The 115,343-nt window shown below is 46.2% G+C and carries 96 protein-coding genes (2 of these 96 only partly in view); 27 read left to right on the forward strand and 69 right to left on the reverse strand.

Going from position 1 to position 115,343, the window contains the following annotated elements; translation table 11 throughout:
* From BTJ40_RS15260 to BTJ40_RS15285, 6 genes are all read left to right on the forward strand, one after another.
* Window positions 1–319, forward strand: the 3' portion of a protein-coding gene (locus tag BTJ40_RS15260; protein WP_108733901.1) for an alpha/beta hydrolase-fold protein. The gene continues 308 nt to the left of window position 1, outside the view; the window shows 319 of its 627 coding nt (coding positions 309–627); the start codon falls outside the window, past its left edge; its stop codon occupies window positions 317–319.
* Between the two features lie 1,160 nt (window positions 320–1,479).
* On the forward strand, window positions 1,480–2,949 hold the full coding sequence (locus BTJ40_RS15265) for an alpha/beta hydrolase (RefSeq protein ID WP_108733902.1): 1,470 nt from the start codon (window positions 1,480–1,482) through the stop codon (window positions 2,947–2,949).
* 126 nt (window positions 2,950–3,075) lie between these two features.
* Complete coding sequence (locus tag BTJ40_RS15270) at window positions 3,076–4,170, forward strand: PaaI family thioesterase (RefSeq protein WP_108733903.1); 1,095 nt, start codon at window positions 3,076–3,078, stop codon at window positions 4,168–4,170.
* Between the two features lie 145 nt (window positions 4,171–4,315).
* Window positions 4,316–4,849, forward strand: coding sequence for a DUF2058 domain-containing protein (locus BTJ40_RS15275; RefSeq protein WP_108733904.1), 534 nt, complete (start codon window positions 4,316–4,318; stop codon window positions 4,847–4,849).
* 8 nt (window positions 4,850–4,857) lie between these two features.
* A complete protein-coding gene (locus BTJ40_RS15280; protein ID WP_108733905.1) occupies window positions 4,858–5,421 on the forward strand; it encodes a DUF1415 domain-containing protein in 564 nt (187 codons plus the stop codon).
* Window positions 5,418–6,005 (forward strand): DUF99 family protein, encoded by a 588-nt coding sequence (locus BTJ40_RS15285; protein WP_108733906.1) that lies wholly within the window; start codon window positions 5,418–5,420, stop codon window positions 6,003–6,005. The genes BTJ40_RS15280 and BTJ40_RS15285 overlap by 4 nt, the downstream gene beginning before the upstream one ends.
* Window positions 6,006–6,048: 43 nt before the next feature.
* Here the strand turns inward: BTJ40_RS15285 and BTJ40_RS15290 are convergent, their stop codons facing one another.
* The 6 genes from BTJ40_RS15290 to BTJ40_RS15315 all read right to left on the reverse strand — a co-directional run bounded on the left by BTJ40_RS15290 (window position 6,049) and on the right by BTJ40_RS15315 (window position 12,199).
* Window positions 6,049–6,921: an alpha/beta hydrolase gene (locus BTJ40_RS15290; RefSeq protein ID WP_108733907.1), complete on the reverse strand. Its 873-nt coding sequence runs from the start codon at window positions 6,919–6,921 to the stop codon at window positions 6,049–6,051.
* A gap of 145 nt (window positions 6,922–7,066) precedes the next feature.
* On the reverse strand, window positions 7,067–8,371 hold the full coding sequence (locus BTJ40_RS15295; RefSeq protein WP_157954104.1) for a M23 family metallopeptidase: 1,305 nt from the start codon (window positions 8,369–8,371) through the stop codon (window positions 7,067–7,069).
* A 95-nt stretch (window positions 8,372–8,466) separates the two neighbouring features.
* A complete protein-coding gene (locus BTJ40_RS15300) occupies window positions 8,467–9,954 on the reverse strand; it encodes a M23/M56 family metallopeptidase (protein WP_108733909.1) in 1,488 nt (495 codons plus the stop codon).
* Between the two features lie 3 nt (window positions 9,955–9,957).
* Window positions 9,958–10,356: a BlaI/MecI/CopY family transcriptional regulator gene (locus BTJ40_RS15305; protein WP_108733910.1), complete on the reverse strand. Its 399-nt coding sequence runs from the start codon at window positions 10,354–10,356 to the stop codon at window positions 9,958–9,960.
* Window positions 10,357–11,080: 724 nt separating this feature from the next.
* A complete protein-coding gene (locus BTJ40_RS15310) occupies window positions 11,081–11,548 on the reverse strand; it encodes a hypothetical protein (RefSeq protein WP_108733911.1) in 468 nt (155 codons plus the stop codon).
* A 165-nt stretch (window positions 11,549–11,713) separates the two neighbouring features.
* A complete protein-coding gene (locus BTJ40_RS15315; protein ID WP_108733912.1) occupies window positions 11,714–12,199 on the reverse strand; it encodes a hotdog fold domain-containing protein in 486 nt (161 codons plus the stop codon).
* Window positions 12,200–12,575: 376 nt separating this feature from the next.
* Between BTJ40_RS15315 and BTJ40_RS15320 the strand changes: the two genes are divergently transcribed.
* On the forward strand, window positions 12,576–13,223 hold the full coding sequence (locus tag BTJ40_RS15320) for a hypothetical protein (RefSeq protein WP_108733913.1): 648 nt from the start codon (window positions 12,576–12,578) through the stop codon (window positions 13,221–13,223).
* Between the two features lie 157 nt (window positions 13,224–13,380).
* Here the strand turns inward: BTJ40_RS15320 and BTJ40_RS15325 are convergent, their stop codons facing one another.
* Window positions 13,381–14,352, reverse strand: a complete 972-nt coding sequence (locus tag BTJ40_RS15325; RefSeq protein WP_157954105.1) for a GlxA family transcriptional regulator — start codon at window positions 14,350–14,352, stop codon at window positions 13,381–13,383.
* A gap of 1,346 nt (window positions 14,353–15,698) precedes the next feature.
* Here BTJ40_RS15325 and BTJ40_RS15335 point away from each other — a divergent pair.
* Together BTJ40_RS15335 and BTJ40_RS15340 are read left to right on the forward strand one after the other, a co-directional pair.
* Complete coding sequence (locus BTJ40_RS15335) at window positions 15,699–16,322, forward strand: hypothetical protein (protein ID WP_108733916.1); 624 nt, start codon at window positions 15,699–15,701, stop codon at window positions 16,320–16,322.
* A gap of 222 nt (window positions 16,323–16,544) precedes the next feature.
* Window positions 16,545–17,147 carry a hypothetical protein gene (locus tag BTJ40_RS15340; protein ID WP_108733917.1) on the forward strand — a complete coding sequence of 201 codons (603 nt, stop codon included), beginning with the start codon at window positions 16,545–16,547 and terminating at the stop codon, window positions 17,145–17,147.
* 30 nt (window positions 17,148–17,177) lie between these two features.
* On the opposite strand, the gene BTJ40_RS15345 is transcribed toward BTJ40_RS15340, so the two are convergent.
* The 4 genes from BTJ40_RS15345 to BTJ40_RS15360 all read right to left on the reverse strand — a co-directional run bounded on the left by BTJ40_RS15345 (window position 17,178) and on the right by BTJ40_RS15360 (window position 23,800).
* A complete protein-coding gene (locus BTJ40_RS15345) occupies window positions 17,178–17,627 on the reverse strand; it encodes a hypothetical protein (RefSeq protein ID WP_108733918.1) in 450 nt (149 codons plus the stop codon).
* Between the two features lie 249 nt (window positions 17,628–17,876).
* The gene (locus BTJ40_RS23205; protein WP_369974256.1) at window positions 17,877–18,047 is read right to left on the reverse strand and encodes a hypothetical protein; all 171 of its coding nucleotides are present in this window, start codon (window positions 18,045–18,047) and stop codon (window positions 17,877–17,879) included.
* Between the two features lie 441 nt (window positions 18,048–18,488).
* Complete coding sequence (locus BTJ40_RS15355; protein WP_108733920.1) at window positions 18,489–20,894, reverse strand: DUF6531 domain-containing protein; 2,406 nt, start codon at window positions 20,892–20,894, stop codon at window positions 18,489–18,491.
* Between the two features lie 824 nt (window positions 20,895–21,718).
* Window positions 21,719–23,800, reverse strand: a complete 2,082-nt coding sequence (locus BTJ40_RS15360; RefSeq protein WP_238152021.1) for a neutral/alkaline non-lysosomal ceramidase N-terminal domain-containing protein — start codon at window positions 23,798–23,800, stop codon at window positions 21,719–21,721.
* A gap of 861 nt (window positions 23,801–24,661) precedes the next feature.
* Here BTJ40_RS15360 and BTJ40_RS15365 point away from each other — a divergent pair.
* On the forward strand, window positions 24,662–27,589 hold the full coding sequence (locus tag BTJ40_RS15365) for a cellulose binding domain-containing protein (protein WP_192879338.1): 2,928 nt from the start codon (window positions 24,662–24,664) through the stop codon (window positions 27,587–27,589).
* 122 nt (window positions 27,590–27,711) lie between these two features.
* On the opposite strand, the gene BTJ40_RS15370 is transcribed toward BTJ40_RS15365, so the two are convergent.
* The 10 genes from BTJ40_RS15370 to cysM all read right to left on the reverse strand — a co-directional run bounded on the left by BTJ40_RS15370 (window position 27,712) and on the right by cysM (window position 39,161).
* On the reverse strand, window positions 27,712–28,842 hold the full coding sequence (locus BTJ40_RS15370; RefSeq protein ID WP_108733923.1) for a DUF3524 domain-containing protein: 1,131 nt from the start codon (window positions 28,840–28,842) through the stop codon (window positions 27,712–27,714).
* Window positions 28,843–28,908: 66 nt separating this feature from the next.
* Window positions 28,909–29,790 (reverse strand): NAD(P)-dependent oxidoreductase, encoded by an 882-nt coding sequence (locus BTJ40_RS15375; RefSeq protein WP_108735288.1) that lies wholly within the window; start codon window positions 29,788–29,790, stop codon window positions 28,909–28,911.
* Between the two features lie 5 nt (window positions 29,791–29,795).
* Window positions 29,796–30,593 carry an undecaprenyl-diphosphate phosphatase gene (locus BTJ40_RS15380; protein WP_108733924.1) on the reverse strand — a complete coding sequence of 266 codons (798 nt, stop codon included), beginning with the start codon at window positions 30,591–30,593 and terminating at the stop codon, window positions 29,796–29,798.
* 3 nt (window positions 30,594–30,596) lie between these two features.
* A complete protein-coding gene (tsaB, locus tag BTJ40_RS15385) occupies window positions 30,597–31,298 on the reverse strand; it encodes a tRNA (adenosine(37)-N6)-threonylcarbamoyltransferase complex dimerization subunit type 1 TsaB (protein WP_108733925.1) in 702 nt (233 codons plus the stop codon).
* Window positions 31,299–31,462: 164 nt separating this feature from the next.
* The gene (locus BTJ40_RS15390) at window positions 31,463–32,263 is read right to left on the reverse strand and encodes a hypothetical protein (RefSeq protein WP_108733926.1); all 801 of its coding nucleotides are present in this window, start codon (window positions 32,261–32,263) and stop codon (window positions 31,463–31,465) included.
* 266 nt (window positions 32,264–32,529) lie between these two features.
* Window positions 32,530–33,528 (reverse strand): ferrochelatase, encoded by a 999-nt coding sequence (hemH, locus tag BTJ40_RS15395; RefSeq protein WP_108733927.1) that lies wholly within the window; start codon window positions 33,526–33,528, stop codon window positions 32,530–32,532.
* A 170-nt stretch (window positions 33,529–33,698) separates the two neighbouring features.
* Window positions 33,699–34,352: an adenylate kinase gene (gene adk / locus BTJ40_RS15400; RefSeq protein ID WP_108733928.1), complete on the reverse strand. Its 654-nt coding sequence runs from the start codon at window positions 34,350–34,352 to the stop codon at window positions 33,699–33,701.
* A 176-nt stretch (window positions 34,353–34,528) separates the two neighbouring features.
* Window positions 34,529–35,356, reverse strand: a complete 828-nt coding sequence (gene mazG, locus BTJ40_RS15405; protein WP_108733929.1) for a nucleoside triphosphate pyrophosphohydrolase — start codon at window positions 35,354–35,356, stop codon at window positions 34,529–34,531.
* 12 nt (window positions 35,357–35,368) lie between these two features.
* Window positions 35,369–37,615 carry a GTP diphosphokinase gene (gene relA / locus BTJ40_RS15410; protein ID WP_108733930.1) on the reverse strand — a complete coding sequence of 749 codons (2,247 nt, stop codon included), beginning with the start codon at window positions 37,613–37,615 and terminating at the stop codon, window positions 35,369–35,371.
* A 649-nt stretch (window positions 37,616–38,264) separates the two neighbouring features.
* Window positions 38,265–39,161, reverse strand: a complete 897-nt coding sequence (gene cysM / locus BTJ40_RS15415; RefSeq protein WP_108733931.1) for a cysteine synthase CysM — start codon at window positions 39,159–39,161, stop codon at window positions 38,265–38,267.
* Window positions 39,162–39,460: 299 nt separating this feature from the next.
* Between cysM and BTJ40_RS15420 the strand changes: the two genes are divergently transcribed.
* On the forward strand, window positions 39,461–42,295 hold the full coding sequence (locus BTJ40_RS15420; protein ID WP_108733932.1) for a response regulator: 2,835 nt from the start codon (window positions 39,461–39,463) through the stop codon (window positions 42,293–42,295).
* Here BTJ40_RS15420 and acpS read toward each other — a convergent pair.
* The 8 genes from acpS to BTJ40_RS15460 all read right to left on the reverse strand — a co-directional run bounded on the left by acpS (window position 42,292) and on the right by BTJ40_RS15460 (window position 49,791).
* The gene (acpS, locus tag BTJ40_RS15425) at window positions 42,292–42,678 is read right to left on the reverse strand and encodes a holo-ACP synthase (protein WP_108733933.1); all 387 of its coding nucleotides are present in this window, start codon (window positions 42,676–42,678) and stop codon (window positions 42,292–42,294) included. The two genes, BTJ40_RS15420 and acpS, sit on opposite strands and share 4 nt — an antisense overlap.
* Window positions 42,675–43,427, reverse strand: coding sequence for a DNA repair protein RecO (gene recO, locus BTJ40_RS15430; RefSeq protein ID WP_108733934.1), 753 nt, complete (start codon window positions 43,425–43,427; stop codon window positions 42,675–42,677). Before recO ends, acpS begins: the two co-directional genes overlap by 4 nt.
* A gap of 27 nt (window positions 43,428–43,454) precedes the next feature.
* A complete protein-coding gene (gene era, locus BTJ40_RS15435) occupies window positions 43,455–44,354 on the reverse strand; it encodes a GTPase Era (protein WP_108735289.1) in 900 nt (299 codons plus the stop codon).
* A 117-nt stretch (window positions 44,355–44,471) separates the two neighbouring features.
* Entirely contained in the window at window positions 44,472–45,152 is a 681-nt protein-coding gene (gene rnc, locus BTJ40_RS15440) for a ribonuclease III (RefSeq protein ID WP_108733935.1), read from the reverse strand.
* Window positions 45,145–45,585 (reverse strand): DUF4845 domain-containing protein, encoded by a 441-nt coding sequence (locus tag BTJ40_RS15445; RefSeq protein WP_108733936.1) that lies wholly within the window; start codon window positions 45,583–45,585, stop codon window positions 45,145–45,147. The genes rnc and BTJ40_RS15445 overlap by 8 nt, the downstream gene beginning before the upstream one ends.
* A gap of 53 nt (window positions 45,586–45,638) precedes the next feature.
* Window positions 45,639–46,406 carry a signal peptidase I gene (gene lepB / locus BTJ40_RS15450; RefSeq protein WP_108733937.1) on the reverse strand — a complete coding sequence of 256 codons (768 nt, stop codon included), beginning with the start codon at window positions 46,404–46,406 and terminating at the stop codon, window positions 45,639–45,641.
* 50 nt (window positions 46,407–46,456) lie between these two features.
* Complete coding sequence (gene lepA / locus BTJ40_RS15455) at window positions 46,457–48,262, reverse strand: translation elongation factor 4 (protein ID WP_108733938.1); 1,806 nt, start codon at window positions 48,260–48,262, stop codon at window positions 46,457–46,459.
* Between the two features lie 134 nt (window positions 48,263–48,396).
* Complete coding sequence (locus BTJ40_RS15460; protein WP_108733939.1) at window positions 48,397–49,791, reverse strand: Do family serine endopeptidase; 1,395 nt, start codon at window positions 49,789–49,791, stop codon at window positions 48,397–48,399.
* Window positions 49,792–49,963: 172 nt separating this feature from the next.
* On the opposite strand from BTJ40_RS15460, the gene mpaA reads away from it, so the two are divergent.
* On the forward strand, window positions 49,964–50,668 hold the full coding sequence (gene mpaA / locus BTJ40_RS15465; RefSeq protein WP_108733940.1) for a murein tripeptide amidase MpaA: 705 nt from the start codon (window positions 49,964–49,966) through the stop codon (window positions 50,666–50,668).
* Here the strand turns inward: mpaA and ycjG are convergent.
* The 5 genes from ycjG to rpoE form a co-directional block, all read right to left on the reverse strand.
* The gene (gene ycjG / locus BTJ40_RS15470; protein WP_108733941.1) at window positions 50,656–51,603 is read right to left on the reverse strand and encodes an L-Ala-D/L-Glu epimerase; all 948 of its coding nucleotides are present in this window, start codon (window positions 51,601–51,603) and stop codon (window positions 50,656–50,658) included. The genes mpaA and ycjG overlap by 13 nt on opposite strands.
* An 83-nt stretch (window positions 51,604–51,686) precedes the next feature.
* Entirely contained in the window at window positions 51,687–52,133 is a 447-nt protein-coding gene (locus tag BTJ40_RS15475) for a SoxR reducing system RseC family protein (RefSeq protein ID WP_108733942.1), read from the reverse strand.
* Between the two features lie 12 nt (window positions 52,134–52,145).
* Window positions 52,146–53,369: a MucB/RseB C-terminal domain-containing protein gene (locus tag BTJ40_RS15480; protein ID WP_192879339.1), complete on the reverse strand. Its 1,224-nt coding sequence runs from the start codon at window positions 53,367–53,369 to the stop codon at window positions 52,146–52,148.
* Window position 53,370: 1 nt separating this feature from the next.
* Entirely contained in the window at window positions 53,371–54,075 is a 705-nt protein-coding gene (locus tag BTJ40_RS15485) for a sigma-E factor negative regulatory protein (protein ID WP_108733944.1), read from the reverse strand.
* Window positions 54,076–54,193: 118 nt separating this feature from the next.
* Window positions 54,194–54,808, reverse strand: a complete 615-nt coding sequence (rpoE, locus tag BTJ40_RS15490) for an RNA polymerase sigma factor RpoE (RefSeq protein WP_108733945.1) — start codon at window positions 54,806–54,808, stop codon at window positions 54,194–54,196.
* A gap of 178 nt (window positions 54,809–54,986) precedes the next feature.
* On the opposite strand from rpoE, the gene nadB reads away from it, so the two are divergent.
* Window positions 54,987–56,594 carry an L-aspartate oxidase gene (gene nadB / locus BTJ40_RS15495; RefSeq protein WP_108733946.1) on the forward strand — a complete coding sequence of 536 codons (1,608 nt, stop codon included), beginning with the start codon at window positions 54,987–54,989 and terminating at the stop codon, window positions 56,592–56,594.
* Window positions 56,595–56,653: 59 nt separating this feature from the next.
* Here nadB and BTJ40_RS15500 read toward each other — a convergent pair whose 3' ends face one another.
* Both BTJ40_RS15500 and BTJ40_RS15505 read right to left on the reverse strand, forming a co-directional pair.
* Window positions 56,654–57,106, reverse strand: coding sequence for a protein YgfX (locus BTJ40_RS15500; protein ID WP_157954107.1), 453 nt, complete (start codon window positions 57,104–57,106; stop codon window positions 56,654–56,656).
* Window positions 57,081–57,326, reverse strand: a complete 246-nt coding sequence (locus tag BTJ40_RS15505; RefSeq protein WP_108733948.1) for a succinate dehydrogenase assembly factor 2 — start codon at window positions 57,324–57,326, stop codon at window positions 57,081–57,083. The genes BTJ40_RS15500 and BTJ40_RS15505 overlap by 26 nt, the downstream gene beginning before the upstream one ends.
* A gap of 111 nt (window positions 57,327–57,437) precedes the next feature.
* On the opposite strand from BTJ40_RS15505, the gene BTJ40_RS15510 reads away from it, so the two are divergent.
* The 3 genes from BTJ40_RS15510 (at window position 57,438) to BTJ40_RS15520 (ending at window position 59,994) form a co-directional block, all read left to right on the forward strand.
* Window positions 57,438–58,478: a folate-binding protein YgfZ gene (locus BTJ40_RS15510; protein ID WP_108733949.1), complete on the forward strand. Its 1,041-nt coding sequence runs from the start codon at window positions 57,438–57,440 to the stop codon at window positions 58,476–58,478.
* A 205-nt stretch (window positions 58,479–58,683) separates the two neighbouring features.
* The gene (locus BTJ40_RS15515) at window positions 58,684–59,211 is read left to right on the forward strand and encodes a hypothetical protein (RefSeq protein WP_108733950.1); all 528 of its coding nucleotides are present in this window, start codon (window positions 58,684–58,686) and stop codon (window positions 59,209–59,211) included.
* A 225-nt stretch (window positions 59,212–59,436) separates the two neighbouring features.
* Window positions 59,437–59,994: a hypothetical protein gene (locus BTJ40_RS15520; protein WP_108733951.1), complete on the forward strand. Its 558-nt coding sequence runs from the start codon at window positions 59,437–59,439 to the stop codon at window positions 59,992–59,994.
* 406 nt (window positions 59,995–60,400) lie between these two features.
* On the opposite strand, the gene BTJ40_RS15525 is transcribed toward BTJ40_RS15520, so the two are convergent.
* From BTJ40_RS15525 to BTJ40_RS15570, 11 genes are all read right to left on the reverse strand, one after another.
* A complete protein-coding gene (locus tag BTJ40_RS15525; protein WP_108733952.1) occupies window positions 60,401–69,646 on the reverse strand; it encodes a calcium-binding protein in 9,246 nt (3,081 codons plus the stop codon).
* On the reverse strand, window positions 69,646–70,371 hold the full coding sequence (locus BTJ40_RS15530; RefSeq protein ID WP_108733953.1) for a hypothetical protein: 726 nt from the start codon (window positions 70,369–70,371) through the stop codon (window positions 69,646–69,648). Before BTJ40_RS15530 ends, BTJ40_RS15525 begins: the two co-directional genes overlap by 1 nt.
* Before the next feature lie 41 nt (window positions 70,372–70,412).
* On the reverse strand, window positions 70,413–71,819 hold the full coding sequence (locus BTJ40_RS15535) for an HlyD family type I secretion periplasmic adaptor subunit (RefSeq protein ID WP_108733954.1): 1,407 nt from the start codon (window positions 71,817–71,819) through the stop codon (window positions 70,413–70,415).
* Window positions 71,816–73,951, reverse strand: a complete 2,136-nt coding sequence (locus BTJ40_RS15540; protein WP_108733955.1) for a type I secretion system permease/ATPase — start codon at window positions 73,949–73,951, stop codon at window positions 71,816–71,818. Before BTJ40_RS15540 ends, BTJ40_RS15535 begins: the two co-directional genes overlap by 4 nt.
* Before the next feature lie 440 nt (window positions 73,952–74,391).
* On the reverse strand, window positions 74,392–74,520 hold the full coding sequence (locus BTJ40_RS22950) for a hypothetical protein (RefSeq protein WP_255422680.1): 129 nt from the start codon (window positions 74,518–74,520) through the stop codon (window positions 74,392–74,394).
* Window positions 74,521–74,882: 362 nt separating this feature from the next.
* Entirely contained in the window at window positions 74,883–75,605 is a 723-nt protein-coding gene (gene ung / locus BTJ40_RS15545) for a uracil-DNA glycosylase (RefSeq protein WP_108733956.1), read from the reverse strand.
* Window positions 75,606–75,607: 2 nt separating this feature from the next.
* A complete protein-coding gene (locus tag BTJ40_RS15550) occupies window positions 75,608–76,198 on the reverse strand; it encodes a uracil-DNA glycosylase family protein (protein WP_238152023.1) in 591 nt (196 codons plus the stop codon).
* Between the two features lie 16 nt (window positions 76,199–76,214).
* Complete coding sequence (locus BTJ40_RS15555; RefSeq protein WP_238152024.1) at window positions 76,215–77,150, reverse strand: hypothetical protein; 936 nt, start codon at window positions 77,148–77,150, stop codon at window positions 76,215–76,217.
* A 271-nt stretch (window positions 77,151–77,421) separates the two neighbouring features.
* Complete coding sequence (locus BTJ40_RS15560) at window positions 77,422–78,375, reverse strand: esterase-like activity of phytase family protein (RefSeq protein ID WP_108733958.1); 954 nt, start codon at window positions 78,373–78,375, stop codon at window positions 77,422–77,424.
* A gap of 11 nt (window positions 78,376–78,386) precedes the next feature.
* Complete coding sequence (locus BTJ40_RS15565; RefSeq protein WP_108733959.1) at window positions 78,387–78,869, reverse strand: YajQ family cyclic di-GMP-binding protein; 483 nt, start codon at window positions 78,867–78,869, stop codon at window positions 78,387–78,389.
* A 14-nt stretch (window positions 78,870–78,883) separates the two neighbouring features.
* Window positions 78,884–79,420, reverse strand: a complete 537-nt coding sequence (locus BTJ40_RS15570) for a YaeQ family protein (protein WP_108733960.1) — start codon at window positions 79,418–79,420, stop codon at window positions 78,884–78,886.
* Window positions 79,421–79,506: 86 nt separating this feature from the next.
* Here BTJ40_RS15570 and BTJ40_RS15575 point away from each other — a divergent pair, with 86 nt between their 5' ends.
* From BTJ40_RS15575 to BTJ40_RS15600, 6 genes are all read left to right on the forward strand, one after another.
* Window positions 79,507–80,121: a LemA family protein gene (locus tag BTJ40_RS15575; RefSeq protein WP_108733961.1), complete on the forward strand. Its 615-nt coding sequence runs from the start codon at window positions 79,507–79,509 to the stop codon at window positions 80,119–80,121.
* Window positions 80,122–80,142: 21 nt separating this feature from the next.
* Complete coding sequence (locus BTJ40_RS15580; RefSeq protein ID WP_108733962.1) at window positions 80,143–80,889, forward strand: YgcG family protein; 747 nt, start codon at window positions 80,143–80,145, stop codon at window positions 80,887–80,889.
* Entirely contained in the window at window positions 80,889–81,500 is a 612-nt protein-coding gene (locus BTJ40_RS15585; RefSeq protein ID WP_238152025.1) for a TPM domain-containing protein, read from the forward strand. Before BTJ40_RS15580 ends, BTJ40_RS15585 begins: the two co-directional genes overlap by 1 nt.
* 133 nt (window positions 81,501–81,633) lie before the next feature.
* Window positions 81,634–82,482: a hypothetical protein gene (locus BTJ40_RS15590; RefSeq protein ID WP_108733964.1), complete on the forward strand. Its 849-nt coding sequence runs from the start codon at window positions 81,634–81,636 to the stop codon at window positions 82,480–82,482.
* Between the two features lie 67 nt (window positions 82,483–82,549).
* On the forward strand, window positions 82,550–84,334 hold the full coding sequence (locus tag BTJ40_RS15595; protein ID WP_108733965.1) for a hypothetical protein: 1,785 nt from the start codon (window positions 82,550–82,552) through the stop codon (window positions 84,332–84,334).
* A 190-nt stretch (window positions 84,335–84,524) separates the two neighbouring features.
* Window positions 84,525–85,661: a HupE/UreJ family protein gene (locus BTJ40_RS15600; RefSeq protein ID WP_157954109.1), complete on the forward strand. Its 1,137-nt coding sequence runs from the start codon at window positions 84,525–84,527 to the stop codon at window positions 85,659–85,661.
* A 170-nt stretch (window positions 85,662–85,831) separates the two neighbouring features.
* On the opposite strand, the gene BTJ40_RS15605 is transcribed toward BTJ40_RS15600, so the two are convergent.
* From BTJ40_RS15605 to BTJ40_RS15620, 4 genes are all read right to left on the reverse strand, one after another.
* Window positions 85,832–86,233, reverse strand: coding sequence for a GFA family protein (locus BTJ40_RS15605; RefSeq protein WP_238152026.1), 402 nt, complete (start codon window positions 86,231–86,233; stop codon window positions 85,832–85,834).
* Between the two features lie 548 nt (window positions 86,234–86,781).
* Window positions 86,782–87,390, reverse strand: coding sequence for a PD40 domain-containing protein (locus BTJ40_RS15610; RefSeq protein ID WP_202862815.1), 609 nt, complete (start codon window positions 87,388–87,390; stop codon window positions 86,782–86,784).
* Window positions 87,391–88,383: 993 nt separating this feature from the next.
* Window positions 88,384–88,827: an NAD(P)H-dependent oxidoreductase gene (locus BTJ40_RS15615; protein ID WP_202862816.1), complete on the reverse strand. Its 444-nt coding sequence runs from the start codon at window positions 88,825–88,827 to the stop codon at window positions 88,384–88,386.
* Window positions 88,828–88,863: 36 nt separating this feature from the next.
* On the reverse strand, window positions 88,864–89,241 hold the full coding sequence (locus BTJ40_RS15620; protein ID WP_108733968.1) for a MerR family transcriptional regulator: 378 nt from the start codon (window positions 89,239–89,241) through the stop codon (window positions 88,864–88,866).
* A 452-nt stretch (window positions 89,242–89,693) separates the two neighbouring features.
* Between BTJ40_RS15620 and BTJ40_RS15625 the strand changes: the two genes are divergently transcribed.
* Window positions 89,694–90,832, forward strand: a protein-coding gene (locus BTJ40_RS15625) for an IS3 family transposase (RefSeq protein WP_108733969.1) whose coding sequence is annotated in 2 segments (ribosomal slippage) — window positions 89,694–89,943 and window positions 89,943–90,832 — 1,140 coding nt in all. Because the reading frame shifts where the segments join, the coding sequence is not laid out codon by codon here.
* A 95-nt stretch (window positions 90,833–90,927) separates the two neighbouring features.
* Here the strand turns inward: BTJ40_RS15625 and BTJ40_RS15630 are convergent.
* Window positions 90,928–92,010, reverse strand: a complete 1,083-nt coding sequence (locus BTJ40_RS15630; RefSeq protein ID WP_108733970.1) for an NAD(P)/FAD-dependent oxidoreductase — start codon at window positions 92,008–92,010, stop codon at window positions 90,928–90,930.
* Between the two features lie 476 nt (window positions 92,011–92,486).
* Between BTJ40_RS15630 and BTJ40_RS15640 the strand changes: the two genes are divergently transcribed.
* Complete coding sequence (locus BTJ40_RS15640; RefSeq protein WP_108733972.1) at window positions 92,487–93,368, forward strand: LysR family transcriptional regulator; 882 nt, start codon at window positions 92,487–92,489, stop codon at window positions 93,366–93,368.
* Between the two features lie 499 nt (window positions 93,369–93,867).
* On the opposite strand, the gene ltrA is transcribed toward BTJ40_RS15640, so the two are convergent.
* Window positions 93,868–95,166, reverse strand: coding sequence for a group II intron reverse transcriptase/maturase (gene ltrA / locus BTJ40_RS15645; RefSeq protein ID WP_108732608.1), 1,299 nt, complete (start codon window positions 95,164–95,166; stop codon window positions 93,868–93,870).
* A 713-nt stretch (window positions 95,167–95,879) separates the two neighbouring features.
* Between ltrA and csrA the strand changes: the two genes are divergently transcribed.
* On the forward strand, window positions 95,880–96,044 hold the full coding sequence (csrA, locus tag BTJ40_RS15655; protein ID WP_108733974.1) for a carbon storage regulator CsrA: 165 nt from the start codon (window positions 95,880–95,882) through the stop codon (window positions 96,042–96,044).
* Window positions 96,045–96,210: 166 nt separating this feature from the next.
* On the opposite strand, the gene BTJ40_RS15660 is transcribed toward csrA, so the two are convergent.
* The 3 genes from BTJ40_RS15660 to BTJ40_RS15670 all read right to left on the reverse strand — a co-directional run bounded on the left by BTJ40_RS15660 (window position 96,211) and on the right by BTJ40_RS15670 (window position 97,880).
* A complete protein-coding gene (locus BTJ40_RS15660) occupies window positions 96,211–96,777 on the reverse strand; it encodes a dienelactone hydrolase family protein (RefSeq protein WP_157954110.1) in 567 nt (188 codons plus the stop codon).
* A gap of 58 nt (window positions 96,778–96,835) precedes the next feature.
* Window positions 96,836–97,285, reverse strand: coding sequence for an N-acetyltransferase (locus BTJ40_RS15665; protein WP_238152027.1), 450 nt, complete (start codon window positions 97,283–97,285; stop codon window positions 96,836–96,838).
* 196 nt (window positions 97,286–97,481) lie between these two features.
* A complete protein-coding gene (locus tag BTJ40_RS15670; protein ID WP_108733976.1) occupies window positions 97,482–97,880 on the reverse strand; it encodes a GFA family protein in 399 nt (132 codons plus the stop codon).
* 135 nt (window positions 97,881–98,015) lie between these two features.
* On the opposite strand from BTJ40_RS15670, the gene BTJ40_RS15675 reads away from it, so the two are divergent.
* Both BTJ40_RS15675 and BTJ40_RS15680 read left to right on the forward strand, forming a co-directional pair.
* Window positions 98,016–98,525 (forward strand): TetR/AcrR family transcriptional regulator, encoded by a 510-nt coding sequence (locus BTJ40_RS15675; protein WP_108733977.1) that lies wholly within the window; start codon window positions 98,016–98,018, stop codon window positions 98,523–98,525.
* A 50-nt stretch (window positions 98,526–98,575) separates the two neighbouring features.
* Window positions 98,576–99,714 (forward strand): IS3 family transposase gene (locus tag BTJ40_RS15680; RefSeq protein WP_108733978.1). Its coding sequence is split into 2 segments (ribosomal slippage): window positions 98,576–98,825 and window positions 98,825–99,714, totalling 1,140 coding nucleotides; the frame shifts between segments, so codons are not numbered across the junction.
* Between the two features lie 841 nt (window positions 99,715–100,555).
* Here the strand turns inward: BTJ40_RS15680 and BTJ40_RS15685 are convergent.
* The 13 genes from BTJ40_RS15685 to BTJ40_RS15745 all read right to left on the reverse strand — a co-directional run.
* Window positions 100,556–102,742 (reverse strand): M3 family metallopeptidase, encoded by a 2,187-nt coding sequence (locus BTJ40_RS15685; protein ID WP_108733979.1) that lies wholly within the window; start codon window positions 102,740–102,742, stop codon window positions 100,556–100,558.
* Between the two features lie 458 nt (window positions 102,743–103,200).
* Window positions 103,201–103,326 (reverse strand): hypothetical protein, encoded by a 126-nt coding sequence (locus BTJ40_RS22955; protein ID WP_255422696.1) that lies wholly within the window; start codon window positions 103,324–103,326, stop codon window positions 103,201–103,203.
* 1,519 nt (window positions 103,327–104,845) lie between these two features.
* Complete coding sequence (locus BTJ40_RS15695; RefSeq protein WP_238152028.1) at window positions 104,846–105,466, reverse strand: RNA methyltransferase; 621 nt, start codon at window positions 105,464–105,466, stop codon at window positions 104,846–104,848.
* A 55-nt stretch (window positions 105,467–105,521) separates the two neighbouring features.
* Window positions 105,522–105,827, reverse strand: a complete 306-nt coding sequence (locus tag BTJ40_RS15700) for a hypothetical protein (protein ID WP_108733980.1) — start codon at window positions 105,825–105,827, stop codon at window positions 105,522–105,524.
* Between the two features lie 671 nt (window positions 105,828–106,498).
* Window positions 106,499–107,425, reverse strand: a complete 927-nt coding sequence (locus tag BTJ40_RS15705) for a hypothetical protein (RefSeq protein ID WP_238152029.1) — start codon at window positions 107,423–107,425, stop codon at window positions 106,499–106,501.
* A gap of 131 nt (window positions 107,426–107,556) precedes the next feature.
* Complete coding sequence (lysS, locus tag BTJ40_RS15710) at window positions 107,557–109,041, reverse strand: lysine--tRNA ligase (protein ID WP_108733981.1); 1,485 nt, start codon at window positions 109,039–109,041, stop codon at window positions 107,557–107,559.
* 72 nt (window positions 109,042–109,113) lie between these two features.
* Window positions 109,114–110,209, reverse strand: a protein-coding gene (prfB, locus tag BTJ40_RS15715; RefSeq protein ID WP_108733982.1) for a peptide chain release factor 2 whose coding sequence is annotated in 2 segments (ribosomal slippage) — window positions 109,114–110,136 and window positions 110,138–110,209 — 1,095 coding nt in all. Because the reading frame shifts where the segments join, the coding sequence is not laid out codon by codon here.
* A 103-nt stretch (window positions 110,210–110,312) separates the two neighbouring features.
* A complete protein-coding gene (locus tag BTJ40_RS15720; RefSeq protein WP_157954112.1) occupies window positions 110,313–110,705 on the reverse strand; it encodes a MerR family transcriptional regulator in 393 nt (130 codons plus the stop codon).
* A 24-nt stretch (window positions 110,706–110,729) separates the two neighbouring features.
* Window positions 110,730–111,188 carry a hypothetical protein gene (locus tag BTJ40_RS15725; RefSeq protein ID WP_108733984.1) on the reverse strand — a complete coding sequence of 153 codons (459 nt, stop codon included), beginning with the start codon at window positions 111,186–111,188 and terminating at the stop codon, window positions 110,730–110,732.
* Window positions 111,189–111,403: 215 nt separating this feature from the next.
* Window positions 111,404–112,156, reverse strand: coding sequence for a hypothetical protein (locus BTJ40_RS15730; protein WP_108733985.1), 753 nt, complete (start codon window positions 112,154–112,156; stop codon window positions 111,404–111,406).
* A 519-nt stretch (window positions 112,157–112,675) separates the two neighbouring features.
* On the reverse strand, window positions 112,676–113,428 hold the full coding sequence (locus BTJ40_RS15735; protein ID WP_108733986.1) for a hypothetical protein: 753 nt from the start codon (window positions 113,426–113,428) through the stop codon (window positions 112,676–112,678).
* An 857-nt stretch (window positions 113,429–114,285) separates the two neighbouring features.
* Window positions 114,286–114,912, reverse strand: coding sequence for a LysE family translocator (locus BTJ40_RS15740; protein WP_108733987.1), 627 nt, complete (start codon window positions 114,910–114,912; stop codon window positions 114,286–114,288).
* 8 nt (window positions 114,913–114,920) lie between these two features.
* Window positions 114,921–115,343: the 3' end of a DMT family transporter gene (locus BTJ40_RS15745; RefSeq protein WP_108733988.1), read on the reverse strand. Its footprint extends 489 nt past the window's final position; the window shows 423 of its 912 coding nt (coding positions 490–912); the start codon falls outside the window, past its right edge; its stop codon occupies window positions 114,921–114,923.

The following is a 115,343-nucleotide window of genomic DNA, read 5'->3' on the forward strand; positions in this document are numbered from 1 at the left end:
CATATGGTACGACGGTGAAAGTACTCTAAGCGTCAAAGCAATACCCAGCCCTATTCCCCATAGAGTATTTATAGGAGTTGATACCCTGAAAACCCACGGAAAAAGCAGATCCCTCAATAACATGGTAGAAGGAGCACAGATTATTAATAATAAATTAATCAGTGAAAAAGTAGTTGAGGCAGACAGCAAGCCGCTCATTATCCCCGAAATAAATTATGTGTTTCATTTCCAACGACAGCTATTCATAGGATCGGTGGCTATATTAAACGAATCTACAAATAGAGAAATAATGCGCCCAATTAGAAGAAAGCTGTATTAGCCGACAACCCACTCAGATACAACCACTCTAAGCCAGGAAGAGGAAAATAATGAAAAGAAGAAGCTTTCTTCGATTATCAAACCTGCTTTTCATGGCTGTAACTCCAATTTCGACAGTGCAAAGCATGCAGAAGTCACATGGAAATTCAGTTTATTTTCCAAAGCCTACCTTTATAGAACCCTGGTATTATCTGCTGCTGCGCACCAAAAAGGTTCCGGTATACCCAATATAATTTGCCACGGTTTTCAAATCTTGCCTTCTCTTAACATCACCAAATTGATGCCGCTGGCAAAGCAGAGTTTAAATCTATAGCTCCCAATTTATACGGCTTGGGCTTAAGTCATAAGCCGAAAGACATATCAGTATTTGCAACTACGTAAGTCTGCGATGACATCATAGGGTTAATAGACAAACTACAACTGGATAAAACAATCTTTGGAGGCCTGACTAACGAAGTTTTGTTGCGGACACTATGACCTTTTTTATTCGGATAGCTGCCTAAGATTAATAAATATTGGACCTCCCTCAAAATTCCCGTCCCGACATACTCCCTCTACTATAAATAGCTGCACCAGAGGTAGTCGATAAGGCTACATGTAATCATCTTATGTAACAGCTCCCGATATCCGAACAGTTATTAAACCAAAGTGCAGAGCTATTTTTCCTACTCCTTTTATCAAAAAACCACTTAATCAGAAAAAATCTTTTACAGCATCCGAAAACTACGTCAGAGAGAAAACTGGATCAAGTAGCAACACTAGAGCAAGAGCACAAAAAGAAAGGGCTCTTCATTTAGAAAAAAACCTTACCTCCTATATCGAAACTCTCAGAAAACTGGATTTCATGGAGCACTAAACCAGTATCGCCCAATAAGAATAACCTGGACTTGAATCCAAAAGCGCTCTCAACATTGAGAGCTAAATAACCCCTATTTATATTTGTGTTCTTCCGAAGATCCAAGAAATACCTCAGGTATTAATGTCCGACTTGAGTACTATATTAACGATATACACAAGGCATCAATATAAACTGCGGATACTTTGCTTTGCAGGAAAGTCCTATGAAGTTTCAGATGAGATTGCTGACTGGCCTTAAAAGAAATTTTCCATCTAAAAGGTAAAACATGTTTAAATATAAATTTAAGGGAATATCTAAGAATAATGAAGAAAATATCTAAAAGAATATTAATTCTTGCATCAGCAGCTTTAACACTAGCACTGTGCTCTATTAATGGGGCAGCGACCCCCATTAATAATGAAGAAGCCTACACATTTACCACATGGAGCAAGCAAACTGCAGAGGGCTATAGCGGTGTTATCCGGGTTCCTGAAGACCGAACCAAGAAGAACAGTCGTAACATTTCCCTTCACTATATCAGGTTCCCAGCCACCGGAGAGATAGCAGGCCCACCAATTATCTACCTGGCGGGCGGCCCTGGAGGTTCAGGAATTATGGCAGTCAACTACCGCTTTGATATGTTTATGGCGCTGCGTAAATATGGTGATGTTATCGCCTTGGATCAACGTGGTACCGGTCGCTCAAACGACCTCCCCAATTGTGAATCGAATCAAATTGTACCACCACTTGAAGCCACCTCAGATACCCAGTACATCGATTACCATCGCAAAGCCCTAAAGGAATGTTTAGATTTTTGGGAAGCCAATGGCGTGAATCTAGCTGCCTACAACACGCTTGAGAACGCCCGGGACCTCGATGACTTAAGACGTCACTTGGGTACAGAAAAAATGGTACTGTGGGGTACATCCTATGGAAGCCATCTCTCTCTGGCTGCAGTAAAGGAGATCGAAGATTCCATCGATAGACTGGTTTTATCCAGCGCTGAAGGTTTAGCTCAAACCGTTAAACTACCCTCTCGAACAAATGACTACCTGAATCGCCTGCAGCAGGCAATCAACCAGCAACCAGCCGCAAAAACCGCCTACCCGGATATTAAGGCGCTTATTAGCAGAGTTCACAAGAAGCTGGAATCACGACCATTAAAAATTCAAATTCCGCAGCGGGATGGCAGTGAAGTCGATTACCTTCTGCAGCGCAGGGATATGCAGCAAATCGCCTCAGCGTTTATTGCAGACCCTAAAAGTGCCAGCCACCTCCTCAGGTTTTACCGCGACTTGGACCAGGGAAATGCTCCAAGTTTTGACAAGGTTCCCAGGCGCTACTTCCCTAGTGAATTCTTGCAACCGGGTATGCCCATATCACTGCATCCAATGCCAACGGCGATGGATATCGCATCTGGAATTGACAAAAAGCGTAAAGCACAGGTTGTGGATCAAGCGAGCAAATCACTACTTAAAGACTTCCTGAATTTCTCACTGCACTACGATAACCTGGCACCAGAGCTGGATCTTGGCGATAAATTTCGGGAGAAACCAGTTAGCGACATCCCCGTATTGCTATTGAGCGGAACTTTAGATGGAAGAACTTATCTCGAGGGCCAATATGAAGCGATTTCTGGATTCAAAAACGCTACCAAGATAACAGTGGAAAATGCAGGACACAATTTACTGATGGCCTCACCTGAGGTCCAGAATACGATCAACTTATTTATGGAAAATCGCCCAGTCCCAAATACCCATATCGTGGCTGAGCTACCCAATTTAGCGCCATAAGAGCCCTTAACTGGACAAGAGTTGCGGTAATGAAGTTGAAGCTTCAAAACCGTAACTTTCTCCTCGACCTCGCATCCACAAAGCCCTCACATTACCCTAGCCTTAGAAGCAACTGGAGGCTGGGGGATGACCAATATTACCGACGAAGTTCATCGTGGCGCCATCTGCGACCTCAGGGCGTTACAACAACCTGGCCTTGACACCTTCAAACGCTACATTCGTGGCAGCTTGCCTGGCCCCCCTTTCTGGCGTTTAACCGGTATGACCCCCACTGAAGCCGGCCTCGGTAAGGCAACTTATTCAATGCCCATTACCCCCTGGCTCGCCGATGGCACGGGCATTTATTGGGGAGGAATCTATGCAATGTTTGCAGACGCCCCTCTGGCCTCCGCAATTTGGACGACCCTACCTGCAGGTAGAGTGTTAAGCACATCAGAATTGAACATGTGCTTTATTCGTCCTATCACCAGCAGCACCCAGAATATTGTCGGTAGAGCAACGACTGTCCATTCAGGTAGCCAAGTGGGACTGTCCAGTATCCAGATCAACGATCAGGATGGCAGGACACTGGCCTACGGCAGCACTCGCTGCCTAATTGCCAACTTTCCAGTCAATCCAAACCAGGAGCTTCCTATCCCCGACCTGGGACCCACTGACACTCCTGACCCCTATCTACGACCACCTCCAAAAACATTCTTCTGTGATATGGCACACCTGCCGGAACAGGTCCCCATCGAACTCCAACGAACCACGATTAGTGAGGGACGGACTCATCCTATATGGATGCTCACAGGTTACCGCGCTGTAGAGGTGGAAAATGGTCGCTGTATCTCAACTATGCCCTCCTCTCCATGGTTTTCCAATGGAACACTATCCATCTATGGCGGACTCTTGGCGTGGGCTGCAGATTTCACCATGGGGGGAGCCGTCTACTCCACACTGCCCGCCGGCTCGATTTTTGCCACTCTCGACATGCACATTCGCTTTGCCCGTCCTGCCAAACTCAACAGCGGCGACCTGATCCTGGAGGCGCAGGTACTCCACCGCGGGCGGCAGTTGCGGGTATCCTCCTGCAATATTGATACACCCAGTGGTAAACGTGTGGCTATTGCAACAGGCTCAGCCCTGGTGATCCCCGGGGGCGCACAGATGTTGAGTGACGGTAAAGAGCCCGATGAAATCATCGCAACCGCTACCTCTGGCAAGCCTTGGACACCATAAAATTCAATGGCAGCAACAGGGCTATATTCAGGTAAAATACCCTCAAATATCAGCCCGCACGGCTGGTGAAATTTTAACCAATCATGCAGGTAAGACCTATCCAGGTCGCGGCTGCTGAAACCATAATTGTTGCGAGTAAGAGACTATGGCCTCACTGCAAGACCAACTGCTTCAGGCAGGACTTGTCGACAAAAAGAAAGCCAAACAAATCAGCAAAGATAAGCGCAAGCAGCAAAAAGTTGCTAATAAGTCCTCCCAGCCTCAGGTTGACGAAACAAAACTCGCGGCGCAGAAGACTCGAGCGGAAAAAGCCGCACGTGATCGCGCCCTCAATGCTGAGCGCGATGCCGCAGCGCAGCAGAAAGCAATTGCAGCACAGATCAAGCAATTAGTAGAAAAAAATCGCCAACCTTACTCAGGTGAAACAACCTATAATTTCACTTTCGAGAAAAAGATCAAAACTATCTATGTCAACGACGAATTGCGAGACCACCTGATTGCCGGACGATTAATGATCGTTGTTCAGGGTGGGCGCTTTGAACTGGTTCCACGAGTTATTGCCGAGAAGATTGCGGAACGCAATGCTGATATCGTAATCAAGCCCGCAGAAAGTACAGCAGTGGTAGACGAGGATGATCCCTATGCGGACTTCCAGATCCCCGACGACCTGATGTGGTAAGCCGTCAGATGGAGAAAGCTGTTATCCAAGCAGTAGAGCAATGGCTCACCGATGTAGTCGTAGGTCTCAATCTCTGCCCCTTCGCACGCAAACCTTTGCGTGCAGGGCAGATTCGCTTCAAAGTGAGCACTGCCACAGAGGATGAAGACCTTCTAAAAGACTTAATGTCCGAATTACGCCAGCTCGATGCCACCTCGGAAACTGAGCTGCTCACCACTTTATTGATTATTCCCAACCACTTGCACCAATTCAGCGATTACAATCAGTTCCTCGACATGGCAGAGTGGCTACTGGATCGCAATGACTATGCAGGTATTTATCAACTGGCAAGCTTCCACCCCGATTACCAGTTTGCCGGAACAGCGGCGGCTGATGCTGAAAACCTGACCAATCGCGCACCTTTCCCCATCTTGCACTTGTTGAGAGAGGAAAACCTGGAAAAAATGATTGATCTGTATCCAGATCCAGAAACTATTCCAGAAGATAATATCCGCAGGGTAGAATCCTTGAGCCACGAGGAAAAGCTAAAGTTATTTCCCTACTTATTTCGCCAGGTTAACAATAACCAATGAGACCATTGGCAGAGCTATTACGGCTGAGGAAACAGATCCGAGTTATTGGCTTTGATGATGCTCCTTTTGAAAAACAAAGGGGCGCGCCCGTTAGAATTAGTGGTATTGTCTGCACTAAAACTCGCTTCGAAGGAATGCTCTGGGGGCAAGTCAGCAAAGATGGAATGGAGGCTACTGATACACTTTCTGCCCTGCTAATAGAAAGTAAATTTTATAGTCAGGTAAATGTCGTACTGACCGATGGAGTGGCAGTAGGTGGTTTCAATATAATTGACTTACCAAAGCTGGCCAACACCCTGAAACGCCCCTGTATTGCATTAATGCGGAAACCACCCGATCTTGAAGCCATTGATAAGGCTCTACAAAATTTTCCTGACTACCTATTGCGCAAAAAAACCTTGTTAAAAGCTGGAAAAATCCATAAACACAACAACTTCCATTTTCAAGTGCAGGGCTGCGAACCAGAAGTGGCCGCACAAGTATTAGAGCAGGCCACCGACAGGGGGAATGTCCCCGAAGCGCTGCGTTTAGCCCACATGATTGGTGCAGCAGTAATGACCGGACAAAGCGGCAAACGCGCATAACCCCTATAGCATAACAGCTATAATGCCGCTTTAACCTCTATTGTTATGAGCCGGCCCACATGTCATGGTATATCCATCTTAAGCCCTTCGCTAACCCCACAGGGAAAGTAGAAAAGTGATCTGTCCCATTCACAATTTCTCCATTAAGCTTCAGCCCTCGGTAGTTGCGTGACTGTAAGCGCGCAAAAAACCGTTTATGCCCATCGACCATGTCATTACGCATGCGCCCTTTCTTTGTTGTCTCCAAAGCGCCAGTGGCAATATAGACATTTACCGCCAATGAATTGTTATGGCTTGCATATTTATCTTCCAAATCAAATATCATTTCATCCTTAAACCAGAGTGAAGGACTTGTCAGAATATAGCTGGAAAATAACTGAGGTTTAGTAAGTAATACCCAGGCGCCAAAAGACCCACCCAATGAATGGCCAGAGAGAATCCTACGCGTAGGATCAACCCGAAAAATACCCTCAATAAAGGGGATTACTTCCTTCTCGATAAACTTTAGGTATTCTTTGGCTCCACCTGTGGTATAGCGTTTCCAGCCTGTATCGACCATAGGTGTAAGATCTCTAACTCGGCTAAATTGTCCGTTTTCACCATGGGCAAATGAAATACCAACGATAATGGCTTTATCCATATCTTCGAAATGTGTAACACCTGAAGCTACCTTAAATGTATGGGGCCCATCGTTAAGATATATTACCGGGTAGATCTCATTTTTAGTGTTATCCTCTGAATAATTTTTTGGAAGCTTCACATACAGGTCATATTTACGCTCAAGGATTTCAGAGTCAACCGTATAGATTTTAGATCCGGCCAGTTCAAAAGATTCTGAAATCTTAGTGATAAGTGGCCCTGCATTTATCGAACAGGACAACAGGGAAATAACCACCAGAAAAATAAATCTAATCATAGACAACCTTAACATTTATTGTACTTAACATAGAGATAAGAATAATCTTAGCTATAAGCCATAAGAAAATTCAGCAAGTATCAGCAATTCAAGCTGCACAGCAAAAAATCAAAGGGGAAGTAAGATTTACAGATTGAAATTTTAATTATGAACCAGATATATCTGATCGAGTATAATTGATAAGCTCATCCTGAATCTTTTCAACCTGTTGGTAATATCGGTGCAAAGAGGCACCCGTCAACCTGTTACTTACAGGGAGATCAAGTCTCAATGGATCAACAGCTCGTCCATCCTTATGAATTTCATAATGTAGATGACGCCCCTGAACACGCCCTGTAGCACCCAGGTAACCAATTGTCTGCCCCTGCCTAACCCGAACTCCTTTATTGATTCCTTTCGCATATCCTTTCAGGTGAGCATAAATGGTTTTTATTCCAGAATTGTGGCGAATACGAATATAATTACCAAAGCTACCGAAATAAGAAGCTCGTTCAACAATACCATCACCTGCGGCTAATATTGGTGTACCTAAGGGAGCACCAAAGTCCAATCCTTTGTGCATTCGGGTATATCCCAAAACAGGGTGTTTGCGGCGACCAAAATAGGAGGAAAGCCTTGCGTTCTCTAATGGTGTACGCATTAGAAGCCCTCTCGAACTTTGGCCTTCAGGATAAAAATAATCTGCAATGCGCGACCCTTCGTCAGAAAAGCGATATAAAGTAATCTTTTTCCCACTTAAAACCAGTTCGGCAAACACTAGTTTATTTAGCTCTTCATTGCCTGTCTGGGTATCAACCGAAGTATCATAAAAAACTGAAAATTGATCGCCATCTCGAATTTGCCGCTGAAAGTCTACGGAGTAACTAAATATTTCATTGAGCTTTGTGAGTACAGCATTAGATAGTCCAGACCTTCTCCCACTCTGGTACAAATTTCCAGATATTACACCCTTAACATAGTGCTTTCTGGCGCCAACAGGGCTTTTAATCTGGTGAGCCGTAAAGTTTTTACCTTCCCTAACCAGCTCTAAGCGTTGCGCAAATCCTATAGAAAGGATAATTTTATTAAGTTTTTCAGTAGGGCTTATTACCAATTCAAATTCTTTACCAACGGGCATGGTACTGACATTGATATGCCCCGACAAAGCCTTGATTACTCTATGTGCCTCTGCTTGATCAATCCCATTATCTACCAGTAATGACAAAACTCCTTGGTTTTTTGCCAGCCAAACTTTCTTCGTGCGCTCTTTACCCCCTTCCTCAACCTTACCTCTAAGTGGTGGAGAAACCGCCCTACTCTGGTCTTCATATTCTTGATAACTTATAGGAAGATCAGTCAGGTGAGGCAACATATGTGACAAATCATATGGCATCAATTTAATATTAGAATAAGCTTCTGACAACGGGGCTGCCATCGCCATTGAATTGATCGGTACAAGGGCTAATAACATAGCTATCTTCCAGAGATCGGCCAACAAGAAAACTACTTTCCGCTTGAGGAGCCGTCCTGTATTTCTTATGCAATGAATCATATAAAGCAGCCCTTTTAATTCGCTAGTAAAGGTGCTGGATTGATTCTTTTACCCTCTTTGATTAACTCAAAATGAAGATGTGGCCCAGTCACGCGTCCCGATATACCGACAGTTCCTATCGACTGTCCAGCTCGTACAGATTGCCCTACTTCGACTTCCCGATCATGCAAATGCGAGTAAAGTGTTTTCGTGCTATTACCGTGATCAATAATTACTATTTTCCCATAATTCTTATGTTTATATTCATCTGTAGACACTATTACAACACCAGTTGCAGCTGAAACCACAGGAGTACCTAGCGGTGCCGCAAAGTCAGTACCTTCATGTGACTTCTTACGAATTTCACTTAAATCCCCAAAAGGACTACTGATACGTGCACTATCAACAGGGACTATCAAAGTGACAACTTCTTCTGAAGCCATTGTCAAGTCGGGCCTTAAGAGAAGGCCTCCCAATATTAAAATTGCCGAACAACTACAAAATAGCATTGCCCGAAAATGAACTTCTAAATCGCTATTGGTAGTATCCTTCTTGGAGTGCTCCATAATATTCATCAGTCTACGTCTGAAAAATGGAACCTGACTCGATCCTTTGAGAAAAGAGAATGCAACTGCCCAATCACTTGCCTTGTGTGAAGAGTTCTTTCGCAGCGTATCGATCATTGTCTGTGCATATACTCGGTGCAGATCCTGCTTACAAGACTTTAGAACCTCTCGATCACATCCTAATTCAACTGACCAGCTAAACCGAGATTTCATCCAGCCTAAAAAGGGGTTGAACCATAAAATACAAGTAAAGATATGCACCATCAGGATCAGTAAAGGGTCCAATCTTTTTAAATGCATAATTTCATGCTCAACAATCAAATTACGCTCGTCCGTATCCAATGATAAAACATAGGCGGGAAGTACCAGTTTACGGTTTAAGAAATGCATCACAAATGGCGTAACTGCTGCTTGCGTAATAAAAACCTGAGTTTTACTTCTGCGCAAATAATCACTTTGAGATGAAGTGAACAATTGACCAAATTCTATAATAGGAAGCTGACCCTTTGTTATCAAACTTAATCTCTTACCATAGAAAAATTGGCTCAATATCACTTTCAATAGCTTAAAGAATACGCCACTCGCATATAAAAGTAGCCAAAAAATAGCCAGTAACTCAATAACGCTTAAAGATGTAGGTACATAATTTTGTAACGCCATATTTACAGGCAGTATAGAAGCACCATCTTGAGCAACGGGCAGTTCAAAATTCAGATCCGGAACCAAACCTAAAGTCAACCTATCGGTTACTTGCGCAAGGATAAATGGAGAACCAGAAACCACTAGGGCACACAGCCAAAAGCTCCTCCATTGGTAAATAGCTTTAAATCTATATCCTCCATAAATAGTGACCAGCCAGATAACGGCAAACACCATTCCCGCCCATAAAACTGAGAAGAAAGAGATAACCAGAAAATCCAGTGAAAATGGTAAAAGTGAAGAGACTATTTCAGTCATGACCTATTTACCGTCCTCATTATCTGGCTCAGAATCAGGCCAGGCATCAAGCACTGCCTGAAGCTCCTCAATATCCTCTTCACTCATTAACTTACTACCGGCAAACATCGCCACAGGGAGAGGACCATCGAGCTCCAAAACTCTCTCAGCAAAGTCTCTTGCATATAAAGCCAAGGTTTCCACCTTATCAACCGTAGGGCTATAGACATGAATTCCATGGATCTCTGATTGAGTCACAAGCGACTTGTCCCGCATACGATCCAGGGTCTTTCGTGTAGAAGAGTAAGACCACTCCAATTCAGGCTTTACTCGATCATGTAACTCTCTAGCACTCAATGGTTTTTGCTTCCAGAGAGCCTTCAATAACGCGAGTTCAGACGGGGACGGCTTTATTTCTCTCATTGTATTTTCCCTTGTGACAGACAGGGCTATCCTGCTACATAAGTACACAGTGTGCGACAATAGTCGCACTCAGTCAATAAGCACCTCGCGAAACTTATTTCGATTATTTTTTATACAAGTGTGATAAGTAAGATCGCTTGGTGAATAACCGAAGCAGCAAGGCTGGCCGCCCACCAATCTATTTTTGCTCAGCCCAAGCACCAACTAATGACAGCTTTCCAAACAGATACCTGCTTTGAGCTCTTGGGGATTGCAGAACAAGCACCAGACACAACCCCAACCCAAACCCTTGGCGCTCAAAAAACGCATGGGATATGGCTTTACCATTGTAGAAGGGAGTAAAATACCAGCAGCTAAAAGAAATCGGCATGCAGTTATCAGAACAATAAACCACCAATCCCATTTGGCCGGCTACCCTAAACTTACCAGATAAATAAGTACCATCAGAAGTGGAGCATATTCTGCAGTATTTACATGTGCCCTTACTCATTTCTGCACAGTGTTATCAGGATCAAACGAATGCCCAGCCTAAATTGCATACTTGCCACGCCCAACAGTAACAAGTACACCTAGCAAAAGAGATAATGCCGCTAACAGCCCAATACATAAGTAGTAAACATTCATAGAAATCTCCATTTTCTACGCTATTTGTAAAGGGGGAAAATAGCCGGCTCCCCCTTTCCAAAGATTCTCACACTACAAAGATACAGGTTTTATTAGCATTTTAGAGAATCACAGTCTTATCTTTGGAGTCGACCGCAAATAATGCAACCAGAGAGAATTGTGAAAAGCCCTGATCAGTGGACAGATACTCTTTACACCAAAACCTGAGGTCATCTGACAATTTAGCCAAGGCATCATGCCTTTCCACGTCAGAGTCATACTGAGAAGCCAATCCGACAAAGTGGCATCGCACAACCACTTTAGAGTCATTGCTACGATTATCATCTGTTATTGATATTGTCACAGCAGCCGATAGAGGCTCCCAACCAATCAAGAAGTACAGGGAGTTATCATTTACGTTTTCATCAAGCTTTGAAATCGCAAGCTGCAATGCTTCAGAAAGATCCTGATAGATACCTTCCGTCGTCTTCGCTCCACTTTCCGACCGATGCACCTCATACTCGGTATCAGCACTATCTCCCAAGCCAAAAAGGGAGGGAGATTTCTCTACCTGCCAGACCAACCCCATAAATCCTCCAAATATATCGAAACTAATAAAAGAATAGTCTACGAGATTTATAGACGGAGCACACTGATCAGCCTTCTGACCTCCTCCCTATGCCCCTACTGGAAACTAAAATTGAGCTAATTTACCCGGAAATAGATCCAGAATTGGCCTCAGGTACCAAGCCTATCACTTGGCTACAGGACGCTCTGAAACACGCATAGTGATATCTGCATGGAAAACTTCAACCCCACTTGTATCGACAACACTTACAGGCATTACCACATCTCCAACCTGAATTGCTTTAAAGTCGGGGCACTCACAAACAGCACGAAGATTTGTCTTCGCCATCTTTAAGTACTTAACCTCCATGCCTACTGGTATCCAGCGAAAGCGTCGGTCCAGAGATACATCCAGGCATATACCACCAGCCAGCTCCGCAGCATTACACATAGCGATAGCATGAACTGTACCGATATGATTGGTTACACTCCATCGTTTACCTAGTAAAACCTCCACCCTACCGGGTGTTATTTCAGCAAAACGTGGCTTTATTGATCGAAAATATGGCGCCTTTAAGGCCACTACATTAGATACCGCCCAGCGGCCCAATGCTGAGCTGCCAAACCTGCTCCAAAGGTTGAGCACCGGGCTTTTTGAAGATTGATAATCCATCTTGCCTCACTATCTTAAAAGTCGAGTCACCGCTCTAAACAAATGAATTTAAATTACTTGCGCGAACTATATATCAGTTTTCAATAGCCTAAAGTAATCAGATCTATCAGTTTTATTGACATGCACTTTATTCAAAATAGAACAATAGATAAATGTTAAATAACAATTCAACCGGAAAACAACTCATGTAGATTGGGGCCATAACAATTCACAGCCATTAAAGCCAACTCCATTATCGATCGAAATAAGTGTAAAAACAGGACAACAAGCAATGTTGGCGCATGTAATATGATTTAGATTTGGATATATACCTAACTCTATCTGACAGAAGGAAAATACACTTAGCAACTATTAACTACAAAAAGTAGGTATCAATATGGCCATGCCTCCAGCCGCTGCACTCAATCTAATGACTACAAATACTTCCAACTTTTTAAAAACATATCCTGTTAGAATTTGGGGAAACACCGGGGCTTCTGCAGTAAGGCAGTATTGTATAGGAAATGGTGGCAACTCCTACCGCCCCGGAACAGTATTGGGCACTCATAACATGCATACCACCGAGGCCTTCCAGATTCGTGGATCTATGTTTTATATGGCAACTAATCCACACCTGTTTTTTACGCACTCTATTCACATGGATGCTGGAGCAGCAAACCTGGGGTTCTATCGCCTACCACCTGCTACAGGACCATCCATAATGGTGACAGGTCAACTTTCTGCCTGCTCTTTTGTGATTCGTCCTGTAGTTGGCAGTACCGCTTTGGATGTAGCTCATATTCGACCCGCAGGAATCAGCGGCACAGTCCTTCGCAATAATTTGTCAGCCACATACGGAACCGCTTTTGTGTATGGAACCAGTGATCAGCGAGGATTTTATAACGGAGCCAATAGAACAGTTTCTGTAATTGGTATAAGAACAGGAACTAACTGGAAAATTTATGCCCAGAAGCACGATCGAACAACCGGAGATTACCGAATTATGAGTGTTTATATGATTTATCCAAGCCACCAAAAGATGTAACGTAAGGGGAAGATCTACTCAAAAAGAAAAATAGAGCACGATAGTATAGTACAGAGAGAACTCCTCCTCACTGCCTCACCTGCCTCCACTTACAGCGCGACCCGTTCAAACTAGAACCGGGGCTCCCTACCATAAGGGTTACCCCTGAAAAACAAGCCTAAGTTAACTTTTGGCGGTACTCTCTGGGCAGCATACCTTTATTTCGACGAAATGCTCGCCTTAATTGCTCTTGCGACTTAAAGCCACAAATAGTCGCTATACGCTCCTGAGTTAATGCTTGAGTAGCCAAAAGCTGGCAAACCTTCTCAATACGAATCTTCTCAACAAAACGACCTGGAGTAATCCCCATATCTTGAGTAAAACAGCGTGCAAAATTCCTTGGACTCATTGATGCCTTTTCTGCAAGACTATTAACACACAGAATTTTATCTAGATTATTATGAATCCACTGGATCAACTCTAAAAAACGGTCACTCTTTAACTGGCTCATTAAATAAGTACTATTCTGCTTATGATCAGAATCCCGTTTCAGATATAAAACCATCAACTGCGCAACAGACAAAGCGATGCCCCGACCAAAATCATCCTCTACCATTGCCAGGGCCATGTCGACGCCTGCACTAACACCTGCCGAAGTATATATATGACCATCTTTAACAAATACCGATTCTGAATCAACATCCACTTCTGGAAATTTTCTCAGCTGATCAATGTATCTCCAATGGGTTGTAGCCCGCCGCCCATTAAGCAAACCTATTGTTGCAAGAATCAGGGCTCCATTACCAATAGACCCTATACGCTGCACCAAACCAGACTGGAGAGAAAGCCATCGTTTTAGACATTCGCTTACCTTAAAGGTGTCAGGAGTGTTAAGGTTACCACTCAAAAGGAGAGTGTGGATACCTCTTGAATCAGTAAAACATTTATCTGAACATAACCTAAGACCCGATGATATTTTCTTGGTATCCCCATCCTCAGCTAAAAACTCCACATCGTACTGATCATCACAACTAAAACCTCTGTCTCTTAATTGCTGATTCGCTAGAGAAAAAACCTCTGCAGGCCCCATCACATCTAAAGAGTGCGCACCTGGATAAAATACGATTGATACTTTCTTTTTACTGTTCATTTTAACTTGAAGAATATATGTAAAACTATATACCAACACCAAAAATTGCAATGCGGACTATTAAGCTATTAAGGAAAACTTCAGGAGTACTATTTTAGGAAGGCTATGCATCCATAAAGGATATGCAAAAATCCATAGCGGAAGCTGAACTAAAGGGCTGTAATATATTTCAGTGCTGAACTTGAGATATTACAAATAAGTTAATCCTTCGTTTTACCTGTGTAACCTAATAGACAAACACGACTGCAAAGCAGTAAGAATTGATCCACGGTGACTTCTTACCTCAACAAGATATGTCTGACAAAAACTCCATTTATTGGCCATACTTTAAGATATAAATACATTACATCTGCATCTTACTTAATATTGACACTGTACGAATCAATATTACTGATCATTAACATTTTTAAATAAGCTAATCTTGCCAATAAGGTACCAGCTTTTTATATTCTGTAAAGTAATAATCTTATTTTTTTTCGGAATATAGGGTCGCCCATCAAATAGTCATACATCCTGCCAAATAAACTGTAATTGCAGCCACCAGGCTCCTGAAAAAAGCACCTGTAAATCCTCCTCAGCCAAATCCACACAAAGAGGCATCAAGCAACAAAAGATAAATATAATCATTTCTAATTGCAGGGCGTCAGGCTTCATTTGTTTGATTCAACTCATCTAATACATACTGATTACAAGGAGAACCACAGAAAAGCACAATCAAAGAACCTGTAAATTTAACAAGCGCTCACAAAAGCAAAGGATACACTTTATCTCCAAAATTGATTCCTTTAACGTGAAAATTTTAAAGCTCTGCAAAATAGACAAGCTGGTTACCTAACGCCCTAAAAACAAGTACCTTAATAGCAGAACCTGTCTTCGATGACCAACAACTGTCAAAGCAGCTTAAAAACACAAGTAAAAATCACTATTTCAATAAGCTTATAATAAATGAAACAATAAAAGTAATGCACCGAAATAGAGCGTACCCAACCATCTCTGTGAAAAACAAATCTATTCCGGCTAAATATAAAGGAGTGCAAGCTTAAAAAGAGCAGCCTTAAAAATTAAGGGAATCCAAAATATGCGACCACCAGCTTCAATAATACCAAGCATATAAGCCAAAAAATATTCAAAAAATATCGGACAAGGTAAAAACATGAGATTTACATTAATCCTAAATTTCACCAAAAACTGCAGACTAAAATATGACAACGTGAACAGTCGCACATATTTTACAGCCAACCCAAACACAAGAACCACTTTACAATTATTTACTTGACCATAAAGGCATTGAAAAAATATTTTACAGTTCAATAAAAAATGATAGTACCTTGCAGGAGTAACCTTCCATGCCCTTAGTGAAAGTCTCTTCCGAGCATTTAATTACAGTTGCCACAGAAGAAATCCGGCGAGGCAATATTTTTATGCTATCCGAGCCTCACGGAAATGACATTTGCGTAGATATAACAAAAAATGTTATGGCTCGTTCTGCTGGGGGAAACAACAAACTTATGCTCGAAGCCCCGATCCAAATGCATTCGGAAACACGTAGAGATTTGGAACACTTTCTATCAACAACACACACCCCAAGGCTAAAGGAGTTACCCTCCTATGCACTTAAAACCGGCTGGGCACTAAGCTGTGTAGATGGAGACTTTCGGGTAGGATTAAATGTTGATATTCGCCAGGCTCGGATGGTCGGACGCTACTCACAAGCCAGGCAGGCATTTATTGCCGGCAATATTAGCAGGGTAGCCAAAACTACCAATAAAGGATGCTTCGTTCTTTATGGCAGGAATCATATTACTGGAGCCAAAAAATCAACTCGTAGAACAGGCCTCTTTCCTGAAGATATAATTAGCTTGGCTGAACTACTAACTGGAAGAGGGTATAAACAACGAACTCGATACCAGCTCATTGATGGAAAAACTAAAGTTTATGCTCAAGCAGTGGGTCGTGCAGAGCTGCTTTAAATCAGCTTCACTGAAAACTCAGCGCTCATCACATTTTTTATATATGGTAAACCAGTTGAATAGAGCTACCTTATGGTAGCCTGAAGACTTCTTTCACATATGAATATTAAAAATTATTAATAGAAAATATAGGCCAAGGATAGGCTTCTAAACTTGGGGATTATCCATAGATAGTGACACACCAGCAGTTACTTTATAAAATATTCAAGAGAGGATATATCCATGCCTAAATTTGTTATTGAAGATACGGATGTAACAACTGGACCAGCACAACTTCAAAGAAATGCATTTTATCGAAATGTAGTACCAGACGACCTAAACCCCCTTGACCTTGTAGCCCGGAAAATACTAGCCCATAAATTTTCCAACTTACATGATCCACAAAATTCTGTAAGGCAAGCAATGAGAGATGTAGAGACAGTTGCCTGCGTTATTGCAGGCAAGGGAACTTTACTCGTATCACATAATAGTAGCTTTGGTGCTCACGGAGGAAACAATCAAGAAGTAGAACTTGCTACTGCTGCAGCATTTAAAGATCTCAGAGCTCGCGGTTTCGTCAATATTACCGATTATCATGTTCTCAGTCCAATTAGGAAGCTACGAAGAACGTTCCATGCAGAAATGCAAATACTAAAAGCCTGTTCGGAACATAATAGAGAAATCCAAGGTGGCATTATTGGTGTATCAAAACCCTGTTGTGGCAAATGCGCTAAAGTTCTCAAAGCCTTTAGGATTAATTTCTCGCTCTACAGTAAATCTCCTATCGGTGACTGGGTTTCTCCAGAGATTGATCAGATCAAAATCACATCAAAATCTGCCATTTGAAAATTTTAACACTCGGTAATCTACAAAGGACTACCGAGTAACGTTATCTTTTCCCAAAAATAAATTTTGTATCAAAGAACTTCTATCCCATAGTAAGCTCACACTTTCATTATAGCTTTTCTTTCCTAAATATCGACCTAGAGGGTCATATGGATACTGGATAACATCCTGAAACTGCTCTATCCCATTTTCTACTTTTAGCTTTTTCACTCGTATTAACTGCTTACGAAACTTAAAGCAATATCGAGCTCTCTGCCCCCCTCTCACCTCATATTTCTTTAATAGCATTGCTTTCGGTGTTATAAAAAAATTAAATTGCGCAGAAGCAGGATTATAAAACTGGCCCAATTCACCTAGAGCACATTGGTAAAGGTCATAAAATCTACGAACAGCTTCTTTAAGATTTATTACCTGAGCATATTTACTGTACTCACCAAATCCTATTAAAATTAAAGCAAGATAACTAAAGGTAGAATCCATTAAACGCTCTGACCTTCTAGCAGTAAAATTTTGCAAACGGCGGGGATCACAAACTCTCAATAACCCCAGCCCATAGCCTGGCTGATATCAAACCATCATATTCCCACCGCAACCTGTAGTGACTATTCTCCGCTTCAATCAGCTGCCTCAGGTAATTATACTTATATTTTCTAACCTCCCCTGATGTAGCTTCTTTAATAGTCTACCCAATGAGTCGTACTCAAAGTGGGGTTTAATACTTTCACCTGTCTATATACCTGTTATTACTGTAGAGCAAATCAGATGGCCGGCGTTATTATAGGTATATCGAGTAACATGGCCATCGAATCCAACTCCCTCAATCAGGCGACTATTAAGATCATAAGTCAGTCGATGCAGTTCATCTTTCTCATTCGTCAAGCCGATTAAGTTAACTCGCAACCTAGTAATATTTCAAACAACTACCATCGGATTGATACGACTTCTAAATGACCGATAGCATCATAGGTATAAGCAGTACTGACCCCACACTCACTTGAAACTTTAGTAAGTAGCCCGTGATGGTTGAAATTGTATTGGGTGCGAGTGCTTCTTCTGGTAACTTCGATATTAAAATAACTAGAATGATCATATCTGTAGCGTGCTATATCACCATCTTCACACTCCACCAGCTCCAGACGGCCAATGCGATCAAATCGATAGTGACATGACCAGCGATATCTTTGAAAGCCTGCTCCCTTCCCCATAGATATAGCGAGTACTATTACCCAGAGGAAAGGTAATTGAGTAAGTTATACCACTAGAGGTATATTCCTATTGCGTTTTGTTACCAAGTGGGTCCTTCAAAGCAACAACCTGGCCATTTTGATAGTAACTATTCAATCAACTTTTACCAGAAGGGTCACTAAACTTTATGGGGAAGCCTTTTTCGTTATATTTAATAGGATAATTATTACCTTTATTATCAACGGTCTGAATTAAGCGGCCCAGGTTATCATACCGAAATACTTCGTCACGAGTAGTGCCATCTTCACCAGGTAATTGTATCCTGGTAATTTGGCCAAGATCGGTATAGTGATATAAAGTCACCCTCCCTTCCACATCTCTGTAATAGGTAGGTAAAGCACGCCCATTAAAGCGAAAACGTTGTTGTGCCCCACCGGTATCGCTCACTGTTACTCCGTGACCATCACTATCCCATGAAAACTGGTAATTATAGATGGCTTTTCCATTGATAGGATCTCCCCACTGTCTTACACAACGCGTAGAGAAATCATCTATATCCCACTGAAAATGGAGGCGATAGCTTGTTTTTAAGGTCCTCTGTGTAATGATATGTTGATGGTATTCATACTTTTCACTACTGCCTTTTCTATCAACAGCTTCTATCAGATTACTCTCACTATCAAATATATACCGCGCAATCACCCTGGAGCTACCATCACGGAATTTTTTCGTCAGAGTACTTATTTGGTGGCTTTCTGGATTTTCATCTGGTGGAGTCAGAAGTAGTGTCTCGCCAAAACTACTTTCGATCGAGGCCAAACGCTCACCTATATAGTGAAAAAAGTAAAAATTACCATAATCATCACAAATTTCAGCGAGTTTTAATGTGCCGCTCTTCCCGATGGCTTTAAAGTGCTTTTGTACGCCGTTTGAAGTCCCGTAAGATGTGACGATCCAATGCTCGTCATTTACCCGAGTGAGAGTTAATTGTTCAGAAATATTATGACTGCGAGAAGTATCCCCAGGTGCAGGCAAGCTTATTATTCGACCCTCAGCATCAAAGAACAGCACAGGTTTACCAGGGCGCCATACTAAACGTTCACTTAAAGAATGAGACCACCCATAGCCCAAACCGAAATCTCGTAAATTACCACTACGATATGTACGGGTTATAGATAAAGGTAATGGGCCTCTCAGTTCAACATCTACTAAAGTAATATTTACTTCACCGGTTTTTAAGTTAATCGAGTTACCAGCTTCACAAGTGTTAATACTTTTCTGGCAGATATTATGACTATAGTTTTCACCAGTTTCACTGCAGTAATTATCTCTATCAAGTGAACTCTCTGTAACCTCATTTATCTCTACATAGCTTGAATTCGTGTTATGGGACTGCCTGGATTTTTTAGTGGTCTTCTCAGAATTAGTTATTACTGCTAAACCGCTATTATCATTAACTGGTAAAAATCCTCGACTGTTGCTTTGTCGTGGATTTAACTTAGGGGTTCTGTTTCCGGATATTCCTACATCTTCTTTCCCGGTGCTATATCCTGGATTTTTGGCTAATAATTTACGCTGCTTTTTCAATCTGGCAAAATCAAACATCAAATTGCCAATGCTCCGGAAAGCATTTACCAGACGCGTATTTTTAGTCAGGGACTCTACGCTAACATCTCCCTCGGTCAGTGCCGCAAGCGCTATAGTAAGGATAATTTCGAAAGTACCACTTTCTGTCAACTCCGTAAGACTCTGACCATACTTCGTTTTAATGTAATCCTGTGCAAACCGAAAAACCGCTCCACGCAGTATGGGATCGCTATAGATGACTTCAGCTATGTTAAAACTCAGACGAAGCTGCTTCTTGGAGACCGAGTCAGGATTAAATCCCAGCGGCCCTACTACTCCTCGATATAGTGAAGTAACACATTCAGCACTAACCTTTTCCGGCTTCTTGTCATATAATACATAATCGATTGCTTCTGTACTAAATTCAAATGACTGGCGCGCTGGACTTACCACCGCTTTAACCTCAGTAACACTTTTCGACCAAATAGGCAGGCTCCATTCTCTACGAGAAGGTCCTTTAAGAATAACTTTTACCTTGTCCTCGCTTATTGATTTATCAGACTTAGTATTGACAACCTGATTAGTCAAGGCTTTATCCGCGCACTGCTGAACAATAACCTGTTGCAGGCCCATGCGAATTTTAGCAACCAACTCTGTTTGCAGATCCCCTAATACAGAATGAGGTAACGGGGCCTCTTCAATAATTAAACGGCTATCCATCAATGCGAGATAAATGGCCTTATCGCGATCATTTAGATGACCGGGAACATTACTTGATTGGGTATTGAAATATTTATTTCGTTCATGCTTTGTATCAGGTGTGGGAGTATTATATATACCGAGATACTGATCATATATCAATTTTAAAGTATTGGTATCAAACATCCCTAGTAATTCAGTAGCATCAACCACCCTCTTAGGGTGAGCCTCGTAAGTCCAACCAGCCCGCACCACATAACGGGCACCCTGAAAATTTTCAATATAGAGCTGTATCAAAAGTTAAATCCTATTAACTACCGACCACTAATTTAACAGTTATTAAATAACCGAATCCATTCAGAATTGCTAAAGCAGTATCTCGTGTCTGTTACCGCAAAGTTGATTGAACTTACTTCCATCTAAAAACATAACCCTTATGCTATAGTCGGCCTGCATTAACAGCTGACGGTCAAAAAACAACCTCACGCCACTGGGTAACGTCTATATAAGCTCCACTGGATAGCAGTCCCATCAAACCTGGCATCATCAAACTACCCACTCTACCTTTTAATTAGTGCTTTCTACTAACAGCCAAGATAGCGATAAAACCTGCCAAAACAATAGATAAATTCATAAACTACCCACAATTTATAATTATCTGCTAAATTTTAACTAAATAGTTACAAAACATACCCAGAAATTCCCGAGCTTATTGTCTTAAGCATCAAACATGATGCTCAAAAGAATGACTTAACCCGGGAAACTAACTTAATTTTGAATTTCGTGACAGGAAAAAACGATTACAGCAGAATACACAGTAAGCGCCACGAATAGATGAAAAGTTTGATCCAATATCAATTATTATCTATCGATAAAAGCAAATTCAGACAAATACCCCACTATTTATTAATTTTAATACAGCAAGCTACAATTTATAGTTTTAAATAGTGACAGGAACACACAGCATACCAGACTCCTAATCTCTCTCAAAAATATACTTAAGGCCTAAAATCGTTCCTCCAATCTAAATCCATATATTTTATTATATGTATCTATCATCAATATAACGAATCTTCAATATACGAGATCGGCTAGATAATCCAGCCGATCTCAAAAAAACATCAATTACTTACGATAAAACTGCTCGATTTCCCAGAGTAGCTGGAAATATTTCCGCTCCAACCACTTTTCCAGTTTCCATAATGTTTTATTCGGTAAGTACCTGATGGTGTATCTTCTCCAATAATCCACTGCCCTTCTGCAAATGAACAAGCCATACAATCAATAGCCGTATCCCGTGTCCAAATAAAACGTGTATCTAAATCATCGTCACTAAGATAAGTTTCCCAACTGCCATTAACTTTGCGCTGTACTTCAATAAAAGTACCTTCAGTTTTTGGATCGTTGCGGGGATGGCCGGAACGAAAGCTAACAGATACCATATCACCTATGCTGTAACTACTATTTACATCATCCCATACCTGTCCAAAGGACTCCCACAGGCGCTTATCATCATAAACAACTCCAATGACATTAATAATTTGATCATCAGATAAATCCTCAGGAGTAGGCCCAGGAGCTATTTCCACACCATTGACCATTGCATAAGCCATTTCGGTATATATTTGTCGATAAGCCGCAAGGGTATTCGGACCATAAATTGTGTGAGCTCCTTCATAATGCTGTCTGTCATATTCTTCTGGGGTAGTTATGTAACCGGAATAGGCATTTGCCAAACCTGCAATCACAACGGTAGTGACACCACTCTCCTCCAAAGCTGACAATACTTCTGCCTCGAGACGCCGTCCTGCCATGGTGGTCATTTCACCTGGCGCAGCTACCAGAGCAATAGATCCTATACGAAATAGCTGGAAAGGCAGGTAGGGTGTATAAAGTGCCTGACCAACCACTTCGCGCTCTACAAACGTAGGTTTGGGGTACTGGCAGGGATCATCTTGAGTATCTTCATATACTGCTGCTGCAGAGAATAGATTCATTAAGCCAAAAAGGGGATAGCCATCAATCACTGACTCGAATAACCCTGCACTTCTATCCCAGTCCTCACCCTCATTTTCCACAGACATCCCTTCAAAAATTCCATCAATTTCACTGGGGCCATCCCAGGTTGACCCCGCGGTAAATGACCAGCCCACTGCGCCTTCACAAATTTCCTGCTGTCCATCACCGGTAAATTCACCAGCTACGGTATACCCCGGGAAATAGATGTGTTGATGCCGATAATCCAAGCTATCTTCAAGCTTCACAGATGCTGATTGATAAAGTGACTGTGCTTTGGCAACTTGCTTTTCTGCGGCTAAAATTAAGCTGTCATATTCAGTATTTCCACATCCATCTCTGGGTCCACAAATATTCGGGGATGCGTCTCCCAGGTTACTATTGGCAAATGCTGCCGTAAATTCACTTGCTGCACCCTGCTTAACCGCCCAAGATTCTAACAATTGACTCGCCGCACCTTTATGATCGGCGCTGAGTTGACGCTGCCCAGTACCCAAAGAGACATTGTGTACTGCGAACCAATTGATAATTCCCAAAGCATTATTATTTCCATCAACTAGTTTAAGCTGGGTCACTGTTTTATTGGTATCGTACTGGTAATTATTAGAATCAGTATTTCCTGCATAGGGAATCGGATTTCGGTTGATACTGGTATCCAGTAATGTCCCCTGCTCTATAAATATGTCACCTGGAGTTAACCCGCTGTCCGCTTCAACGATTGATTGAAAGATACCATCAACAATGACTTTATAGTTATCTTCGGCATATCCGAGGGCACTCATATTTAGCATGACATAATGATCATAGCCTCCTGGACCAACATGAGTATGTGTGGCGGTCAGCATCACATTCTGTTCAGTATACTTACTATTGCCGTACCAACTCTTTAACTTATCTACAACCCCCTGTTTAACGCCTTGAGGAATTCCCTGTAAGTCTGCCGACACAAAAACTAAACGCTTGTCGTCAGCGCTATCAGAAATCACAAATGCACGTGACCATAAGCGGGTGTGGATCCCCTTCGTCGTTTGACCTGTATCGCCATAACCCACCATACCAACATCAGCTGCCGGTCCTGTAATATCATACTTTCCAACTCCGACAAGCCATTCAGATGAATTTGCAAGTGACGGGTACCCAATGAGTAACACCAGGGCAATAAGACAACCATTAATCATTGTTTTCATTATTTCTCCAGAATCATTTCGTGCAGGAATACACCCGTCGTTTCACGAGCGTGAAGACGTGTCTTATTCACTGAAAGTTGATATCTAAATAGATCGCTGCCGAGTAACTCGGAAACACACTTTTAGACATTGAGCCAATTCAATACTTGGCTTTTATTATTTCGTCCTGAAAAGCAGCTTTATTATTTTCAATAAGCACTTTAAACAGCCATTGCCTCCTTGTCTTTGATGCACTAAAGCTGAAGGACAGATCTAGCGCGCTATTCAGAATACCTTACTTGGCAGTATTTGGTACAATCTATACAAATAATTATCCGCCATAAATCTATTAAACTTCAAACTTGAAAATAGTTATTTTGAGTATCAGCTGATTTTTAAGAGTATAAAAAACCTAAACCTGCTTAAATCAAGCAAATACAGACTAATGGTGCAAAGCCAGGAGGGATGAAGAAGAAATTTTTTAAATATATTTAGTGAAAAAATCAAACAGTTCGAATTACTCACAAATTGCTATTCGACCAGTATTTAATACGGAGATCTTAACTTACCCAAACATTTACATCGGTAATACTGATGACCTAGCTTGTGACGAACCAGTCAAGAATATCCTCCCCTAACATTCAAATCTGCATTATTAAGAAATAATATAAAATCATACACTATATCTTAAAAATTTTTTTAGTATTTGGCGCAGATATACAAATAGCTTTGAACTTTATGTATCTACCTGTCTCTGATTTATCCGGGACAATCCATATAGACACATAAGTAATGCATACTAAATTTTTCCCTCTTTCTCTTTTTATCCTATTGATCTTCTTCTCGCTACCGTCCCGAGCCAGTGTAAGTTGCAATGTACAAATGACTATACAGAGCGAGTGGGAAGATGGATATATGGCTTCAGTAGTTATACGTAATACAGGTGCCGAGCCAATTAGCGAGTGGGAACTTTCATGGCAGTGGCCTTCAGACCAAGAGGTCACACTTATATGGAATGCTACTTCACTACAAAATGAAAACTTAATTTCTGTAGTTGGAAAAGAAGGCTATGTAAAGGTACCTGTTGGCCAAGCCCAATCTTTTGGTTTTAACATTAAATACTCAGGTGGTGAGCAGAAACCTTCTCATATTAACGCTAGTTGTAACGACACCACCAACAATCCTAATCCGCCTTCACGAAGGCTGTTAGATCCTCTTTCACAATACAATCTTATTTTAGGCACTCAAACGATCAATCCTAAGTATACATTCACAAAAAAGGGATCACTTCTTGAGAGTGCTGAGGCTATTTACGAAATGGGTTCTAACTTACTCAAGATTGCCCTTTCTCCCAGCTTGTATAGCGAGTTAAGTAACACCGGGCTCGATTATCAATTCAAGCGAATACTGGAAGAGATTCCAGAATTTCAGCAGGTATTGGAGATGGATTTCTCTATCTACATGTTTTGGGTGGAGGACTCAGGTTCCTGGATGGATAATAAAGGAATGAGTGAAGAAGAGCTTCAGTGGCAGTATGACAAAGTTTATTCACTGGCAGAGTATTTACTAACTGAATATAGCGGCTCCGGTAAAACATTTATGATTGGGCACTGGGAAGGGGATTGGAACCTGGTTCAAAAGACTGATGGGATTAGAGATGACAGTCAGGAAACTATCCCCGCTAAGCGTATACAGGGTCTAATTGACTGGGTCAATATTCGGCAAAAAGCCATTGATGATGCCAAAGCAAATATCACCCATTCGGACGTTAACCTATATCATTATATCGAGGTCAATAGAGTTGAATCTGCAATGCAGGGAAAGGAGCGAATAACCAATGCCGTACTACCCCATACCAATGTAGATTTAGTTTCTTATTCAGCTTACGATCTCACTACCAAAGAAAAGCATTCAGATTTTTCTACTCTTCATAGTGAGTTAACCGCAGCTTTAGAATTTATCAATTCAAATCTTCCCAAGAAATCTGGACTGCCATTCGAAAAAAGGGTTTTCATTGGCGAGTATGGTTACGGGGAATCCTGGTTTAAGGATTGGGGAACCCGCTCTGGCGAAGCTCAGGATATGCTATCACGCAATGTAATAAAAACGGCGCTCCAATGGGGTACTCCATTTATTTTGTACTGGCAAATGTATGACAATGAATATGATAGCTGGATCAATGACTTCACTGGTTACTGGCTTGTTGACAAGGATGGTAATAAAAAGGAGATTTATAATACCCACCAGAAGTACTACAAGGACGCGAAAACATTCTTAAATAACTATTATTTGGAAAACTCCTCCCTCCCATCAGAAAGCGAATTCCGAAGCTATGCCTTAAAATGGTTTGAATCTTCGAAAAATCCTACGCAACAATCCAAACCTGACACTACCCCCACGATACCGGAAGAACCCAGTGAACCTTCAGGCCAATGTAATGTGGAATATACCGTTCAAAGTGACTGGGGAAGTGGCTTTATGGCAAATGTGGTTATTTATAATTTGGGGGAGACTCCTCTCGATGAATGGCAATTGCAGTGGAACTGGCAAGGTAACCAATCAATCACACACTTTTGGAATGCACAAGTCACAGAAAGTAACGGGGGTATAACTGTCACTAGTGAATCACCTATTCGAGCAGGAGAGGCCCAGGCATTTGGGTTTAATGCAAATTATTCAGGGGAAAACATCCCACCAATCATCATTGGCAACTGCAAAGGTACTACCGCTACTGAACCTTCACAGTCTGGCGAATCTCCTCACAAGTCTAATAAAAATTTAAAAAGTAACAGTATTAAGCTGTGGTTTATCGGTGATTCGATTACTTACGGGATGACAACTCTCCCTTATAATTCAAACGGATTTCGTAGCCAGGTCTGGGACTATCTTGTCAAAGCAGCCGATGGCAACTCAATCTTTCCTATAGATAAAGAGTCTACCAGTGAGCAACTAATTCTAAAATATAATGGAAAACATCTAAAAACGATTGGTACTATCTCTGGACCAACAGGCCCTGATGACTTTTCTCAACAAACCAAAAATTACTGGCACTCTGGAATACCTGGAGCTACAACTAACGACTTACTTTGCTATCTTGATCCGAGACACCATCAAATCACCCCTGGCTACAATTTCACCCGCTGCCTCGACTCCATAAATAACTTTAATCAAGTTCTCAACGAAAAGTGCAGGGAGAATGCAAGCAGTACAGATTGGCTCACTAATCAAGCCTGTGATTTAACTCAAGATATAACCTCTAAGGATAGCGTAGTCATACCTATACAGCTCGGGACCAACGACATCACTTTCCTCAGTATGAATAGTGCAATTGATTGTAGCCTTCCAATAAAAGAAGACAGTGAATCAGCACAGCAACTAAATGGAGTCGTCAATAATATTATATCGTCACCCCATAACATCAGTGGCACATCAATAACAGATAGAATACAAAGTTACTTTGAGAGCATAGATATACCTTCTGATAAAATTGTATTCTTAATTTCAACCATCCCTCGTCGAACTGAAATGGACGGACAAGATCCGAAAAATTACTGTACTGATTTTTATAATCAAAAAATAAGGAAAACTCTGTCTGAGGCCTCCAACACCAAAAATATTTTCTTTGCAGAGCAAGGGAACATTATCCCTACTGGAGATCCAGTACACCCTACAACTCAAGGCCATAAGATTATGGCTTGTAACTTGCTGTATGGTGAAAACCATGGTCATTCGGATATTCTTTCCTGTATTCTCCCCAATAACATTCCTGATGAAGGGCTATTAAAAGCAATAGATCATATATCCAACTAGCTGGAAGTTCGTCTAACAGGCCCTGATTAACAATTTTCAGGGCACTGCTTTTAAAATCGCCAGTAACTTAGGGGATCCCATTACAATTCAATCCGATTTTAAAAATTGGGGTAGAAGCCAACCTATTTATTAACAAGGCTTACGAATTGGTCTCTATACTCTGCCCACATTACTTTTCCTGAGAACTTACTAAAATCGACTTTTTTTAATTTAGAACCCGACGACAATGACAGGTACATTGATTCCAACTTCAGTATTGCGTCGCTACAACTCGAATAGAGGAAAGGTTTAGGATAGAACTCCGGATAGCACTGTTCATCGGGCACTAAAGGAGTCGCTCCGAGGATAGCCGCTTCCATTACCGCCAATCCCTGAAATTCATGGTAAGCCGTAGATAAGAATATATGGCTATGTCGCAGTACTTGACGATAGTCTTTAGCACTTTCGAGATATCCAAATATTAGTAGATGTCCAGCAAATTCCTCTTGTATTTGAGTAAACTCAGTGGGGCTATTGCGAAATGATTGCCCCATCAGATTGACAACAAACTTAACGTTGCTAGCTTTCAAGCCCCGGAGGATTTCCAGCAATCGGTCTGCACCTTTGTCATACTCCCAGCGGGCGGCCCAACTGATAATTAAGGTATCTTCACCAGCCTCACCCAAATAAGCATTCTCTGCTCGGCAACTCCAAGAAAATACCTCGTCATTTGCCCTACTATCAAAAACGATATCTTCTATAGGTACGGGAAGAACTCGTGATTTTTCTTTAATCTCTTCACAAACGCCTTGCGGAACACAATCGGGAAAGCGCTTTAGTAATTTTTCAGTGCCCTCTAACAAGGTGCGGCGGTTGTATTCGGAGTTAAATAGGACCAGGTCACAAGCCAAAGCCGTGTAAATATTCAGTAACTGGGGCTCAATCGAGCGAAAGGCATCGGAGCTAACTGGATATGCAAACTGATTCTCATGGAAATACACAACTGTGGGCACCCCTACGATTTCGGGGACTAATCCGCGCAAAGCACTCAGGTCAGTCATTGATGTGGCAACAATCAAATCCCAACCCTGCTTTAGAACTTGCGCAGGTTTCCCTCTACCCCAGGAAAGGCTGTTACCGCGAATACGCCAACTAAAGTAACGTGGAGGCAAAGTGAGTAGGGTCCATTGCCACTCGGGAAATGCCTTTACCAATCCTTCGCGCCAACGCTTGTGACTATCCGCATCATAAGCAGAGAGTAGTAAAACTTTCATAGAGTGGTAACAAAAAGGAATGATACCGGGATCAAACTTAACCCCGGTAGGTATTGATGGAACGAATTAATCGAAGGATCGTACATTCATTAAGCGTGCGAACAAACTGGAGGTATCCCAACGAGCCCCTCCGATGGCCTGTACTTCGCTGTAAAACTGATCCACCAGAGCAGTAACTGGCAATAAGGCGCCGTTGTGCTGTGCCTCTTGAAGCACTATCGCCAGATCTTTACGCATCCAATCCACAGCAAAACCATGATCATACTCTCCAGCCAGCATGGTTTTTGACCGGTTTTCCATTTGCCAGCTTTGCGCAGCCCCCTTGGAAATCACATCAACTACCTGTTCCCCATCTAAACCGGCAGCTTTGGCGAAGTGTAAGCCCTCAGCAAGCCCTTGAACTACACCTGCAATACATATTTGATTGACCATTTTACACAACTGACCGCTGCCTACAGGTCCCATCAGGTTGATCGCTCTTGCATAGCTGTTGATGAAGGGCTGTACTTTGTCGAAATCAGCTTTATCTCCCCCGATCATAACCGTCAAAAAACCATTCTCAGCGCCGGCTTGACCTCCAGAAACAGGAGCATCCAGAAAACCGATTCCCTTTTCATTGGCGGCAGCCGCAAGTTCACGGGCAACGTCTGCAGAGGCTGTTGTGTGGTCCACAAACAAAGTCCCTTCAGTCATACTATTGAATGCCCCCTTCCCGCCTGTTACCACCTGGCGAAGGTCACCATCATTGCCCACGCAGGCAAAGACGACCTCTGCACCTTTAGCAGCTTCGGCAGGTGTTGCAAAGCTTTCGCCATCATATTCTTGTAGCCACTGATCCGCACGACTAACTGTGCGATTGTAAATTCGCACCATATGACCCGCATTGGAAAGATGACCAGCCATGGGGTATCCCATTACCCCCAATCCAATAAATGCAACTGTTGCCATTTCTTCTACCCCCATATCATCCAAATAAGTATCGCTCCGAGAATCAGGCGATAGATCGCAAAAGGAGCCATCCCAATGCGGCTAATAAATTGCAGGAAAAAATGAATACATAGATAAGCACTCAGACAAGATAGAACTGTACCCAGCAATAAATCGTTCCATGGCACACTTTCTAGAGTAAGCAGCTCCACCGTCAACAACATAGCGCTGAGCGCGATTACAGGGATGGACATCAGAAATGAAAAACGTGCGGCAGCTTCCCGCTTCATTCCAAGCATCAATCCCGCAGTCATGGTGATACCAGAGCGAGAAGTACCAGGAATCAGGGCCAATACTTGTGAGAAACCAATCAAAAGTGCTTTTTTCCAATTTAACTGGGCCAAGGACTCTACCCTGCGACCCTTGACATCTGCCCACCACAGCAATACGCCAAAGCCGATAGTAGTGGCAGCGATAACACCTGCAGAACGCAAGTGGGTTTCGATATAGCCTTTAAACACCAACCCGGCCAACCCCACGGGAATTGTGGCGAGAACAATCAGCCAGGCCAATCGCCCCTCATCGGTAAACTGTTTGTCCGTAAAACCTCCGAGGCCATCCCTGATTAACACCCAGATATCTTTACGGAAGTAAAATACTACTGCCAATAAAGAGCCAAAATGGACAGCCACGTCGAAGGCCAACCCCTGATCCTCCCAGCCCAATATCTCAGAGGGTAAGATCAAGTGTGCAGAACTGGAGATAGGGAGAAATTCTGTCAGGCCCTGAATCAGGGCCAGTATTACAATCTGAAATGTATCCATGTGCTATTGGGATCGAATTTTTTGTCGTTTTTTCCATGTGACTTCATTGCGCAAATAAACAGGCTCAAGCTCTTCAGCAGTAACAGAATTGCCTTGCTCCAACAATGGAACTGCCAGTTGCGCTATATCCCGAGCGTAAATGAAGCACGCCTGATCAACCGCTTCCAGTGACGCCTGCCGAAAAACGTCGTAGTGCAAGCCCGGGCCCGCCCCATAAATTGGAGCGGAGACCTCTGAATCCTCTAGAGACAACAAAACCTCTTCCGGGTTCTGTACAGCTTCCGGGATCAAGCTCTCACTGGGTGAGTTAGTAGAGTAAACCCCCCAATATACCTGTTGCATGCGTGCATCCAGCATCGCCACTATAGGATATTGTCCCCACTCCGGATGCGAGCGCCGGGCTCCAAGGGCAAGGGCAGCGAGACTGGAAACCGGAACTACCGGCAGATCGGAAGCATAGGCCAACCCCTGCACACTGCTAATTGCAATTCGAAGACCGGTAAATGACCCCGGCCCTTGGCTGACAGCAAGGGCATCCAGGTCGGCGAGCTTCATATCGGCTTCTGCGAGGACTTCATCCACCATTGGCAAAAGGCGACGGGTATGGTCTCGCTCAGCCTGCACGAAACGTTCAATCAATTGGTCATCAGATATGAGAGCAACAGAACAGGCTCCCGAAGTTGTATCCAGGGCAAGTATTTTCACAGCGTTCTTAAACCTGGTCATTAAAAGTGGGGGGGAATTGTGGCACGGGAGCAGAGGGGAGTCATGTCCAATATCGCAACCTACAACTAAAAAACCCCGGCACTAACCGGGGTCTTTTAGGAGCAACCCAAGCATCTTGCTTGTGGCGCCCTTGTAATACAATCCTATGCGGCCTTCTTCGGTGGACGGCCTCGACGAGCTGCACCAGGCTTTGGTGGGCGACCGCGGCGGGCTGGGGCCTTCTTGGGAGCTGCTGCAGTGGCTTTCTTGGGCCGTCCAACTCTTTTTGCCGGCTTGGCTGCTGCAGAAGCCTTCTTTGGACGCCCAACTTTAACTTTCTTCGCCGTGGTAGCGGCGGCCTTCTTGGGGCGACCAGGCTTTTTCGCTGCACTAGCCTTAGCCGCGGGTTTCTTCTTAGTCTTTTGAGCTTCGGCCTTTAATTTAGCCTTAGCTTTCTTCTCTAATTCTTTTACTTTGGCAGCAGCTTTCTTTGCAGCTGTTTTTATCTTGGCTTCAGCCTTCTTCTCAGCGGACTTAAGCTTCTTGGCATGCGCCTTTTCTTTAGTCTTCACCCAGCGCGCTTCAAACGCCTTGAGAGCGGCAGCCAACTCTTTATCCGCTTTACTGGAAAGGCTTTTAGACAGGATTTCCACCTTTTCTTTTGCGGCAGCCTCAGCTATACGCACGGCATCCATAGCCTTGGCTTTGGCAAGATCCATCTTTGCTACTGCCAGCTTGGCACGTAAATCTTTCGCCTTGGTATTGGCGCTGGCCAGCGAAGTCTTTGCCGTTGCCGAACTGCTTTTCTGCGCTCGTGCTTTTGCCTTAGCTACTCGATCCATTTGCGAGTCCAGCGATTTGGTCGCTGATTCTACCGCCTTCTGCGCTTTCACGACTGCTGGCGACGGTGCAGTCGCCTTGGTTGCTCGTTTCGCGCGTGTACCCTTTTTTACTACTCTTGCCATCCCTTGTCTCCTCACTGAAAGAAGAAGTACATCCAAAAGTGTGCCGGCAGCATTGCCTTTTAGCTATCGAATAAAAACTGTAACCGGCCGTTTTTATTACTTATGCAAATCGCCGCACCGCCTATTTCGATACAACTTTATCAAAGTTAATAAAAATACCCGGCATTGCAAGTAAAAAAGCGAAAAATGAGAAACTTTTTATAAAAAAAGTATATTTTTCTTATCAATTTACGCTTTTGGGTCCCGTTTTAGCACTTTGGTAGAAATTATTTTGTCCCTTCGAGCTTGGTTTGCACAATTCCGGCAAGTGCCTCTATGTGATCCTTGCGTAAATTTAAAGCGGGAATATAACGGTAATCACGGCCCCCGGCATCTATAAAATTAGCGCGATTCTCTACCGAAATTTCTTCCAGTGTTTCCAGGCAATCAGCAGAAAAAGCCGGGCAAATTACATCGACACTACTAATTCCCGCTTTGCCCCACTCTATTAGAGTCTTATCAGTGTATGGTTGCAGCCACTCTGCCTTACCAAAACGCGACTGGAACGTAACTTGCCACTTATCCTCACCAATTTTCAGCTCGTCCGCTAATAACTTCGCTGTTTCCATACAGTGGTGATAGTAGGGGTCTCCCTTATCAACATTCGCTTTGGGGATGCCGTGAAACGAAAGCAATAACTTTTCTGCAGGCTCTACTTTTTCCCAGTGCTCTCTCACTGAATTGGCCAGGGATTTTATATACAGTGGATTTCGATAATAATCTCGAATCAAGGAAATATCCGGAATATCACGACTATTGCGAAAAATTTGCGCCACCTGGTCATAAATTGCAGCAGTCGTGGTAGCCGAATATTGGGGATAGAGGGGAAGAACCACGAAAGATTCAAAGCTTTTCTTTCGCAGAGTTTCTATCGTCTTATCCAGACGGGGCTCACCATAAGTCATCGCATATTCAACAGCGACCTCATTACCTTCTGCCAGTAAATGCTTTTGCAATAGCTCTGCTTGCTTCTGCGTATAGTAGAGAAGTGGTGATCCTTCCACCTTTGCTTCATCAGCACTTCCATTCCATATTTCCTCGTATGCAGGCGCAATACGCTGTGGGCGAAAAGGCAGCACGAAGCAGTTCAAGATGGTCAACCAGATTGGTCTCGGAATCTCAACAACCCGTGGATCTGAAAGGAATTCCCGCAAAAAACTTCTCACTGCTGCAGGTTTCGGCTCAGCAGGAGTACCCAAATTCATCAAAATTATCGCCGTAGACATAAACCGCCCCGTTAGAAACATTTTCCTTTCATGAACTCCTGCCAGTTAACGGACAGGAAAGAGCGAATACTGCCAGGGGAACACCGCCACGATCAACTCAATCCAATATCGCTATTGCAGATACGAAAAAGCCCCCAAGCGGGGGCTTAAACACGGTGTTACTGGCAATCTCAGCTGAGAGCTTCCAACACTTTCTCGCGAATATCATCCATACTGCCAACACCCATTACTTTGGCGTACTTGGGAGCTGCTTCGGGAGAGCGCGCTTCCAGCTCACGGTAAAAACCTACCAGGGGTGCCGTCTGCTCGTGATAAACCGCCAAACGGTTGCGGACGGTTTCTTCAGTGTCATCAGTACGCTGAATCAATGCCTCACCAGTCACATCATCGACGCCCTCAGTCTTGGGCGGATTGTAAACGATGTGATAGACACGACCGGAGTTTTCGTGAACTCGGCGACCAGAAAGACGCTTCACAATCTCTTCATCGTCAACGGCGATTTCTAGAACGTGATCAATGTGAACATCCGCTTCCAACAGGGCTTCTGCCTGAGGAATGGTGCGGGGGAAGCCATCAAACAGGAAACCTTTAGCGCAGTCTTCCTGAGCGATTCGCTCTTTAACCAGCGCAATGATCAGGTCGTCAGAAACCAATTTTCCTGCGTCCATAACATCCTTAGCCTGCAGGCCAAGAGGGGTACCCGCCTTCACCGCAGCGCGAAGCATATCGCCGGTGGAGATCTGCGGAATGCCGAACTTCTCTGTTATGAATTGAGCCTGAGTGCCTTTGCCGGCTCCCGGCGCGCCCAAGAGAATAATTCGCATGTTCAGTAAGCCTCCAATACTTTCGACGAACCAAAAGCCGCCGCGCTAAAAGAGCGCTACCTTACACTCAGACCTCAGATTGGGCAAGATTGCTACCGATACCCCCACAATGCATACAAACAGGAAGGCGCAGGAGAGTGCGGGAAGTCTCGTCACCCATGGGCGTTACAGAGCCTTTAGTTTCCAGCACCAGTCACAAGCTGCTCTTTAGCCTTATCCCAAAGCCGGTCCAATTCCTCCAGCGTTGCCTCTGATACCTGCCGCCCTTGACGCTGTAAACTGGCCTCAATAAAACCAAAACGCTGCTCAAATTTTCTGCTACAGCCCCGCAGAGCGGCTTCAGGATCAGCTTTCAAGTGTCGAGATGCATTCACACAGGAGAACAGCAAATCTCCCAGCTCCTCCTGCGCGTGCTCCATATCACCGCAGGCTACGGCCTCCCGCAACTCTGCAATCTCTTCCTCAATCTTATCCAGGACTCCATTGATATCGGGCCAGTCAAACCCCACGCGCGCAGCGCGCTTCTGCAATTTGGCCGCACGCGTCAACGCTGGCAGCCCCATCGCTACTCCTGCCAGAGTTCCCTCATCACCCTTGGCAGTGCGCTCAGCTTCCTTAATTGCCTCCCAATTCCTCTTCACTTCAGCCTCATTGAGGGGCTCAGCAGAGCGATTGCCGTAAAGCGTTCCACTCGGGAATACATGGGGATGCCTACGCACTAATTTGCGCACCAGCGTGTCGACAATTTGCGAAAAATCAAAATAGCCTTGTTCACGCCCGAGTTGAGCGTAAAAAATCACCTGGAAGAGAAGATCTCCGAGTTCTTCATGTAGATGTTCGTAGTCTTCTTGCTCGATAGCCTCAGCAACTTCATAAGCCTCTTCAATCGTCGATGGGACAATGCTTGCAAAGCTCTGCTTCAGGTCCCAAGGACACCCCCCATCGGGATTGCGCAGTTCGGCCATCAGGTGGAGCAGGTCCTCCACAGAGTAATTCTTTTCCACGTTATTCCTTATTCAGCGGAGAATTCGCCGCTTTGCCGACGCAACATTGGGCAGCTGATTAATTCGATGTAATACCTGACTCAATTCTTCAAAGTTGTGAATCTCTGCGGTCACGATCATTTCTACCGTATGCTTATTCTTATTGGAGCGAGTTTGCATAGCGGTAATATTAATTTTCTGGCTATCCAGCATCACTGTGACGTCCCGCAGTAACCCCTGACGATCGTAGGCTTCAATCATAATTTCTACGGCATAAAGCTCGCGGGGTTTTTCAGCCCAGCTTACCTGAAGCACCCTTTCAGACTCCTCAACCTGCATACGCAACATATTCGCGCAGTCTTTGCGGTGGATAGAGACCCCTCGCCCGAGGGTGATATAGCCCATAATCTCATCGCCTGGAACAGGGTTACAACAACCTGCAATATGAGTGAGTAAGTTCCCCACACCATCGATATAGACATCAGCCTTACCCTCCCCCCGAGCCACTGGAGCCGTGAGTGAGGGAACCCGGGGCGCACTGTCCACATTCACCATCCGCTGTGCAGCGTTAAGAACCTGTCCCACGCCAATATCGCCAGCTCCTACCGCCGCATAGAGGTCCTCAAGGGAGTGCATGTTGAGCTTGGCTGCCAGCTTCTCGAAGTCGAAGTCTCCCAGCGCAAGCTGCTTAAACTCTCTGTCGAGGATACTGCGACCATCAGCAATGTTCTGGTCTCTTGCCTGCTGTTTAAACCAGTGAATAATCTTCGCCCGGGCACGGGAGGTGGTGATATAGGCCATGCCTGAAGAGAGCCAGTCGCGACTGGGGGCTTCGAGTTTCCCTGTGAGAATTTCAACTTGGTTGGCTGTTTCCAATTGATGATTAAGGGGTACGATTCGCCCATCAACCTTGGCCCCACGGCAGCGGTGGCCAATTTCTGTATGAATTTTGTAGGCAAAATCCAATGGTGTTGCACCCCGAGGCAGATCTACAACATGGCCTCCGGGAGTAAAGACATAAATGCGGGAATCCGCTTCACTCGAGCGCAGATCGTCCTGGAGTGGATTGCCACCCACCTCTTCATGCCAGTCGAGCACCTGCCGCAGCCAGGATATCTTTTGCTCGTAGCTATCTTTACTTTCGCTCTTCAGGTCAGTGCCCTTGTAACGCCAGTGGGCGCAAACACCGTATTCCGCCTCTTCATGCATGGCAAAAGTTCGGATCTGAACTTCTAGCACCTTGCGTTCAGGACCAATTACTGCAGTGTGCAGGGAGCGGTAACCGTTTTCTTTGGGGGAGGCAATATAATCATCAAATTCATTGGGTATATTGCGCCAGAGGTTATGTACTATCCCCAGGACTGCATAGCAATCCCGTACGGTGGGGACAAGAATACGTACTGCTCGAATATCGTAAACCTGGGAGAAACCAATATTTTTCCGGCGCATTTTCCGCCAGATACTGTAGATGTGTTTCGCCCGTCCATAGACATCACCCTCAATATGGGCGCGTTCGAGTTCGGAGCGCAATAACTCCAACACCTCATCGATATACTGTTGCCGAGCCAGTCTTTTTTCATCTAACAAGCGAGCAATTTGCTTGTAATCTTCTGGCTCAAGGTAGCGGAATGACAGGTCTTCCAATTCCCACTTGATGTGGCCGATACCCAAGCGGTGAGCGAGGGGCGCATAAACATCAGCTACTTCCCGAGCCACTCTCTGTCGTTTTGCCGGTTCTGAGTTTTTTGCAGCTCGAATCGCACAGGTTCGCTCGGCGAGCTTGATCAAAGCTACTCGCACATCGTCGACCAACGCCACCAGCATACGTCGGATATTCTCTGAGTGCTCCTCTACAGCACCGCTGGTACTTTCTTCACCAGTATCTGCACTGCGACTGCGAATTGCCGCCATACGCAAAACACCGCGAATTAGCTTGGCCACTCGCTCACCAAACTCTTTTTCCACTACTTGCAGTGTCAGGCGTTTCTCACGAACAGCCCTGTACAGAACCGCAGCGACAAGTGCCTCTGAGTCTATCTGTAAGTCGGCGAGTATCTCAGCCATCTCAAGGCCAGTGGTAAAACTGCTAGCGCCCTCAGCCCAGATGTTTTCCGCCTCAATAGCGCGCTGCTCCGCCTCGGCACTCACCTCGGCCGCACGCCGTAAAGTCACTATCGCAGAGCCATCCAGCCCCGCAAGTTTCTGTACATGGCGCAACCAGGATTCAAGGTCGAGTTCACCCTCTCCACCAAAGGAATGATGTTTTCTTACCTGAACCATCTTTTAACAAGAGTCATCTGTGTTATTGGCATAATTTTGTTGTCACTTGGCCATAGCTGCACGTTAATTCGATATCCGTGCTGGTTTAAGCGCTTCTCTATCATAGGTTTGAACTCACCAAAGTCCATGATTTTCTGTATACATTTCAATAAGCTGCGCGAAATTCAGCAATTTTTCGTACCAGTTTGAATGAAAAGGTATAAGTCTTGCGCACCTTGTTGACCTTTTAACCAACGAATAAACCTGCAAAACCGATGCCTGCAGGAGGCTAAAGTAGTGGCGGGATAAAATCAGGGAGAGAAGATGATTGCAAATTTTACTGATCAGAAAGCTGCCACAGTTCAACACATTTCCGGGAGAAAACAGATTAGGACTTTACCCAACTTTACACATTGGCTTTTTGCGATGAGCCGTTTAGTTGTAGTCTATTTTTTACCAGTAATGCAGATAGCAGAAAGATGAGAGTTGTAAAGCTGGGTGAGATTAAAGAACATGCAATCGCAAATAACTTGAAATAACATTTCAAAAAAGCAACCGGCCCCACGCTTTTTTGTGAACAGAGATCAGGCACAATGCTGGATAATAAAAAACACTTTACTTCCAGCACTGTCAAATAAAAACAAGATAAATTCGAGAATAAAAGTAAGGGTTATTTTCCGCTGGCAAAAAGCCCTGAAGATAAATAGCGATCGCCCCGATCACAGATAATTGCAACAATCGTCGCATTTTCTAGCTGCGCAGAAAGTCTTAATGCACCGGCTACTGCTCCCCCGGAAGAAACACCACAAAATATTCCCTCTTCTTTCGCCAGCCGGCGAGTCATGTCTTCAGCTTCCTGCTGGTCCATATCCATGACCATATCCACTTGCTCTGGGATGAAAATCTTCGGCAGATAGGCCTCCGGCCAACGACGAATCCCCGGTATACTGGAGCCCTCTGTCGGCTGTAGCCCAACAATTTGAATATTAGGATTTTGCTCTTTTAAATAGCGCCCGCACCCCATAATGGTGCCGGTCGTACCCATTGAAGAGACAAAGTGAGTTACCCTTCCTGCAGTCTGCTGCCAAATTTCCGGGCCTGTTCCTTCAAAATGCGCCAGTGGGTTATCGGAATTGGCAAACTGGTTAAGTACCAACCCCTTCTTATCTTCCTGCATTTGCAGGGCCAGATCCCGCGCCCCCTCCATACCTTCTTCAGCACTCACCAGGATCAACTCAGCACCATAAGCCGTCATTGAAGCTTTGCGCTCTTCGGTGGCGCTATCGGGCATAATCAAAATCATTTGATACCCCTTGATCGCTGCCGCCATTGCCAGAGCTATCCCAGTGTTGCCGCTGGTCGCTTCAATCAGAGTGTCTCCCGGCGAAATATAACCCGCAGCTTCCGCACGGTTAATCATTGAAAGTGCCGGGCGGTCTTTTACCGATCCCGCAGGGTTATTGCCTTCCAGCTTGAGCAAAACAGTATTGCTGGTTTCACCAGGCAGGCGCTGCAGTTTGACCAGCGGGGTATTGCCTACGCAGTCAGCAATTGTTGGGTAATCCATAATGCAATAAATTCCAGAAAAATCTCGCGGGAAGCAAGTGTACAGCATGGGGAACCATGCACTAAATACCGACTAATTTGGTCCACTCCCTGTCCGGGTTATTTAGACCCATGCACCCCCAACAATACCAGATCGGCTATGGACACTCTGCTGACCACCGTTCACAAAATGGAGCTTTGAGTCACTAAAGACTGTAATTTGTGACAAGAAAGGAGCTTTATCTGGCCGGCGAAGGAGTGCGCTTGGGTGCACATAACGGTAAAATGAGGCAAAAATAATCGTAAAAGGCCCCTTTTACCATGGCCCCCGGCAATCCTATTCTCTCAATCGAGGAACCAGAGCAACCTCGATCCCTACGAACCCTGGTATTTCGCCTCACTGTAGCACCCGCACTAATTCTGTCCCTGCTTCTTGCCCTCGTCTTCACCTTGCAACAAATGCACGATCGCCGCCAACTACTATTGAGTCACGGACGTGCCAGTGCCGAGCAGCTGGCTGAACTAATTGAGATGAGTGGCGGCCACCCCGCTGAGCTGCGAATGGAATGGCTGCGTAAAAGTCTGTTGGCACTGATGCTGGAAAAAGATATGGTCAGATCTGTTCATGTCTACTCCACCGAAGCCAGTGCCAAGCGAGCCCTCAACCCCAGTACCGGACTCAGCTTGTTAGCCAGCGTCGGGCCACGCCCGCGAACCCCTGTCAATAAAGATGTCCTTAACAAACGCGAACCCTTCATATTTGAGGACGACGAGACCCTTCAGGTTCTACAGCCACTAAAGGGCGATATCACCACTTGCTGGATCAGTATTGAGCTGCATCGCCCCTATTTCCTGGTGGGAACTTACCAGGTATTACTTGTGGGCTTGGTAGGATTGATTCTATGCACCCTTGCCGCACTAGCTTGGTCCGTCATTATGTCTGAACGCTTTGCCCACAGCCTGATAAGAATGGGGCATACGCTGGAGGCGATTGGTCGAGGCGAATTTGATCGGCGCACCCACGAAACAGAAAACCGGGAACTGGCGCAGCTGGGAAATCAAATTAATGAGATGGCTGAAAGCTTGTCCCATTACCAGCAGGAGTACAAGGCCAATTTATTGCAGTCTATGGATGACCTGCGCCAATCCCTGGACAGTATGGAAGAGCAAAATATTGAGCTGGACCTGGCACGCAAAAGGGCTCAGGAGGCGAGCAGGATTAAATCGACTTTCCTCGCAAACACCAGCCACGAGATCCGCACGCCTTTAAATGGCATTATCGGTTTTACCAACCTGTTGTTGAAAACAGGCATTGATGAATTACAACAGGATTATCTGCAAACCATTTTACGCTCATCAGAAAACCTGTTGACCACTATCAACGATATCCTGGATTTTTCTCGTATTGAATCCGGCAATCTGGTCCTTGACCACATCCCTATGGACCTGGGTTTACTGCTAGAGGAAACCCTGCAAATACTGGCTCCAAATGCCTACGAGCATCACCTGGAACTAGTACCCTTAATCGATTCTCAACTCCCCCCCACCCTGATCGGGGACCCATTGCGAATAAAGCAAATACTCACAAACCTGGTGGGTAATGCGGTGCGCAGCTCGGAGAATGGCAATATACCCGTACGCCTGTCCGTACACAGTGTTAAAGGCTCCGAGCTTATAATCCGCATCTCTGTTTCCGACCTGGGTAACCGAGTTGACGAAGCCAGTCGCCAGGAAATCCAGAGTATTCTCACTAGTAAAACCCCACAGCTCACCCAGCAAATCAGCGCTAACGGTTTGGGCATGTCTATTGCTCGCAGCCTGGTTGAGAGAATGAACGGCTTTACCGGTATCCAAGAAGTCGCCGATGAGGGTAATACCTGCTGGGTACAGTTTTCCCTCCAGGCAGAGCGCAATCGCGGTATGTATCCACGTATTCAGTACCCCGGCTGCCGGATATTGCTCGCAGATCCCAACTCTGCCACACGATCACAGGTGGCCCAACTTCTCAGCCAATGGCAAGCGGAACCCATAGAGCTGGGCGATACAGATACTTTACTACCTGCAATAGAACAGATGTGGCGGCACGACGCCCTTCCCGATGCTGTAATGATTGATACCGCTACCGCAGAGGGAGATTTCGATAGTTTCAGCAGCAAAGTCCAATCAATCGTGGATACTTACCAGTGCCGAGTTATTGTCCTGGGACCACCGGCAGAGCTGCGACGTTGCTATGATCAACTTCGCACCCGAACACTGACCTTCCTCGGAAAACCAGTAACCAGGGATAACTTACTGCGCTCTCTGAAGCGTGCTCTTCCCCAGCAGGGACAGCAACAGCGAGCTAGCGGTGGAGTTAAAGCCCTACCCTGGCCCGCCCCACCTCGTGTACTGGCTGTGGACGATCACGCGGCAAACCGACGGTTAGTGGGTGAGTTCCTGCGCGCACAGGATGTGGAAGTGGTAATTGCAGCCAGCGGTGAAGAAGCTCTGCAACACTGGCAACAGGGGGCATTCGACCTGGTATTTATGGATATACAGATGCCTGAAATGGATGGCATCGAGGCCACACGCCTGATTCGGGAACGGGAAACTGGTCGGCGTACACCGATTATCGCGCTCACCGCCCACGCCGGCGCCGAGGAGAAAGCCCGCTTGCTGTCTGCAGGATTGGACGATTACTTAAGCAAGCCGGTAAGTGAGGCCCAGCTCTCCGATATGATTAAACGATGGCTCAAGATCATCAGTCCCCAAATGGTCGAAAAAGTGAGTCTCGAAGAGATGCGACTAGTGGATATCGGGGAGTGCCTGACACTCGCTAACGGCGACGCCAAACTGGCCCGGGATATGCTGCGCATGTTGATCGATGGCCTCAGCTCAGACGAAAGAGAGCTGGAGCGGTTGTATAACCTGGGGGACTACAAAGGGATGTTCGAACTCACCCACCGCATGCATGGCGGCTGCTGTTATTGCGGAGTCTCACGCTTAAGGGAGTCCACTTGTGTACTACAGGAAGCGTTGCGCACCATCCAGGGCTCCGACAACCAAGCTTTTGATCAGCGTAAACTCAATGCCGTTCTCAGGGAAATCCGAGCCCTGCGGGAGTGGGCCTCAGAACAGGACCTGGATGCACTCTTCGGCCTGGAGGTAGTCGCCTAACAAGATTCAAATACTACAAATGCAAGCGCCGAGTCTTTTTCATCAGACAAGCTGAGATGAATTCTATCCACACCCAGAGTTTCGGCCCTCTCCTTAGCTGCGCCCGCCAGGACCACCTGCGGCGCGGCACCTTTGCGGCGGCGGACATCGATATCCTGCCAGGAAATCCCCTCACCAATCCCGGTACCCAAGGCCTTCGCTACCGCCTCCTTTGCCGCAAACCGTTTACATAGGTATGCTGCACGGATGGGTCCAGCCATCCCATAAAAGTCCTCCCTCTCACCAGCACTGAGGATACGCTCAACAAAGCGATCACCAAAGCGCTGCCACGCAACCTCGATACGATTATAGTTACAAATATCGGTGCCAATACTTACTATCATTTTTTTCCGTAAACCTGTCGAAAAAGCTCTCGGCTCTGCAAGGGCTTATCTCCCAGTACCGCCTGCAATAATAAGCGTGTTAGGCGCTTTGCCGGTGCCAAAGCCTCACTGGGCCAGCGGCCCTCATTCATAGCGCTATCCATACCGAGCAGCTCCACACCTGAAAAATACAATTCTCCCAGACTCTCATCACTGGAGCGGTGGACAGGAATTAAACCCCGCTCAACATCCAAGCGATAAACTCCCCGCTCGCTTATTGAATCTCCTTGCGGGCTGCAAACATTGAGAGATGGACAGGTACCAAGCTCAAGTAACAGCTGTAATTCAAAACGGCGCAATGGACCTTCAAGCTCAAAATTGGAAAGCCCTTCGAGCTCGGAGAGAGACTCCAGTAGGCTTTGATAAGCCGCGAAAAGTGTGTAGTGCGCCTCACCCTCGGGAAGTAGTCTTACCATCAACTCATTAGCATAGAGGCCCGCATAAACTGCTCGCCCCTTGAGCCACAGTGGCACACCAACATTTTCAACAGGGCCAAGTGTCTTAAGAGAGCCAGAGCCCATCAGTGTGACAAGCAGCGGAGTAAAAGGCTGCAGTGCCTGTTGGCGACGCTGCTTATCGCGACGGGCCCCACGGGCGACACAGCCCAATCGACCGTGGTCAGGAGTAAAGAGCTCCAGTATCAGACTGGAGTCCTTATAGGGGCGCGAGTGAAGAATATACGCGGGTTGAGGCGGTTGTGGACTTTTCATAGTACCAGGGGAAGGTTGCCCTGATGATTACTCGTCCCTGTAGCCAAGGCTTCGCAAAGCCCGCTCATCATCGGACCAGCCAGACTTCACCTTTATCCACAAATTGAGCATCACCTTGCTGTCAAACAAGCGCTCCATATCCTCTCGAGCCTGGCTGCCGATCTGTTTGATTCGTTCGCCTTTATTTCCGATCAGGATACGCTTTTGCCCGGCCCGCTCAACCAAAATAGCGGCGCTGATATGCAGGACTTTACCCTCTTGAGCAAATTCCTCCACTTCCACGGTGACCTGGTAGGGCACCTCAGCACCTAACTGACGCATAATTTTTTCGCGGACAATTTCCGCTGCGAGAAAGCGCGAGCTGCGGTCAGTCACCTGATCTTCGGGGAAAAAATGCTGCCCCTCGGGCAAGTGCTTCAAAATAACCTCTTCCAGCGCATCCAGATTTACGTTGCGCAAAGCCGAAATCGGAACAATTTCCGCCTTTGGATGCTGCTCAGCAAGGGCTTGTAATTGGGGTAGCAGGTCCGCTTTATCATCGAGCTGGTCTACCTTATTCACGGCAATAATTAACGGGCATTTAATCCCGCGCAGCTTGTCGGCCACCAGCTGGTCCGCCTCGCTCCAACGAGTACGCTCTACAACAAACACCACCACATCCACATCCCGCGCAGCACTGGCGGCAGCCCGATTCATATAGCGGTTAATCGCTTTTTCTTGATCGGAATGCAGGCCCGGAGTATCGACAAAAATAATCTGATTCGGACCTTCGGTTTTAATACCGAGCATATTGTGGCGAGTAGTCTGCGGCTTGCGCGAAGTGATCGCGAGCTTTTGCCCCAACAAGTGGTTTAACAGTGTGGATTTTCCCACATTGGGGCGGCCGACAATTGCGACATAGCCACAGCGAGAAGGTTGTTCGCTCAAGTAAATTCTCCGAAAGATTTGAAGGTCTCCGGGAGACCCGGAGCCAGAATCGCCCCCTGTAATACCGGGGCTGTCAGGGCGCTGGGACACTGACCCAGCGCAGCTTCTATTGTAAGGTTAGTCCTGCCCGGTGAGGAGCTTGTAAGCTTCAACCGCCGCAGTCTTTTCAGCATTACGACGACTGCTGGCCTCACCTTTTACAGGCTGTGAAAGGCCACTGACACGACATTCCACCACAAAATGCTGTGCGTGCTCAGCGCCAGAAACACCCACCACCTTGTATTCCGGCAGCGGCTTTTTACGTGCCTGAAGCCACTCCTGCAAGCGGGTTTTGGGGTCCTTCACGGTCTCCAATGATAGTCCCTGCAAACGCGGTGCAAACCACTCGAGCACCCTGAGTCGCGCCGCCTCCAGGCCAGCATCAAGATAGATGGCGCCAATCAGGGCCTCTACGGCATCGGCGAGAATAGAAGCCCGACGAAAGCCGCCACTTTTCATTTCGCCTTCACCGAGGCGCAGGCAATCGCCAATCTCCAGCTCCCGAGCCAGCTTTGCCAGTGTTTCACCGCTGACCAATTGAGCCCTCAATCGACTCAACTGCCCCTCCCGTCCATTGGGGAACCGCTCGTAAAGAGCCGCGCCTATAGTAAACCCGAGAATAGAGTCGCCGAGAAATTCAAGGCGTTCATTATTACGACTGCCGTGGGAACGGTGAGTAAGAGCCAATTCAAGTAGCTCGGCCTGGTCAAAATCATGGCCGAGGCGCTTGCAAAGGCGTTCCAATAAAAGATCAGTCACGTTTGCGGAATTGCTCCAGATCTATCAGCGGATCACAGCAAAGTTCTGGCTTCGCGGTGTCGAGCTGCTTATTAAACTTCATCACAACATCAACGTTGTACATCAATGGCTGGCGCAATTCGTAATTGATGCTCACTACAGTTCCCTTTGCGCCACGAACCACCTGCACCGATTTGGTGGGCTCTCCGCGCACATTATTAACCAGGAAAAAACGGCCCAATTCTTTTTTGATCTGGCCTTTGGTCATATTTTCCAGGTTTGGATTTTGGCCCAGGGTTTTTAATGCCTCGTTAACGTAGCGAGCATCTACGTAGGCCGGTGCCATCTTCGAGACACAGGTCAAAGCAAATCCCAACACTGCGATAATCAGCAGCCAACCCCAGTAGCTCATGCCGCGCTGCTGCTGCAGAGAAAAGTTGAGTTTACCACCCATAAATATGCCCTCTATCCTTTATAAATAACCGGGCTGACGCCCGGCTGGTTTCTTTATTGGATTGAGCCTACACGCTTAAAGCTGGGCAAACTGAGCAATTTGTCCCAGTGCATCCAAATAGCGAAAGCCTTGCCGACGATATCCTTCTCTGGGACAAAGCCCCACTCCCGACTATCGAGGCTGTTATCGCGATTATCGCCCATCATAAAGTAATGTCCTTCCGGCACTACACCACTAAAGTTACTGTACTGCCTGGGATGGACACTTTTCTGCATCTCGTGACGATAACCATCGAGATCTTCCCACATGACCTCAGTTTGCGGGTTACTTGGCGGTATAGCCCGGATCAATTCTTGACGAGCCATCTCACCGTTTACATAGAGGACATTGTTCTTCAGCTCTATCTTGTCACCAGGTAATCCAATCACCCGCTTGATATAGTAGGTATCGTTGTTGTGGGGTGGAAAGAACACCATAACATCGCCGCGTTTGGGCTCACCCACATCCATTACCTTGGTACGAGACACGGGCAGGCGCACACCGTAGGCATACTTGTTGACCAGAATAAAATCCCCAACTTCCAATGTTGGAATCATTGAGCCAGAAGGGATCTGGAAAGGCTCAACAATGAAAGAGCGCAGAACAAACACGATCGCCAGAATTGGGAAGAAGGACTTCGCGTACTCAACAACGATCGGGTCCTCTTGCTGGTCTCCAACTTTATTCTTGCGTTGACGGGCAAAAAACAGGCTGTCAATCAACCAGATTCCGCCGCTAATCACAACCAACCAAAGCAGAATCAGAGGTAAATTAATATCCATTACTTTTCTCTACTATCCCTTATTATTCGTCGTGGCGTAGGGCCTGAGCCCTACTGATCCACCTTCAGTACCGCCAGGAATGCCTCCTGCGGCACTTCAACACGGCCCAGCTGCTTCATTCTGCGTTTACCCGCTTTCTGCTTTTCAAGCAGCTTTTTCTTACGGGTAACATCACCACCGTAACATTTGGCCGTCACATTTTTGCGCAGCGCCTTCACCGTGGTTCTCGAAACTACCTGACCGCCAATAGCCGCCTGGATAGCCACATCAAACATCTGACGGGGAATAAGCTCTTTCATTTTTTCTGCCATAGCGCGGCCTTTCTGCTGCGCATTATCACGATGGACAATCAGAGCTAAAGCATCTACACGGTCGCCATTAATCAGGATATCCAGTCGCACCAACTTAGCCGCTTCAAAGCGGACAAAGCTGTAATCCAAAGAGGCAAAGCCGCGGCTTACAGATTTGAGGCGGTCGAAGAAGTCCATAACCACTTCGCTCATAGGCAGTTCGTAGCGCAGGGATACCTGTGAACCCACGTACTGCATATCCTTTTGAATACCGCGCTTTTCCACACACAGAGTGATTACATTACCCAAATACTCCTGTGGCACAAGAATATTCACCTCAGCAATCGGTTCCCTCATCTCTTCAATGGAACCTACATCTGGCAAGCGAGATGGATTATCCACCATCACAATCTCACCATCTGACTGCTCAACTTCGTAGACTACAGTGGGCGCGGTAGTGATCAGGTCCAGATCGTACTCACGCTCCAGGCGCTCCTGAATAATTTCCATATGCAGCATGCCGAGGAAGCCACAGCGGAAACCAAAGCCCAGAGCATCGGACGTTTCTGGTTCATAGAACAGGGAGGCATCGTTCAGCGACAGCTTCTCCAGGGCATCCCGAAAGGCCTCATAATCGTCTGAGCTAACCGGGAACAAGCCGGCATAAACCTGGGGCTTAACCTTCTGGAAGCCCGGCAGCATATCAATGTCATCGGCGCCCTTGGCATGGGTCAGCGTATCGCCCACAGGAGCGCCATGAATATCCTTGATCCCAGCCACCACAAAGCCCACTTCACCTGCGCGAAGTACACCAGTTTCGTGGCGCTTGGGTGTGAAGATACCGACGCTGTCCACAACGTGGGCACGACCGATAGATTTGGTGACAATCTTTTCTTTGGTTTTCAGGGTGCCCTGAACGACTCGCACCAGGGACACAACACCCAGGTAACTATCGAACCAGGAGTCGATAATGAGTGCCTGCAAAGGGGCATTAACATCACCTTCCGGCGGCGGTACCAAGCGAACAAGATCTTCCAGTACATCCTCAACACCCAGGCCGGATTTTGCACTGCAGCGGGTCGCTTCGGCGGCATCAATACCGATAATATCTTCGATCTCTTCCGCAACCTTTTCCGGGTCTGCCTGGGGCAAGTCCATCTTGTTCAAGACCGGGATAACTTCCAGGCCCTGTTCAATGGCTGTATAGCAGTTGGCAACCGACTGGGCCTCAACGCCCTGGGCGGCATCCACCACCAGTAGCGCGCCTTCGCAAGCTGCTAGAGAGCGGGATACCTCATAGGAGAAATCTACGTGTCCCGGGGTATCAATAAAGTTCAGCTGATAGGTCTTACCATCTCGCGCTTTATAGTCGAGCGTCACACTCTGCGCCTTGATAGTAATCCCACGCTCGCGCTCCAGCTCCATGCTGTCCAGAACCTGTTCAGCCATCTCCCGATCGGAGAGGCCACCACAGTCCTGGATAAAGCGGTCAGCCAGGGTAGATTTCCCGTGGTCGATATGGGCAATAATGGAGAAATTGCGGATATGAGAGAGATCTGTGGCCACTGCGGAATAAAAACCCTTGCAAAATCAATTGATTAGCTGGCTGTAGTGCCAACTGTGTGGCGCAAGTCTAACAGAACTCATGGACAGAGGTGAGAGGTAGGTGGCCCAATGGGCCACCAATCACCGCAAAGCGGTCAGCTTTCAATCTTAATTGTACGGAAAGTGGACTGTCCGGCACGAAAGAAGCGAATCGGCAACAGCTCGTCTTGCGGCAGATCCTTGACCACCGTTTTGTACTCACTGATATCGCCCACTTCCTCAAACCCGAGCTGAGCGATAATGTCGCCGCTGCGCAAACCAGCCTTGGCGCCAGGCTTCCCCGGAATCACCTGCTTTACCAGTACTCCGGTTTCCACATTCCAGCGCTGCTTGAGGACATCGGGAATTTCTTCAACCACAACACCAAGGCGCCCACCTACCGCGGAGCTGGGATAAGCCGCCGCCTGAACGCCGTCCTCATCGGAGCCCGGTAAAGCGCCGACAGTGACACTCACGCGCTCGGACTTACCTTTGCGCATTAACTCCACCTGAGCCTCTGTTCCCGGGCGGATCTGACCGACAACGTGGGGCAGGTCGCCGTGCACACCTATCTTCTGGCCGTGGAAGCGCATAATGATATCGCCGGGAAGGATTCCCGCCTGTGCTGCGGGTGATCCGGGGCTGACCTGTTCAATCAATGCACCGGCAGGCTTTCCGAGCCCCATAGCTTCCGCCATGTCACGATCGACATTGCTGATTCCCACACCAAGCCAGCCACGGTCAACACGACCTTTTTCCTTCAGCTGGGCAACGACGTCCTGGGCCAGACTGGCGGGAATGGCAAAGGACAGGCCGATAGAGCCACCACTACGGGTATAGATCTGGGAGTTGATTCCCACTACTTCGCCATCCAGGTTAAACAGCGGGCCACCGGAATTTCCGGGGTTGATTGCCACATCTGTCTGGATAAAAGGAACATAATTCTCGCGGCTTTCATTGGGAATACTGCGGCCCATCGCACTGACGATCCCGGCACTCGCGGAGTAGTCCAGGCCGAAAGGCGAGCCGATAGCTACGACCCATTCCCCCACCTGCAAATCTTCAGAGTCGCCCCAGCGCACCGCCGAAAGGTCATCCGCTTCAATCTTCAACAAGGCCAGGTCAGAGCGCACATCCTTACCGATAACCTGCGCCTCATACTCGCGGCGATCGGTAAGGGTAACGGTTACCTGGTCTGCACCGTCAACCACGTGATTGTTGGTCACGATATAGCCATCTTCAGAAATGATAAAACCGGACCCCATGCTCGCTACCGGACGCTGTTGGCGCTGGCGGGGCTCGAAAAGGTGACGGAAGATGTCGGGAATTTCCTGCTGTAGCTGCGGCTGGCTGCTGCGACTGGTGCGGTTGCGATCAACCGTATTGATTTTGACAACTGCCGGAGAGTTATTTTCGATTAACTCAGTAAGCTCAGGTAGTCCACGGGCATTGGCAGCCCCGGAAACCAGCAGACAAATGACCAATAGATATTGTGTACAACGTTTAACCATAGGTTTGTTACCCCTAGTGATCCCTTCTAATATGAAACCATTGGATTTTTGAGTCCCTTCAAGGGCGAGCCTTGGCATGTCCAGCCCCTTTGGGGACTCTAAGTAACGACTTAGTGGCGAATAGCCCACCAAAGTTCTACAACAAACCGTAAAACTGTGTAAAGAGCTAACAATGTCGGAAATGCGCCCGCGCCCCGAGCGCGGACAATTTCATCTGCCCACCAAACTCTACGGCCAAAGTGTGTTGGGCGCTCCACTGCTCTACTTCCCCGCGCAAACCGGCACAAAGCACGGCCTGATAATGGCCGGCACCCACGGAGATGAAGTAGCCGCTGTGGTCACTCTATCCTGTGCACTGCGCGCCCTCGCAGCTAACTCGTTGAGCCACCATGTAATCCTCGCCGTCAATCCGGACGGCTGCCAGCTGGGTACCAGAGCCAACGCGCGCGGGGTTGATCTCAACCGCAATTTTGCAACGGCAAATTGGGATGGCAATGGCAATGTCTATCGGTGGAACAGTGCTGCAGAAAAGCGCGACGTTCGCCTGGGCACAGGAGACAGCGCTGCCTCTGAACCCGAAACCTCTGCACTCTGTCAATTGATTACCAAGCTGGAACCTGCATGGACCGTCTCCATTCACGAACCCCTGGCTTGTGTCGAGGACCCCAACAACAGCCCGCTGGGGGTACGACTCGCCAGTGATTTCAACCTGCCCCTGGTAGGGGATGTGGGCTACCAGACCCCTGGCTCCTTCGGTACCTGGTGCGCAGAACAAAAACTGCCCTGTATCACTCTCGAATTTCCATCAATCTCAGCCGATGCCGCCAGCGAGGATTATCTCCAGGCCATGATCGACCTACTGACTTACGTCCAGTAAACCCTGCCCGCCTCAAAACGCAGTGGAGGCTCCACATCGCTGGCCAGCCAGGTGGGGCCATCCAGATCTAGGAAACTCGCCCGGGTTCCCAAGGGCCAAGCGGCACGAATAGCTCGAGAGGTACACAGCATACACCCCAGCATAATTTCCAGGCCGAGATTAGCGGCTTCATCTGCCAGTGCCATGGCCTCGGTAATTCCGCCAGTCTTGTCCAGCTTGATATTGATCATCTCATAGCGCTTGACCAGCTTCGGCAGATCATCCCGGGTATGACAGCTCTCATCGGCACAAATGGTCAGCGGGTGCTCAAAAGTTTCCAGGAAAGCATCCTCACTCGCTGGAAGGGGCTGCTCCAGCATTGACACACCCAGTTCGCTCAAATCGTTACAGCGCTGCAGCAGCGTCTCTGCTCGCCAGGCCTCGTTGGCATCGATCACCAATCTGGCATCCGGTGCCGCAGCGCGCACTGCCGATACCCTCTCCTGCACATGCCGGTCATCAAGTTTCAACTTGAGCACATCGGCACCTGCCGCTACAGCGGTCTGGGCGGCACCCGCCATTGCCTCAGGGCTGTCCACCACCAGGGTTTGCACTGTAGATAGAACGCTTGGGGAGGGTAGCTGGTGCCCCTCCTTCTTGGACTCCCAATCCATCAGAGCACAATCCAAAGCATTTCTTGCCGCTCCTGCAGGCATATGCAACTGCAATTGCTCTCGCGTTAGCCCATCGGCCACTTCCTTGAGCAATGGCTGCAATTGGTGCAAAACAGAGGCAACACTCTCCCCATAACGAGCATAGGGTGTGCACTCACCGACACCGATAACATCACCATCACTAACCTCAACTACCACGACCTGGGCTTCAGTGCGCGCGCCACGGGAAATGACAAATGCAGTGCGTAGAGGCCATTGCTCATCGAAACATCGAGCCCGCATAAGGAGTACCTCCGGGCAGAAAAATGAGTTTTCAGTTTAGGTCAGGAAGACGAGGGGTAGCTGAGCGCAAGCAGGGTCTCTAACTACTTCTGCGAAGGTTCAATCTGCAGCAATACTGGGGTATAGGTAGGATTTCCGGACTGGTATCTGCTGTACCAGCGGACCCCTAAAGCACCGACGACCAGGCCAATCAGGGCCCCTATTACTGCGCCGAGCTCTGCAAAGAGTGAATCTCCAATCAGCGCAGCCAGCACCAGAGACACCAGGGGAACCAGATAAACCAGAAGGGCACTACTGGTCAGGGCATTCTCAGTTATACCGATTACAGCAATATCATCGAGGTGGATTTTATCGGAAGGAAAACCATTCAAGGCCACTTTAATGCGGGTCGAGGAAGAGAAAAGATCACCCAGCAACCCGGTTCCGCAGCTGGACTTGGTAGAGCAGCCATTACAGGCGCTGCTCTGGGTGGTCTCCACCCAGATCGCATCGGACTCTATGGCTACTACCCGGCCACGCTCCTGCAGCACCTAAACGCTCGCTTAACTCTTTGCGCTAATCGAGCTGGCGACACGGCGTGCAGTTGTTTCAGGGATTTCACCAACCACCGTTACCGTGTAAGCAACGCCTTCAATTTCCAGGCGATCCATATAAGCTGTTGTAGCTCCGCGAATTGCACGCCCCTTGAAGTCCTCAAGTTCAGGACCGAGGCGCTGTACAAACACGGAAAACACCCCCAGGCCATCGCTGAACACCATCATATCGCCATCAGACAGCGGTTTGACGGAAACCACCCTGAAACCTTCTGGAAGCCATCCGACCTGCCAGCGACTCTGCGAGGCAGTACACTCATTTCGATTGTCGATCCGCCGGGCATTGCTGGAGACTGCCTGTAAAGCAGCATCCTCTACCGGGGAGAGGTCCAGCTGCACAAACTGATAACGCTCAAGTACTCGGCCCTGTGTGCTGACCAACATGGTCTTCAACGGCAATCCGGTTTGTCTATCGAGACTCACCACCAAACCCAGGCGATAGCGATCCCGCGGTCGCGCCTCAATCACAACTGCATCGCGATCTGCGATGCGCTCTTCGCCCCGCAAAATAAATTGGTAGGCCCGCTGCACCTGCTGCTGGCCCGCCGAACTCCAAGCTGTGGCACGATTTCTCGGCGAAGCATTGATGTCACAATTTCCTGCACTACCGTGGCTGATCAGCTCTCTCGGCTCACCGCTCAGATAGCGCACGCGTTCTATCTGCTCGCCTTCACGAACTGCGTGGACCACTTGCAGCGTCTCCAACAGGCCTGCATGTTCGAAGGTCACCAAACCACTGTATTCAAGCTCGGTCACCGCCTTTGCCAATTTGGCCAGCCAATGCTCAACCTCATTACTGCCCACGGCACCCGGGCTTACCAGGGCGCTCTGTGCTGCGGGATTGAGATTGACAACACCAGGTGTTGCCGTCTCTTGTGTCGCTACAGGGCCAGAGGCCCCTTCCGGGATAGAAGTTGCAGAATCAGCTGGTGCCACAGCGGGGCTTTCCAGCTCAACCGCACCCTCGTCTGACATTGCCACTTCCACCACTGCGGGAGCTGTCGCGGGCGCAGTGGCCATATCGAGATTGATAGCGGTGGGAGCACTGGGTTCAACCCCGATGCCACCCTGGGCAAATGACACGGGTGCCAACAACGAAGAGGCCAACAGTAAACCGTTGGCCTTGAGAATCCCGCCGAGGATTCGAAGCCCCCTGGGTTCGACTTTCGTCACACTACATTCCAACCTGTTCGCCGTAAGTGGCGCGAGCGAAGGGCACCATGCCCTGACTGCCCACATGAGCGGCTTGTTCTGAGTGCTGAATCATTACGCGATTCAGGTGGCGCATCAACTCGGGGGTCGGCGCCTGCTGAATAACGGCCTGCCCCACTACACCGGTGCGCTGCTCGGGCACAAAGCGGGGAGCCGCTGTGCTCACAGAACGCGTCGAGGGAGCGGGCACATAGAATCCGGAGGGTTGCGGTGCCGACTGAACAACGGGCTGAGCTTCACGCTCTACCGAAGCTACCGGCTGGCTTGTCCCCTGAATGGTGCTCTGCGGAGAGTCTGTCATTTGCTGCACACCCAAAATGGCAGCAAAGGCCACCGTTGCGGCAACAGCACCACGGGACAGCGGACGCCACCAGCGATTGTTGACCAAACTGCCAGCAACCACAGATCCCCCACTGCCGCTTTGGGACAGAGGCTCTTCCTCGTCGATGGCGGCAGAAATACTCGCTGCAAGACTGGAGTCAACCGGCGCGACCTGTTCGCGGCGCATAACGCTCGCCGCGAGTTGGTAGCGCGACCAGCGCTCACCGAACTCTTCAGAGGCCGCACTGGCCTTCAGAAGCCGTTGCAGCTCCAGTTCGCTGACTTCGCCATCCATGAGCGCCGAGAGCGACTCGTTAAGACGTTCCTGATGATTCCCGTGGGACATAGGGGTTAACCCTCTTGTGCAATCATTTATTCGGTGCCCACAAGCACCATATTTGGTTACATGTTATGACCGGAGTCTGAGCGGTTGGTTTCCCCGACTGGGAAAATTTTCCGCAATTTTAACTCCTGTCACCCAGTGTTTCCGGCTCGCCGGCCATCACGGCCTGGACTGTCCGGTCTATCGCCTCCCGTGCGCGAAATATTCTAGAGCGCACAGTTCCCACCGGGCATCCCATAACCTCGGCGATTTCCTCATAGCTCAGCCCCTCAAGCTCTCTCAGCGTTACCGCTGAGCGCAGATCCTCTGGCAGTGCGCGAATAGCACGATGCACCGCCGCTTCCAGCTGATCGCGAAACATCTGGCTCTCAGGCGTCTCGTTGTCGCGCAGCAGGTCAGCACCCGAATAAAATTCGGCATCCTCCAGTTCAACATCAGAAGATGGCGGCCGACGGCTGCGGGAAACCAAGTGGTTCTTGGCGGTATTGATCGCAATTCGATACATCCATGTGTAAAAAGCACTCTCGCCGCGAAAATTGGCCAGAGCACGATAAGCCTTAATAAAAGCCTCTTGGGTTACATCCTGTACTTCACTGTGGTCCTTAATGAACCGACTCACTACAGCAACAATTTTGTGTTGGTACTTGAGCACTAGGAGATCAAATGCGCGCTTGTCTCCTTTTTGTACACGCTCAACCAACTCACGGTCACTCGTTGACGCCTGATGCGCTGTCATCCCCAACTCCCATATCCAGCCACACTGCGGGCGCCACAAAATTTGACTGCGGGGCCACCGGCGCAGGCGTTTCTTTTACTGTGTTGATGACAATGACAATAGGACATAAGTTCCACGTCAAATCGACGAATAATCAGGAGGCGCTATACTACGCGACCCTTAAACATAATTGAAATCTATGAATGCCCAGGCAAACTACGACGTTCTCGTAATCGGAAGCGGTGCGGCAGGCCTCACACTGGCCCTGCATCTCGCCTCCCAGTATCGCGTGGCCCTGCTCTCCAAACAGAGACTGCAGGATGGCTCCACCTGGTTCGCCCAGGGAGGCATCGCCGCAGTGCTGGATGAGATGGATTCGGTTGAGTCGCATATTGCAGACACATTAGACGCGGGTGCAGGACTCTGCCACCCCGCTTCAGTGCGCTTTACCGTAGAGGAGAGCACTGCTGCGATCCGCTGGTTGATCGACCAGGGAGTGGACTTCACCCGCGAACAAAAGGGCTACCACCTCACTAAAGAGGGGGGGCACAGTCACCGACGTATCATTCACAGCGCCGACGCCACCGGCCGAGCGGTACACAGCACACTGATCACCAAGGTCCTGAACAGCCCCAATATCGACTGCTTTGAACACCGTGTCGCCATCGATCTGATCCGCCAACCAGACCCGGATAAAGGCCGCTTTCGCTGCGCTGGCGCCTATGTGCTCGACAAGAATACCGATGAAGTTGAGCTGATCCAGGCCAAAGCCGTCGTCCTGGCTACAGGCGGTGCCAGTAAGGCCTATCTCTACACCAGCAACCCCGACGGTGCCAGCGGGGATGGAATCGCAATGGCCTGGCGCGCCGGTTGCCGCGTTGCCAATATGGAGTTCAACCAGTTCCATCCCACCTGTCTCTACCACCCCAAGGCCAAGGCCATGCTGGTTACCGAGGCATTGCGCGGTGAAGGCGCCCTACTCAAGCTTCCCGACGGCAGTCGGTTTATGGACCGCTTCGACAAGCGGGGAGAGTTGGCGCCACGGGATATTGTCGCCCGGGCCATCGACCACGAGATGAAGCGACTGGGTGCCGATTGCCTCTATCTGGATATCTCCCACAAAGATCCGCAGTTTGTGCGTGACCACTTCCCCACAGTTTACAGCAACTGCCTTCGATACGGCATTGATATCACTCGTGAGCCCATTCCCGTTGTACCGGCAGCCCACTATACCTGCGGCGGCATTATGGTCGACCGCCACGGCCGCACAGACCTCGATCAACTTTACGCTATCGGCGAAACAACCTTTACCGGCCTGCACGGCGCCAACCGCCTGGCCAGTAATTCCTTATTAGAGTGCCTGGTTTATGCACGCTCGGCGGCGCTACATATTGATGAGCACCTGGGTATGGTGCAGGCGCCCCGCCCATCTCCCGATTGGGACGCATCGCGAGTCACCGATTCCGATGAAGACGTTGTGATCTCCCACAACTGGGATGAACTGCGCCGCTTTATGTGGGATTACGTGGGCATTGTGCGAACCCGCAAGCGACTTTTGCGCGCTCAACACCGGGTGAAACTGCTGCAGAAAGAGATTCGCGAGTTCTACGCCAATTACCGTATCAGCAACGACCTGGTGGAACTGCGCAATCTCTCACTGGTATCGGAACTGATTATCCGCTCAGCCCTGGATCGCCGCGAAAGCCGGGGGCTGCACTACTCCCTGGACTACCCGCATCTGCGAGAACTGGCAATGGACACTATTCTGGTGCCTGAGAACTTTGCCGGCCAGCGCCAGTTTATTTAACCGACTGACTGTTTTAGTTACAGGCGCGGTTCCAGCCCCACTAAGGCCGCCCTGTAACGCTAACGGGAACAGCGGAGTGCTACCTGAAGCCTGCGCCAATCCTGCGGCGCCAGCATATCCCTAGCCAGCACCAAGCGCAGCCTGCGCCCACCGCCGTCCCGGCCGTTGATCACCACCAACCAGGACCAAAGCACCAGCTCACCAACAAACTGGAACTCGCGATTCTCAGCACCATCAGGACGCCAAAACCATCTCCGCTCGCGGGTCGATAAATGGCCTCGCACAGTTTTCATACGGCGCCACTCTCCCCAGACGTAAATTACAACGAGCAGGCTGGCTATCCCAGATAACAATAGTGGCAAGTTACACAGCCAAATAAGCAGAATCGCCAGAAAGGCAATCAGTAAAAGGAGTAGCAGTAAAAGAGAGGAGGGCGCAACGGCGCAACTCAAGCGGGCGCTGCGCTCATAAAGTCGTGGAGTTGAGCTATTCCTGGAGTCCGGTGTTGTCACGAATTATCTGCACTATACGCTTCAACTCCGGGTCAGCCGGATCTTCACGGCGCAGGAACCAGGCGAACAGATCCTGGTCCTGCTCATCGAGCAGGCGGATATAGCGCTGCTGATCCTCGGGCTCAAGGGTTTCATAGACATTATCCAGAAACGGCAACAACACCAGATCCAATTCCAACATGCCACGGCGACTGGCCCAAAACAGGCGGTTGCGATCCATACTTCTTTCCAACCAGGTAAAAAGCGCAGTATACCCCCTGCCCCACCAAACTTGAAAAGGACGCGAAGAACCCCAAATATTGCCCCGAATACAAATGCAGGTGGCAGGATTATGGATCAGCAGCAATGGCAGGATTTTCTCAGCAACGAAGGCGCCATTTGGGAGGGCGGTAAAGCTCACTTTCCTCTCACCAGTCGCGAAGACCCTCAGAGTTTGCACCTGCTGGACCTGGGTCCAATCGGGGCCATTTCTATAACTGGCCCCGACAGCCAGAAGTTCTTGCAAGGGCAGCTCACCTGCGATCTGGTCAACCTTCCGGATGAACACAGTACCCTTGGCTCCCACTGCAACCCCAAGGGACGTATGATCAGCGCCTTCAGCGCGCTAAAACTCTCACAAAGTGAGTTCGTCTTCCGATTACCGAGGGATTTGGCCCCCATTGCCCAGCAAGCACTGGCCAAATATGCCGTCTTTTTCAAAACAGAGCTGCGCGACATCAGCGATGAAACCCACTGGCTAGGTCTTCAGGGGCGCCATGTCGCAGAGCGCGCCGCCAAACTATTAGGCTTCGAACAGCCCTCAATCGGTGAAGTGAAGCTGTTTGATTTCGATGGTGAGCGCTGCATTGCCCAGTGTGTCACTGAGCTGCAACTGGCCATCCTGGTACCCACCAGCAAAGTGCAGCAGTTGTGGCAAAAACTGTCACCAGAGTGTGAGGCCACAGGCTATGACCGCTGGCAAATGCGCCAAATTGAAGCCGGTATCCCCCAAGTGGATTCAGCTACAACAGAGATGTTTATCCCTCAGATGACCAACCTGCACCTGCTAGGTGGCGTCAGCTTTAAAAAAGGCTGCTATACCGGCCAGGAAGTAATTGCCCGTATGCAGTTCCGCGGTGCAGCCAAACGTCGTCTTTACCGAGCCAGTTGCGCTTCGGGGGACCTGCCCGAATCAGGCACAGAAATCTATGGCGACGGACAACAGAGCATCGGTAACCTGGTAGAGGCCTGCCACAGTAAAGACGGCAATCAGCTGCTTGCCGTACTCACTATCTCCAAGGTAGCCGCAGGTGAAACCTTACGTTTGAAGGATGGCCGCACCCTGGTCATTGAAGAACTGCCCTACGATGCCGATGCCGACCCACTGGCCTAGACCTGAAAAATTTTCCTAACCTTGAAGGCGGCTTTTTAGTCGCCTTCTTCGCTTCTGCTCCAAAGCCATTTAGAGACAATAAAAAGACTCAGAGAGTAAAGAGAGCTCCAAAGCCTAAAATGGAGCTTAATGCCGCTACTATATTTATGGTTATTTTCCCAATTAATAACCATTACCTAGAAAACAGCAACAGAGAGAGGCGACATTGAAAGAGTTGGACCAACTGATTGTCGTGCTTGAATGCTGCATAATACTGGCAGGCTTTGCCGCAATCGTTGGCACACTCCAGCCCCAAAAAGGCAGGAATCTAAGTAAGGGAAAAATTGTATCTCTTGCGATGATTATCTATATCAGCCTAATCAATGCGCTACTTGCCGCTTTTACCCTAACCCTATCCAACTTTGATCTCAGTGATCGTACCCTGTGGCTGATAAGCAGTATCGCCATGAGTGCGGCCACATCATTTTCTATCGGCTATCTCTGGGTAAAGAAGCGCCTCAGGTCAGTCTCCCTTGTCGCGAAAATTACCTATTTCTTTCTCTTCGGTATCGCCGGTTCAGTGGTTCTTATCAATATGATGAATGCCCTTGGGATCATCTTTGACAGGGAGTATGCGCCTTATTTCCTATCCTTTGTATGCAATCTCTTTGTCGTAGGCTACGCATTTTCAAGGTTGCTTATGCGCCCATTATGGGCCGTAGTCAGGGAGAAGGAATCGAGGCAAATAAGCTAGGACCTAAAATTCACACAAAAAATCTAACTCGTGACCTAATAAAAATCTCAAACGGCATGCCTGCCCACTTAACTTAATATTTCAACGAGATTCATAGACCGTAGAAACAGAGAACTAAAATCAGGGTATTGAACAGAGAAATACAATTTATCAGTAGCCACTATCACTCTTATACTGATATTAATTTTTCCTATTTAACCTTTCTGCTTAGGGCAATAGCGGAAGATGGAAAAGCTGTCGGCACAAATCGATCAATTACTTGTCATTATCGAGATATCCATAGTGCTGGCAGGCTTTGCAGCAATGGTTGCCACATTTCAGTCACGAAAAATAGAGAGCATATCCAGGGGCCATGTAGTGTCTCTGGCCATGATTGTCTATATCAGCCTGTTTAGTGCGCTACTCGCCGCCTTCTCTCTGGCACTATTGAATTTCCGTATCGATGCCGGCTATGTCTGGTCAACCAGCAGCTCCTTGATGGGAATTGCAACCACAGGGTTTATTGTCTACCTATGGAAGAAAAGACACTTTAAGTTTGTGTCAATCATAATGAAAATGACCTATTACGGGCTCTTTGGTATTGCTTCATCAGTGGTAATCGTCAGCACCCTCAACGCCACCGGTGTGCTGTTCGAAAGAGAGTTTGGCCCTTATTTCTTAGCCTACATCTGCAATCTGTTCTTTGTAGGATTTGCATTTGTCCGACTACTAATGCGTCCCCTATGGAAGGCAGTTGAGAGTAAAAGTGCCAAGCCCCAGGAAAGTCGAGTGAAGAGCCGATAGCAATACAATCTGCCTCAACTCAACCTGAATTCGCACTACTTACCTTAACTGCAATATCAAGGAGACGCTGACCCAGTAAAACAATATATATTCAATGTAGTTTTAGATCGTCTATAGACAGATGGCTTTAGCATCGTACAGCTACCATTTAACGACTTCTTGGAACAGCTTGAGAAAGCATTATTTCTCAAAAATCTCCCAAAATGCATACATCCTCAGTGGGACCATTCGATATACACTACCAGCCTGAATAGGCCAAGAAAACTTATCATGTTACTGCATAGTTTCAAATAAAAGAGAGATAGAGAAGGGATTTATAATTATGTAATTACCAAGAACAAAATATTAATTAAATTAAAACTCGACAAAATTAAAAAGGCGGCCCCTAGGGCCGCCGATTAGAGCACTAAGCTACTTGGAAATTACAGGCAATCACCGTCTCTACTTCCTCCTGAGAGCCGCTAGAGAACTGAGATTCACCCATAGGTTCACCTCCAAAAGCAGCCATCGCATTGACTAGGCTATCTGTCATATCCGCTTGAAGCGCTGAGTCAGATGTCACAATAGAACTTTCATCAACTCCGACCTCAAACCCATCACATTCAGCAACTTCTTCCTGGCTAGGCTCAACCAAAGCACTAGCCATAAAGTTACTGCTAGCAACAACATCCGAAGTTGGGAGTGCCGCAAGAAGACCAGGAATGCTAGAGGCTGGTATCGCACTCCCGCCATCATTTGGCTGCACATAACTGATGGCATTGTCCCCACCCAAGAAATGCCCTTGGACACGCAACTGCTGATTTAGATCAGAATCAATAAGAATTACTAAATCATCACCATCCTGATGGAAACTAAGTTGCTCTCTTGTAATACCATCGGTAAGCATTATCCAATCTGTACCACCGCCAGTATTATCAATCGTATCAACACCCCCATTTATTCCAAAATAGTAGTCATCATCTCCTAAACCACCAACTAAAATATCATTGCCACCTTCACCGGATAAAATGTCATTGTCATTTCCACCGTAGAGCAAGTCGTCGCCATCTCCTCCAACAAGCCAATCACTACCATCGCCTCCATCAAGGGTGTCACTCTCATCTTCACCATACATTTGATCATCACCCTCTCCACCATATAATGTGTCTTTGCCTGAGCCACTTCCAGAGCCATTTCCACCAACAAGCGTATCAGCGTCAGCTCCCCCTAGAAGCTCATCGTCACCTCCAAAGCCATACAATGTGTCGCTACCAGCAAAACCACTAATTTGATCATTGTCAGACGTGCCTAATAGCTGCTCGCTATTTGCAGTGCCTTCAATAACACTATCAAACTCAATACCACCGTTGTCTGTGCCACCGTTGTCTGTGCCACCGTTGTCTGTCGGCAAAGGAACAAGTAAATTGGTAATATTAGCGGCAGAGATTGAATAAGTACCATTATCTGACCATATCGCGCTAATAGCTTTTTCTCCGCCTTCAAAGTGCCCCAAAACTCGAATTTTCTGATTCATATCAGAATCAATCAATATTAGAAGATCAATTCCATCTTGATGGAAGCTCAACTGCTCATGGGTAATACCATCCCAGAAAAGTACTAAGTCAGTTCCACCACCAGTGTTATCAATGGTATCTACACCATTATTTGTGTAAATGTGATATTGATCATTACCCGAGCCTCCGGCTAGAAAATCATCTCCATCCTCACCGAACAGGATGTCATCTCCATCCTCACCGTAGAGCGTATCATTACCAGAGTTACTATTGTGACCGGTTCCTCCGCTGAGGTAATCATCCCCCTCTCCACCGAGAATTTCATCATCACCCGCCATCCCAAATAAAGTGTCATTGCCCTCAAGCCCATTAACTTGATCATTGCCCGATGTACCCTGCAGGTTCTCATCATCACTTGACGTGCCTTCGATAACCGCATCAAAGTCACTACTACCTGCAGCAACAATCTGGTTAATTTCACTCCCAGTGAGTGCGAACTCCTGATTCAAGGGATCATCTCCATTGGGCTGGACATAATCAATCGCATAATCACCTCCCAAGAAGTGATTCAGTATTCGGACAGACTGCTCTGAATCCTCATCAACCAGTATCAGTAAGTCATCACCCTCACGCTGGAAACTCAAACGATCCCGGCCAATCCCACCATTAAAGAAGAGCCAATCTTCACCACCGCCGGTGTTATCGATTACATCCTGGCCACCACCAGGATAGTAGACATAACGATCATCTCCTTCACCGCCAATAAGGTGTTCACTCAGTTCTCTATAACCCCACAGAGTGTCATCCCCAGAGGTGCCATAAGTAATCACACGGCTTTCTATTTGAGCTAGGTCTAGAGTAGAGCCATCATCAAATATAATCTCATTGATTTTATGGTGATCCGTAAGGCCGCTAAACCAATCGGTAACACGAATAGAATCTGAACCGTTGCTATGAGCAATCAACATATCATTGCCATGCCGTTCAAATTTGAGGTCAACCTGGGAAATACCTGCACCAAATCGAATAGAGTCTGAAGATGGATCAATATCACTCGAATCCTCGCCATAACGACGCTCAGTCAAGATATCCTGCCCATCTCCCAAATTGAAGCGATACTCATCGTCACCAAACGAACCATATAAAGTATCGTTACCTGTACCGCCTTCGAGGATATTGTTATTTTGAGTACCGTAGTAACTGTAGGCAGAAATAACATCATCACCAGCGCCACCGATTAAGGTATCACTACCCTCACCGTTAATAATGTCATTGCCTTCACCGCCATCCAACAGCCCTGAGCCGGTTAATGTGTCAGCGCCAGCGTCACCAGATAAAGTACCATTACCACTCAGCTGGTCATTACCTTCACCGCCATAAATCGTATTTGCTCCAGAGTAATCCTCAATAACATCATTCCCTTCATCACCGTAAAGCTGATCGTCACCGCTGTTGCCATAAATTGTATCGGCATCTTCGCCACCGTGAATCTCGTCATTTCCAATGCCGCCAAATAGTTGATCCTGACCTGCTGCACCAGAAATGACATCATCACCATTTTGACCATAAACAATATCGCTACCGCTTCCAGCTACAATAGTGTCATCATCCGCGTGGCCATAAATACTATCAGTGCCATCCGTGCCCAGAAGCGCTTGCTGTTTTATTTCTTCATAATTCCAGGAAGTTGAATCAGCAAAAACAATACTGTCGATGCCCGATCCAGCCACGGATTCGGTCTGAGATGAGAACTGGTCTGTGATACGGATACTATCTCCAGAAACGGAGTTAGTGATGACCAAATCGTTACCGTCACGGCGTAAAACAAGGTCTTCTGGGTTCACGTCAGTAAATTCCAAGCGATCTGAATCACCGCCTTGATCATCTATATGATCGACACCGTCTCCCATACTAAAGCGATATACATCACTTTCTGCGAGCCCTTTCAGCTCATCATTTCCGGTACCACCAATTAGCAGGTCACTGCCCTGGCCATTCAAGATATCATTGCCATCACCACCGCTAAGCTCACCGCTTCCAATCAGCGTATCGTCACCGGTATCACCATAGAGACGACTGAAGCCAGAACCACCGTCGAGATAGTCGTTACCTTCGCCACCATAAAGATCATCATCTCCATCTTCTCCATAGATTTGGTCAGCACCTTCACCACCAGAAATAATGTCATTACCAATGGCACCATAGATAGTGTCATCTCCTTTTCCGGCATCGATAGTATCTGCATCTGCATGACCAAAAATTTCATCAGCCTCATCGGTACCAGCTAATACACTTTGTTTTATTTGCTCGTAATCCCAAACTGAACCATTTGCAAATGCAATGCTATTAACACCTGATACACTCACGGCACCTGCTGCTGTCGCAAACTGATCTCGTACACGAATAGTGTCTGAAGTAGAAACATTGGTAATTAAAAGGTCAGTACCATCCCGACGTAACAGGACGTCTTCAGGGTTTACATCGGTAAAATCAATACGGTCCTGATCGCCAGCGCTATCCGTAATTAAATCTGAACCATCACCTATCGAGAATTGATAAGTATCGCTACCACTGCCACCAATAAGAGTATCATCGCCACCATTACCAATAAGCAAATCATCAGAACTATATGCTTCAATAGTGTTTGATTCGCTATCACCTAGTAGCACTTTTGCTTTGAGATCTTCGAGCGTCCAAATTGCACCTGAGCTAAATTCAACTCGATCTACCGCAGAGCCAGTAAATCCTTCATTTACAAAGAAATCTTTTACTGTAACAGCATCATTCGCACTATACCTAATAACCAAGTCATCGCCGCTGCGTTCTACGGCCACAGAAGACTCAGAGACAGTTTCATCGAAGCGTACCGTCTCAGTGGTAGCAATATCTTGCTCCCCAGTAATTATCTGATCTTGACCATCACCCAAAGAGAACAAATAGGTATCACTTCCACCATTACCTATCAGGGTATCATTACCCTGTTCACCATTTATGATGTCATCGGATTCATAGCCAGAAATAGTTTCTGAAGCTGTTGTTCCTGTTAGAACCAGCTGTTTGACTTGAGAGACATCCCAATTAGTTCCATCAGTAAAACTAATCGTGGAAATTTTTTCTCCAGAAGAGTCAAAATAATCTGTGATGGTAACCGAGCTATCCCCATCTACAACAGAGAGTACCAAGTCATTTTCAGAACGAATAGCCTTAACTGATTCAGGGAGAATATCAGCACTAAATTGCAGCTGGTTGTTTTCGCTACTTAAATCGATTATCTGATCGTGACCTCCATTAGCACCGACCAAATACACATCATCACCGCTTCCACCTTCCAGAACATCATCACCATAGCCACCTTCAAGGCTATCGTCACCTGCACCACCGATCAGATAATCATTGCCACTACCACCCTCAAGAATATCATTACTATTGTTATAACCTTTAATTATATTATCGGCATCATCACCAATTAAAACCATTGCTTTAATATCATCAACACTCCACACCAAGTCACCGCCATAAAATTCAATTTGATCAATCGCAGTTACAGTAGATGCATCACTGGCAAAATAATTAGTAATAGAAACCGTATCTCCCGTATCACTATTTTCTAAGATGAGATCATCACCACTTCGAGTAACAACCATCCTATAAGGGCTAATATCATCGGAAAAAGCAATAGTGCTAAAACCTGTATCACTACTGTTGTCAATGATGTCCTGGCCGTGATTAAGCCCAAAGTAGTATTTGTCTGAGCCTGCACCTCCGGACAAGGTATCATTACCTTCACCACCGATTAATAAATCATTGCCATTGCCACCTTGCAGGTTATCATCACCGGCATCACCAGCAATGTAATCATCTCCTTCTCCACCTTGTACATTATCAGCTCCTTCACCACCATAAAGAAAGTCGTTTCCATCAGAACCACTTAATACATCACTACCCTCACCACCAAATACAATATCGTCACCTTCGCCACCATCGATAGTATCTACACCAGACTCACCACTTATCAAATCCATACCGGTACCACCGGAAAGAGTGTCATCCGAAGAAGTTCCATCAATTATTTCATCATCAGCACTAATACCAGAGGTGTCTCCTACTGCACCTTCAGGCAAATCAAGATCTTCACCCGGGGTTGCAACCAAATTTGATTCGGTAGCAAAACTAGGTTCATGCGAAAGAAGGGTACCATCTGGTAGTAAAATGTGCTCCATGGTGGCTCCTGCGGGCACTAGATAGGAACCATCTTCCGCAGGAACCCCAGCCATTACTTCACCTGAGTCAGAAGTGTAATAAGTTAAGGCACCAGTTAAAGATATTGCGCCTCTTTGAAGCCAGGTAGAAGGATCAATAGGATCAACGCCTTCTGTAGAGGCATCTACTGAAATCAATTGACCCGCATACCAAGCCATGAAAGTCGTACCGCTTTCCGCAGTTGAATCATCATTAACAGTACTTTGTGCAAAGGCAGACCCAGTGCCAGTGGAAGCAAATAGAGCAGAGCTACCCACAACAGAACTGCCAGTAGAAAAAGTGGAAGATTGTGAGCTCTCAGATCTATTATTTGCTATACGAGTGCCAATATTTAACGCCTGATACTGTAAATTGGAGGCGATATACTCCCCGGTTAGCTCTTCACCGTTAAGATATATATCTATCGAATCGCCTTTTATGGATACGGCATTATTATCGCCATAAATTAGCAACAAAGCACTTCCATACTGATATAGATTAGCCGTATCTAGAGAAGCTCCATCAATATAAACTTCATTATTTCCTGAGTAATCAATAATATCATCAAGCCCATCTCCAGCACTCAATGAATATGTATCATTACCGTAACCGCCAAACATATAATCTCTACCATGACCACCGGCTATCCAGTCATTTCCATTTCCACCAACAAGGACATCATTTTCAGAGCCACCGATTAGCGTGTCATCTCCCACGCCCCCAAATAAATAGTCTGAACCACTACCGCCATCTAACCAGTCAGAACCATTTCCAGACAAAAGAACATCTGCTCCAGCGCCACCTAGCAGAATATTGTATTCACTAGTATCTGTATTCCAGTAATCCTGAATATGGTCATTACCGTCTCCACCCTCTAGGTAATCGTTACCTTTTGCCCCTTGAAGCTTGTCATCTCCTTCCCCACCAAATAAGGTATCATCGCCATCTTCACCGTAGAGTTTATCGTTATCTGCACCACCCTCTATACGATCATTACCTTCACCACCTGCAATGAAATCCTCTCCAGAATCACCCAACAGGGTATCTTCACCATTACCTCCGTATATAGTGTCGTCACCTGCCTCGCCATTTATATAATCATTACCACCTAGGTCTTCGAACCACCCATCATCACCTGAAATTCTGTCATCCCCTGCACCAGCATAAATCACATCATCTCCGCCACCACCAATTACAAGGTCATCACCTGCACCAGAATAAATTAAATCGGCACCATGCATTTCTACAGGCACATCTTGGCCAAGCGATCCTTGCCAATTAGTTAAAGCATCTGCATGAGCAATATCACCCCAGATTTCATCGTTGCCATCACCAGCAATAATTGTATCCTCACCTGCCCCCCCCCAAACAGAATTGTTGCCGTTACCCGCATCTATTACGTCGTTATAGTTTTTATTTTGATCAACTATATCCTGAAGACGATAAGAGAAGATATAACCTACTTGCTTTCCATCCTCGTCAAAACTTGACTCGACATATATACGCCCATCACCAAAAAGATTGTCATTACCATCTCCACTTTGAATGAAATCAGAACCACTACCACCTGCAAGAGCGGCGTCACCAATTTCTGTCGAGATGAGGTAGTCGTCACCACCACCACCATCCATGGTTTTAGCACCTTCAGAATGACTAATTAAAGTATCACTCCCGTCACCATCATCTTCTAGTGATTCATCAAAATAGACTTCATCGCCAAATAAATAAATATCTCCACCGCTGTGCTCGAGGAAATCGTCACCATTCCCGCCACCTGCAAGCCCCCAGTCAATCGCACCAATTTTTATTGTGTCATTCCCATCATGCCCATGCAGCATAGGCCTATTAAACACGGGGCTAGCGCCAGACTCAGATATCAAGATATCATCATTATATCCACCAACAAACAGCCAGTTGATATCTCTGCCACCATTTTCGAACTCGGGATGCTCATCACTAATCAAGCTTGCATCAAAATGTATAGATTTCGAGTTAACTTCATCGCTACGCTCTAAATTCCCAAAACCTATCCAGTCTGGATGTATATCTCCGTCGTTATCCAGATCACCATCACCAACTATAAGAATATCCGAGGGAATTTCAGGTTCATCTACTTCTTCTTTATAATCACTAAGGGTAATCCCGAAATCCTCAACCTCAGCATTTTCTACAGTGACAGTTCCAACTTTACCAGAAGCATCTTTATAGGTAATTACAAAACCGCTTTCGAATTTAACGAGCTGAATATCTTCATCTTCATTTATAAATATATCACTAGCGTAAGAGACGCCTTCTAGGCTAGTAATAGTTTCACTTTCAATGGTTATCGAGTTGCCAGCTGAAATATCAAAAATGAAGTCGTTACCGTCACCATAATAAAAAACGTACTCATCCGCCCCCAAACCACCTTCTAGATAGTCATCCCCTTTATTTCCGGTTAGGATATCCATCCCATCCATACCATATAGATGATCTGACTCTCCACCACCTTCTATGGACTCACCAGCTTCACTACCAAACATATAACGTCTTGATACCTGAGAATTAGAGACGGAATCTACAGATACAATTGTCCCACTCTCAAAATCATAATATTCAGAAGACTCATTGTGCCTTGGCTGTGAACCTGAAATAGTTTTTTCGATTAGAAGATATAGCATCTCAGCCCTATCTTGCAGATATGGTATTGTTAACTGGCCTTTGCCGGTATTTTGATCATAGAGATCCAATTGACCATTACTATTATGATCAGAATAAGCGCTTATATCATCACCAAGAACAAAAGGGGATAAGCTATGCAGAGCATAACGATAACCAATACTATTCTCCGCCTCATTAAACAAATCGCTAACTGACACATTGCATAGAAGCTTGAAGTCTGTGTTCAAATCACCTTGCGACTTAATCTCATCAAAAATGTGATGTGCATTAGTTCGGAAGTCATCAGCATCCACTGTACCAAAATCAAATCCGTACAGCTCTCCTAGTTTATCAACAAGCTCATAGATGTTAAAATCTGCCACATGACTAAAAGCCTCGTGAGCAAGACTCCCTTTCATCATCTGACTCAGAAGAGTATTCCAAGACCAGTCCATTAGAGCTGGACCAGCAAGATCTAGTGCACCCTCATAGGCCTCCATCACCTCTTCATATATATTTTCCCAGCTTCCCCTATCTACAGAAAGCAGGTCAGCAAATATCAACAAGTCGTCGGCTAATGGCTTAGTCTCAAATTTTGCTAGAGAGGTAACTACTTCTTTAGCTGCAACGGAGAAGGCCTCAAAAGCGAATAAGATGTTTCTAAAGTCGTCTACAGTATCAAAACTACCTTTGTCTCCTACGGATAACAATCTATAGCTCTCATCCGATAGTGAGCCTGGCTGACTAAACATAGAAAACAGAATAGATCCAGACCAAGCTGCTCCGCCGCCATTCGCAGCGTTAACTCCAGAATCATTAGATTCGATATCTTTAAATACTATGCTAAGAGCTTGAGTAGCATCCCGATCTGCAATTTCGCTCAATTCAGGAAGCTTATGGCCAAATTCTTCACTCAAAATTTCATTAACTATCACATTCCCAGCAATAGCATTTGAGGCAGTCTGCATTAAATCTGCAATATCCTGCTCTAGGTAAGTATTACCGGTATGCAGCTCCAACTGCCTTTTAGTGTAAGTCCGGATTAACTTGGAAAATACACCCTGTCCTGTATTCACCATTACAGCACCCTTAAACCATACATGTACAGCATCTACGTATGATCTATCTTCGGGAGCCACCATTCCGCTTGCAAGGGCATCTCCAAGAACCTCAACTACTGCGTTATAGGCTAACTCCCAGTTATCCAGGTTGTTCTCACTAATTTCATCAACCGCATCCTGAATTTTTTGTAGTTGATCAGAATTAAAAACAAAAGCCATCAGTCACTCTCCTTTACTGACTGCAAAAAAACATCTAAATCTCTATATAATTCAGGAAAATACTCCATAAGAGACTCATTAAATTGAACTCCTGAACTTAAATTCTCATCGTAAATCAGTGAAAACCTGCAACGCCCCAAACTTCCATCTGAATGCATTAGATTAAACATTGGGTCTGAACACAATATGGTTAAAGGAGTCCCCTGTGGTGTAATTAGTGAAGGAGATGATGCTATATAGACCCATCCATAGCGTCGCCGAAACCCTACAAACCCGTTATAGCTGTAATCTCGACCATCGAATGCATTTAAGTCGTCAACAACATTCTGATAGATATCCTGAAAGCCCTCGCCAAAGTTACGTCGCAACTCAAACATAATTCTTATTCGGCTATCTTTATTCGAGGAAAAATATTCATCCCTAAAGCCAAAATTTGGCCAAGCTATATTTATTTCAGCGAAAAGACCCCGAGACCTAAATCCACCAGATGCATTATATCTACGATCTATCTTTAACCTACCATGCTCATATTGATAAATCTCCAAACTCCCTCTAGGGAAATCTTTAGTAGGATTTAAATATTCAACAGTTGCTATTGGCGGCAACTCCTCAACAGGATATGATTGTTGCCCTTCACTTCTCTTATTTGAGGAAAAATAGTTGAACACAATTAACAAAACAACCAAATATATAGCTGAACCTAACCAAAATATTCTTCTACTCATACCATCCCCAAATAAAAAATTTTCTTGAGACTATATCTAAATCATCGCTCCGAAAAACTACTGGATAGAGACTCCCGAACAGGCTTAGTAAAATATTCATAAATATTTCTCTTTCCTGTTTTTACCTCTGCCACAACATGCATACCCGCACGCAACAAAAGAGCCGTCTGATTTGACTGTTTTAACTCTTGGGCATCCAGTTCGATATCACATAGATAGCGATAGCCTTGCTCTTCATCCATGACTGCATCTTTTGAGAGATTAGTAACAACCCCCGAGACAGTTCCATATTTGGTAAAATTATAAGTAGACACCTTCACCGTTACTGGATGCCCCTCTTCAACAAAACCAATATCTTTATTCAATATCCAAGCCTGGACTTGTAAAGCACTGCCAGCAGGTACTATCTGCATCAGGGCTTGGGCGGGCTCTAGAACGGCATCTTCGGTATGGATGGCAAGCTCTTGTACAGTGCCAGCTATAGGTGCTCGGATTACCTGCTGTTCACTGCGCAGTTTTGCTTTTTCCAATTCCTTATTTTGTACTGTGATATTACGCTCCAACTCTTCCTGCTGTGAGTAACTTTTATAAAGGGCGTTACTTAGTAGAGCTGAAGCTTGTAAATTAAGCTCTTTCAATTGAGATTGATATTGGCCAATTCTTTCCTGCTCAAGCGCCAATTCCTCCTCTGCATCAATACGCTGCTGTTCCAGCTCGAGGTATCTATCCCGGGCCACCATTTGCCGATCCAGCAACTTTCGCAGGGAGTCAGTACGCTCGGTTAAAATGGGCAGTTTCTTCTCAGCTTTTCTAACCAAAGCACGCGACATACTGAGCTCTTGATGCTTTGAGGAAACCTGCTGATCGATTAAATTAACTTCAGCAAGGTAATCAGAGAAATACCCCTTTAATAGGGTGCGCTGAAAGCGTAATTGGTCCTTCGCGCCAACCTCAGCCATCTCCATTTCCAGGGTAATCAAGGCCTTTTCTATTACGCCCACCCGGCCTTCGCGCAATTCAGGCAAATAAGTGCTGAATACTTGCTCCCTTACCAGGCGCGCACGGGAAACAGCCAGCTCTCCCTCTAACCTGTCCTGATCCGCAGTTGCATTAGTGGCATCCAGGGTAATTAGAGGGTCTCCTGCATTAACTCGGCTACCCTCTTCTACATGAATTTTTCGAACTACCGATAACTCTTTAGCCTGAACAGTTTTCACCTTACCGTCGGGAATTACGGTTCCCTCCGCTATGGCAACAATATCAATCTTGCCAAAAATGGCCCAAAGAATAGCAATAGCAAAAAACAAACAAATAGTATTGATTAGCCATAATCCCAGTGGGTTTGGCGGTGATTGCTCCACCTCCAGTGCAGCCGGAACAAACTCCAGTACTGAGTCCCGCTTTTTTATCCAGCGACCAAATTTCAAGAAAGAGAGGAAACGCTTCATATTACCTCCCGCAAATTAGACTGCATGGCATTAAGGCGAGCAAAGTGTCCTTTTTTCTGCATTAATTGTTTGGGGCTGCCCTGCTCTACAATCCTGCCTTTTTCCATAACAACAATGCGGTTGGCATCGCGCACCGCAGACAGTCGATGGGCAATAATCAGCACTGTGCGACCCTGACAAATCTGGCGCATGTTTGCCTGTACTATGGCCTCTGATTCATAGTCCAGAGCGCTGGTAGCTTCATCAAAGATCAATATCCTGGGATCTGCCATCAGGGCGCGCGCTATGGCTATCCGCTGCTTTTGGCCACCAGAGAGGGAGCTACCTTGCTCTCCCACTACCGTGTCGAATCCCTCCGGCAATTCAAGAATAAAATCGTAGGCTCCCGCCTGCTTGGCAGCAGCTACTACTTTTTCCATAGGAGCACCGGGGTCTGCCAAAGCAATATTGTCTCGAACAGTACGATTGAGCAGGAAGCTTTCCTGCAATACAACGCCTACTTTTTGCCTCAACCAAGCCGGGTCTACCAGTGCCAAGTCAACACCATCTACCAGGACGCGGCCCGCCTCCGGAACATAGAGACGCTGAACCAGCTTGGTCAAAGTACTCTTTCCCGAACCGGATTTACCGACGATACCCATAATTTCCCCGGGCCTTATTGATAGTTGAATGCCGTCAATTACCAGCGGTCGGTCGGGACCATAGCGAAACTTCACATGCTCAAACCGTATCTCTCCTCGAATTGCGGGCAGAGTGGTTCGGTTTGGGTCATGTCCAGCTTCCGTAGGTGTATTGAGGATATCTCCCAGGCGCTTAATGGAGATACCCGCCTGCTGGAAGTCTTGCCACAATTGCACTAACTTCAAAATTGGCTGGCTAACCCGCCCTGCAATCATATTGAAGGCGATCAACATACCGACACTCAGCTCACCGGCAATAACCAAGTGAGCACCCACCCACAAAATACCTACGGTTACCAGTTTATTGATTAAGCTGGCGCACTGGCTGGCAACATTACCGAGATTCAAAGCCCTAAAGGAAGCGTTAACGTAGCCTGCCAACTGCTCTTCCCAGCGCCGCTGCATTTGCGGTTCCACCGCCATACTTTTTAAAGTTTCAACCCCGTTACAGGCTTCAACAAGAAATGATTGATTTTCCGCACCCAGCTTAAATTTTTCGTGTAATCGATTTCTCAAAATCGGGGTAATAATGATCGACAATAGTACATAGAGAGGTAGGGAGCCCAATACTATCCAAGTCAGTGTTGGGCTATAAAGAAACATCACTGCAAAGAAGACCAGAGTAAAAAACAGGTCTACACAAAGAGTAAGCGCTGACCCCGTGATAAACTGGCGTATAGAATCCAGCTCGCGAACCCGGGCTACAGTATCTCCCACTCGACGATTCTGAAAATAGGCAATAGGGAGACGCAACAGGTGATTAAATAGACGAGAACCCAATACCACATCTATCCGATTTGAAGTATGACTAAATAGATAGGTTCTCAGCCCATTTAAAATCACATCGAATACACATACCACCAAGAAGCCGAGAGCTAACACATCCAGGGTAGTCAGGCCTTGATGAACAAGCACCTTGTCCACAACCACCTGGAAAAATAGCGGCGTGATCAGTGCAAATAACTGAATAAAGAATGACGCGAGTAATACCTGGCCTAGTAGTTTCTTATATTTAAGAATGGAGGGGATAAACCAGGATATATCAAATTTTCGCTCTACAGATGATAAAATTCCCTTTTTACGGAATAAGAATATCAAAAGCCGCTTATTCTCATCAAAAGGAAGCTCTTCCTCCGATATCATAATCGGACTTTTCTGCCCAACTTTTTGTAGTAGCGCCTTGCCATCCCGTATACCGGCCAGGATCGTACAGGTCCCTGCTGAATCCACTAGCATCACAGGAAACGGCAAGCTTTCCAATTTTTCACAAGGGTATCGGTGACTCTTAGCTTTAAGGCCGAGAAAGGCAGCGGCTTTTATAACATCATGAGCTTCCAGGTTTCCAACAGGGAACTCTCGCTGGAGCTTCTCAGGATTAACTGCAAGCTGATTAAATCTTGCAACAACAGAAAGACAAGAGAGACAGCTTTCCCTCTCAACTACAACTTCCACACTTACTCCCTAATACAACATTCCTGTTTCACCTAATTAGAACAGGTGAATTGCGAGACTAGGAAAAAATACTCTTCCAGTAAATAAAGAAAGAAATAAAACAGCTTGAAATGTGTACCAACTATGAAAGCAAACGCTTCTTTTGTGAACCAGCCCTCATTAGTGGCAACTAAATACGATAAAAGCAAAGTTTTCATGTTATGTATATGTACTGGCAGATCAAATTTTAAACATGGAATAAACTCCTTATCGATATAAGGAAGTCATGTCCTCTTATTTGAAAAATGAAAGCAAATTCAGGTAGGACTTAAATTTTAATAGGTTTTACAATTCATACTTTAAGCCTTTTTAGTTATATCCCGAAAAATATTTAAACCCCACCCTATTAAACTAATACTACTGATGCAATGCTTCGGAATCTTTTCCTTAGTAAACTTATACTATGAACCATTCTTTTCATTCATGTTGATTCCATACTTCTTATTAAGCCCTGCTATTTCCTCAATACTGCCTCCACAAAACCTCTTACTACAAATCCCGCTCAATTGCTTCTTAGCCATAATTTGCATAAATTTCTCCACCCTTAATAAAAAGTATATAGTGTTTACTGACGAACTATCTGAGGATTACTCACTACTTTTATTAAAAAGCTGCAAGGGTTCTGCTAAATAATTTTTAAGTTAATATAAACATTCTATGATGAAAAAACTGTATTATATTTTCATCAACCAAGCTAATTTATCCAGTCTTTATATTCGAAAATTTCTTTATTTATATAATACGAAAGTGGTTATATTATATACAGCAGATAGGTCTAAATAGTAAAGTAAAAAGAGAAGGCAGAAGTCAAGAAATGACAAGGTCGTAATAATAACCTTGTCAAGTATCAGATAAGCGGAAACATTTTGAAGAAGAGTATGTACCGGAACTTCTAAAGCTCTACCGCAACTCTCTTCAATTGACCCGCCTCTGGCAAAGCCCATTCAATAGGCTTCTCGCCACGCTGCTGCAACCAGTGATTCGCCTGGGAAAAAGGACGGGTACCAAAGAAACCCCGGTGCGCAGATAGAGGGGAGGGATGTGGAGCACGCAATACCAAATGCTTATTGCGGTCGATAAAGCCCCCCTTCTTTTGGGCATAGCTCCCCCAAAGAACAAAGACTAGCCCTTCACGCTGTTCCGCTAGCTTGTGAATCGCCGCATCCGTAAATTGCTCCCAACCCTGCCCCTGATGGGCACCGGCCTTGCTGTCCTCAACAGTAAGAGTGGCATTCAGCAGCAGGACGCCCTGCTCTGCCCAGGGCTGCAGGCAGCCGTGATGCGCTGGGGGAACACCCATATCGGAGTGCAGTTCTTTATAAATATTTTGCAGTGATGGGGGAATGCGCACTCCGGGCATCACGGAAAAGCACAGGCCATGGGCCTGGCCAACGCCATGGTAAGGGTCCTGGCCCAGGATAACGACTTTTACCTGATCAAAAGGTGTGGAGTTAAAGGCATTAAAGATCTGGCCACCGGCCGGGTAGATCTTCTTGCCGGCGGCCTTCTCCCCCTTTAAAAACTGACGCAATTGGGCCATATAGGGTTGGTCAAACTCCCCGCCCAAAACATCGTACCAAGAGGGGTGGATCTTTATCTTGTCCGGAACCGGCATTCTTAAACCTTCAATATCTTTTTAACATGATGTTGTAACTCGGGCACAACCTCTTCCTCAAACCAGGGCCTGCGACGCAACCACAGGGTGTTGCGCGGGCTGGGGTGCGGTAAGGGAAAATATCCCGCAGGCAGAGCATCGCGGTAATGGCGAACATTCTCGGTAATGCTGCCATACCAGTGCGGGAGGTAATGACGCTGAGCATATTGTCCCACCAACAGCGACAGTTGCAAGTTGGGCAGCTGATCCATCAAGCGCTGATGCCAGGTGGCCGCACATTCGGGTCGCGGCGGCAAGTCACCGCCCTTGCCGCGCCCTGGGTAACAGAAACCCATGGGAATAATGGCAATCCGGGACTCGTCGTAAAAGGTGTCCCTGTCGATCGCCAGCCAATCTCGGAGGCGATCTCCTGAGGGGTCATTCCAGGGGATACTGGTCGCGTGGACCTTGGTGCCCGGGGCTTGGCCGACGATCAGTAAGCGTGCAGACGCTGCGGCCCTCAAGACTGGGTTCGGCCCCAGAGGAAGCTGCTCTTCACAGAGGCGACAAGCCCGTATTTCCTCCAGCAGTGCCGGTAACTTCTCAACTACCACCTATTATCTACCCTTATTACGTACCTTCTGGAAAGGCCAAATGTAACAGAAGCGCACGGCGATCCTGGGGGTCGTGGATACGGCTTATATTATCATTATCAAACACGATAAAAATTCCCTGCTCTCCAATGGCCAAGCCGTCTCCCTTACCCCCTGTCCGGGATACCTCATAGCCAAGCTCGGAAGAATTCTCATGTTCCCAATAATCCAGGCACCATTGGGCTTTCAAACTGGGGAGCTCTCTGCGGCAAACCGCATAAGCATTGGGCTCCAGAGTCCAAAGTGCACCGTCATAATAAGCAAGTCCAGCCATATTTTCGGATTCGTCGCGAAAGTTCAACCCTTCCACGGGTGGCGGTGTGAAAATCTGCACACTACCCTTGGGCCCAAGTTTGACCAGAGCCCGAGGATCACGCTCGATAGCCATCCAAAAGTCATCACCCACTTTCTGCAAGCCTACCCCAGAAAGGTTGTAACCCTGCATATAGCCTTGAGCCTTAGCTGTGGACGACCACATATTTTCCAACCAGTGTCCCTTGCCTTCCTTATTAATTTCAGCAATACGGTTGTAACGCTCGCTCAGTAAATAAAAAGCATTGTCATCACAGGTGATAGCTTCAAAGTCCATTGCTGCAGCTGGACGGGTAAGATCCAGTAGAAAATACCAAAAATTAGTCGGCCTATCCTTTTTGGGAACCCTGAGTCCGGCAAGCGTTAAATAGATTTCTAACGCTGCAAACCTATCATCTAACACTATCTGATAAATTTCCCTGGACTGTTTATCGGAAACAGAGAGCATTTTACCATCGCAAAAACTCAGTCCAGATATACTTAACCCGGCGCTGTCGTCTACCCAGTAATGAGCTATTTTCTTGGCAGGAATTATTTCAGCTGCCGACCCCAGAGATGACAACAGCACAAACGCGACACTTAAACAAATACGCTTAATCACGATCATCCCATTTAATCGACATAAAGATTAAATAGCAGGGAAGTTCCCAACCTCCAATTCGCCTGCTGCCTCCTAAGAACCCACTACCAAAGCAAGAGATGCCAATAACCCAAGTAAAAATAATAGTTACACCAATCCCTATGAACAATTTTAGCGCTGACAGCCGGAAAGAAATTTAAAAGGTTGGGCGAGAAGATATATGGGGCTGGAGAAGTATGAAGAAATGGGAGTGGCGCCGACTTACAGAAAGCCCGGCGCCAAACAGAAACAGCTATTGCTTATATTGCTTATTAACCGCCTCTTCTGGCATTGCCAGGTGCAACAGCAGCGCCCGTTTATCATCAGGCGCCTGGGCGCGGCCAACATTATTGTTGTCGAGCACTACAAAAATACCCTGCTCTCCTACAGCGAGCCCCTCGCCTTTGCCATAACGGGTTTCTTCATAGACCCGCTCTGGCGATTCCTCCAAGGAGCGATAATCCAGGCACCACTCCGCTTCCAGGCTGGGCAGCGCCCTGCGGCATACGGCGTGGGCGTTGCGCTCCAAGGTAAAGAGTGCGCCATCGTAGTAATCCAATCCCGCCAAGTCCTCTGAACGGCCGGCAAAGTCCAGGCCATCCACTTGAGGCAGAGTCAGCGTGCTGGCCCCGCCATCAGCATTAAGCCTCAACAAACCACGAGGCTCGCGCTCCATGGCTACCCAAAAGGTATCGTCAGCTTTAACCAACCCCTCGCTGGAAGCATTGGTCTTCTGCAGGAACCCGTGGGACCTGGCTAACGCCGACCAGCTATGCTCCTGCCAGCGCGCATTTCCCTCGTTATCTACGATGGCAATGCGGTTGTAATGCTCACTGACCAGATAGACCTGGCCATCGCTACAGGTAACACCTTCAAAGTCCAGATCTTCTGCCGGGCGGAACAACTCCTTGAAGCCCTCCCAGGCACTGACTGGCTCATCCTGCTCCGGTATCCCAAGGCCGCTTAAGCGAAGATGTGATTCCAGGTCGGCACTTCCATCGCGAAATTCAAGCGTATAGATCTCTTCAGAGTTCTTGTCGGAGACTGCCAACAGGCCCCCAGAGCAAAAACTTAAGCCAGAAATATCCAGACCTGCACTACTATTCACCCAATAGCTGGCCAGCAGCCTAGCCGGGGTAATTTCTGCGGCTATCGCCAAAGGCGACAACACTACGGATAAAACACTGAAGAGAGTACGCTTGATCACTGCAAAACCAATTAATCGCGGAAGTTATTAAACTGCAATGGCTGCTCCAGCTCTTTACCGCGCAACAAAGCGATCACCTGCTGCAAGTCGTCGCGCTTCTTGCCAGTAACACGCACCTGCTCGCCTTGAATGGCAGCCTGCACCTTGAGCTTTTCATCTTTGATCAGCTTAACAATCTTTTTTGACAATTCTTTGTCAAGGCCATTTTTCAGGGTCACGTCCAATTTTACCTGCTTGCCGGATTGCTCTTTATCACCTACATCCATCGCCAGTGGATCGATATCGCATTTGATCAGTGCGCCACGCAGCATATCCACCATCTGGTCTACCTGCATGTCCACTTCAGCGCGAACTACCAGGGAGAACTCACTCATCTCCACTTCCGCATCCACACCTTTGAAGTCGAAGCGGTTGGTAATAGTGCGATTCACCTGATCCACAGCGTTGGTGAGTTGGTGCTTATCCACTTCAGATACAATGTCAAAAGAAGGCATTAAGTTGTCTGCTCCTATTTCCAGGTTTCCGGAGTAATCTCCGCGTTGTTGTCACTATCGGCCAGCCAGATATGGCCATCCTGAATGGTTGCACTCAGGTCCATATTGCGCTCAGCCATAGCCGCCAATTGCTCAGTGGCATCAGCGGCTAAATGGTAGACGGTAAGATTATCAAAGCGCTCCAATTGGCTGGCCAGCTTCTGCCACCAGATTGGTGCTGCACGGCGCCCGTAACTGTATACGATAACGCGCTTCGAGCGGTTGCAGGCTTTGCGAATTCGTTCCTCGGTGGGAAGGCCCACTTCGATCCAGAGATCGATTTCCCCGCTCAGGTTCTTTTGCCAGAGATCCGCTTCCTCATCGGAGGACAGTCCCCGGGTAAACTCCAGCGTTTCCGCCGCATTGTGCGCAAAAGCCAGTAGACGCACCATCATACGCTCATCTGTTTCCGAGGGATGTCGCGCCAAAGTGAGCGGATGCTCGGCGTAATAATCCCTGTCCATATCGGATATCTGGACTTTGACCTTAAAGATTGTTGCTTTTAACGCCATTTTGGCTCCATGGTGATGCCTTCTCCAGCGCCGGGAGTCAGGCGGACTATTCTTGATGGGTTCACGTGAGAATAAGGATATTCCGCATGACCTCTGCGCTCCCCAGCGGCTGGCCCTTTTGGCAGACCTCACTGCTACTGCTGCTGGTAACCACCCTTAGCGGCTGTGGTGTCAACAATATCCCAACCTATGACGAGCAGGTTAAAGCCACCTGGGCCCAGGTCCAAAACCAATACCAGCGCCGCGCCGACCTGGTGCCCAATCTAGTGCAAACCGTAAAAGCCTACGCCTCACACGAGCGAGAAACCCTACAAGCAGTCACTGAAGCCAGGGCCAAAGTCAGCTCTCTGCAAGCCGACAGCAACCTGCTCAATGAGCCCGCCAAACTGCAACAATTTGAAGCTGCACAGAGCCAATTAACCAACGCGCTATCCCGGCTAATGTTGGTGGTAGAGCGTTACCCTGACCTCAAAGCCAACCAGAACTTCCTCACACTGCAATCTCAGCTGGAAGGTACCGAAAACCGGATCAGTGTGGCACGCCGCGATTATATCCAGGCTGTAGAGCGCTACAACCGCGAGATTCGCACTTTTCCGGGAAGAATATGGCACGCTGTGCTCTACAGAGACATGCCGCTTCGTGAAACTTTTGAGGCCAGCACTGAGGAGGCCGATAAGGCACCCGAGGTTAACTTCCAATAGACAGGCGCCATCGACCCTAAAATGAACCGCCCCAGTCTTACCACAATTTCCTTACTCGCTTTGCTCAGTACCTGGGTAGCCTGGGCTGATATACAGTTTCCAACACTGTCGGGCAGGGTAGTAGATCAAGGGGAGCTGCTAAAGGCCGATGAAAGATACCAGCTTACCGAGTTGATCCAGCAATACGAGCGAGACAGCGACAATCAACTGGTCGTAGCCACGGTGCCTGAGCTTCAGGGCATTACGATAGAGGAATACGCCAATCAGCTGGCCCGCAAATGGAAATTGGGTAAAAAAGATAAAGATAATGGAGTCCTTTTCCTGATCGCTCCCAATGATCGCAAAATTCGCATTGAAGTGGGCTATGGCCTCGAAGGTGCGCTAACCGATGCACTGGCCGCAAATATTATCCAAACCAAAGTGCTTCCAGAATTTCGCAGTGGCGATTTTAACGGCGGTATCAATGCCGGAGTCAAATCAATTATCGCCGCGACTAAAAACGAATATGTCGCAGAGCCCTTAGAAACCAAAGAGGGACGACGAATCACAGTCCTTGTGGGCCTACTCCTTCTATTGATTATGCTACACCTATTCGGCAGCGCCGCACTGGGCTCACCGGTACAAGGCCGTATTTTCAAGCGGGGACGCTACGGTGGCTACTACGGTGGAGGCGGCTTTGGTGGAGGCTTATCTCGCGGCAGTTCGGGCGGCGGATTTAGCGGGGGAGGCGGAGGCTTTGGCGGAGGGGGCGCATCGGGAGGATGGTAATGCTTACCAACACATATCAGCGCCATATTACAGAGGCCATAAAGGAAGTAGAGTCCCGCACCGATGCCGAAGTCATGGCTGTGGTCGCTCGGGAAGCGGATAACTACCTGTATATATCTACCTTGTGGGCTGCATTTCTAACACTACTAATCTCACCACTTATCGAATTTTTACCTTTTTGGGTCAATCTTCAACAGGCAGTGACACTTCAGTGGATTTTATTTATTGCCCTGGCAGTGATATTCCGTTGGCGCCCCATCACCATGCGGTTAGTGCCCAAAAAGATAAAATTCTGGCGAGCATCCAACCTTGCTCGGAGGCAATTTCTGGAGCAGGATTTACACGCAACCAAAGATCGGCTAGGGCTGCTCATATTTGTTTCAGAAGCAGAGCATTATGTAGAAATACTGGCAGATAGAGGAATTGCCCAACACATTACCAACGACAACTGGCAAAGAGTGGTAGAAAACTTTGTGCAGCAAATAAAACGGGGAAAAGCAGGTGAAGCATTACTGGTTTGTATTGAACAGTGTGGAGATTTGCTTCATGAAGCACTGCCTACCAGCACTATTAAAGATGAACTGCCCAATCATCTGGTAGTGATTAATTAAGCCTCTGGGTATATTCGAAACTCTGACACTCCAACATATTCCCATTTAAAAAACTTCACGCCACACCGATCTATTTCCCACTGTTGCTTGAATCATCAACTAAGCTGCTTATAGGCACAAAACCCATAAAAAGATGATTGCGACTAAACCCCTTTTGCAGCTTTTAAATATCACCCTCCTACTACTGGCAATCAGCATCAGCGATATAATCTGTGCCCAGAAAACCCAAAAGAAAGATACGACTTCGGCAACCAGGGATACCAACTTCCCAGATGCGAAACAACTAAAGCCAAATGAAATCCCGCACAGAGATCATACTGGAGGTACAGGCACCCTTTGGATGGGGGGTGCCATAGGTAATCAGCCGGTAAAATTAACGATTTTGAAGCCTGATAGCACCCAACATAAGTGGGAAGAAGCCTATGCTATCGGCGGTAAGAAAAAGTACCTCGCCTGGGACTGGACTTTCCGACAATGGTGGCTTGAATATCCCCAAAAAGCTGGCTTAGTGATTAATGAGAGCTTTATGCTGCCAATCCAGATGATTACTAAAATGCATTTTCCACAGGCGGATGCAGTCTACTTCTGTAATCAAGTACATACGGTACCAACTCTATTTATCGCTATTATGAACACAACAAGTTGCTCAATGGCGATCGCCTATCACGGCTATAACAACTTTGATGCCGCGCCCGAAATCCTTAAATCAATCCGCTCTATCTATCAAGAATCTTTATCATTAGCCACTGATCACATGATTCAGAATGTCACTAATATTAACGTCGTTACCCGGATGATTGTTGTCAATGGAGTTTTATGGCCGCTATCTCTGCTCACAAGAACATTAACAGTCGACCAGGCCAAAAAGGTGGATTTTACACCTTTTCTTTTTATTGAAAAATTATTCTACAAAAAGCTCTCTAGTCAGACACATAAGAAAATCAGCAAAGCCTTTGGAACTGATTTTGAACCTCCAGATTGAATATCTGCGTATTATTTACGACCAATAATGAATACAGCAAAGCCGGTAAACCCTACTCAAACAATCCATGCACCTTAAAAGAATCCTCAATTCATCAACTCACAAAGTATTAATCAGCCTCACCCTGATATTAATAAGCATTCTATTATCGCCAATCAACAAAGCAGATTTTATTAGTCTAAGTGGGGCAGAAACGGCTACTAACATCGCAGAAATTGAAATACAAAAAGGCACGCTGCACATTACATTTGAGATATCAGCAAATGATGCCAACATGTTTTGGCCTGAAATTGAACAGACGCCAGATATTTACCTATTAAAGCAATCAGCGCTAAAACAAAAAGTTTTCAAATTTCAAATTAAATCCGGTGTTAAGAGTATCAAACCCAGCAAACTATCGATCAGGGTAGCCCAAAGAAAACAACGAAACTCCCCTTTTGCGGGGCAAACCGATCCCCGTACCGGTATTAAAGTGCCTGATTTCCCATCAGATAAAAAGGTCCTTTTAACTCAGCTGGAATACCCGGTTAGTGGGGTATCAGACCTGGAGATGAAGCCACCTATGGGAAGTGATGGTTTGGCATCCGTTACTATTGGTTTCACCAGTCGCCACGGACAGACTCCGGTCAGTGGATTTCACTATCTATCTAAACCTGAATCATTTACTATCGATTGGGATGACCCCTGGAATACCCATTTTAAAAATACCGACATTAGTCGACATAATCGTCATCCACTAAAGTCTTTTCTCTATGTAGAACCTCGTCAAATACGCCATGAAATACTTTTGCGCACAAAAGACTTAATGGAGTGGACCAATCATCCTTTCGATGCCTGGCAACCGCTGTCCCCAGAAAACAAGACCTTTCTTCATCATACAGTCCGAAATTACCTATACAACAAAAATCCCACCACCATTGACCAAGCCTTATCGCAACCGAGCAGCATAGAGACTGTTTTTCTTCGGGCCAATAATAACGGTTACACACAGATTTCAGAAAATGAAACTATTGAAATGGGCTCTGTATTGATTGGCTACCGAGAGAAGTTTTCCATTGAGGAGTTCCCCCAGAGTGTCACAGTAGACTGGAATTTATTCACCGATACGATTAGCTCAGTACCTACGTTAATCCAAGACCCCGCCGGCCCCTTCCCCAACCATGTAATCCCGGCATTCCCTGATATTCAGTGGCACAACTATCTATATGATTATCGCCCCCCAAATAGCGATCCGCTCGTAATAGAAACCCCAAGTCTAGCGATTCCCATGGCTATCCTATTTTCATTCCTAATTATCACCATAATTGTATTGACACTTTCGACAAAACACTCATTACCAGGCCGAAAAGGCTCAGCCATTATTTATACCATCATCATACTTTCAGCTGGAGCCCTGTATTTCAATCTTCCAGAAGAATACCGGGTAAATCTCCCAGGAACCGCTAAAAAACGTGATCTGGGCCGAGTAACAGAACAATTGTTATTAAAAGTCGCTGCGGCATATAAAGAACCGCTTTCAATAAACCTAGAACTAAAGTTAAAGAATCTGATTACCAAAGATGGATTCGAAAATACCTATACCAATCTCACACAAATATATCGCCCACAAACTACTAGCGGAAGTCTGGGTTCAATCAGCGCTATCACTAACCTCAGAGTGGAATACTCCAATCAAATAAATCTGAATGGCAACAAAGGATTTAGGCTGATAACAAGTTGGCAGGCTGTAATCGAGGAGCAAAGCTGGGGACATTTCGAACAGAAACCGCAGAAGACACGCGCCAATATTGACATCGTTCAATCTGATAACTATTGGAAAATAGCCCGATTTACCCCCCTATCCGTACGCTAGAATTAAAAATAGAGAAATGTCTAAAACTATGAAAAACAGTATCCTTAAATCACCCGCTATCATTTTTGTTTTTCTATTAGTATCCGGCCTCAGCGGACAAGTCCAAGCGCATTTTCTCCTTAATCTCAATATGCGGATTTTCCATATAGAACACACAGCAAAAGGCGCTAATCTGTATATGAGAGTGCCTATGGCCTACTTGCTGGCAGATAAAGCTCGAAGGGGACTCGATCCCTACACAGGCAAACTCCCCCAACCTGCCCCCTACACCAAAAACTCTCTGGATAGAGGGAACCTGGTACATTATGTGGACTTTCAGCAACTGGAGTCAGCCCCTTACGGGCTGGGTAATATTGCAGAGAGAGCCATCCTGCTACGCAGCACTGAAATGAAGCTAGCAGGCGACGTGAAAGCTGTACGACTCTATCGGATAGGAAGAGAACCGGAATTTGCGACTCTGGATGAAGCACAGCAAGCATTTTTGAAGCAATACTTACCTGAAGATTCCAGCCAGCGTCTCTATGTTGGCGATACCTTGGTCGATATTCATATCCACTACCCATTGCAGGCTCCCCTGGGTGAATATCAGCTATCCAGCACTCTCAACCCCGGCCTATCCAGCCAAGAAGATACCGCAAATTTGATATTGGACTATAACCCGGGCAGGACTCAAGTGTTTCGATCTCGCGGCCTCATGCAGGAGCCAATACTGATTTCACACTCCTCGCTCGATGCCATGAATACCTTTCTGGCAGAAGGTATCGCCCATATCCTGAAAGGGCTTGACCATATTCTGTTTGTTCTCTGCCTAACCCTCGGCGCAATCAGCCTACCCTTACTCCTATGGCGCACTACCGGCTTTACCATCGGTCACAGTATCACCCTCTCAGCCGGATTCTTTGGCTTTGCTCCCACTGCCAGCTGGTTCGTACCTTTGGTAGAAACCGGTATCGCCCTATCCATAATCTATATGGCCTGGATATCACTACACCGGGAAGAAACTAAGATCACAGGGAGCGAAAGTACAATTTTTATCGGCACCTGCATGCTCGGTCTGCTCCATGGCCTGGGTTTTTCATTTGTATTACATGAAATACTCCAAGTTGACTCCCCGAATATCTGGCAAAGCCTCATGGCCTTCAACCTGGGAGTAGAAGCCGGGCAAGTACTCATAATTCTCGCTATATGGCCCCTTGCCTATTTGGCCAGGCTGTGGAAAAAGGAATGGGAAATCCGGATACGTTATTCTGTTGCTGGACTCTGTAGCGCAATTGCTTTTATTTGGACATTAGATAGAGGATATGAGCTTGTTTCGGCAATTTACTGAACAGGAGAATGAGTTTTCTCTCTGGCTATTACACTTGAGATAATACACCTAAAACTTCTTTGTATTCTCAAGCTCCAGAGACAAACTCAGTACTAAACTAATCTCCCATCCACTACACACGTAAAAGTGGGTAAAAATATAAAGCATAATAAACCAGGGCATTAAAAAATTTAAGATCCAAACCCCTTGGGATGCTGCTTCCCGGCATCACCTATTTCTTCCCAGGAGGCCTTTGAATCAATCCATAAATGATGAACCACTTTTAGATTTTCGTTACCATCCACCAAGCTTCCTCCAGGAATATAAGTGTTTAAAAAATCATTCTCTCCGGGCAGAGTCGAACCACAAGTAGCACAAAAATTTGTATGCCAATCATGCCCGGGCTTAGACCAATACTTAAGGTTCTCCTTACCTTTAACCCAACTAAACTTCTCGGTAGGCACAATAGCTACAGTAATAGCGCCACTCCCTGTGGAACGACAGCAGATTGAACAGTGGCACATATATAAATCTGTGAGGGATCCTTGTATCTCATAAGCTATCTCTCCACAATTGCATTCACCTTTAGTCAAAAAAACACTCCTTTTTTAGTAATATAAAGATATAAAGCCCCATATCTGAGACATCTATATCACCTTGCTTAAATTTTAATCGACCATTGAGCCCCCAAAGAGCATCTACTAGCACTGAACGATCTCCCGGGCTAATTTTAACTCCGGCATTAGCTACATGTTCTACAACAAATTTCTCAGGCCAAACTTCGGCTCCAAATAGAGAAAAGGCTATCGGAAAGAACAGTTTTTTTTATAGCGCGTATATCTTTTTGCGTATTCTAGTTGCACAAACCTTAATCTATCCTGATTTCTATCAACATTGATTCAAGTTTTCGATAGTTAATGGCTAATAGAGGCTGAGTTGAGTAATTTATAAAAGTCAGCGCCTACACACTTAGTGTGGCGCTCACTTTCTTATCTGGTGAAAGAATTCTATACAACTTAACAGGTTACTGCGGAATCAACCAGGACTCTAAGCATCGTGGAGACTGGAAATATCATTAAAGAATTTAAATTTAGCAACGTAATGATAGATACAGAGAACTAGGTGTAGCTTAGTGTAAACTTTATTTAGGCCTAAGGGTCTCAATAAACTTCGCATCTACCCACATTATTTCAAAATTTGGTGGAGTACAATACCGACAGTAGAAAAGGTATTTCCCATCGGGCGTTACATATCCACCACCATCTTCCCCTTCTGTATTGATATTATCACCGAAGTTAATAGCCGCACCCCATGAGCCATCTTGTTGGCGAAAGCTTATGTACATATCGCTATCACCATATCCACCCTCTCTTTCACTATCCCAGATAATGTAGGACTCATCAGGGGCAATAAACGGGTGAGCAGTCCACTTGCCTGTATTTATTTGCTTTCCAAAAGGTTTTGGCTCTTCACGCTTACCATCTAACAGTCGCGAATAGCGAAGAATACCATCCCCGTTTGAACCTACCTCATCGAATACAAAGGTTCCTTTTGACGAAGCCGTAAGGCGCATGATACGAAAGTCTTCAAATAGTGGCCCCAGGCTTTTAGGTTCTGACCAACCATTATCAGTGCGCTCTCTATATCGATTTCTAGAATACATTGTTTGACCATCAGGTGAGATAGAGCCACCCCAGACCACTTCCGATTCATACCAACGATTACCCTCAAGCTTGAATGCAACTTTCAAAGACTCGCCACTTTGGTGATATCTTCTTGTAACGTAGTACTCCTTCATATCAGGCGTGAAGTAACCACCCCAATCCCGATACTCTTTCGAGGGACTAGGAGCGAATAACTTTGGAGTTAACCCAGGAGGTTTCTGTCCAAGATAGGGTCCCTCAAGAACTGTAAGTGTATCCTGACTATAACTGTTAACACTCAGGGTTAGCAGTGAGAGTAGAGCAATTGAAATACAAAGGTGCCTCATGACATATCCTTGCTTAAACATGAAGTAATAAGCAACCAATGTATCTATTCAGGCTTTATAACACCTGACGTCCATATGAATTTTGCCTGATTCTTGTGAGAAGAGGTGTGATCCGCCGACTATTTGTATGAAATATACACAAAAGCGACTCTATAGCGAAGGTTCGGACCTCGCTTTTGCCCTCCATATATACTGACCTTGCGCCTCATTTCGTATTGCCAATCTACACCGGGCCCCCAATTACAGAGAGCGTTATCGGGACACGACGATCTTAAACCTATAGAAACACACCCTCAGATATTCACCTATTCGCTGTAAGTAAATCCACAAGTCTGTCCAAAAGAATAGATGCTGATGGAAACTGTGGAGTAACGAGTACTATTTTCTAATATCAATCGAATGATCAATTTTTATTCTGCGGGATTAAGAATGAGCGATACTATATCCCCTATGGCTGCTGCATTTTCTACCAGATAGACATCAATCTGGTAGAAAATGCAGCTCAATTAGATACATTGCCTGAAATACACTTTCTTAGATCTCTACCGATTGAAGATAAGATATAGTCAAGCGTATTGATTGTCGTTAGGAAGTCGTAATTAACATAGATTGATTTGTTCTAGGTTATATACAGCTAGCACCAAGTTCCTTAACAGCTTTCAACCAGGAACCCTGTTGATTCTTATCAGACATAATCATTGAACCAAATAAATTAACCTCTGCTTTTGAAAAACCACAGTATTGAAGAGTAAATCAATCAAGCTGCTCTAATACTGACTTTGCTTGTTCTTCTAAATATTCTGTAGGGGCATCCATTGTCAAAATTATTCTTGATGTTTTGCCTTTAAGAAGCTGTATGGGTTCTGCACTACCACTCTCAAATTTAAAGGTAATTCCGGGAAGAAAAGATCGATCAATCAAGCCTTTTAGCTTTCCTGGCAATCCGCCCCACCAAATAGGCGACACCACAACAATATGCTGTGCCCATTTAAGAGCCTCTTGAAATTCAGATAGACAATCCTCCAATACTTGATAGTCATCGTACCCAAACTCTAAATTCGAATTGAAGACCATTTCCGACAGGTTATATCGCCGAACATTTGCCTGTCTCTTTGCTTCAGACTCATAGACATCGCTCAACTGCTTAACAAAACTGTTCTTCTTTGGATTGCCATTTAAAAGTAGGATATTTTTCATCGCGTCATACTATTGCTTAAAGACATGATGAAAATTCTACCGTCTCACCTTAAGGGGAGAGTCAAGGCTTTTATGACAGGAATCTATAGACGCAATACATTGATCAACCTTCTCAGCTTTATTAGAAAGTGACTCCAATTCAGCCTCAATTTTTCTTTTTACTTTCCTCAGAAAGACACTGATTCGAGCCCAATCAACCTCTCCATTATGGTACCGAATAACATCCTTCAACTCAGCCAAAGTCACTCCAAGTGCTTTAGCTTCTGAGATCAAATTATGAATTTCAACATCTTCTGCCGTATAGACTCTATATCTGCCCTGCCTTTTAGGAACGGCAATGAGGCCTTTCTCTTCATAAAATCTTATCGCTTTTACAGTGAGATTCGTCCTTCTTGACACCTCTCCTATAAACATACAGACCTCCTACCTATGCTCAATTTCCCATTGAGATTACAGCCTATGAAAAATATTCATCACACGAAAGGATCCATCCATAAGTTTGGGTCTTCGCCAGCCCTTACGGGCACCTAGTAGAAACCCATAAGAGCTGGAGCTCACTTCTTACATTCTCATGCTTTCGGCACAAACATTACGTTGAAGAAAGTAAATACGCAATACCGCAAATTAAGAAGAAAAGGCCCTCTTATTTCCTGTAATCAATTCAGACGGGGAACCTAACTACGTAAATAAATTACTACTAATGGCAGTAACACCCCTATGCCGCCTCATACACATCTGGCAGGTATGGCTAGTATCTGGACTACCTCTTACTTGATTTTCAATGGCCAGTGAGAATGTCTATTTGTAGTGGTCTAATCCTTCCGGACACTTCGCTAAGATGGTAAAACTACCAAGCGAGGTGACGTATGACAACAAAAGGTACACGTCGGCATTTCAAGCCGGAATTTATGAAAGACGCCGTAGCGCTAGTCTCTGAGCAAGGGTATTCAATTCCTAAAGCAGCAGAGGCTGTAGGAACAACAGCCAATAACCTGCGACGCTGGATAAAGGAACTGAAGCAGGAAGAAGACGGTGTGAGGTTGGATGTAGGCGAGCGCGCAGAATTAGAGCGATTACGACGTGAAAATAAGCAGTTGCGGATGGAGAAAGAAATCCTAAAAAAGGCCAGCGCCTTCTTTGCGAAAGAAATGAAATAAAGTACAGCTTTATTGAAAAACAGCAAGGCAGCTTTCCTGTTAGGGTGCTCTGCCGGGTAATGCAGGTAAGTAAGACTAGTTATTACGACTGGTGTTGCCGTGGCAATAGCTCAATAGATGCTCAAACATGGCAATTATGCCATCGTTTGAAGACCCTATTTGCAGAATCTAGACAGAGTCTCGGAAGTCGTCGGCTAATGAAGCTGTTACGTAAAGAAGGCTTTGAAGTCGGGCGCTATCGAGTCCGCAAGCTCATGAAAAAGCTAGGCTTGGCAGTAAAGCGCAAGAAGCGATTTACACTGACGACAGACAGTAAACATCACCTGCCGGTCGCAGAGAACCTTCTTAATAGGGAGTTCTCACCGAGTGCTAAAAACCAAGTCTGGACGACTGATATTACATATATTTGGACTTCGCAGGGCTGGTTGTACTTGGCGGTAGTGATTGATCTCTATTCTCGCAGGATTGTTGGTTGGCATCTAGATCGAAAGATGGAAATGGCCCTGGTAACTCGTGCGTTGATGATGGCTGTCAATTTGCGTACGCCCCCAAAAGGTCTCCTGCATCACTCTGATCGTGGCAGTCAGTATGCCAGCCATACCTACCAAACGTTATTGAGTCAGCAGGGGATGGTGTGTTCAATGAGCCGTAAGGGAAATTGTTGGGACAACGCACCGACTGAACGTTTCTTCAGTAGCTTGAAGCGGGAGTGGTTAACGGGAAACCTCTATCCGACAAGGGAGGATGCGGTAGCAGATGTAAAGGCCTATATTGCTTATTACAACTCACGCAGAATACATACAACACTGGGAGACCTAGCCCCGATCGAATTTGAAAAATGTGCTTAAAGAAGTGTCCGGTTGGAGTTGACCACAACAATTCAGAGGAACCTTAGAGACTGGTAGATTTTAATTAGAGGTACTCTACAGTATACCAAAAAGCTCTAGCTAAGTAAGTCTGGAGTTGTACCGCTTGCTTTAAGCATATGGCCTATCCCCATGTCTTTTTGTTTCAGGTTAACAAATAGCTTTGAAGTAAAAACACCAAAAGGCATTTGAGCTACACCTGTCTCTGTACCGGTCGGCGTAACAATGGCATAACTAGGTGTTTTATAAGGCTTAACCTTTTTACCTTTGGCTTGATTAATGATAACGCTCGCTAAGATGCCTCCTTGAACGTTTGCTATATAGCCGTGCTTATTTTCATCCAGAGTAGAGCAATCACCTATCGCATAAAGGTTAGAATAACCCCTAACCCGCATATATTCGTCCACTTTAATTAATCCCATCTTATCTAACACACCGGGTAATTCTGTTTTTAGAAACTCGGTATTTGGCGACATACCTACACATTCATAAACCAGGTCTGCCTTGAAAGTTTCTTGAGTATTCATAGAACGGTAAATTGCACCTTCCTTAACTAGCCGGGTATTGAGATGTACGCTAACACCCTTAGCCGTAAGCTGTTCTAGCGCCTTGTTCTGAGCTTTAGGCTTAAGATGGCCAAGTAGTACATCTTTAGAATGGACTAACGTCACGGTTTTATTGGGATAAGCGCTGCTAATTTCCCCGGCCAGCTCCACGCCAACGGTACCGCCTCCTACAATCAAAACTGACTGAGATTTCGACAGTATTTTTTGCTCATTCCGCATTTCTTGCTCACGCTCGGAAATTGTATAAGCTGATGTGGATTTAGCTATCGGCAAGGTTGGGTAGCGGCTACCTGTCGCGATAACTGCCTGCTTAAAGTGGATCTCTAATCCATTCGATGACTTTGCTATCCGGTCATCCATGGAAACCACATCTGCTTGAACAAAATCACTCTGAATAAAGTCACGATAATACTTACGTGGATTAGCAGTCAGTAAGCTAGGCGCTATCGCATTACGCAATGTGGCAAAGGTCACTTCAAAATGGTCCTTTCGATCAACCAACACCACCTGCATACCCTGCTTAGCTAACTTTTGAGCCACAGAAACACCAGCAAAGCCTCCGCCAACGATTAACACGTCTGTCCGTTTGATCATAACTCGCCTCAATATCGTTCAACTGTTCAGATAAAGCGCGACCGTTCGCAATACCTCACGAACAGGTCACTTCTTGATAGGGAGATAAGGATAAAATTAGACTTAGACTAATAATATTAACTATAATCTAATCTCTTGTTAGCTTTTACCTAACATGTTGGTTCAACTGATATCAGGTGATGATACCGCGCAGGTATGAAGTAAAAAGGTGCACGCAGACTCCCAGCTTCTGCTGGCAGAAGAAAAACAAATAGCTGGTTTACGTAAAAAGCTACTCATTCAAAATGATCAGCGGTGATGATGCTGTCCATTTTGCAAGCACTGGCAAATGGTATCGAGTGCAGATTACTCATGTTGTCAGCACAACAGAAAAGATGCTTCATAAAAGAAAGCCAGTTAATGGCTATTTTCAGTTTAAGATCCTCAAATATGCTGCATCAGAAACTTACCTATATTTTCTCTAAACTCACACCACTATGACTTTGGAACAATTACGATATTTTAAGGCGATAGTTGAAGGGGGCTCGCTAAAAGCTGCTGCCCAAACACTTCACCGAACACAGCCCACTATAAGCGCCGCCATCAAGAAATTAGAGGCAGACCTCAATCTACAACTATTTGATCGGGACCAATACAGGAGCACACTCACAGCTGACGGCAAAGCCCTGTATGAACGATCCAAACATGTACTAGCTGAAGCCCACTCGTTTGAGAGCTTAGCTAAACAGCTAGTCGCAGGAGAAGAACTGGAAGTAGGTATTGCGTTTACTTCCGCCATACCAGTCGGCCCAATACTCAGCGCAATCCGTCAGTGCAAAATTGAGTACCCAAAAACACGCTTGGAGGTCTATTCCGAAAATGGCCTTGGGCCACTGGACTTATTGAAGGCAGGCCAGGTTTCCATAGCTATTATTCCGTGGACTCAAACCTACGACCAGCTTGATTCCATTCATCTAATGAATATGAAATTCATTTCTGTGATCGCTGGCAACTCTCCCCTACTTACCCAATACGAGGAAGTCCCAAGGCAGGTTATGCTACGCCATCCCCAGGTGATCATCAGTGGCAGGAAGTCATCCACTAAAACCTACGGGGTGCTTGAAGGGGGCGATCAATGGAGAGTTAACGATTTTCCGACTAAAAAAGAAATTATCCTTCAAGGTATGGGTTGGGGCACGCTACCAGAACATATGATAGAAGCGGAGCTTGAACAGGGCTTATTATCGCCCATTGCAGTGGAAGGGATACCAAAACCGCAAGAACTGGAAGTGCGGGTGGCTAGACAAGCTTCTGATCCGATGGGACCCGTAGCAAGTTATCTTTGGCAATTATTCCTAAACCTTCAGGGCCTTCATTAGAAGGCACTTACTATATTCCTACCAGAATTTTCCAGATTCTTTATGTTTAATACATAGATTCTAAAAATTCAAAGCTGACCTGTCGGGTGTCTGCATTTTGCTAGAGAAACTCTTTGGCTGAGCCTCATCATACTAGCACACAAGTAAATAAAAGGCGCTTAAATTATCCTGTTAGAATCAATTAACTTTGTTTCCATATAAAAGATGCGTAAAATCGATAGATCTCTATTAGTATTTTGTTATTTTTGGTTGGGCTTGACTCGGCCCTCACCTAAAGAGAAGTACCAAAATTTCCTAAACGATCTATCCCTTCAAGAGGAGAACGGTAGCGAGATATAAGAATAAGTGAAAGGCGCTGACCCAAGGTGCTACCAACACCCGGGGCCAGCTAACCAAATTGATACAGACACTATCAAAAGTCGAGTAGACCAAAGGAACTTCCCCTTCAGCCTCTCACAGAACCGTACGTGAACCTCTCAATTCATACGGCTCTTCGTATTCAGCACATTTTCAATCTTCCCATTCTCCAGTGTGCAAACAAGCCACGCATTTGTTGACGAACCTTTCCAATAAAGGCCCAACTCTTGAAACAGCTTCGCTTCAGATGCTTAAACTTCTTCCTGGCCCAACGCATCAGCGTTTGATCAAGATACTTCTGAAGTCGATAAACACCATATTTCCGCCCAAAGTGACCGTAGTAGTTCAGCCATCCTTGTATTGCGGGATTAAGTGCTTGTGCCATCTCCGACAGTGATCGGTCCACCCAGTTAATCACACGCCACTGCCTAACCTTATCCTTGATCCTCTTGAAAGCTTTAGGGCTCATTGATGGACCAAAGGCGGTGAAGGTTTGTCCATGGCGATTCTTTGCTTTCCTGGGACCAAATCGATAACCCAGAAAGTCAAAATGGATCACAGGGTGGTTGTCTTTACGGTTGCTGTTCTTGCAATAAACCTTGCGGGTTTTCTCTGGATGAGCTTCAAGCCCGCAGGAAGTCAGGCGTGCCTTCAGCGCTGCCAGTAAGCGATCTGCTTCCCGGGGATTGCGACAATGGTAAACCGCATCATCAGCGTAACGCTCAAAAGGAATTTCTTTGTGCGTTCTTACCATCCAGACGTCCAGCGCGTAGTGCAAAAACAAGTTCGCCAACAGCGGGCTGATTACGCCTCCTTGTGGTGTGCCTTGTGTTCGCTCTTCAAGCTGTCCATCCCGATGTTGTACAGGAGCCGTCAACCAGCGCTGCACATAGAGTCTGACCCACCGATGATTATTATGTTTATCTAATGCCTTCAGTAGGAGTTCGTGATTAATATTGTCAAAGAAACCCTTGATGTCTAAATCAACCACCCAGATTCTATCCCAGCATCGTTGTCGAGCTCGGCGCACTGCGTCTATAGCAGACTTACCTGGTCGATAACCGTAGGAGTCAGGGTGAAAGACCTTCTCCAGTTCTGGCTCCAGCAGCTGCTTGACCACCATTTGTGCAATGCGATCTTCGATTGTGGGAATACCCAGTGGTCGCAGGCTGCCATCGAGCTTCGGAATATCCACTCGTTTGACGGCTGATGGAAAATAGCTGCCAGATGACAGTCTATTCCAAAGCTTGAACAGGTTTCTGGCGAGATTCGATTCGTACTGCTCTATCGTAATCCCGTCAATCCCCGCACCGCCTCCATTGGCCTTGATCTGCTTCCACGCTTCCCAAACCGCCCGTTTGGGAATATTGAATGGCTTTGCGCTAATCGTTAATTCCTCCCCCTCTGGGTTGATTACACGGTTAGTCGCCGAATACGACAACCCCTTCGCTCCACGACCATTACAGTCACTTCACCACTACTACGGGTTGTTCCGCCCCTGTGCCCAGTCTTGGTACTCAACGTCTTGTAGGGCCTCTACTTGACGCTCTTCCTTAACACCTGGACGACAGGTTCTCCTGTTCCACCCAAAAGCCTGTTGTGTGTTCACGCCGCCTTTATGCCGGATGTCACTTAGTCGGTAAACAGGTAACCTCCAAGCTTATCCCCGCACTTAGCCAGTGCACGGGTTTTGACATCATCTTGGTAATCCGCTTTCGACACCTCATCAGCGGTTCATTTGCATTCGTCTCCACACAACGCACCTGACGTATCTCGTACGCCTTTTCCCCAAGCGCTTCTAACCAAAGCTCTTTACTCTGGCCACCTTGAGGTGGTTTGTTACCACTTCCTGCAAAGCGATAACGGAGGGCCAACCTCCATCTCCTGGACAGCATGTATTTTTTTTTTTATTTATTAAAAAAAATTACTCAGGACACACTGGCTATATGCATCATACGCTAGATACCCGCTCGTCTTCAATAAAGTGGAGTACATTCAGTAGCTTGGGGTGTGTCCCCAAGCTCTGGGAGCGTTGCGCTCGCCTTTTCTTCTTCTATGCTTATCGTTCTCGTGCGCCCCCTCTTCTAGCCGCTTCTTTCAATACTCACCCAAGAGAACGCCCTTTCTTGTAGCCTGTATCAGTAGGAAATGAATATGTTGATATTGAAACGCCGAATAGGTGAAAACCTACGAATCGGCACCAAAGTTTCGGTTAAGGTATTAGAGGTTAAAGGCAACCAAGTGAAGATGGGGATACATGCCCCCAAATCTGTACCCATTCATCGCGAAGAAATATATAGGCACATCCAAAAGGAATAGATGGTGAACAGTGGAAGCCGTTGAGAAGCAAGTGCTCTTTCTTTCAAACGGCTTTCCAATCAATTTATGACCTTTGGAAAGGCCTCGGTTAGCTCAACACTTGCACAAACTAACCAACCAAAATTGTATCTATGTGTTATTTTTCAAACTCCAATACGAACTGCATTCAGTTGAAACCTTTATAGATGGGGTCGTTGAAGGGCGTATTACATACTATCTGCTTATATTTAGCATAAGCTTCTGCATTATAACTTCTGGAATGGAGATTCATAAAGCCATGAAGGTAAGTGGAATGATGAACCTCCACTAGCTCTTTCTGCTTCAACTTCTGCATGACCTCTAATACAGAAAACTGAGGCTCCATCGCCGGGAATATCAAGCGCGTAGGAAATATAAAATCAATTTTGACGTAATCGCGAATTTGTGAACTATAAAATAAAATTGCCCCTGAAACTTTACTCAAAGCTTGATGGTCAGATAGCCTCCATATGGCCGATGCACCGATACTAAAGCCTACTAGATTCACATAACCAAATGATGCGCTGATTCTCTCTAATAATTTTTCAACGTATTTATCGAGCCCAACCTTTGATCTAAAGTGTGAATACGCCTCAACTTCACAATCAAACTTCATCATTTCTGAATTATACGGATCAAGTATCTCCACACTACCAGGAAGACCAGCTGAAAATCGCTCTAAAGCTTTTGTACGACCAAAAATATCTGAAACCAATATCCAAGCTATAATTTATTTTTTTCATGTAACAAGACAGAAACGATACACCAATCAGTTATAATTTACTCTGTTCATATTTATCAAGTTCGATACAGTATGTCGTAAAATATCGTCCCAACAGCTCAGTTTTATGTACTGTTTCGGATATTCTTTTCAAAGCTTTGTATTCCGGCCTACTGTCAAGTAAATGGCACACTATTTCCTTATGCCCTAACTCCTTAGCCCAACCGATCATTGTTTTGAATACTGAGAGTCCAGAACCCCAAAATTGTTGAGATATGACAACAGCCATCTCAAAGTCGCTATCGTCAGGTTGAATACCACACCACCCAGCTAATACTCCACCGATGTAAATTAGTCGAACACGGCACCCTGGCAGGGAGTCTACTTCTAATTTAAACCTGATCCACTCATTAAGGCTTTGGCCATCAAAGTATTCATGTTTAATTAAGTGCTCCCTAAGTGAATCCTCATTGAGTACAGCTAACAATTCATCACGATTCACTTGAGTTAGTTCCTTAAACTCAATTCTGCGCATATTAAAGTAACTTTGACCCTCTCGTTTTGGGGTGGTTTTAAGGGAAAATAATTTTAATCTGCTTTGTAATATGTCCAGGATTAATCCCGACCGAAAGGTAGGCGCCTGCTCACATTCCCCAGCCCACTTTTTTGTATTGGTTTTTAACTTTTTTATTATATTTTCAGCTAAATAGTGGCACGTCATCATGAATATTCGACCAAGGAGGTTTTTCCGATGTATACACTTGTATTTTAGGTGCCAGCTCATTTGTATAATTTTCAACTATGCCGAGTGGCAACACATAATCATCAGGGAAATGCTTTCCGTTAACAAGGTGAGTTGGCGTTCCACATACGGAACAGAAATTTTTATATGACTTTTCGGTAGCTTGATAACTGACAACCAAGTCTTTCCCTTTAGATAATGAGAATTGTTCTTTTGGAACAACAGCATATGTACTGTGATCAGCGCCTTGTAACCTCCTACACATAGAGCAATGACACTTCACTACTGTCTTAATAGGAAGATCAAATTCCCATGCTATAGAACCACAATGGCAACCACCTTTTATTTTACTCAATTTGTCACCTCCATGAAATATAACCGTTGACCGTAATCATTCATTTTATTTTCTCCGGCTTAAGATAAGGCTACATGTTAAACCAGACATAATATATGATATAGGTCATATTAAATTGTAGGCGTATAAGAGCTCATGCCGTATACAAAAGAGCATAAGGAATCTACTCGCAGACGAATTCTTGAAAGCGCATTCAGGCTATTTACAGTCAAGGGCTTTGATGGCGTTACAGTGAATGGAGTTATGAAAGATTGCGGGCTCACCAGAGGAGCGTTCTATGCTCACTTCGACAGCAAGGCAGTGTTGTATCGCGAGTCCTTAAAGTATGCAGTCAATGGCACTAAGCTTGCTGAACTTAAGCCAGCTGGCACCACCGATAAGGCATGGCTATGCCTACTGCTTGATGGGTACCTTAGCTTAGAGCATGTGCGTGGGGAATACCCATGTCCACTGGCATTTTTGGCTACAGATATAGTCATGCATGATAAAGAAACAAAAGCAACTTATGCTAACGTCTACGATGGCATGAACAAAGCTATTTTGGAGTACGCTAAAAATTATGTTGATTGTGACGAAAATGACATTTTATCGGTAACTGCAATGCTCATTGGTGCGGTAGCCATAGCAAGAACTGTAGTGGTCTAATCCTTCCGGACACTTCGCTAAGATGGTAAAACTACCAAGCGAGGTGAAGTATGACAACAAAAGGTACACGTCGGCATTTCAAGCCGGAATTTAAGAAAGACGCCGTAGCGCTAGTCTCTGAGCAAGGGTATTCAATTCCTAAAGCAGCAGAGGCTGTAGGAACAACAACCAATAACCTGCGACGCTGGATAAAGGAACTGAAGCAGGAAGAAGACGGTGTGAGGTTGGATGTAGGCGAGCGCGCAGAATTAGAGCGATTACGACGTGAAAATAAGCAGTTGCGGATGGAGAAAGAAATCCTAAAAAAGGCCAGCGCCTTCTTTGCGAAAGAAATGAAATAAAGTACAGCTTTATTGAAAAACAGCAAGGCAGCTTTCCTGTTAGGGTGCTCTGCCGGGTAATGCAGGTAAGTAAGACTAGTTATTACGACTGGTGTTACCGTGGCAATAGCTCAATAGATGCTCAAACATGGCAATTATGCCATCGTTTGAAGGCCCTATTTGCAGAATCTAGACAGAGTCTCGGAAGTCGTCGGCTAATGAAGCTGTTACGTAAAGAAGGCTTTGAAGTCGGGCGCTATCGAGTCCGCAAGCTCATGAAAAAGCTAGGCTTGGCAGTAAAGCGCAAGAAGCGATTTACACTGACGACAGACAGTAAACATCACCTGCCGGTCGCAGAGAACCTTCTTAATAGGGAGTTCTCACCGAGTGCTAAAAACCAAGTCTGGACGACTGATATTACATATATTTGGACTTCGCAGGGCTGGCTGTACTTGGCGGTAGTGATTGATCTCTATTCTCGCAGGATTGTTGGTTGGCATCTAGATCGAAAGATGGAAACGGCCCTGGTAACTCGTGCGTTGATGATGGCTGTCAATTTGCGTACGCCCCCAAAAGGTCTCCTGCATCACTCTGATCGTGGCAGTCAGTATGCCAGCCATACCTACCAAACGTTATTGAGTCAGCAGGGGATGGTGTGTTCAATGAGCCGTAAGGGAAATTGTTGGGACAACGCACCGACTGAACGTTTCTTCAGTAGCTTGAAGCGGGAGTGGTTAACGGAAAACCTCTATCCGACAAGGGAGGATGCGGTAGCAGATGTAAGGGCCTATATTGCTTATTACAACTCACGCAGAATACATACAACACTGGGAGACCTAGCCCCGATCGAATTTGAGAAATGTGCTTAAAGAAGTGTCCGGTTGGAGTTGACCACAACAAACGATAAGTAACGAGGATTCCGTTGCAAAACTATTGCAAGCGTGTCGCCGAGAAGCGGGGTTAAAATTGGGTGGAATATAACGCTTGAAGCACCTGCGAATAAAACCAGAGTGGAAGTTTTGACATTGAGTGCTTTTAATTGTTAGCGCTTTGCGTGTATAAAATGGATTAGTTATTTATCTAGCTTAAGGTCTTCCCTCCTTAGCAATGTAGAATCCCCAACTATAATTTCAACTACGCTGATCCACTTGAAGTTAATTTGCGCAATTCTTACCTGAATTGCACCTATTCTGCCAGCCCAATAGAAAACTATCCATCCCACTTTAAAAATTTATCAAGCAGTTTAAAGCAACTTATGTAAAAGCTCTGTATCGAAACACTAATTCTAGTTTTCTCTTCATAGGACTTAATAACCCATGTTGCTCACCACTTACAACTCCACCTATCGAGCAATACTAAACCGGAGCTAACACATGCTATAAGAAACCTAGCCCATACATCCCAACCCCTCCTACTCGGTCTGCTTTATCAGTCCACGAAGCTGCTCTTGCTTCTTACTGAAAGTAATTAAACTATCCTCAAGAGCTTCTTGTCTCTACATTGACAGTGTTGATTTGCATTCTGACCATGTTCCTGGTTTTGGAATCATCAGTGTCTGCCGTCATTTATATAGCATTCAAGAAAACCCGAGTTTCATCGAATATAGTCTCGAATTATTGCCACTAAAAAAAAAGCGCCGTCCTGATTCAAGGCGGCGCATTTTTTAAATCCATTGCCAGCTGTGCTTCCTTGCTCTGGCAACATCAGATACTACTCACTACCGAGGTTCAGTCCACGGCGAATCAGCAACGCCTCAGTGGTCGGTTCCTGACCGCGGAACTTCACATAAGATTCCATCGGGGGACGGGAGTTACCCACTTCGAGAATATTCTGACGATACCAGTCGCCATTCTTTCTGGTCAGGCCACCACGAACGCGAATATAAGCGAAGGCATCTGCGGCCAAGATTTCACTCCACATGTAAGCATAATAACCGGCAGAATAGCCTCCACCGATGGAATGGGCAAAATAGGTGGACTTGTAGCGCGGCGGTACTGCCTGCAGGTCAACACCGTGTTTCTTCAATGCCTTGGCTTCAAATTCGGCCACATCCTGAGGCTCAGCATCACCCGGCAGAGAGTGCCATTCCATATCCAGTAACGCGGCAGACATATACTCCAGCGTATCGAAACCCATGTTGAAGTTCTTGGCTTTCAACACCTTTTCCAGAAGTTCCGCCGGGATACGCTCAGCAGTTTTGTAGTGATAAGCATAGTTTTCCAGCACTTCTGGCACGCTCGCCCAGTCCTCCTCAAAGGTAGATGGGAACTCTACGAAGTCACGGGATACGCTGGTACCAGCTAAGCTCGGGTAACGCACGTTGGAAAACATTCCATGAATACCATGCCCCAGCTCGTGAAACATCGTGGTCACATGATCAAAGCTCACCAGTGTCGGCTCACCTTCCGGCCCCTTGGGAATATTCATCACATTCACTACGACGGGCTTCTGCTCCAGCAGGCCAGACTGACCAACAAAGGAATTCATCCAGGCACCACCACGCTTGCCATCACGGGCAAAATAATCGGCATAGAAGATCGCAAGGCTTTTGCCATCATGATCAAACAGCTCAAATGCCTGAACATCAGGATGATACACAGGCAGATCTGGGCGAGCCTCAAAGTGAATGCCGTATAGGCGATTCATGGTGTAGAACAGACCATCGTGCAAGACGCGATTGAACTCAAAGAACTCACGCACTTCGTTTTCATTCAGGTCATACTTCTGCTGACGCACCTTCTCAGCATAGTAAGCCCAGTCCCACGGTTGCACATCAAAATCACCGCCTTCACTTTTGATCATAGCCTGGATATCGGTCTGCTCTGCCTTGGTATTTTTCACTACAGCCGGCACCATGGAATTCAGCATATCCATCACGCTATCCGGCTTCTCAGCCATGGTGTTGACCAGCTGATACTCGGCCCAGTTTTTATAACCCAGCAAATCTGCTTTCTGCGCACGGATCTGGACCAGCCGTTGAACGATAGGACGATTATCCAGTTCACCAGAGGTTCCACGGTTGGCAGAAGCTTCCCAGATACGCTGACGCAGCTCACGATTCTTCAAAGATGTGAGTACGGGCTGACGGGTGGTATTGGTGATACTGATCAGGAACTTGTCTTTGTGACCAGCGGCTGCCGCAGCTTCAGCAGCAGATTCAATCTTACTCTCGGAAAGCCCGTCTAGTTCGCTCTGATCATCGACAACAACAGCGATCGTTTTACTCAGTTTGAGCAGGTTTTGGCTGAACTGCGTAGTGAGCGTGGAGTGCTCCTCGTTCAGCGCGCGTAGAGTTAATTTTTCTTCTGCTGACAGCTTGGCACCGGCCTTTATGAATTTATCATAGTAAACTTCCAGCAGGCGCTCGGACTCCGGATCCATTTCGAGAGCAACACGCTGGCTATAAAGAGACTCAACCCTGGAAAATAAAGCTTCATTCAGGTAGATACTATCGGAATGGGCAGCAAGCCGTGGGGCCATTTTGCTTTGTAGTGCACGACGGGCTTCGTTGCTATCAGTGCCAACCAGATTAAAAAAGACGCGGGAAACACGGGTCAAGAGGCCACCGGCTTTTTCCATCGCAACAATAGTATTACTGAAGCTGACCGGATCAGTGTTTTCTGCAATCGCCTGAATTTCCTGCAAATGCTCCGCCATACCCTGTTTGAATGCTGGCTCAAAATGTTCATCCTTGATTCGACTAAAATCGGGCGCCTGATATTGCAGTTCACTGGGACTTAACAGAGGGTTGTCTTTACTTACCTGTGCCGTCAGCTCAGCAGTGACTTGTTTACTTCCTGCTTCACGGGCTTGTTCAGAGCCTATCGAATTATTTTTCGATGATTCTGAGCACGCTGCAGTAGCCAAAATAGCCAAGATTAGAAGAGATTTGCGCATTTTCTTCTCCGATATGTTTTTTTAAAAATGGGAGCCTAAAAAACTTTGTAAGAGCATTTGCGCACTTAGCAGTCAATCACCCTGGCCAAACCGGCTACCGATCAATGCAGGACCACAATTTCGCCCCGCTGCCGCTTAATAATGTGACCCAAATGACAATAAAGTCACGCCCCTTAAGTAGAGGATTTCACTTACATAATGATATGTTATATCATGAATTAAACCTAAAGTCATAGCAATACCAATAGGAGCTATACGTTGCTCATGGTACTTCTCCCCCTTGGTTATACGGTTATTAGTGCGGAACCGGTGATGCTTGTTTAGCGAACCCCTTGAACAGTAGCGTGATATAGGTCTGTAATGGTCAAAGTGGTTGCTATGGTATCTATACTCTAGTCGCTGCCCCATAGCCGCTAAAAACTGGCTTTAATCATAGGCGGCTCGGCCATGCAGGCTTTCTACTTCCAGTCATTGATTACCAGCTGGTCGCCACAGCAATAAACGCTGAGATAGGGCAGTGCCGATTCGGTATAGCTAGCACCGCTGGAGGTGCCGCTGTCTTTACCGCTACCAAAACTGATCACGCAGAAACTGAAGATCTAACCCAGATTGTAACGCTCGGAAGGAATATAGAATAAAGGTATTTAAAAATGATGAACTGTGAAGAATATTAAAAGTTAGAAACCAATATCTTTCAAGTATTCCTGAAAAACAGATACAGCATTCGTTGTAAGTCTGAAAAGCTCAAAGTCACGCGAAACTCATCCGTTAACCAACTTCTCGATTTATATTTTCTATATGGTAAGCAGTTTTGTGGCAGGTATTGGCAAATTAATATGAAGCCTAGCACCTCAATAAATTCTAAAAATTATTTTCAATTTCCACCCCTGAACAAACTAAATGTATATTTTTTTACAAGTGATTGAACACTGCCAATTAATTGATTCAAACTCTGAAAAATAGAAATAAAGCTTATCGAAACCCCTTGAATACCCCCAGTGGTATCAAAGTGATAAAGGTAGCCTACAAGCTGGAGTCCAAATGGAATTTTAGTAAGAGCATTCCCATTATTCACGACTATAAAAAACCTGTTCGACCAGGTGACAACCAGATTAAGCCATCTGACAGTTTATTCTCCTCATTCCGTACCTCTAGATGTTGCGCACTTGAGAATCACTTGATAACATGAAGAATCCCTAATCCATCAATTTATTCAGTGTTAAGTGGCCCAAATTACACCACCTGTTGACTTCAAAAATATTTATATATTATCCAATCTGGATTTGACGAAATTTGAATTGTGATATTTAAGTAGGCGTTCACAGTGGCATGCAAGCGCGACCCAAGAAGAAGCTAAAAACTTTCTCATATTAAAATGCTACAAAAGAAGCCCACACGTGTAGCATCCTCCTCCTGGCACAAATCGATTAAACATGCAGCATAATAGAACTCTCGTCTGCCGGACTAATGAAACCATAATCAGCCTCAAACCTCGGCGAGGAATAAGAGGAAACCAAAAGTAATGAAAATATCAAAAAAATAATTATATTTTTCATAGCTTCAACCCAAATAAAGCATTCGAGCTCATCTTCCCAAAAAATTGAAAACCCAAGCTTTTTCCATAAATTAAGTGCTCTATTTTCTTTTACAACAGTTAACTAAAAAATATTTTGACTTGAAAGCTTCAATGACTTGTTCAAGAGCTTTTTGCCCAACCCTTTACATCGATAATTTGAGTCAATTTATAGTTGCATAATTTCAATTTTTCGTCAAATTCACGATATTTCAATAGACCAATAACGTGATCATTATGAACAATTAAATATGAGCATTCATAAATGTCACCTAGTCGACACTCATGTTCTTGTTCCGAAAGAAACTGACCAAATTTCAAGATGCTCGGTCATTGTCAACTTTCTGAGATCTAGCAAATAATCTCTATCTTGATCTATTCCTTTAAGAGCTTAAATTGCATATAAGCCTCACAGAGTAATAATGCCGTAATCAGGCTCGGCTTACTTTGTGCTTATTTGTACAGGAATGAATAATAGCGCAATAAGTGTGCAAAAATCATACAAACAAGACGCCAGCTGCATTACTTTATTAGTCGCTACGGTTTGCTCTCTTGTACTTTTCCTGATACTCGCGGCGCTGCTTAGTAACTTCATACAATACAATGCCAGAAGTTGTTCCGAGGTTCAGGCTTTCAATCATTCCAAACATTGGAATGGATACACAGAAAGCACTATTTTCGACTGCAAGATCACTTATACCTCTAGATTCGTTACCAAACCAAACAGCCAGTTTTGGCTGAGTGTAATCAGCCTCATGCAATATAAAGTTGTCTTTTCCTTTTACATGGCGAGAGGTGACAATCGAGATAAATCTGTTTTTTACCAAATGATCCAGGCATTCCTCGGTACTATCAAAACGCTTTACGAAGCTCCATTTGATCGCAGAGACAGACGGTTTTGAGAGTGATTTCCTTTCTCTCATTTCCTGCCAATCATTGGGCAATAAGTTGCGCGGATCAACAATGTACGTTTTTTCAACGCCTAACGCATTGACGTTTCTAATGACTGTTCCAATGTTCTTCATATCCATTGGGCACTCGAGAACAGCTATCAGATTTTTACAGCGATAAGGCTTAATTTCATCAGCTCTTTTTCGAGCATCACTTTTATCAACTTTCATATTCTCGAAGATCTCAGATAACTTATTCACTACTAACGTCCAAATATGGGCCATTATTCAGGCGCAAAGCCTAAACTTGTTACATTTACTTTATACCGCTACCCATTGGCTTTATAGGTTGTGGCATATGAACTGGTTTTTTGTATTGAGAAATTGCACTTTTAAGCTTTTCATTTTCTTTTGAGAGAGTCTTGATCGCTTCGTTACATGCTTTATCAGCCTCTTCCCTTTCAGTGATAAGCCTTTGAAGCTCTTTATCTTTACTATCAATCGATGCTTGGAGGATTCCAATTTTTTCGGACAGGACATGATTGCGTCGGATGAGAAACCAGCAAAGTGTAGCCAGTCCGCCAGCTATCAATGTAATAATGTAGACTGCAGGGTTTTCCATAGTGACTCACGTTTAATGAATATAGTGCCTAACTTTGAAGCAGTAGAAAAGCCATTCCGGTCCCGTAGGATCGATAACGGCCACTAGCTGTATAATTCATGGAATATTGCCCAGATCGTAAGCGTTATACCGTACAATAGAGCAACTATTGTTAAAAACAGGAATGTAAAAACTCCAAATTTGAATGAACTGATTATGCTACTGAGCATAAGAGAAACTCGGCTTCTAGGTTCTTCCGACAATTCTCCGCGCCTAGCTTGGTTACTCCAAAAGGTCATATATATTGGATAAATCAGTCCTACGACCATACCTATAATTGTCAAAGAGTAATATTTCTCTAAAAATATTGGCCAACCCACCTGATCATCCATTCACGCAGCATTTATATAGCATTCATTCTAACTACTATTATCTTGACTACTATTTCAAATGTAAATTCACTGCTCACATTTACCTTTCGCTATCAATTCAATTAGATATACATAAACGAGACCATAGAACCAGATAAAAAGTGTGACCCATATGACCACTATCACAAGTTACAAATAGATAACCAACTCTTTGACTTTAAGTTTATTCTTCTAAAGATCTTAGCCTCTTCAAAAATAACGGTCACTAAGAAGATCTTTGAGCAGAGCCACACGTTTTAATCGAAAATAGAACTCACTCAACTACCACCGCCAAGTCGCCGCTATATACGGCCCATGTTGAGTAATATCATAAGCAAATCGCCCATCAGAGAGCCGGTCGGAATAATCAATACTGTAATACTGATACCCAAAACGCAGTGAGGTGGTTTTCCAGGCGCGCCAGTCGAATCCGGCTAATAGATTCCACTGTAAGTCATCACCCCCAGCGCCAAAGCCTCCCAATTCCGTGCGTACAGCAATGGTCAGGCATTCAGTAATTCCGATTGCACCTCGCGCAGATAGCGTAGGTTCCCACCAACTCTGTTTGCCGCCAAGGCGATTCCTGAATTCGGGTCTGGGGCCTATATTAATTCCCGCTCGTGCTTTCACTTCCTGCTTTAATCGGTTCCAGCGCAGGCCCGCTCCCACATCAACAAAGTACTTTCGTCCACTATTAGCCAGGTTCCCTTCTAAAACCCTGTAACCGGCCAGGGCATTTATCCAGCCCTGGCGAGCATCCACCTCTACATCAATATCTACATCAATATCTACATCAATATCTACATCAATATCTACATCGATATCCAGCTGTGGGTTTCGCGGCGGGGTTATGGTTGCTCCCTTATCCACACTGAGGTGCACATAGTAAAGATCCGCCACTAGTCCAAAGCGCCCTTTCCAGGCTTCCAGGCGCACAGAAAATGCAGCGTTGAGCAGTTCCAGGGTTTTACTTAAATCCAGGTCTATATCGACACTGGTGTCAGCAACAGTGGAAGTCCCTTTAGTGCGAAGTGGGAGAAAAAGATAGGGAGTGACGAGGAAGCGCCAATCATCGGGCCCTTTGGAGGTTGGGTTGGTAACTGGTGCTGGTTCCGAACTTTGAGAAGCGACTGCACAGGAGATAAAGCTACAGAGAATCAGCGCCAATATTTGCCTTGCGCTTTTCTCTTTCGCCTGTCCCTGTTTCATAGCTGTAACCACCCCAAATCACTTGAGGCTCGATAGAGCATCACAATAAATAAGGATAGATAGAGCTGAGGGAAGTTTCAGAGCGAGGAAATACTGCCGGGCAGGTGAAACTACCCGGCAGTGAGAAGCGATTAGTCGTTCGCTTCAGGGCGCATATGCGGGAACAGCAGTACGTCGCGGATCGATGGAGAGTTGGTAAACAGCATTACCAGACGGTCGATGCCGATGCCCTCACCAGCGGTGGGCGGCAGGCCGTATTCCAGCGCGCGGATATAGTCGGCGTCGTAGTGCATGGCTTCGTCGTCACCGGCATCTTTCTCCGCAACCTGGGCTTTGAAGCGCTCGGCCTGATCTTCCGCATCGTTCAACTCGGAGAAACCATTGGCTATCTCACGGCCGCCAACGAAGAATTCAAAGCGGTCAGTGACAAACGGGTTGTCATCGTTACGGCGAGCCAACGGAGACACTTCGGTTGGGTACTCAGTGATAAAGGTCGGCTGGTCGAGACGATGCTCTACAGTCTTCTCGAAGATCTCGATCTGTACCTTACCCAGGCCCCAGCTGTCTTTTAGCGGGATTTCCAGCTTCTCGGCAACGGCGCGGGCGGATTCGATATTGTCGATATCGGCCGCAGTCAGTTCCGGGTTGTAGTGCAGGATGGAGTCGAACACAGACAAGCGCGCGAACGGCTTGGAGAAGTCGTAGCTGCTGTCCTGGTATTCCACAGTCGTGGAGCCCAGTACATCTTCACAGATACCGCGCAGCATCTTCTCGGTGAGGTCCATCAGGTCGTTGTAGTCCGCGTACGCCTGGTAGAACTCCAGCATGGTGAATTCGGGGTTGTGGCGCGTGGACAGGCCCTCGTTGCGGAAGTTGCGGTTGATCTCGTAAACCCGCTCAAAACCACCCACGACTAGACGCTTCAGGTACAGCTCCGGGGCAATGCGCAGGTACATATCGATATCCAGCGCATTGTGATGGGTAACGAACGGACGCGCGCTGGCACCACCGGGAATAACTTGCAGCATGGGCGTTTCCACTTCCATAAACTGCTGGGCGTTAAGGAAGTCGCGGATGTACTCGATCACTTTGGAGCGCACGCGGAACACTTCGCGGGCTTCCGGCGTGGCAATCAGGTCCACGTAGCGCTGGCGATAACGCATTTCCTGATCGGCGATGCCGTGGAATTTTTCCGGCAGCGGGCGCAGCGCTTTGGTCAGCAGGCTGTACTCTTCACAGTTGACGTAGAGATCGCCCTTGCCGGATTTGTGCAGTGTGCCTTTTACGCCGACGATGTCGCCGATATCCCAGGCACCGAAGCGCTCTTTAATATCTTTCTGTGCCGCTTTATCGGCGTAGAGCTGGATGCGGTCAGACACATCCTGGATCACCATAAAGGGTCCGCGTTTAGCCAGGATTCGCCCTGCTACGCACGCCCGTTTACCCAGTTCTTCCAGCTCCTCTTTCTGTTTATCGCCGAACTCAGCTTGCAGGTCGGCAGCGAGGTTCTCGCGGCGAAAACTGTTGGGGAAAGCATTGCCCTTCTCGCGCAGAGCGGAAAGCTTGGTGCGGCGCTCGGCGATCAGTTTGTTTTCGTCTTGCTGGATATCAGTCATGGTGATCTATCAGTTTTGTGATTGATATTGCCCCTCATCGACGAGGGGCGCGGTGAGAGTGGAGACTTTAAATCAGAGACCGGCTTTGAGGCTGGCTTCGATAAATTGGTCCAGGTCTCCGTCCAGTACTGCCTGGCAGTTGCTGGTCTGGACATTGGTGCGCAGGTCCTTGATACGCTGGTCGTCCAACACGTAGGAGCGGATCTGGCTGCCCCAACCGATGTCGGCCTTGCTGTCTTCCATGGCCTGCTTCTCTGCGTTGCGCTTGAGCATTTCCTGCTCGTACATTTTTGCGCGCAGCATTTTCCAGGCTTTATCGCGGTTCTGGTGCTGGGAGCGCTCACTCTGGCACTGTACGACGATACCGGATTCTGTGTGGGTCAAACGCACCGCAGAATCGGTTTTGTTGACGTGCTGACCACCGGCGCCGGAGGCGCGGTAGGTGTCTTCACGCACCTGGGATTTGTCGATTTCAATCTCGATATTGTCATCGATTTCCGGTGACACAAATACCGAGCTGAAAGAAGTGTGACGACGGTTGCCGGAATCAAACGGCGATTTGCGCACCAGGCGATGTACACCGGTTTCTGTGCGCAGCCAGCCAAAGGCATGGTCGCCGGCAAAGTGCACAGTGGCACTCTTGATACCGGCAACTTCCCCCGCAGAGACCTCTTCCAGGGTGGTCTTGAAGCCGTGGGCTTCACCCCAGCGCAGGTACATACGCAGGATCATTTCCGCCCAGTCCTGGGCCTCGGTACCGCCGGAGCCAGCCTGGATATCCAGGTAGGCATTGTTCTCGTCGTTCTCGCCAGAGAACATACGGCGGAATTCCAGAATCCCCAGCTGCTGCTGGAGGCCTTCGATCTCAGTGGAGACCTCCCCTACGGAGTCCTCATCATTTTCCTCAACTGCCATTTCCAGCAGCTCGCGGCAATCGTCGATGCCGGAGTCGAGGTTTTCGATGGTGTTAACCACCGTTTCCAGGGAGGAACGCTCGCGCCCCAGTTCCTGTGCGCGGTTGGGGTCGTCCCAAACGCTCGGCTCAGCCAGCTCCAGCTCTACTTCGGTAAGGCGTTCTTTCTTGCTGGCGTAGTCAAAGATACCCCCTAAGAACGTCAGTGCGCTCTTCGAGGTCTTTTAATTGATTGATGAGGGGATTGATTTCCATGAACTTTCGGTGTCCGGACAAAATAAAAAGCGGCGCGCATTCTACCGCAGCGCGCGGGGGTCCTTCCAGTCAGATAGGGGCTGATATGGCGGCAAATCCTCTACTAGGCGGTCTGTCCCGATAGCTTTTCCAGGATTGCGCAGTCCGGAGACTCATTGCCGGCGCAACTGTCGGCAAAAGCCAGCAAGGTTGCACGCATCCCCAGCAGGGTCTGCAACTGCTCTTCGAGCTGGGTAAGCTTGTGATTTACCAGGTCTTTGGTCTCGCGGCTGTGGCGTTCCGGGTTATCCCGCAACCCCAGTAGCGCCCGGACCTCCTCAGTGGTAAAGCCACAAGCCCGCGCGCGGCGCACGAAGCAGAGGGTTTCGACATCGGTAGTGGAGTAATCCCGATAGCCATTACCTGAGCGGCCGGGCACCACCAGGCCAATACTTTCGTAGTGGCGCAGGGCCTTGGCGCTGAGGCCCGAATGCTCTGCGGCTTGGGAAATATTCACAATTACCCCACTTAAAGTTTCAACTCAGGCACTGTTGTCCCGACAGGCAGCAAACTGATACTGCACTTTCTCGGCGGGGTTATACCCCAGTTCAAGTGAGGCATCCAGGGCATCCATACCGATCAGGTGCATCAGGATATCTCCAGTGGGTGCGCCACATACGGCTGGATACATCCGGTCTGTACGGACTCCACAGCGGGACTCCTGTACCCTCACCCCACTGTCACGCAATTTGGCCAAGCTCTGTTGAAGGGTCATGCCACCCCCTTCGCACTGCTTGCTGCCACTGCTGCGGTAAATCCACACCATTTCCCCTGGCGTCATGGTGGCTGCGGGAAGCGTGGGTGCGACCTCGGGTTCCGCCGCGCCGGGTGTGTTCTCAACCTCGTTCTCCATCGCTTTCTCCTCCCTCGACTGGCCGCAAGCTGCGGTTGTGACGGCGAATATCAGTACCAACAGTAAAGACAAAGGCTTCATTAGCATTGAGCTTTTCTCCATAAAGCGATATTTATCGGAATCAAGATAGTGCCAGCAAGACTCCAACTGGCAATATCAGGATACCGGAAATACAGTTATTTTGCGCCCGTTGCGGCTGGAGAAGCGTGAATAACGCAGTATTTTAGAAACGATAATTTGATTGAACAGGTTGATTACAGGCTCCGCTGGCGGGAAACAGAGGCCTCTTTACGGATTCGCTATTACCAGATTGCAATATTTAAGCTGTTCTGCTTGATGTAGTAATCCATAATAAATTTGCCGTAGGACTCAGCATTGATCAATGCCTGCTCTGTAGTCAGGCCGCCCTCCCGATAAGCTCCTGTATTTTTTACAGTATATCCCTTTTCACCAAAATCAGCTGTGCTAGCGTACTTGTGGCTGGCTTCATGTAAAAAGGTAACGGCATTGTGGTAGTTAGAATTTGATTTAATACAACCACTTTCCATATGTATGTCGCCCTTGGCCCCACGTCTCCTCTTCATTGTGTCGCTGCTGGTGTCAGTATAGAAACCGGGTGTGGTGTGGTCCCCGGCATTTTTAAAGTAGGTTACAACATAACCCTCAGTCCCATCTTTCGGACTACTGTAGACCTTAATAACCGTTTTATTGGTTCCAAGGCCAGTCTTCATCATCTTTATCGTGGTGTAAAGGGTCAAAAAGTTAGAGTCTTTATCGATATCATCGATAAAAAAGTAACGCTTGAGGTAGTACTTGAAGTGTTCGTCGCCCTTAAAAGCAGACCCACTGCTGAGGCGGCTGTGCACGTAATTCAGCGCGTCCATAGCCAGATCGATACCGGGCTTTAATTTATTGGTCAGCCGACCATCAAACGACCCCATCTTATCGGGTATATTATTAAATATTGACCCATAACTGTAGCGCACATGAATTTGCGGACTTAGACTTTTCTCGGCAAAATAGAGCTTTTTATTAAACTTAGGCATTTTAGGCATTTTATATTTCTCAGAATGCTGGTTATCTTTCTATGCGCCATACTCTAAATTGTGAATGTGCAATCAGTTTGTATGCATTATGCAATTATTGTGCAGTCCAAAAGAACCCGCGCCAATAAATCCATAGTTATTCCAAGAAATTTATTGACTCTCTCACCAGGTACTAATATTTGGACTTCCAATATAGATGTAGAGCCGAATAGTTCTATCTATTGAGGGATTCGATCTGGTATCGCTCTTTAAGAATCAGCGAGCTAGACTCCTTCGTTATCACCATGTGTGCCAGTTATGGAAATCCAAGAAACACTTAAGCAAGACTCATCAAGCGGGAAGGCTACCTGCACTAAATATTAAATGAACAGCAATCGATCCAGAAATATTGGACTTTATGACCCCAAAGCACCACTACTTCAACAAGATCAAATTTTGCTTTTTGACAATTCTTATGGAGCTAAAATTCGGACTAGCTTTGGGCCCTAACTACCTAAAATCAAGACCCACCTCACTAATCTTATTTTATCAGATTGCTGTATCTACCCCATTCTCCGCAGCATAGTAGTGCATAATAAACCGTGCATAGCTTTCTGCATTTATCAACGCAGACCCTTTGGTCAAGCCTTTTTTTAGATATTCACCCTCTTTATCCGTATAGCCTTTATCCCCATGATCGACAGTACCGGCGTATTTATGACTGGCTTCATGTAAAAAGGTAACGGCATTTAAAAAGTTACTATTATTATCTATAGTGTAAGCATTCATGTGCACATCGCCTTTCTCAACCTCGACAAAGCCTAATTTGCCATCTTTCACTGTCGCCTCCTTGCAAGCAGTCGCATGCGATTTTGATTTGCCAATGTGGTAGCGAGTAACATAACCTGAAACCACAAAATTCTTCTTCGTGAGCGGAATATCAGAAAAAACCTTAATGACATTATTATTTGTCTCGAGACCGCCTTTAATTGCTTTGATCATGGCAAGAACGCCAAAATAGTCGTCATTTTTCTCAGCTTTATCAATAAAAAAATATTTCGCTAAGTACTGTTGGAAGGAGCCTTTATCTTTAAGGGCTGACCCACTGGTAAAACGGGTGTAAACATCATTCAGGGCTTCCAAAGCCAATTTGATAGCGGGCGCCAATTTGTGAGTCAGCCTGCCATCAGATGACCCTTTTTTATTGGGTAGATTTTGAAATATTGATACAAAACTGTAGCGCGCATGGACTTTTATGCCGTTTACATCCGCGAGGCTTTTATTAGCAAAATAGATGGTCATGGAGTGATTCCTTACGGGATATTTTTTTCAGGGCCGAATCTTAATTCAAGAATGTGCAACCACTTTGTACAAAAAATGCAACTAAAGTGGACCTGCGAAAAATCCACACCCGCATTTCAGGGGAACTCATCCTCTACACGACAACTCAACCTGCATCAGTCTCAGGCTTTAGTTTTGTCACAGCGGCAAAAAGTGAAATCATAGCCAGGCACAACCTGCACGCCAGAAATTACATCCAAGTGAACCGAAAAAAACCGTAGCATTTTACGGATTGATATACCGTAAGTACTTACATCAAAATACAGACCGGCATTGAAAACCAATAAATTGGCCTCAAGTAATAATAAGAAAATTATGATCTCACCTTTGAGTAATCAGTAAGGGCAATATTCCTGAGGAGCTGTTGTATTGACCCTGCCAATTGAAGAAAAACTTTCACACCACTATTAAATAACTCCGAAAATTCCGCTATTACAGCGATAGAAAACTTTGCCACTAACAATTTTAATAGATTAGGATATTAAGCTGACCTCTAAATATAAAAATCCGCATTAGTCATACTCATTATCAGGTCAGGACTTTAGCTCAGCTCAACTAAACAAAGTCACCAACAATATATTTAGCAAAACCATCGACACTTAATAAGACCTGTTATGTGGTTAAACCTGACCCTGTAGTTATCAGCCAGATTAAAACAGTCTTTCAACCGAGATCAGCTTCAAACACAGTACCATTGCTGCAGTGCACTTGAATTTTTGCACCATATATACCGAATTTTAGAAAAATAGTATTCGGAAGCGACAATGCATATGGTGCGATCAAACCAACTTATAGCTGCTAGCGTAAAATACGCCGTGTCAGGATAATGCTAACCAGGCTCCCACTGATAGCATCAAAGTACCAGAGATCCGATTAACCAAACGCACATTTTCAGACCGCTCCAGTAGTCGACTCAGGGCCTGGCCGCCACTGGCATAGATCAGCAGGCACAACGCCTCCAAAAACAGCAATATCGCCAGCAAGACTGAGAGCTGGGGTACCAGAGGTTTGGCATCGTTAATAAAAGGCGGAAGCAACGCAATAAAAAACGCCCAGCTCTTGGGGTTGGCCACAGCAGTGACAAAACCCTGTAGCGCCAGCGCTCTTCGTGATGGTCGACTAGCGTCGACTGTATCACCCTGATCCATCAGAGCCAGCTGCCCCCGGGAGCGCCACATCTGCAGTCCTATCCAGGCCAAATAGGCGGCTCCGCAGTATTTGAACAGCTGAAATAAAGTCGGATACTGAACCATCAATACCGCAGCACCGAGTGCAGAGGTAATCGCCACCGACGCAACACCGATCAACTCCCCCACCATCATCCACAGAGTCTGGCGCACGCCCAGGGTAATTCCCAGGCTGAGCGATAGCATCATGCAGAGCCCCGGTGTAACCGAGGCAAAGAACCTCGCGGGAACAAAGAGTGCCAATGTCGATAATTCCATTGACTTCCCTAGTGATGAGTACCGCTGTGGTTGCCGTAGTGACTGACCAGCATCCCCGCCAGCATCAAACCACAGCCAATTAATTCCGTGGTATTGAGCATTTCATTGAGGAATAGCCAGCCCGCCGCCAGAGCGAAAACTGCCTCCAGGCTCATAATTACAGTGGCGTGGGAAGGCGCGGCGTAGCGTTGGGCCAGGAGCTGGAAAGTAAATGCCAGTGCCGTGGAGAAAATCATCATGTAGGCGATAGGCCAAGCCGCATCGATCGCCGATTGCAGTGTCGCCTCCTCGGTAAATAGCGAAGCTACGGCGGACAAAAAGCCACACACCAGGAACTGGATACAGGCGAGTCGCAAAGCGTCGTAGCGTTTTACCAATCGATCTGCCGTCAATACCTGGATAGCAAAAACAAAGGCACTGGCAAATACCAT

The sequence above is a fragment of the Microbulbifer sp. A4B17 genome (assembly GCF_003076275.1).
Taxonomy (GTDB): domain Bacteria; phylum Pseudomonadota; class Gammaproteobacteria; order Pseudomonadales; family Cellvibrionaceae; genus Microbulbifer.

Bases quoted from the DNA above. Each gene is read 5' to 3' on its own strand.
- BTJ40_RS15265 (WP_108733902.1), top strand. From the start codon at position 1,480: ATGAAGAAAATATCTAAAAGAATATTAATTCTTGCATCAGCAGCTTTA.
- BTJ40_RS15270 (WP_108733903.1), top strand. From the start codon at position 3,076: ATGACCAATATTACCGACGAAGTTCATCGTGGCGCCATCTGCGACCTC.
- BTJ40_RS15275 (WP_108733904.1), top strand. From the start codon at position 4,316: ATGGCCTCACTGCAAGACCAACTGCTTCAGGCAGGACTTGTCGACAAA.
- BTJ40_RS15280 (WP_108733905.1), top strand. From the start codon at position 4,858: ATGGAGAAAGCTGTTATCCAAGCAGTAGAGCAATGGCTCACCGATGTA.
- BTJ40_RS15285 (WP_108733906.1), top strand. From the start codon at position 5,418: ATGAGACCATTGGCAGAGCTATTACGGCTGAGGAAACAGATCCGAGTT.
- BTJ40_RS15290 (WP_108733907.1), bottom strand. From the start codon at position 6,921: ATGATTAGATTTATTTTTCTGGTGGTTATTTCCCTGTTGTCCTGTTCG.
- BTJ40_RS15295 (WP_157954104.1), bottom strand. From the start codon at position 8,371: ATGTTATTAGCCCTTGTACCGATCAATTCAATGGCGATGGCAGCCCCG.
- BTJ40_RS15300 (WP_108733909.1), bottom strand. From the start codon at position 9,954: ATGACTGAAATAGTCTCTTCACTTTTACCATTTTCACTGGATTTTCTG.
- BTJ40_RS15305 (WP_108733910.1), bottom strand. From the start codon at position 10,356: ATGAGAGAAATAAAGCCGTCCCCGTCTGAACTCGCGTTATTGAAGGCT.
- BTJ40_RS15310 (WP_108733911.1), bottom strand. From the start codon at position 11,548: ATGGGGTTGGTCTGGCAGGTAGAGAAATCTCCCTCCCTTTTTGGCTTG.
- BTJ40_RS15315 (WP_108733912.1), bottom strand. From the start codon at position 12,199: ATGGATTATCAATCTTCAAAAAGCCCGGTGCTCAACCTTTGGAGCAGG.
- BTJ40_RS15320 (WP_108733913.1), top strand. From the start codon at position 12,576: ATGGCCATGCCTCCAGCCGCTGCACTCAATCTAATGACTACAAATACT.
- BTJ40_RS15325 (WP_157954105.1), bottom strand. From the start codon at position 14,352: ATGAACAGTAAAAAGAAAGTATCAATCGTATTTTATCCAGGTGCGCAC.
- BTJ40_RS15335 (WP_108733916.1), top strand. From the start codon at position 15,699: ATGCCCTTAGTGAAAGTCTCTTCCGAGCATTTAATTACAGTTGCCACA.
- BTJ40_RS15340 (WP_108733917.1), top strand. From the start codon at position 16,545: ATGCCTAAATTTGTTATTGAAGATACGGATGTAACAACTGGACCAGCA.
- BTJ40_RS15345 (WP_108733918.1), bottom strand. From the start codon at position 17,627: ATGGATTCTACCTTTAGTTATCTTGCTTTAATTTTAATAGGATTTGGT.
- BTJ40_RS15360 (WP_238152021.1), bottom strand. From the start codon at position 23,800: ATGAAAACAATGATTAATGGTTGTCTTATTGCCCTGGTGTTACTCATT.
- BTJ40_RS15365 (WP_192879338.1), top strand. From the start codon at position 24,662: ATGACTATACAGAGCGAGTGGGAAGATGGATATATGGCTTCAGTAGTT.
- BTJ40_RS15370 (WP_108733923.1), bottom strand. From the start codon at position 28,842: ATGAAAGTTTTACTACTCTCTGCTTATGATGCGGATAGTCACAAGCGT.
- BTJ40_RS15375 (WP_108735288.1), bottom strand. From the start codon at position 29,790: ATGGCAACAGTTGCATTTATTGGATTGGGGGTAATGGGATACCCCATG.
- BTJ40_RS15380 (WP_108733924.1), bottom strand. From the start codon at position 30,593: ATGGATACATTTCAGATTGTAATACTGGCCCTGATTCAGGGCCTGACA.
- BTJ40_RS15390 (WP_108733926.1), bottom strand. From the start codon at position 32,263: ATGGCAAGAGTAGTAAAAAAGGGTACACGCGCGAAACGAGCAACCAAG.
- hemH (WP_108733927.1), bottom strand. From the start codon at position 33,528: ATGTCTACGGCGATAATTTTGATGAATTTGGGTACTCCTGCTGAGCCG.
- adk (WP_108733928.1), bottom strand. From the start codon at position 34,352: ATGCGAATTATTCTCTTGGGCGCGCCGGGAGCCGGCAAAGGCACTCAG.
- relA (WP_108733930.1), bottom strand. From the start codon at position 37,615: ATGGTTCAGGTAAGAAAACATCATTCCTTTGGTGGAGAGGGTGAACTC.
- cysM (WP_108733931.1), bottom strand. From the start codon at position 39,161: ATGGATTACCCAACAATTGCTGACTGCGTAGGCAATACCCCGCTGGTC.
- BTJ40_RS15420 (WP_108733932.1), top strand. From the start codon at position 39,461: ATGGCCCCCGGCAATCCTATTCTCTCAATCGAGGAACCAGAGCAACCT.
- acpS (WP_108733933.1), bottom strand. From the start codon at position 42,678: ATGATAGTAAGTATTGGCACCGATATTTGTAACTATAATCGTATCGAG.
- recO (WP_108733934.1), bottom strand. From the start codon at position 43,427: ATGAAAAGTCCACAACCGCCTCAACCCGCGTATATTCTTCACTCGCGC.
- BTJ40_RS15445 (WP_108733936.1), bottom strand. From the start codon at position 45,585: ATGGGTGGTAAACTCAACTTTTCTCTGCAGCAGCAGCGCGGCATGAGC.
- lepB (WP_108733937.1), bottom strand. From the start codon at position 46,406: ATGGATATTAATTTACCTCTGATTCTGCTTTGGTTGGTTGTGATTAGC.
- BTJ40_RS15460 (WP_108733939.1), bottom strand. From the start codon at position 49,791: ATGGTTAAACGTTGTACACAATATCTATTGGTCATTTGTCTGCTGGTT.
- mpaA (WP_108733940.1), top strand. From the start codon at position 49,964: ATGTCGGAAATGCGCCCGCGCCCCGAGCGCGGACAATTTCATCTGCCC.
- ycjG (WP_108733941.1), bottom strand. From the start codon at position 51,603: ATGCGGGCTCGATGTTTCGATGAGCAATGGCCTCTACGCACTGCATTT.
- BTJ40_RS15485 (WP_108733944.1), bottom strand. From the start codon at position 54,075: ATGTCCCACGGGAATCATCAGGAACGTCTTAACGAGTCGCTCTCGGCG.
- rpoE (WP_108733945.1), bottom strand. From the start codon at position 54,808: ATGACAGCGCATCAGGCGTCAACGAGTGACCGTGAGTTGGTTGAGCGT.
- nadB (WP_108733946.1), top strand. From the start codon at position 54,987: ATGAATGCCCAGGCAAACTACGACGTTCTCGTAATCGGAAGCGGTGCG.
- BTJ40_RS15505 (WP_108733948.1), bottom strand. From the start codon at position 57,326: ATGGATCGCAACCGCCTGTTTTGGGCCAGTCGCCGTGGCATGTTGGAA.
- BTJ40_RS15510 (WP_108733949.1), top strand. From the start codon at position 57,438: ATGGATCAGCAGCAATGGCAGGATTTTCTCAGCAACGAAGGCGCCATT.
- BTJ40_RS15520 (WP_108733951.1), top strand. From the start codon at position 59,437: ATGGAAAAGCTGTCGGCACAAATCGATCAATTACTTGTCATTATCGAG.
- BTJ40_RS15525 (WP_108733952.1), bottom strand. From the start codon at position 69,646: ATGGCTTTTGTTTTTAATTCTGATCAACTACAAAAAATTCAGGATGCG.
- BTJ40_RS15530 (WP_108733953.1), bottom strand. From the start codon at position 70,371: ATGAGTAGAAGAATATTTTGGTTAGGTTCAGCTATATATTTGGTTGTT.
- BTJ40_RS15535 (WP_108733954.1), bottom strand. From the start codon at position 71,819: ATGAAGCGTTTCCTCTCTTTCTTGAAATTTGGTCGCTGGATAAAAAAG.
- BTJ40_RS22950 (WP_255422680.1), bottom strand. From the start codon at position 74,520: ATGCAAATTATGGCTAAGAAGCAATTGAGCGGGATTTGTAGTAAGAGG.
- ung (WP_108733956.1), bottom strand. From the start codon at position 75,605: ATGCCGGTTCCGGACAAGATAAAGATCCACCCCTCTTGGTACGATGTT.
- BTJ40_RS15565 (WP_108733959.1), bottom strand. From the start codon at position 78,869: ATGCCTTCTTTTGACATTGTATCTGAAGTGGATAAGCACCAACTCACC.
- BTJ40_RS15570 (WP_108733960.1), bottom strand. From the start codon at position 79,420: ATGGCGTTAAAAGCAACAATCTTTAAGGTCAAAGTCCAGATATCCGAT.
- BTJ40_RS15575 (WP_108733961.1), top strand. From the start codon at position 79,507: ATGACCTCTGCGCTCCCCAGCGGCTGGCCCTTTTGGCAGACCTCACTG.
- BTJ40_RS15580 (WP_108733962.1), top strand. From the start codon at position 80,143: ATGAACCGCCCCAGTCTTACCACAATTTCCTTACTCGCTTTGCTCAGT.
- BTJ40_RS15585 (WP_238152025.1), top strand. From the start codon at position 80,889: ATGCTTACCAACACATATCAGCGCCATATTACAGAGGCCATAAAGGAA.
- BTJ40_RS15590 (WP_108733964.1), top strand. From the start codon at position 81,634: ATGATTGCGACTAAACCCCTTTTGCAGCTTTTAAATATCACCCTCCTA.
- BTJ40_RS15595 (WP_108733965.1), top strand. From the start codon at position 82,550: ATGCACCTTAAAAGAATCCTCAATTCATCAACTCACAAAGTATTAATC.
- BTJ40_RS15600 (WP_157954109.1), top strand. From the start codon at position 84,525: ATGGCCTACTTGCTGGCAGATAAAGCTCGAAGGGGACTCGATCCCTAC.
- BTJ40_RS15615 (WP_202862816.1), bottom strand. From the start codon at position 88,827: ATGAAAAATATCCTACTTTTAAATGGCAATCCAAAGAAGAACAGTTTT.
- BTJ40_RS15620 (WP_108733968.1), bottom strand. From the start codon at position 89,241: ATGTTTATAGGAGAGGTGTCAAGAAGGACGAATCTCACTGTAAAAGCG.
- BTJ40_RS15630 (WP_108733970.1), bottom strand. From the start codon at position 92,010: ATGATCAAACGGACAGACGTGTTAATCGTTGGCGGAGGCTTTGCTGGT.
- BTJ40_RS15640 (WP_108733972.1), top strand. From the start codon at position 92,487: ATGACTTTGGAACAATTACGATATTTTAAGGCGATAGTTGAAGGGGGC.
- csrA (WP_108733974.1), top strand. From the start codon at position 95,880: ATGTTGATATTGAAACGCCGAATAGGTGAAAACCTACGAATCGGCACC.
- BTJ40_RS15675 (WP_108733977.1), top strand. From the start codon at position 98,016: ATGCCGTATACAAAAGAGCATAAGGAATCTACTCGCAGACGAATTCTT.
- BTJ40_RS15685 (WP_108733979.1), bottom strand. From the start codon at position 102,742: ATGCGCAAATCTCTTCTAATCTTGGCTATTTTGGCTACTGCAGCGTGC.
- BTJ40_RS15700 (WP_108733980.1), bottom strand. From the start codon at position 105,827: ATGGAAAACCCTGCAGTCTACATTATTACATTGATAGCTGGCGGACTG.
- BTJ40_RS15705 (WP_238152029.1), bottom strand. From the start codon at position 107,425: ATGAAACAGGGACAGGCGAAAGAGAAAAGCGCAAGGCAAATATTGGCG.
- lysS (WP_108733981.1), bottom strand. From the start codon at position 109,041: ATGACTGATATCCAGCAAGACGAAAACAAACTGATCGCCGAGCGCCGC.
- BTJ40_RS15725 (WP_108733984.1), bottom strand. From the start codon at position 111,188: ATGCTAATGAAGCCTTTGTCTTTACTGTTGGTACTGATATTCGCCGTC.
- BTJ40_RS15730 (WP_108733985.1), bottom strand. From the start codon at position 112,156: ATGCCTAAAATGCCTAAGTTTAATAAAAAGCTCTATTTTGCCGAGAAA.
- BTJ40_RS15735 (WP_108733986.1), bottom strand. From the start codon at position 113,428: ATGACCATCTATTTTGCTAATAAAAGCCTCGCGGATGTAAACGGCATA.
- BTJ40_RS15740 (WP_108733987.1), bottom strand. From the start codon at position 114,912: ATGGAATTATCGACATTGGCACTCTTTGTTCCCGCGAGGTTCTTTGCC.